This is a genomic window from Pseudomonas sessilinigenes, from assembly GCF_003850565.1.
Classification (GTDB): domain Bacteria; phylum Pseudomonadota; class Gammaproteobacteria; order Pseudomonadales; family Pseudomonadaceae; genus Aquipseudomonas; species Aquipseudomonas sessilinigenes.
The window spans coordinates 1,141,036-1,255,792 of record NZ_CP027706.1 but is presented as its reverse complement, the minus strand read 5'-3'; the positions used below and the strand labels follow the sequence as shown (position 1 = coordinate 1,255,792).

102 protein-coding genes (2 of these 102 running past the window's edge) are annotated in these 114,757 nt (G+C 63.5%); 35 read left to right on the top strand and 67 right to left on the bottom strand.

All coding sequences use genetic code 11. The features are described from left to right. Together C4K39_RS05695 and C4K39_RS05690 are read right to left on the bottom strand one after the other, a co-directional pair. Positions 1 to 1,719, bottom strand: partial view of an efflux RND transporter permease subunit gene (locus tag C4K39_RS05695; RefSeq protein WP_124345846.1) — the 5' portion only. Its footprint begins 1,338 nt before the window's first position; only the first 1,719 of its 3,057 coding nucleotides appear in the window; the start codon lies at positions 1,717 to 1,719; its stop codon lies beyond the left edge, outside the window. Positions 1,720 to 1,725: 6 nt separating this feature from the next. Next, positions 1,726 to 2,814 carry an efflux RND transporter periplasmic adaptor subunit gene (locus C4K39_RS05690; RefSeq protein WP_124345845.1) on the bottom strand — a complete coding sequence of 363 codons (1,089 nt, stop codon included), beginning with the start codon at positions 2,812 to 2,814 and terminating at the stop codon, positions 1,726 to 1,728. 93 nt (positions 2,815 to 2,907) lie between these two features. On the opposite strand from C4K39_RS05690, the gene C4K39_RS05685 reads away from it, so the two are divergent. Continuing rightward, positions 2,908 to 3,552 (top strand): TetR/AcrR family transcriptional regulator, encoded by a 645-nt coding sequence (locus C4K39_RS05685; protein WP_068583744.1) that lies wholly within the window; start codon positions 2,908 to 2,910, stop codon positions 3,550 to 3,552. 21 nt (positions 3,553 to 3,573) lie between these two features. Here the strand turns inward: C4K39_RS05685 and C4K39_RS05680 are convergent, their stop codons facing one another. Next, a complete protein-coding gene (locus C4K39_RS05680) occupies positions 3,574 to 4,356 on the bottom strand; it encodes a class I SAM-dependent methyltransferase (RefSeq protein ID WP_124345844.1) in 783 nt (260 codons plus the stop codon). 94 nt (positions 4,357 to 4,450) lie between these two features. Between C4K39_RS05680 and C4K39_RS05675 the strand changes: the two genes are divergently transcribed. Then, complete coding sequence (locus C4K39_RS05675) at positions 4,451 to 5,068, top strand: energy transducer TonB (protein WP_068583739.1); 618 nt, start codon at positions 4,451 to 4,453, stop codon at positions 5,066 to 5,068. Positions 5,069 to 5,077: 9 nt separating this feature from the next. Here C4K39_RS05675 and C4K39_RS05670 read toward each other — a convergent pair whose 3' ends face one another. From C4K39_RS05670 to ppc, 7 genes are all read right to left on the bottom strand, one after another. Continuing rightward, positions 5,078 to 5,776 carry an extensin-like domain-containing protein gene (locus tag C4K39_RS05670; RefSeq protein ID WP_124345843.1) on the bottom strand — a complete coding sequence of 233 codons (699 nt, stop codon included), beginning with the start codon at positions 5,774 to 5,776 and terminating at the stop codon, positions 5,078 to 5,080. A gap of 12 nt (positions 5,777 to 5,788) precedes the next feature. Then, on the bottom strand, positions 5,789 to 6,622 hold the full coding sequence (locus C4K39_RS05665; RefSeq protein WP_068583732.1) for an isocitrate lyase/PEP mutase family protein: 834 nt from the start codon (positions 6,620 to 6,622) through the stop codon (positions 5,789 to 5,791). A gap of 30 nt (positions 6,623 to 6,652) precedes the next feature. Next, the gene (locus tag C4K39_RS05660; protein WP_068583774.1) at positions 6,653 to 7,513 is read right to left on the bottom strand and encodes a DUF72 domain-containing protein; all 861 of its coding nucleotides are present in this window, start codon (positions 7,511 to 7,513) and stop codon (positions 6,653 to 6,655) included. Beyond that, positions 7,510 to 7,809: a hypothetical protein gene (locus tag C4K39_RS05655; RefSeq protein ID WP_068583729.1), complete on the bottom strand. Its 300-nt coding sequence runs from the start codon at positions 7,807 to 7,809 to the stop codon at positions 7,510 to 7,512. The genes C4K39_RS05660 and C4K39_RS05655 overlap by 4 nt, the downstream gene beginning before the upstream one ends. A 187-nt stretch (positions 7,810 to 7,996) precedes the next feature. After that, positions 7,997 to 8,671: a tRNA (adenosine(37)-N6)-threonylcarbamoyltransferase complex dimerization subunit type 1 TsaB gene (tsaB, locus tag C4K39_RS05650; protein ID WP_068583726.1), complete on the bottom strand. Its 675-nt coding sequence runs from the start codon at positions 8,669 to 8,671 to the stop codon at positions 7,997 to 7,999. A gap of 90 nt (positions 8,672 to 8,761) precedes the next feature. Further along, complete coding sequence (gene adk / locus C4K39_RS05645; protein WP_068583723.1) at positions 8,762 to 9,409, bottom strand: adenylate kinase; 648 nt, start codon at positions 9,407 to 9,409, stop codon at positions 8,762 to 8,764. A gap of 289 nt (positions 9,410 to 9,698) precedes the next feature. Continuing rightward, positions 9,699 to 12,329: a phosphoenolpyruvate carboxylase gene (gene ppc, locus C4K39_RS05640; protein ID WP_124345842.1), complete on the bottom strand. Its 2,631-nt coding sequence runs from the start codon at positions 12,327 to 12,329 to the stop codon at positions 9,699 to 9,701. Positions 12,330 to 12,534: 205 nt separating this feature from the next. Between ppc and C4K39_RS05635 the strand changes: the two genes are divergently transcribed. The 3 genes from C4K39_RS05635 to lptF (C4K39_RS05625) all read left to right on the top strand — a co-directional run bounded on the left by C4K39_RS05635 (position 12,535) and on the right by lptF (C4K39_RS05625) (position 14,408). Further along, a complete protein-coding gene (locus C4K39_RS05635) occupies positions 12,535 to 12,879 on the top strand; it encodes a pilin assembly protein (protein ID WP_068583718.1) in 345 nt (114 codons plus the stop codon). A gap of 283 nt (positions 12,880 to 13,162) precedes the next feature. Beyond that, on the top strand, positions 13,163 to 13,576 hold the full coding sequence (locus tag C4K39_RS05630; RefSeq protein ID WP_068583715.1) for a DUF4398 domain-containing protein: 414 nt from the start codon (positions 13,163 to 13,165) through the stop codon (positions 13,574 to 13,576). 49 nt (positions 13,577 to 13,625) lie between these two features. After that, positions 13,626 to 14,408 (top strand): lipotoxin F family OmpA-related lipoprotein LptF, encoded by a 783-nt coding sequence (gene lptF / locus C4K39_RS05625; protein ID WP_068583713.1) that lies wholly within the window; start codon positions 13,626 to 13,628, stop codon positions 14,406 to 14,408. 86 nt (positions 14,409 to 14,494) lie between these two features. Here lptF (C4K39_RS05625) and C4K39_RS05620 read toward each other — a convergent pair whose 3' ends face one another. From C4K39_RS05620 to prfB, 6 genes are all read right to left on the bottom strand, one after another. Then, a complete protein-coding gene (locus C4K39_RS05620; RefSeq protein WP_068583710.1) occupies positions 14,495 to 14,821 on the bottom strand; it encodes a PA3694 family proteiin in 327 nt (108 codons plus the stop codon). After that, positions 14,818 to 15,744: an alpha/beta hydrolase gene (locus C4K39_RS05615; protein ID WP_124345841.1), complete on the bottom strand. Its 927-nt coding sequence runs from the start codon at positions 15,742 to 15,744 to the stop codon at positions 14,818 to 14,820. Before C4K39_RS05615 ends, C4K39_RS05620 begins: the two co-directional genes overlap by 4 nt. Positions 15,745 to 15,875: 131 nt before the next feature. Beyond that, complete coding sequence (locus C4K39_RS05610) at positions 15,876 to 17,153, bottom strand: flavohemoglobin expression-modulating QEGLA motif protein (protein WP_068583704.1); 1,278 nt, start codon at positions 17,151 to 17,153, stop codon at positions 15,876 to 15,878. Positions 17,154 to 17,288: 135 nt separating this feature from the next. Beyond that, on the bottom strand, positions 17,289 to 18,005 hold the full coding sequence (locus tag C4K39_RS05605) for a TetR/AcrR family transcriptional regulator (protein ID WP_068583701.1): 717 nt from the start codon (positions 18,003 to 18,005) through the stop codon (positions 17,289 to 17,291). Between the two features lie 105 nt (positions 18,006 to 18,110). Next, complete coding sequence (lysS, locus tag C4K39_RS05600; RefSeq protein ID WP_068583697.1) at positions 18,111 to 19,613, bottom strand: lysine--tRNA ligase; 1,503 nt, start codon at positions 19,611 to 19,613, stop codon at positions 18,111 to 18,113. 91 nt (positions 19,614 to 19,704) lie between these two features. After that, positions 19,705 to 20,800, bottom strand: a protein-coding gene (gene prfB, locus C4K39_RS05595; protein WP_103324112.1) for a peptide chain release factor 2 whose coding sequence is annotated in 2 segments (ribosomal slippage) — positions 19,705 to 20,727 and positions 20,729 to 20,800 — 1,095 coding nt in all. Because the reading frame shifts where the segments join, the coding sequence is not laid out codon by codon here. 187 nt (positions 20,801 to 20,987) lie between these two features. On the opposite strand from prfB, the gene C4K39_RS05590 reads away from it, so the two are divergent. Beyond that, positions 20,988 to 21,515 (top strand): hypothetical protein, encoded by a 528-nt coding sequence (locus C4K39_RS05590; protein WP_124345840.1) that lies wholly within the window; start codon positions 20,988 to 20,990, stop codon positions 21,513 to 21,515. On the opposite strand, the gene C4K39_RS05585 is transcribed toward C4K39_RS05590, so the two are convergent. From C4K39_RS05585 to C4K39_RS05550, 8 genes are all read right to left on the bottom strand, one after another. Further along, entirely contained in the window at positions 21,497 to 22,498 is a 1,002-nt protein-coding gene (locus C4K39_RS05585; RefSeq protein ID WP_068583692.1) for a response regulator, read from the bottom strand. The two genes, C4K39_RS05590 and C4K39_RS05585, sit on opposite strands and share 19 nt — an antisense overlap. Before the next feature lie 48 nt (positions 22,499 to 22,546). Next, complete coding sequence (locus C4K39_RS05580; protein WP_068583689.1) at positions 22,547 to 23,557, bottom strand: chemotaxis response regulator protein-glutamate methylesterase; 1,011 nt, start codon at positions 23,555 to 23,557, stop codon at positions 22,547 to 22,549. After that, entirely contained in the window at positions 23,554 to 25,881 is a 2,328-nt protein-coding gene (locus tag C4K39_RS05575; RefSeq protein WP_068583686.1) for a hybrid sensor histidine kinase/response regulator, read from the bottom strand. Before C4K39_RS05575 ends, C4K39_RS05580 begins: the two co-directional genes overlap by 4 nt. Further along, the gene (locus C4K39_RS05570; RefSeq protein ID WP_124345839.1) at positions 25,878 to 26,564 is read right to left on the bottom strand and encodes a chemotaxis protein CheW; all 687 of its coding nucleotides are present in this window, start codon (positions 26,562 to 26,564) and stop codon (positions 25,878 to 25,880) included. Before C4K39_RS05570 ends, C4K39_RS05575 begins: the two co-directional genes overlap by 4 nt. Further along, the gene (locus tag C4K39_RS05565) at positions 26,561 to 27,838 is read right to left on the bottom strand and encodes a CheR family methyltransferase (protein ID WP_068583681.1); all 1,278 of its coding nucleotides are present in this window, start codon (positions 27,836 to 27,838) and stop codon (positions 26,561 to 26,563) included. Before C4K39_RS05565 ends, C4K39_RS05570 begins: the two co-directional genes overlap by 4 nt. Beyond that, positions 27,835 to 28,371, bottom strand: a complete 537-nt coding sequence (locus C4K39_RS05560) for a chemotaxis protein CheW (RefSeq protein WP_124345838.1) — start codon at positions 28,369 to 28,371, stop codon at positions 27,835 to 27,837. The genes C4K39_RS05565 and C4K39_RS05560 overlap by 4 nt, the downstream gene beginning before the upstream one ends. Next, a complete protein-coding gene (locus C4K39_RS05555; RefSeq protein ID WP_068583676.1) occupies positions 28,371 to 29,993 on the bottom strand; it encodes a methyl-accepting chemotaxis protein in 1,623 nt (540 codons plus the stop codon). The genes C4K39_RS05560 and C4K39_RS05555 overlap by 1 nt, the downstream gene beginning before the upstream one ends. A gap of 204 nt (positions 29,994 to 30,197) precedes the next feature. Continuing rightward, positions 30,198 to 30,923 (bottom strand): tellurite resistance TerB family protein, encoded by a 726-nt coding sequence (locus C4K39_RS05550; RefSeq protein WP_068583675.1) that lies wholly within the window; start codon positions 30,921 to 30,923, stop codon positions 30,198 to 30,200. Between the two features lie 217 nt (positions 30,924 to 31,140). Here C4K39_RS05550 and C4K39_RS32150 point away from each other — a divergent pair, with 217 nt between their 5' ends. From C4K39_RS32150 to C4K39_RS05525, 5 genes are all read left to right on the top strand, one after another. Beyond that, a complete protein-coding gene (locus tag C4K39_RS32150; protein ID WP_124345837.1) occupies positions 31,141 to 31,455 on the top strand; it encodes a hypothetical protein in 315 nt (104 codons plus the stop codon). Between the two features lie 74 nt (positions 31,456 to 31,529). Then, complete coding sequence (locus C4K39_RS05540) at positions 31,530 to 31,928, top strand: hypothetical protein (protein ID WP_124345836.1); 399 nt, start codon at positions 31,530 to 31,532, stop codon at positions 31,926 to 31,928. Positions 31,929 to 31,963: 35 nt separating this feature from the next. Beyond that, a complete protein-coding gene (locus tag C4K39_RS05535; protein WP_124345835.1) occupies positions 31,964 to 32,983 on the top strand; it encodes a hypothetical protein in 1,020 nt (339 codons plus the stop codon). A 244-nt stretch (positions 32,984 to 33,227) separates the two neighbouring features. Further along, entirely contained in the window at positions 33,228 to 33,830 is a 603-nt protein-coding gene (locus tag C4K39_RS05530; protein ID WP_124345834.1) for a TetR/AcrR family transcriptional regulator, read from the top strand. Next, positions 33,827 to 35,026, top strand: coding sequence for a DUF418 domain-containing protein (locus C4K39_RS05525; RefSeq protein ID WP_124345833.1), 1,200 nt, complete (start codon positions 33,827 to 33,829; stop codon positions 35,024 to 35,026). Before C4K39_RS05530 ends, C4K39_RS05525 begins: the two co-directional genes overlap by 4 nt. Here the strand turns inward: C4K39_RS05525 and C4K39_RS05520 are convergent. Then, a complete protein-coding gene (locus C4K39_RS05520) occupies positions 35,023 to 35,556 on the bottom strand; it encodes a GNAT family N-acetyltransferase (protein ID WP_068583655.1) in 534 nt (177 codons plus the stop codon). The two genes, C4K39_RS05525 and C4K39_RS05520, sit on opposite strands and share 4 nt — an antisense overlap. Positions 35,557 to 35,756: 200 nt before the next feature. On the opposite strand from C4K39_RS05520, the gene C4K39_RS05515 reads away from it, so the two are divergent. Next, positions 35,757 to 37,382: a glucan biosynthesis protein D gene (locus tag C4K39_RS05515; RefSeq protein WP_068583652.1), complete on the top strand. Its 1,626-nt coding sequence runs from the start codon at positions 35,757 to 35,759 to the stop codon at positions 37,380 to 37,382. A gap of 65 nt (positions 37,383 to 37,447) precedes the next feature. Here C4K39_RS05515 and C4K39_RS05510 read toward each other — a convergent pair whose 3' ends face one another. The 3 genes from C4K39_RS05510 to C4K39_RS05500 form a co-directional block, all read right to left on the bottom strand. Then, the gene (locus C4K39_RS05510) at positions 37,448 to 38,554 is read right to left on the bottom strand and encodes an NADH:flavin oxidoreductase/NADH oxidase (protein ID WP_124345832.1); all 1,107 of its coding nucleotides are present in this window, start codon (positions 38,552 to 38,554) and stop codon (positions 37,448 to 37,450) included. A gap of 311 nt (positions 38,555 to 38,865) precedes the next feature. After that, the gene (recJ, locus tag C4K39_RS05505; protein WP_068583646.1) at positions 38,866 to 40,575 is read right to left on the bottom strand and encodes a single-stranded-DNA-specific exonuclease RecJ; all 1,710 of its coding nucleotides are present in this window, start codon (positions 40,573 to 40,575) and stop codon (positions 38,866 to 38,868) included. Between the two features lie 57 nt (positions 40,576 to 40,632). Further along, on the bottom strand, positions 40,633 to 41,175 hold the full coding sequence (locus tag C4K39_RS05500; RefSeq protein ID WP_068583643.1) for a YaeQ family protein: 543 nt from the start codon (positions 41,173 to 41,175) through the stop codon (positions 40,633 to 40,635). 218 nt (positions 41,176 to 41,393) lie between these two features. Here C4K39_RS05500 and C4K39_RS05495 point away from each other — a divergent pair, with 218 nt between their 5' ends. Then, a complete protein-coding gene (locus C4K39_RS05495; RefSeq protein WP_124345831.1) occupies positions 41,394 to 43,130 on the top strand; it encodes a tetratricopeptide repeat protein in 1,737 nt (578 codons plus the stop codon). A gap of 24 nt (positions 43,131 to 43,154) precedes the next feature. On the opposite strand, the gene C4K39_RS05490 is transcribed toward C4K39_RS05495, so the two are convergent. The 6 genes from C4K39_RS05490 to bacA form a co-directional block, all read right to left on the bottom strand. Then, a complete protein-coding gene (locus C4K39_RS05490; protein ID WP_068583638.1) occupies positions 43,155 to 43,844 on the bottom strand; it encodes a phospholipase D-like domain-containing protein in 690 nt (229 codons plus the stop codon). Between the two features lie 45 nt (positions 43,845 to 43,889). Then, the gene (locus C4K39_RS05485) at positions 43,890 to 49,037 is read right to left on the bottom strand and encodes a DNA repair ATPase (RefSeq protein WP_124345830.1); all 5,148 of its coding nucleotides are present in this window, start codon (positions 49,035 to 49,037) and stop codon (positions 43,890 to 43,892) included. Between the two features lie 149 nt (positions 49,038 to 49,186). Continuing rightward, positions 49,187 to 51,259 (bottom strand): flotillin family protein, encoded by a 2,073-nt coding sequence (locus C4K39_RS05480; RefSeq protein WP_022642517.1) that lies wholly within the window; start codon positions 51,257 to 51,259, stop codon positions 49,187 to 49,189. A gap of 36 nt (positions 51,260 to 51,295) precedes the next feature. Continuing rightward, the gene (locus C4K39_RS05475) at positions 51,296 to 51,937 is read right to left on the bottom strand and encodes an OB-fold-containig protein (RefSeq protein ID WP_068583628.1); all 642 of its coding nucleotides are present in this window, start codon (positions 51,935 to 51,937) and stop codon (positions 51,296 to 51,298) included. A gap of 66 nt (positions 51,938 to 52,003) precedes the next feature. After that, the gene (locus C4K39_RS05470; protein WP_068583625.1) at positions 52,004 to 52,699 is read right to left on the bottom strand and encodes a PspA/IM30 family protein; all 696 of its coding nucleotides are present in this window, start codon (positions 52,697 to 52,699) and stop codon (positions 52,004 to 52,006) included. A 15-nt stretch (positions 52,700 to 52,714) separates the two neighbouring features. Next, a complete protein-coding gene (gene bacA, locus C4K39_RS05465; RefSeq protein WP_068583624.1) occupies positions 52,715 to 53,335 on the bottom strand; it encodes a biofilm formation regulator BacA in 621 nt (206 codons plus the stop codon). Positions 53,336 to 53,644: 309 nt separating this feature from the next. On the opposite strand from bacA, the gene C4K39_RS05460 reads away from it, so the two are divergent. Continuing rightward, positions 53,645 to 54,844, top strand: a complete 1,200-nt coding sequence (locus tag C4K39_RS05460; RefSeq protein WP_068583622.1) for a CaiB/BaiF CoA transferase family protein — start codon at positions 53,645 to 53,647, stop codon at positions 54,842 to 54,844. Between the two features lie 40 nt (positions 54,845 to 54,884). Beyond that, on the top strand, positions 54,885 to 55,733 hold the full coding sequence (locus tag C4K39_RS05455; protein ID WP_124345829.1) for a TIGR02285 family protein: 849 nt from the start codon (positions 54,885 to 54,887) through the stop codon (positions 55,731 to 55,733). Positions 55,734 to 55,900: 167 nt separating this feature from the next. Here the strand turns inward: C4K39_RS05455 and C4K39_RS05450 are convergent, their stop codons facing one another. Continuing rightward, positions 55,901 to 56,188, bottom strand: coding sequence for a DUF3509 domain-containing protein (locus C4K39_RS05450; RefSeq protein WP_068583615.1), 288 nt, complete (start codon positions 56,186 to 56,188; stop codon positions 55,901 to 55,903). 196 nt (positions 56,189 to 56,384) lie between these two features. On the opposite strand from C4K39_RS05450, the gene C4K39_RS05445 reads away from it, so the two are divergent. After that, a complete protein-coding gene (locus C4K39_RS05445) occupies positions 56,385 to 57,047 on the top strand; it encodes a response regulator (RefSeq protein WP_124345828.1) in 663 nt (220 codons plus the stop codon). Here the strand turns inward: C4K39_RS05445 and C4K39_RS05440 are convergent. From C4K39_RS05440 to xerD, 6 genes are all read right to left on the bottom strand, one after another. Next, positions 57,044 to 58,306 (bottom strand): EAL domain-containing response regulator, encoded by a 1,263-nt coding sequence (locus tag C4K39_RS05440; protein ID WP_124345827.1) that lies wholly within the window; start codon positions 58,304 to 58,306, stop codon positions 57,044 to 57,046. The two genes, C4K39_RS05445 and C4K39_RS05440, sit on opposite strands and share 4 nt — an antisense overlap. A gap of 91 nt (positions 58,307 to 58,397) precedes the next feature. Then, entirely contained in the window at positions 58,398 to 61,991 is a 3,594-nt protein-coding gene (locus C4K39_RS05435; protein ID WP_124345826.1) for an ATP-binding protein, read from the bottom strand. A gap of 88 nt (positions 61,992 to 62,079) precedes the next feature. Next, the gene (gene thrC / locus C4K39_RS05430) at positions 62,080 to 63,489 is read right to left on the bottom strand and encodes a threonine synthase (RefSeq protein ID WP_068583604.1); all 1,410 of its coding nucleotides are present in this window, start codon (positions 63,487 to 63,489) and stop codon (positions 62,080 to 62,082) included. Positions 63,490 to 63,593: 104 nt separating this feature from the next. Next, positions 63,594 to 64,898, bottom strand: a complete 1,305-nt coding sequence (locus C4K39_RS05425) for a homoserine dehydrogenase (RefSeq protein ID WP_068583601.1) — start codon at positions 64,896 to 64,898, stop codon at positions 63,594 to 63,596. Positions 64,899 to 65,033: 135 nt separating this feature from the next. Then, a complete protein-coding gene (locus C4K39_RS05420) occupies positions 65,034 to 65,765 on the bottom strand; it encodes a thioredoxin fold domain-containing protein (protein ID WP_068583598.1) in 732 nt (243 codons plus the stop codon). Between the two features lie 144 nt (positions 65,766 to 65,909). Beyond that, positions 65,910 to 66,806, bottom strand: a complete 897-nt coding sequence (gene xerD, locus C4K39_RS05415) for a site-specific tyrosine recombinase XerD (RefSeq protein WP_068583594.1) — start codon at positions 66,804 to 66,806, stop codon at positions 65,910 to 65,912. 106 nt (positions 66,807 to 66,912) lie between these two features. Between xerD and C4K39_RS05410 the strand changes: the two genes are divergently transcribed. Further along, positions 66,913 to 68,715 (top strand): cation:proton antiporter, encoded by a 1,803-nt coding sequence (locus C4K39_RS05410; protein WP_124345825.1) that lies wholly within the window; start codon positions 66,913 to 66,915, stop codon positions 68,713 to 68,715. A 4-nt stretch (positions 68,716 to 68,719) separates the two neighbouring features. Here the strand turns inward: C4K39_RS05410 and C4K39_RS05405 are convergent, their stop codons facing one another. From C4K39_RS05405 to ffh, 6 genes are all read right to left on the bottom strand, one after another. Continuing rightward, positions 68,720 to 69,133 carry an acyl-CoA thioesterase gene (locus C4K39_RS05405; RefSeq protein ID WP_022642499.1) on the bottom strand — a complete coding sequence of 138 codons (414 nt, stop codon included), beginning with the start codon at positions 69,131 to 69,133 and terminating at the stop codon, positions 68,720 to 68,722. Positions 69,134 to 69,224: 91 nt separating this feature from the next. Then, the gene (gene rplS / locus C4K39_RS05400; RefSeq protein ID WP_009047143.1) at positions 69,225 to 69,575 is read right to left on the bottom strand and encodes a 50S ribosomal protein L19; all 351 of its coding nucleotides are present in this window, start codon (positions 69,573 to 69,575) and stop codon (positions 69,225 to 69,227) included. A 45-nt stretch (positions 69,576 to 69,620) separates the two neighbouring features. Further along, on the bottom strand, positions 69,621 to 70,373 hold the full coding sequence (trmD, locus tag C4K39_RS05395; protein ID WP_068583589.1) for a tRNA (guanosine(37)-N1)-methyltransferase TrmD: 753 nt from the start codon (positions 70,371 to 70,373) through the stop codon (positions 69,621 to 69,623). A gap of 2 nt (positions 70,374 to 70,375) precedes the next feature. After that, complete coding sequence (gene rimM / locus C4K39_RS05390; protein WP_124345824.1) at positions 70,376 to 70,912, bottom strand: ribosome maturation factor RimM; 537 nt, start codon at positions 70,910 to 70,912, stop codon at positions 70,376 to 70,378. A gap of 4 nt (positions 70,913 to 70,916) precedes the next feature. Then, positions 70,917 to 71,168, bottom strand: coding sequence for a 30S ribosomal protein S16 (gene rpsP, locus C4K39_RS05385; protein WP_007927680.1), 252 nt, complete (start codon positions 71,166 to 71,168; stop codon positions 70,917 to 70,919). A gap of 249 nt (positions 71,169 to 71,417) precedes the next feature. Further along, positions 71,418 to 72,794 carry a signal recognition particle protein gene (gene ffh, locus C4K39_RS05380; RefSeq protein ID WP_124345823.1) on the bottom strand — a complete coding sequence of 459 codons (1,377 nt, stop codon included), beginning with the start codon at positions 72,792 to 72,794 and terminating at the stop codon, positions 71,418 to 71,420. A gap of 208 nt (positions 72,795 to 73,002) precedes the next feature. Here ffh and C4K39_RS05375 point away from each other — a divergent pair, with 208 nt between their 5' ends. From C4K39_RS05375 to C4K39_RS05365, 3 genes are all read left to right on the top strand, one after another. After that, positions 73,003 to 73,815: a cytochrome C assembly family protein gene (locus C4K39_RS05375; protein WP_068583580.1), complete on the top strand. Its 813-nt coding sequence runs from the start codon at positions 73,003 to 73,005 to the stop codon at positions 73,813 to 73,815. Between the two features lie 9 nt (positions 73,816 to 73,824). Next, on the top strand, positions 73,825 to 75,054 hold the full coding sequence (locus C4K39_RS05370; protein ID WP_124345822.1) for an HlyC/CorC family transporter: 1,230 nt from the start codon (positions 73,825 to 73,827) through the stop codon (positions 75,052 to 75,054). A 283-nt stretch (positions 75,055 to 75,337) separates the two neighbouring features. Continuing rightward, positions 75,338 to 76,654 (top strand): MFS transporter, encoded by a 1,317-nt coding sequence (locus C4K39_RS05365; protein ID WP_068583573.1) that lies wholly within the window; start codon positions 75,338 to 75,340, stop codon positions 76,652 to 76,654. Between the two features lie 88 nt (positions 76,655 to 76,742). Here C4K39_RS05365 and purT read toward each other — a convergent pair whose 3' ends face one another. The 5 genes from purT to C4K39_RS05340 all read right to left on the bottom strand — a co-directional run bounded on the left by purT (position 76,743) and on the right by C4K39_RS05340 (position 79,978). Continuing rightward, a complete protein-coding gene (gene purT, locus C4K39_RS05360; protein ID WP_068583570.1) occupies positions 76,743 to 77,924 on the bottom strand; it encodes a formate-dependent phosphoribosylglycinamide formyltransferase in 1,182 nt (393 codons plus the stop codon). A gap of 94 nt (positions 77,925 to 78,018) precedes the next feature. Next, complete coding sequence (locus C4K39_RS05355) at positions 78,019 to 78,486, bottom strand: VUT family protein (RefSeq protein ID WP_068583567.1); 468 nt, start codon at positions 78,484 to 78,486, stop codon at positions 78,019 to 78,021. Positions 78,487 to 78,586: 100 nt separating this feature from the next. Further along, the gene (locus C4K39_RS05350; protein WP_124345821.1) at positions 78,587 to 78,802 is read right to left on the bottom strand and encodes a DUF1289 domain-containing protein; all 216 of its coding nucleotides are present in this window, start codon (positions 78,800 to 78,802) and stop codon (positions 78,587 to 78,589) included. Next, positions 78,799 to 79,323 (bottom strand): gamma carbonic anhydrase family protein, encoded by a 525-nt coding sequence (locus C4K39_RS05345; protein WP_068583772.1) that lies wholly within the window; start codon positions 79,321 to 79,323, stop codon positions 78,799 to 78,801. The genes C4K39_RS05350 and C4K39_RS05345 overlap by 4 nt, the downstream gene beginning before the upstream one ends. Before the next feature lie 55 nt (positions 79,324 to 79,378). Continuing rightward, on the bottom strand, positions 79,379 to 79,978 hold the full coding sequence (locus C4K39_RS05340) for a CoA pyrophosphatase (RefSeq protein WP_068583561.1): 600 nt from the start codon (positions 79,976 to 79,978) through the stop codon (positions 79,379 to 79,381). A 149-nt stretch (positions 79,979 to 80,127) separates the two neighbouring features. Here C4K39_RS05340 and C4K39_RS05335 point away from each other — a divergent pair, with 149 nt between their 5' ends. The 7 genes from C4K39_RS05335 (at position 80,128) to nagE (ending at position 88,648) form a co-directional block, all read left to right on the top strand. Continuing rightward, positions 80,128 to 80,679, top strand: a complete 552-nt coding sequence (locus tag C4K39_RS05335) for an NUDIX hydrolase (RefSeq protein WP_068583558.1) — start codon at positions 80,128 to 80,130, stop codon at positions 80,677 to 80,679. A gap of 48 nt (positions 80,680 to 80,727) precedes the next feature. Further along, a complete protein-coding gene (locus tag C4K39_RS05330) occupies positions 80,728 to 81,231 on the top strand; it encodes a L,D-transpeptidase family protein (protein WP_068583555.1) in 504 nt (167 codons plus the stop codon). A gap of 270 nt (positions 81,232 to 81,501) precedes the next feature. After that, positions 81,502 to 82,233, top strand: coding sequence for a GntR family transcriptional regulator (locus tag C4K39_RS05325; RefSeq protein ID WP_068583552.1), 732 nt, complete (start codon positions 81,502 to 81,504; stop codon positions 82,231 to 82,233). Positions 82,234 to 82,262: 29 nt separating this feature from the next. Beyond that, positions 82,263 to 83,369 carry an N-acetylglucosamine-6-phosphate deacetylase gene (gene nagA, locus C4K39_RS05320; RefSeq protein WP_124345820.1) on the top strand — a complete coding sequence of 369 codons (1,107 nt, stop codon included), beginning with the start codon at positions 82,263 to 82,265 and terminating at the stop codon, positions 83,367 to 83,369. Continuing rightward, entirely contained in the window at positions 83,350 to 84,372 is a 1,023-nt protein-coding gene (locus C4K39_RS05315; protein ID WP_124345819.1) for an SIS domain-containing protein, read from the top strand. Before nagA ends, C4K39_RS05315 begins: the two co-directional genes overlap by 20 nt. Before the next feature lie 28 nt (positions 84,373 to 84,400). Next, positions 84,401 to 86,923: a phosphoenolpyruvate--protein phosphotransferase gene (gene ptsP, locus C4K39_RS05310; protein ID WP_124345818.1), complete on the top strand. Its 2,523-nt coding sequence runs from the start codon at positions 84,401 to 84,403 to the stop codon at positions 86,921 to 86,923. 18 nt (positions 86,924 to 86,941) lie between these two features. After that, complete coding sequence (nagE, locus tag C4K39_RS05305; protein WP_124345817.1) at positions 86,942 to 88,648, top strand: N-acetylglucosamine-specific PTS transporter subunit IIBC; 1,707 nt, start codon at positions 86,942 to 86,944, stop codon at positions 88,646 to 88,648. A gap of 75 nt (positions 88,649 to 88,723) precedes the next feature. Here nagE and C4K39_RS05300 read toward each other — a convergent pair whose 3' ends face one another. Together C4K39_RS05300 and purL are read right to left on the bottom strand one after the other, a co-directional pair. After that, positions 88,724 to 89,035 (bottom strand): YqfO family protein, encoded by a 312-nt coding sequence (locus C4K39_RS05300; RefSeq protein ID WP_068583537.1) that lies wholly within the window; start codon positions 89,033 to 89,035, stop codon positions 88,724 to 88,726. 4 nt (positions 89,036 to 89,039) lie between these two features. Next, positions 89,040 to 92,936, bottom strand: a complete 3,897-nt coding sequence (purL, locus tag C4K39_RS05295) for a phosphoribosylformylglycinamidine synthase (protein ID WP_124345816.1) — start codon at positions 92,934 to 92,936, stop codon at positions 89,040 to 89,042. A gap of 287 nt (positions 92,937 to 93,223) precedes the next feature. Between purL and mltF the strand changes: the two genes are divergently transcribed. Next, on the top strand, positions 93,224 to 94,684 hold the full coding sequence (gene mltF / locus C4K39_RS05290; RefSeq protein WP_124345815.1) for a membrane-bound lytic murein transglycosylase MltF: 1,461 nt from the start codon (positions 93,224 to 93,226) through the stop codon (positions 94,682 to 94,684). A 94-nt stretch (positions 94,685 to 94,778) separates the two neighbouring features. Here the strand turns inward: mltF and pdxJ are convergent, their stop codons facing one another. From pdxJ to lptF (C4K39_RS05250), 8 genes are all read right to left on the bottom strand, one after another. Further along, entirely contained in the window at positions 94,779 to 95,522 is a 744-nt protein-coding gene (gene pdxJ / locus C4K39_RS05285; RefSeq protein WP_124345814.1) for a pyridoxine 5'-phosphate synthase, read from the bottom strand. A 108-nt stretch (positions 95,523 to 95,630) separates the two neighbouring features. Continuing rightward, positions 95,631 to 96,320 carry a DNA repair protein RecO gene (gene recO / locus C4K39_RS05280; protein ID WP_068583524.1) on the bottom strand — a complete coding sequence of 230 codons (690 nt, stop codon included), beginning with the start codon at positions 96,318 to 96,320 and terminating at the stop codon, positions 95,631 to 95,633. 68 nt (positions 96,321 to 96,388) lie between these two features. Further along, positions 96,389 to 97,291, bottom strand: a complete 903-nt coding sequence (gene era, locus C4K39_RS05275; protein WP_068583522.1) for a GTPase Era — start codon at positions 97,289 to 97,291, stop codon at positions 96,389 to 96,391. Then, the gene (gene rnc, locus C4K39_RS05270; protein WP_031320944.1) at positions 97,284 to 97,973 is read right to left on the bottom strand and encodes a ribonuclease III; all 690 of its coding nucleotides are present in this window, start codon (positions 97,971 to 97,973) and stop codon (positions 97,284 to 97,286) included. Before rnc ends, era begins: the two co-directional genes overlap by 8 nt. Before the next feature lie 205 nt (positions 97,974 to 98,178). Then, positions 98,179 to 99,033 carry a signal peptidase I gene (gene lepB, locus C4K39_RS05265; RefSeq protein WP_016967828.1) on the bottom strand — a complete coding sequence of 285 codons (855 nt, stop codon included), beginning with the start codon at positions 99,031 to 99,033 and terminating at the stop codon, positions 98,179 to 98,181. A 5-nt stretch (positions 99,034 to 99,038) separates the two neighbouring features. Further along, the gene (gene lepA / locus C4K39_RS05260; protein ID WP_053134309.1) at positions 99,039 to 100,838 is read right to left on the bottom strand and encodes a translation elongation factor 4; all 1,800 of its coding nucleotides are present in this window, start codon (positions 100,836 to 100,838) and stop codon (positions 99,039 to 99,041) included. A gap of 165 nt (positions 100,839 to 101,003) precedes the next feature. Further along, on the bottom strand, positions 101,004 to 102,065 hold the full coding sequence (gene lptG, locus C4K39_RS05255) for an LPS export ABC transporter permease LptG (RefSeq protein WP_068583518.1): 1,062 nt from the start codon (positions 102,063 to 102,065) through the stop codon (positions 101,004 to 101,006). Continuing rightward, positions 102,058 to 103,176, bottom strand: coding sequence for an LPS export ABC transporter permease LptF (gene lptF, locus C4K39_RS05250; protein WP_068583515.1), 1,119 nt, complete (start codon positions 103,174 to 103,176; stop codon positions 102,058 to 102,060). Before lptF (C4K39_RS05250) ends, lptG begins: the two co-directional genes overlap by 8 nt. A 305-nt stretch (positions 103,177 to 103,481) precedes the next feature. Here lptF (C4K39_RS05250) and C4K39_RS05245 point away from each other — a divergent pair, with 305 nt between their 5' ends. From C4K39_RS05245 to rlmF, 5 genes are all read left to right on the top strand, one after another. After that, complete coding sequence (locus tag C4K39_RS05245) at positions 103,482 to 104,972, top strand: leucyl aminopeptidase (protein ID WP_124345813.1); 1,491 nt, start codon at positions 103,482 to 103,484, stop codon at positions 104,970 to 104,972. Positions 104,973 to 105,027: 55 nt separating this feature from the next. Next, entirely contained in the window at positions 105,028 to 105,456 is a 429-nt protein-coding gene (locus C4K39_RS05240; protein ID WP_068583509.1) for a DNA polymerase III subunit chi, read from the top strand. A gap of 7 nt (positions 105,457 to 105,463) precedes the next feature. Continuing rightward, the gene (locus C4K39_RS05235) at positions 105,464 to 105,913 is read left to right on the top strand and encodes a DNA polymerase III subunit chi (protein ID WP_068583505.1); all 450 of its coding nucleotides are present in this window, start codon (positions 105,464 to 105,466) and stop codon (positions 105,911 to 105,913) included. A 119-nt stretch (positions 105,914 to 106,032) separates the two neighbouring features. Then, positions 106,033 to 108,879, top strand: a complete 2,847-nt coding sequence (locus C4K39_RS05230) for a valine--tRNA ligase (protein WP_124345812.1) — start codon at positions 106,033 to 106,035, stop codon at positions 108,877 to 108,879. A gap of 154 nt (positions 108,880 to 109,033) precedes the next feature. Further along, on the top strand, positions 109,034 to 110,059 hold the full coding sequence (gene rlmF / locus C4K39_RS05225; RefSeq protein ID WP_124345811.1) for a 23S rRNA (adenine(1618)-N(6))-methyltransferase RlmF: 1,026 nt from the start codon (positions 109,034 to 109,036) through the stop codon (positions 110,057 to 110,059). Between the two features lie 95 nt (positions 110,060 to 110,154). Here the strand turns inward: rlmF and C4K39_RS05220 are convergent, their stop codons facing one another. Then, positions 110,155 to 110,436, bottom strand: a complete 282-nt coding sequence (locus C4K39_RS05220) for an HU family DNA-binding protein (protein ID WP_003440137.1) — start codon at positions 110,434 to 110,436, stop codon at positions 110,155 to 110,157. A 394-nt stretch (positions 110,437 to 110,830) separates the two neighbouring features. Here C4K39_RS05220 and yejK point away from each other — a divergent pair, with 394 nt between their 5' ends. Together yejK and C4K39_RS05210 are read left to right on the top strand one after the other, a co-directional pair. After that, entirely contained in the window at positions 110,831 to 111,835 is a 1,005-nt protein-coding gene (gene yejK / locus C4K39_RS05215) for a nucleoid-associated protein YejK (RefSeq protein ID WP_022642461.1), read from the top strand. Continuing rightward, entirely contained in the window at positions 111,835 to 112,188 is a 354-nt protein-coding gene (locus C4K39_RS05210; protein ID WP_068583499.1) for a glutaredoxin family protein, read from the top strand. Before yejK ends, C4K39_RS05210 begins: the two co-directional genes overlap by 1 nt. Positions 112,189 to 112,204: 16 nt before the next feature. On the opposite strand, the gene C4K39_RS05205 is transcribed toward C4K39_RS05210, so the two are convergent. From C4K39_RS05205 to C4K39_RS05190, 4 genes are all read right to left on the bottom strand, one after another. Next, positions 112,205 to 113,140, bottom strand: a complete 936-nt coding sequence (locus C4K39_RS05205; RefSeq protein WP_124345810.1) for a glutathione S-transferase family protein — start codon at positions 113,138 to 113,140, stop codon at positions 112,205 to 112,207. Between the two features lie 87 nt (positions 113,141 to 113,227). After that, positions 113,228 to 113,545 carry a GIY-YIG nuclease family protein gene (locus C4K39_RS05200; protein ID WP_124345809.1) on the bottom strand — a complete coding sequence of 106 codons (318 nt, stop codon included), beginning with the start codon at positions 113,543 to 113,545 and terminating at the stop codon, positions 113,228 to 113,230. Between the two features lie 52 nt (positions 113,546 to 113,597). Continuing rightward, on the bottom strand, positions 113,598 to 114,068 hold the full coding sequence (locus tag C4K39_RS05195; protein ID WP_124345808.1) for a nuclear transport factor 2 family protein: 471 nt from the start codon (positions 114,066 to 114,068) through the stop codon (positions 113,598 to 113,600). Positions 114,069 to 114,166: 98 nt separating this feature from the next. After that, positions 114,167 to 114,757: the 3' portion of a CynX/NimT family MFS transporter gene (locus C4K39_RS05190; RefSeq protein WP_124345807.1), read on the bottom strand. 681 nt of this gene lie beyond the right edge of the window; only the last 591 of its 1,272 coding nucleotides appear in the window; the start codon falls outside the window, past its right edge — the gene reads right to left on this strand; the stop codon is at positions 114,167 to 114,169.

Genomic DNA, 114,757 nt, shown 5'->3' with positions numbered 1-114,757 from the left:
CGAAGCCCCTTCCGCGAGCTTCAGGTCGACCATCAATTCAAGGCGGCCCGAGGCCGGGAAGAACTGCTGCGGGACGAAGCGGAACAACAGCACCGAGCCGACGAATGCCAGGATGGTCAGGACGATCACCGTCTTGCGCCGCTCCACGCACCAGCCCACCACCCGACGTACGCGCTGGTAGAACGGCGTACCGTGGGGATTGGACTCGGCGCCATGCTTGGCCGCATGGAGCTTGGCCAGGTCCGGCAGCAGCTTCTCGCCCAGGTAGGGCACGAACACCACCGCGGCGATCCACGAGGTCACCAGGGCGATGGTCACCACCTGGAAGATCGAACGGGTGTACTCACCCGTGCCCGACTGCGCCGTGGCGATCGGCAAGAAACCCGCCGCGGTGATCAGGGTGCCGGTCAGCATCGGGAACGCGGTGCTGGTCCAGGCATAGCTGGCGGCCTTGATCCGGTCGAACCCCTGCTCCATCTTGATCGCCATCATCTCCACCGCGATGATCGCGTCGTCCACCAGCAGCCCCAGGGCCAGGACCAGGGCACCGAGGGAAATCTTGTGCAGGCCGATGCCCAGGTAATACATGGTGGCGAAAGTCATCGCCAGCACCAGGGGAATGGCCAGGGCCACCACCATCCCGGTGCGGATGCCCAGGGAGAAGAAACTCACCAGCAGTACGATGATCAGCGCCTCGGCCAGTACCCGGACGAACTCGCCGACCCCAGTCTTCACCGCCGCCGGCTGGTCGGAGACCTTGCGCAGCTCCATGCCCGCCGGCAGGGTTTTCTGCAGCCGCGCGAACTCGCCCTCCAGGGCCTTGCCCAGAACCAGAATGTCACCGCCTTCCTTCATGGCCACGGCCAGGCCGATAGCGTCCTCCCCCATGAAACGCATGCGCGGCGCGGGCGGGTCGTTGAAGCCTCGGCGAACGTCGGCGACATCGCCGATGCGGAAAGTCCGCCCGGCGACCCGGATCGGGAAGTTGCGAATCTGTTCCACCGTCTGGAAGTTGCCGGAAACCCGCAGTTGCACCCGCTCGCTGGGCGTCTCGAAGAAACCGGCGGTGGATACCGCGTTCTGCTCTTCCAGGGCTTGCTGCACCGCTGCCAGGGGCAGGCCCAGGGTCGCCAGCTTGACGTTGGACAACTCGATCCAGATCTTCTCGTCCTGCAGGCCGAGCAGTTCCACCTTGCCCACGTCCTTGACCCGTTGCAGCTGGATCTGGATGCGGTCGGCGTAGTCCTTGAGTACGGCGTAGTCAAAGCCCTTGCCTGTCAGGGCGTAGATATTGCCGAAGGTGGTGCCGAACTCATCGTTGAAGAACGGGCCCTGGATCCCGGGTGGCAAGGTGTAGCGAATATCGCTGATCTTCTTGCGCACCTGATACCAGAGCTCGGGGATCTGGTTGGAATGCATCGAGTCGCGGGCGATGAACGTCACCTGGGATTCCCCGGGCCGAGAGAACGACACGATGCGGTCGTACTCGCCGGTCTCCATGAGTTTTTTCTCGATGCGCTCGGTGACCTGGCGCGAGACTTCCTGGGCCGTGGCCCCCGGCCAACTGGTGCGAATCACCATGGCCTTGAAGGTGAAGGGCGGGTCTTCGCTCTGGCCCAGCTTGGTATAGGACAGTGCCCCGACAATGGCCAGCAGCAACATCAGGAACAGCACGATCTGGCGATTGCGCAACGCCCAGGCGGAAAGGTTGAAACCCATCGGGGATTACTCCTTCGCCGCCAGGTTGACCACACGGTTGGAGCGATCCACCGGGCGCACTTGCAGGCCCTCGTGAAGCACATGCACGCCCGCCGCCACTACCCAGTCGGAGGGGCTCAGGCCTTCGAGCACCGGCACGGTCTTCTCGTTGAAGGCGCCGACCCGTACCGGGGTCTTGTGCAGGGTGTTATTGGCGTCGATCCGCCAGACGTAGGTGGCGCCGCCCTCGGCGGTCAAGGCCGACAGCGGTACCGACAGCGACACTTGCTCGCCGCTCTGGACGAATACCCGGGCACTCTGGCCCAGTTCCGCCGGGACCTTACCCGTGTTGAAGGCAATGCGCGCGGCGAAGGTTCGCGAGCGTGGGTCGGCAGCCGGGGACAACTCACGGATCTGCCCGTCGAAGCGCTGCCCTGGCTGGGTCCACAGCTCCACCGATACCGGCTGGCCGATCTTGAACCGACCGAAGTTCTGTTCAGGGAAGCTGATCAGCACCTCCCTCTCGCCATCGGTGGCCAGGGTGAAGACCGTCTGCCCCGCTGCCACTACCTGCCCCACCTCCACGGCACGCTTGGCGACCACGCCATCCTGAGGTGCGCGCAGCACGGCGTAACCGGCCTGGTTGTTGGCTACGTCGAATTCGGCCTTGATCTGCTTGAGCCGCGCTTCGCCGGAACGGTAGAGATTCTCGGCATTATCGTATTGGGAACGGCTGACCATCTGCCGCTCCAGCAGGGCCTTGTAGCGATCGCGCTCGGCACGCACCAGGTCGAGGTTGGCGCTGGCAGCGGTGACTTGGGCCCGGGTCGCCTCCAGTTGCAGGCGTACATCCTGCGGGTCGAGTTCGGCCAGGGGCTGATTGGCCTTGACCCGCTCACCCTCCTCTACCAGCCGTCGGCTGACCTTGCCGCCGATACGGAATGCCAGGTCCGGCTCATAGCGGGCCCGCACCTCGCCAGGATAGCTGTCCAATGCCCTTGCCGAAGGCTCCGGCTGGACCACCATGGCTGGCCGGATGCCAATTTGGACGGGCTCTTCGTGCCCACAAGCAGACAGAAAAAAAGCCAGGCTGACTGGCAGGGCATAGCGGAACATGGCGGCGACCTTTCGCTAATGGTGCTTGGAATATTTATACTGGCCAGTATGTTATTAATAGCAAACTCACCAGTCCAGTATTAACAGCGAAAAATGTCCGACAATAATGCCGCACACGTTGGGCCAGGCAGGCCCAAGGATCTGGCAAAACGCCAAGCCATTCTCGACGCAGCGAAGAAGCTGTTCTTGAGCAACGGCTACGCCAGTACCAGCATGGATGCGGTCGCCGCCGAGGCCGGCGTTTCAAAACTCACGGTGTACAGCCACTTCAATGACAAGGAGACGCTGTTCTCCGCCGCCGTCGTGGCCAAGTGCGAGGAACAGCTGCCTACGCTGATCTTCGAGCTGCCACCCGACACCTCCGTGGAAAACCTGCTCTTGAGCATCGGGCGGGGCTTTCATCAACTGGTCAACAGCGACGAGTCGGTCAACCTGCACCGCCTGATCATGGCGCTGGGCAGCCAGGACCCCAAGCTCTCGCAGATGTTCATCCAGGCAGGACCCGAGCGGGTGTTGCAAGGCATGGAGCGGCTGCTGGGCAAGATCGACCAGTTGGGCACCCTGCGCATCGACAAGCCACGCAATGCGGCCGAGCACTTTTTCTGCATGCTCAAGGGCGGGGCGAATTTTCGCGTGCTCTTCGGCTGTGGCCAGCCACTGACCGGGGCTGCCGCGGAGGCGCACGTCAGGGAAGTGGTGGAGCTGTTCATGCGTGCCTATCGTCCAGGGCCGGACTGATCCCCGGCCCAGCGATGTGGCTCAGGCCTTGAGAGCCTTCTTCGGGTAGATATCGTAGCGGCTGGACTTGCCTTCCAGGCCATGGCTGGGCTTGGGCCCGTCGATGCACGGCGCCTTGCGTGGACGTTTGACCACGACCCGATGGCTGGCCAGCGCCAGAGCCGCCTCCAGCAACGCCGGAGCGTCGTTGTCATCCCCTACCAGTGGACGAAACAGGCGCATTTCCTTTTTCACCAGGGCGCTTTTCTCCCGGTGGGGGAACATCGGGTCGAGGTAGATCACCTGGGGCGGCTCCCCCTCCCAGTTGCGCATCAACTCGATGGAGTTGCCCTTGAGCAAGTGCATTCGTGCAACGATCGGCGCTACTTCGGCGTCCTGTGCGGCACGGGCCAGGCCATCCTCGAGCAACGCGCCAATCAAGGGTTGGCGCTCGATCAGGCTCATCTCGCACCCCAGGGTTGCCAGGACGAAACCATCCTTGCCCAGGCCCGCCGTGGCATCCAGCACCCGTGGGCGTATGCCCTGGGCCACGCCCACCGCCTTGGCGATCATCTGCCCGCTTCCGCCACCGTACAAGCGTCGGTGAGCGGCCCCACCTTCGACGAAGTCCACCCGTACCGGTCCTGGCGCTTCGGGCCCCAGTTGCTGCAGTTGCAACCCCTGCTGGCCCACCTGCAAGGCGAACTCGGCGTCCTCGATCTGCAACGGCAGGCCCAGGCGCTCGGCCCACTGCCGGGCCTCGGACTCGAACCCGGCCTCCAGGGCCTCGACGTTGATGCGGCAGGCCGCAGGTTGCTCACTCATCTGAAAACACACTCAAAAAATTAATGATCGGCAAAAACTGCCGATAACAGGACTATCGGCCATTTTGCCAGAGCTCAAGCGTCGACCGAGAGCAATGTCAGACATTCAACGCACATCGATAGGCTACATCTCGCCCCACGGCGATTATGGCCTGCGCAATTCCCAGGCACTGAGCGGCGTCAGCCATCTGTGGCAGGACTTCTTTGCCCAGGCGTTGGCCGAGCAACGGGGAGAGGGCGCGAGCGTTGAAGCAGCACCTGTGGTGGCTGTCGATGGGCCGGTAGAGCCTACTGGGGGCACCCAACTGTTGGCCCAGATCGTCAATCAACGTGGCTGCGATGTGCAGGACACCGAAATACGTCCGCCCGAGCCACTGTTCCTGCCGATCGCCGAATTCGAAATGGAGTTGCTGGACAAGCCAGCCCCGCCCTTCCCGCCTGAAGAAATCATTGCCCAGCAACGCCAGCAGGATTTCGAGAGTGGCTGGGTCCGTCCGATCGTGCTCAACGCCGGCCAGCCCGTACCCGCTCCAGGCCCGGCACCGGAACCGCGACCGCTGCACCTGCCGATCGCCGAGTTCGAGATGGACCTGCTGGACAAGCCGGCCGAACCCTACCCAGCGCACGAGCTCATCGAGCAACAGCGGCAGATGGACTTCGACATGGGCTGGGCCCGCCCATTGATCCTGCAGAACCTGCGGATCGCCGCCTGACCCACCCCCTCATCGACAACGCCAAAGTGGCCCCAGGTCCAGATGAAAGTGGTTGCGATGGGCGCTGTTGAATTCAGGCCCCAGCACCACATTGAAGGCGTCGCAGGCGCCGTCCCTGGCCAGCCGCAGAAACCGCCCCTCAGCACTGTCCTTCGGCCAATCCTTGAGCACGCTGATATTGCGCCCGTCACTCAGGCGAAAACCGGCGATATCCAGGGCATTGGCGCTGGCATGCTCGCTGCGCCAGCCAATCTTGCGGTGATACATGTTGCGGCAGGCAAAACTGCCCAGGTGATCGACACGCGCCACCCCCTGGCCAAACACCTGCTGCGCCGCCGGCTGCAAACCATGACGCTGATACAGGGCAAAGGCCACCGCCAGTGGGCAACTGGCTAGAAAGCTGCTGCTCAGGGCGATATCGCCACCCTGCACCCGCACCGTATTGCTCAAGGGGCAGTCCACGTCGGCACGACTGTCCGGTTGCCGACTGGTGCGCAAGCCCGAGGTCGCGAGGGCCTGGTCGCACAGCTGTGGGTCATCCTGCAGTCGTGACAGCTTGAAGCGGGTCAACAGATTGGGCTTGGCCCGCACATCCAGCGGCGCCCAGGGATTCCAGGCATCGGCCAGCGGCAGCCAGCCCAACCGAACGCCAATCAACAACAGGGCGCCCAGCAACACCAGGGCGCCCACAACCTTCCTTGCCCTCACGCCAATTCCTTTTTACGACTGCTTGAACAATTGATTGATCTGCCCGAAGGGAATCGCCCGCTCGGCGAAATCGAAGCGACCCTGGTCACGGATCTCCTGCGCCGCCTGGTAGAACGCGCCATAGGCCGCCCGGGCCAAGGCCGAACCGACACTGATGCGCTTGACGCCCAGTTCCGCCAATTGCGCCACACTCAGGTCCAGGCCGCCGGACATCAGCACGTTCACCGGTTTGGGCGCCACCGCCCGCACCACTTGGCTGATCTCCTGCGCACTGCGCAGCGCCGGGGCATAGAGCACGTCGGCGCCAGCCTCGGCATAGGCCTGCAGGCGGCGGATGGTGTCCGCCAGGTCATTGCAGCCGTGCAACTGGTTCTCCGCCCGGGCGGTCAGGGTGAAGGTGAACGGCAGGCTGCGCACCGCCGCGACGCAGGCCTCGATGCGCTCCACTGCCAGCTGGAAATCGTAGATGGGCTCTTCGGCACGGCCGGTGGCGTCCTCGATCGAACCACCCACCGCGCCACTAGCCGCCGCTTGCAGCAGGGCCTGGGCGCACTCCCCTGGGTTGTCGGCAAAACCGTTCTCCAGGTCCACGGCCACCGGCAACTCACTGGCACCGACGATGCCGCGCACATTGGCCAGGGTATCGGCCAGGCTCAAGGCGCCTTCGGCATCCGGACGCGCGAGGGAAAACGCATAACCGGCACTGGTGGTGGCCAGGGCCTCGAAGCCCAGGCCAGCCAGCAACCTGGCGGAACCGGCATCCCACGGATTGGGAATGACGAAAGCCCCGGCACGCTCATGCAGGGCCTTGAAAGCGTTGGCACGAAGGGTTTGTGCGCAGTCCATTACTCGCTCCTCGAAGGCTGTGAAAGCACCTCAGAGCAAGCCAAGCTGCTCCGCGGCGGGTTCCCTGTATAACTCAGGCAAGGCGGGTAAACCAGGCAAACGTTGCATCAGGCGCGCATGAAAACGCCGGGCCAGTTCGGCGGCCATGCGGTTGTCGGAGGTGTGCAGGAAAACATACGGCGTACGCCCCTCTTCGATCCAGCCGGCGACCTTATCGAGCCAGGGCACCAGGAACGGATCGTTGGCTTCAAGCTCGGGATGGCCGATGAAGCGCACCTGGGGAAACTGGGTGAACGCCGCAGGGCGCGGCGGCACCTTGGGCTTCTTGGACTGGGCATGCAGCACTGCGGGCGCCGTGGAAGTGCAGCTGAACAAGGCTCGTGGATCGAGGCAGATGCGCTCCACACCGCGTTCGCGCAGCAAGCGGTTGAGCATGCGCTCGGCATCGCCCTTGGCGAAGAACTCCGGATGCCGGACCTCCACCGCCAGCGGTCGTTGCAGGCCATCGATGAACTCCATCAGTTCACCCAGGCGCTGTGGCGCGAAGGTGGCCGGCAGTTGCAGCCACAGGGGCGACACCCGCTCGCCCAGGGGGCTGAGCAACTGGATGAAACTCTCGGCGGCCGGCAATTGCTCACGTAGGTCGCCACCATGGCTGATATCGCCCGGGAACTTGGCGGTGAAGCGAAAATGCCCCGGCATGATCTGCGCCCAACGTTCCACCGTGGCGGGCGCGGGCCGGGCATAGAAGGTGGTATTACCCTCGACGGCATTGAACACCTGGCAGTACAGGCCGAGGAAATCGTTGGGCCGGGCATCTTCCGGGTACAGGTACTCGCGCCAGGCGTTTTCGCTCCAGGAAGGGCAACCGAGAAAATAAGGCAGCATCAGATGTGCAGGTCGAGGCCCACGACTTCCATGTCCCACTCGACGAAACCGGCGGTAGTCAGGTAGCTGGCCAGGGCATTGGCCACGCTTCTTTTCATTGCGCGCTGGAAGATCATGTCCTGGGGACGGGCGGGAAGATTGCTGGTACGGGAGGCTGACTGGGAGCGCCCTTGGGCGGCGGGTTCGGGTTGGACATCGGCGGCATCGATATCGTCCAGGGACTCGTCTACCTGCACCCGGCCTTTGCGAGGCTTGCGCTTGATGGGGTAGGAGTTGGATGAGATGCCGTCTATGCGCATACTGAAAAGCCCGGGGTCGATGATGGCAATTTAGCGGCACCGCTTCGACTTAGCAAATGCCTGAGTGTTAACTAGAACACAGAAAAGCCAAAAGGTTTGAATCCGGGCAGGATCCGCGTCAAAAACCGGACGATTGGCGCTGGCCGCGCAGGTCAGCCAGCCCATCGTCCCATGCCTGTTGGGATATTCAGCGGGCCTTGGGAGTGGCTACCTTGTCCCGCAGGTAGACCGGCTGTGCTTCATCGGCAAGGATCGCCTCGCCCCGCTCCCAAGCGAACCGGGCCAGGGTGAGCAGGTCCTGGGCATGGGGCAACATGCTCGCGTCCTGGCCTATGGGGTCGACGCCGATCCGCTCGGCATAACCCCAGCCGGTGCCAGCACCGAACCAGTCGCCGCCACTGCCTTCAGGCAGGGCGGCCATCTCGGGAGGCAGCACCGCTTCGTTACCTACCAGGCGCATTTCACCGGCGACTTCCCGGTAGCAGCCCCAATAGACTTCGTCCATGCGGGCGTCGATGGCTGCCGCGACCTGGGTCGCCCCATGCTCGCGCAAGGCACGCTGGGCCAGTACCGCCAGGTTGGACACCGGCAACACCGGGCGATCCAGGGCAAAGGCCAGCCCCTGTACCACGCCAATAGCGATCCGCACGCCGGTGAAGGCTCCCGGGCCACGGCCAAAAGCAATGGCATCCACCGCCTGCAATGTGGTGCCTGCGTTGGCCAGCAGCTCCTTGATCATCGGCAACAGCTTCTGCGCATGAAGGCGCGGGATCACCTCGTAATGGCTCGTGACCTTGCCGTCATGCAGCAAAGCAACGGAGCAAGCTTCAGTCGCGGTGTCCAGGGCCAGCAAGGTGCTCATCGGGGGTTCCATAGCATTGAAAAAAAGTGACGCATTATAAACAGCAACGGCCCGCAAGCGGGCCGTTGAACGATCAAACGATCAGGTCATTCAGCTCAGGGCTTCGAGCACCTTGGCGGTGATCACTTCCACCGAACCCACGCCAGGGATATGGCTGTACTTCGGCTTGCCCTGGGCGGCGGCCAGTTGCTGGTAGAACTCCACCAGCGGCTTGGTCTGGGAGTGGTAGACCGACAGGCGATGACGCACGGTTTCCTCGGTGTCGTCCTTGCGCTGCACCAGGTCTTCACCGGTGATGTCGTCCTTGCCGGCGATCTTCGGCGGGTTGTAGACGGTGTGGTACACACGGCCCGACGCCTCGTGCACGCGGCGACCGGCGATACGCTGGACGATCTCTTCGTCGTCGACGGCGATTTCCACCACGTGGTCCAGTTCGATACCGGCCTTCACCAGGGCTTCGGCCTGGGGAATGGTGCGCGGGAAGCCATCGAACAGGAAACCCTTGGCGCAGTCAGGCTGGCTGATGCGTTCCTTGACCAGGTTGATGATCAGGTCATCGGAAACCAGGCCGCCGCTGTCCATCACGCTCTTGGCCTTCAGGCCCAGCTCGGTGCCCGCCTTGACCGCAGCACGCAGCATGTCGCCGGTGGAGATCTGTGGAATGCCGAACTTCTCGGTGATGAACTTTGCCTGAGTACCTTTACCGGCCCCGGGAGCTCCCAGCAGAATTACGCGCATCGATGTGCTCCTCAATTTTTTATTTAGAAACGCTCGGATTCGCCTCGTCGGGCCAATCTCAAAAATCGGGTTAAAGCCGCCCAAACGGCCAAAGGCTGATCAAGATACACAGCCGACACAGCCCACACAAGCAGTCGAAAGTCGGAAGAACCCGGCGTTTTCGTGCCCGCTTGGCCAGGTAGGACAAGTCGCAACCCCATAACAAAGTGTCGCCAGATGAATCTGAGCGACACCTTGGATTTACCCCGACAAGGGCCTTGCCTATATAGCCCGACAGCCCCCTGCTCCCTCAGCCGGTATTGCGCAGGCCAGCGGCGATACCGGCCACGGAGACCAGCAACGCCTGTTCTACGGGGCTTCCTTGGGGCGCCTCCTCCTTGCGCGAGCGCGCCAGCAGTTCGGCCTGCAACAAATGCAGGGGATCGAGGTAGGTATTGCGCAGGCGGATGAATTCCAGGGTCTCGGGACTGTGGGCCAGCAACTGCGACTGCCCGGTCAGGCCCAGGACCACCGCGCACGCCTGCGACAATAGGTCGCGTAAATGCCCCCCCAACGGCAGCAGCTCCGGCTCCACCAGACGCTCGTCATAGGATTGCGCAATATCCGCATCGGCCTTGGCCAGGACCATCTCCAGCATGTCGATACGAGTACGGAAGAACGGCCACTGCTCACGCATCTGCGCCAGCAACTCGCCTTCGCCGCGGGCCAGCGCCTTGCTCAGGGCTGCCTCCCAGCCCAGCCAGGCCGGCAGCATCAGGCGGGTCTGGGTCCAGCCGAAGATCCACGGAATCGCCCGAAGGCTTTCGATGCCTCCGGCCCGGCGCTTGGCTGGCCGACTGCCCAAGGGCAGCCGGCCCAGCTCCTGCTCCGGCGTGGACTGGCGGAAGTACTCGACGAACTGCGGGTTGTCCCGTACCACGGCGCGATAGGCATGCACCCCATCGCTGGCCAGTTCGTCCATCATCTGGCGCCATGCCGGCTCCGGCGGGGGCGGAGGCAGCAAGGTGGCCTCCAGCACCGCTGCCAGGTAGAGATTGAGGTTCTGCTCGGCGATATCCGGCAGGCCGAACTTGAAGCGGATCATCTCGCCCTGTTCGGTGGTACGGAAACGCCCCGCGACCGACCCGGGCGGCTGCGACAGGATCGCCGCATGCGCCGGGCCGCCGCCACGTCCCACGGTGCCACCACGGCCGTGGAACAGCAGCAGCTCCACTTGTTGCTCGCGGCAGATATCCACCAGTCGCTCCTGGGCCCGGTACTGGGCCCAGGCAGCGGCGGTGGTGCCAGCATCCTTGGCCGAGTCGGAGTAACCGATCATCACCTCCTGCGGGCCCTGCAAGCGCGAGCGGTAACCTGGCAGGTGCAGCAGCTTCTCCATGACCGGCCCGGCATGATCCAGGTCCGCCAGGGTCTCGAACAAAGGCACCACGCGCATCGGTCGCAGTACTCCGGACTCCTTGAGCAGCAATTGCACCGCCAGCACATCGGAGGCCGCACCGGCCATGGAGATCACGTAGGACCCCAGGGACGCCGCCGGGGCAGTGGCAATCTCGCGGCAGGTCGCAAGTACCTCGGCAGTGTCCGCCGAGGGCTTGAAATACCCGGGCAACAACGGGCGCCGATTACCCAACTCGCGCATCAGGAAGGTGATGCGATCCTCCTCGCTCCAGTCCTCGTAGCGCCCCAGGCCCAGGTAGTCGGTGATCTCGGTCATGGCCGCGCTATGCCGACTGGAATCCTGGCGCACATCCAGGCGTACCAGGAACAGGCCGAAGGTCACGGCCCGACGCAGGCAATCGAGCAGCGGGCCATCGGCGATCACCCCCATGCCGCACTCATGCAGCGACTGATAACACAGTTGCAACGGCTCCAGCAGGTCGCGGTTGTGCTGCAGCACCTCGGCACCCGCCGGCACCGGTGCGCTGAGTGCCGCATGGGCCCAACTGCGTGTGGCCCGCAGGCGCTCGCGCAGTTGCTTGAGCAATGCCCGATAAGGCTCGGCGCTATCCCCCGCCCTGGCCAACAGCGCGGCACTGGCCTGCTGCATGGACAACTCGGCAGCCAGGTGATCGATATCCCGCAGGTACAAGTCGGCCGCCATCCAGCGTGCCAGCAACAAGACTTCGCGAGTCACTGCCGCCGTGACATTGGGGTTGCCATCGCGGTCTCCCCCCATCCACGACGCGAAGCGGATCGGCGCCGCCTCCAGTGGCAGGCGCAGCCCGGTCGCGTTGAACAACGCCTTGTCGGCCTTGCGCATGTAGTTGGGAATCGCCTGCCACAGGGAATGCTCGATCACCGCGAAGCCCCACTTGGCCTCATCCACGGGCGTCGGCCGGGTCCGCCTAATCTCCTCGGTATGCCAGGCTTCGGCGATCAGGCGTTGCAGGCGCTCCTGGATCTGCCCTCGTTCGGCGCTGCTGAGGTCACGGTGGTCCTGGGCCGCCAGTTGCGCCGCAATGGCATCATACTTCTGGATCAGCGTCCGACGCGCCACTTCGGTGGGATGCGCCGTCAGCACCAGTTCGATTTCCAAGCGCCCCAGTTGCCGGGCCAAGGAGTCGGCCGAATGCCCCTCGGCCCGCAGGCGGCTCAACAGCTCCGGCAGCACCCGGGCCTCGAACGGTGCAGGCTGGGACTCATCGCGACGATGGATCAACTGGTACTGCTCGGCGATGTTCGCCAGGTTGAGGAACTGGTTGAACGCCCGGGCCACCGGTAGCAGTTCATCGTCGCGCAACGGATCGAGGCTGGCGCTCAACTCGGCGCCCGTCGAGCCACGCCGGTCGGCCTTGGCCGCCTTGCGGATCTGCTCGATCTTGTCGAGGAAGCCCTCCCCGTACTGATCCCGGATGGTATTGCCCAACAGTTCCCCCAAGAGGTGAACGTCTTCGCGCAAGCGCGCATCAATATCGGTCATCGAGGTGTTCTCCAGCAGACAAGAAGGCAGCACGGAAGGCTCAAGAGTGCCGCTAGCACGCGCCCCTTAGCAAGCATGGGACGAGCCGGCGCCAAGCTTCGGCAACGGAGCTAGTCTCAAGAATAGGCCGTACAAGGGCCATGCACCGGCACCCACCGGGCCACTCAACTCATCCTGCCACGAGCGGGGGTTTCTTGAGGTCACCATGAAAATCCGTGAACTTGCGCAACATTGGGAAGAAAACGCCAAGGGCCGCCTGAGCCGGACCGGCTACCGGATCCACCTGGACATGGAGGCCGCCGCGCGCCTGGCGGCCCTTGCCGAGATGTACCCCAAGCGCCAGCCCGAGGAGCTGCTGGGAGAACTGATCGGTGCCGCCCTGGAAGAGCTCGAAGCCAGCTTCCCCTATGTCCAGGGCCAGCATGTGGTCGCCACCGACGAGGAAGGCGACCCGCTGTACGAGGACATCGGTCCGACCCCGCGCTTCCTCGCCCTGTCTCGCCAGCACCTGCACCTGATGTCGAGCCAGGCCGATAAACCGAAGCACTGACTGGCCATGCTTTTCACTTCTTGAAAGCCTGATTCCCGGCACTCAAAGGTGCCGGGGATACCCCTGCGCTCGGCAAAAGTTCCCGGTTTTTGGGGTTGTCCTAGCAGTCAGATTTTTTTTGGGCCAGTCGCCATCTTTCTCTGAACTATTCAAAAAAGCCTCAGGTCACACCCATTAGCCATCACTGGAACGGCCGTTTCAAATTTTGCCATCAGCGCTTGTAGTCACTCAGCGTCACGGCGCAGGACCAGGGTGGATTTTGATGTTTCCCAGGAGTTACCCAATGGAGTTGAAGACCATGAAGATCAGCACTGCCAAATCCTCGTTCACCTCTCTGCGCGGGCTGAAACTGGCCGCGCTGGCCCTCGGTAGCAGCATGGTACTGGCCGGTTGTGCCGGGAATCCGCCCTCCGAGCAGTACGCGGTTACCCAATCGGCGGTCAATAGCGCAGTGAGCGCGGGCGGCACCGAATTTGCCGCTGTAGAAATGAAATCGGCGCAGGACAAGCTCAAGCAAGCCGAGATTGCCATGCATGACAAGAAGTACGACGACGCTCGCCGCCTGGCAGAACAAGCCGAGTGGGACGCCCGGGTCGCCGAGCGCAAGGCCCAGGCCGCCAAGGCCGAGCAAGCGCTGAAGGACTCGCAGAAAGGCGTTCAGGAACTGCGTCAGGAAGGTATGCGCAGCGTGCAGTAAGCCGCCGCCGACTCCCACGTACTCGTAATCGATTGAAAGGACGAACATTATGCGCAAACAACTGATGATCCCTGCCCTGTTGGCCATGAGCGTAGCCCTGGCGGCCTGCTCCACCCCGCCGAACGCCAACCTGGAAAATGCCCGCACCAACTTCTCGGCCCTGCAGGCCAACCCACAGGCCAGCAAGCTTGCCGCCCTGGAAACCAAGGACGCCTCCGACTGGATGGACAAGGCCGACAAGGCTTATCTGGACAAGGAAAACGAGAAGAAGGTCGACCAGCTGGCCTACCTGACCAACCAGCGGGTTGAGGTTGCCAAGGAAACCATCGCCCTGCGCACCGCCGAGATCAAGCTCAAGGACGCCGGTGACCAACGCGCCCGCGCCATCCTCGACGCCCGCGATGCACAGATCAAGCAGCTGCAGGCCAGCCTCAACGCCAAACAGACCGACCGCGGTACCCTGGTGACGTTCGGTGACGTGCTGTTCGCCCTCAACAAGTCCGACCTCAAGCCCAGCGGCCTGGCCAACATCACCAAACTGGCGCAGTTCCTCCAGCAGAACCCGGATCGCAAGGTGATCGTCGAAGGCTATACCGACAGCACCGGTCGCGACTCCTACAACCAGTCGCTGTCCGAGCGCCGTGCCGGTTCCGTGCAGATGGCCCTGATCCGCATGGGTGTCGATCCTGCGCGCATCGTCTCCCAGGGCTATGGCAAGGAATACCCGGTAGCCGATAACGGCAGCGTATCCGGCCGGGCCATGAACCGTCGCGTGGAAGTGACCATTTCCAACGACAACCAGCCTGTGGCGCCGCGCTCTTCGGTGCGCTGATCCTGCCTTTGCCTATATAGAGGCAGAGAAAACAAAACGCCGCGGACCTTGAGGTCCGCGGCGTTTTTCATTCCCGCAAGCCAGGATCATTGCTCCAGCTGCGGCGTCTCCTGGCCCATGCAGCGCACAGCCTGCTTCTTGTTGTTGACCAGGACTCCAGTCAGGCCTTTTTGCTGGGTATCGAACAACACCAGCACGCCATCCATGCACTGCGCCACTTCGGCAGCGGGCTGCAGGGAGATCTTGTAATCCTCGCCGGGCACGGTCTTGAGCATGGTGAAGTCGTTGAGCAACAACGCATCCTCCGGCTTGGCGAAATGCAGGTAGCCGTAGTACCACAGGCAGGCCACGGTGCCGAGGATGCTGCAGATACCGGTGATGATCATGGGGATGGCGTTGCGTTCTTCACTCATTGCGGACTCTCTGGAGGTTCAACTGCTGAATTCGGTGTCGCCGGGTAATTGGGGATCTCCCCCAGGCGGCGCAACCCGTCGAAATGCTGCGGATCATCGAGGTAGCGCAGCATGACGCTGCGCCAGGTCGGATCGGCAAAGGTTTGCACATGGTCGCCACGGGTCAGTTGCAGGACCCGTGGCGGCGGCGCAGCTTGATACAGACGGATGCCATTGGAAAGAGGCACCAGCGGATCATCGAGGCTGTGGTAGATCAGCTTGGGCACGCCTGTCAGGCGCGGCATGGAGTAGATGGCGCTGTCGGCGTCCGGCACCAGCCAGGACAACGGCACCTGCAAGGGCCAGGTCAACCAGGAGGTGCTCAGGGCGTAGCGCCCGACATCCCGATAGCTGGCCGGTACGCCATCGAGGACAAGCGCCTTGAGCTGGCCCTGGCGCTCTGGATGCTCCACCAGATAGTGAATGGCCAACGCACCGCCCAGGCTTTGACCCAGCACCACCAGCGGCTTGCCCTGGACCTCTGGGGCCTGGTCCAGCCACTTGAAGGCCGCGTCGACGTCCTGGTAGATCGCCGGGAGGGATGGCTCCCCCTCGGACACCCCATAGCCGCGATAGTCCAGCAACAGGACCTGATAACCCTGCTCCGGCAACCACCAGCTGCCACCCAGGTGCCAAGCCAGGTTGCCACCGTTGCCATGCAGGTGCAGCACCGTACCCTTGACCGGTACTCCAGCCTTGGCAGGCAGCCACCAGGCACGCAGCTTGAGGCCGTCGGCAGTGGTCAGGGTCACGTCGCGGTACTCGAGCTTGGCTCGCTGGGGAGTGAATGGCAGGCCAGGCTCCGGGTAGAACAGCAGCGAACTGCACCCCTGCAGGCCCAACAACAGGGCAAGAACCGCACAGCACTTGAGTAATCTGCTCATCGGGCATTTCTTGTCGCGAGCGGCGAGCGAACGCGACACGAACGCCATCGTGCAAGTCGCGGAACATCCTGCGAGGCCTTGCGGCAGCGACAGGTATCTGTGAGTACATCCATGTTCGGCCCCATGCAGGTCTACAGGATATTGGAGTAGTCCGCCTCGATCCGATCCAGGCTCAAGTGGTTGAGGAAGTTGGAGAAACACATCCACGCCGACAGCGCATTCATGTCGCGAAACTGCTCGGGCAGGTACTTGGGCGGCACCACCAGCCCTTCATCGACCAGCTGCCGCAGGGTGCGCATGTCCTCGAGGGTGGTCTTGCCGCAGAACAGCAACGGCACCTGCTCCAGCTTGCCTTTGCGTACAGCCAGCTGAATGTAGTTGTAAACCATGATGAAGCCCTTGAGATAGGACAAGTCCTTGGTAAAAGGCAACCCATTGGGCACCGAACCACGGAACACCCGGCTGGCGTTGCCGTAGCTCTCGGCCATCTCGAAACCCTGTTCGCGGAAGAACTCGAACACCTGCAGGAAATCCGCCCCCTCCTCCACCATATGGATCGCCCGAGTACGGTTGGTCAGCTTGCGCAGGCGGCTGGGGTAGGAGGCGAAGGTAATGATCTCCATGAGGATCGCCAGGCCTTCCTGGGTCACCGTCGACGAGGGCGGGCCCTTGGCCAGGAAGGTGCAGATCGGCTGGTTGAGGCCGTTCAGGGTGGTGCCTACATGCACCAGGCCTTCATGGACTTCCAGGGCGCGCACATCACGATCGTTGAACATCGCATCGCTGCGGATCTTGATGTAGTCGGCCCCTGCCGCCGCATCGGCGACGATACCGTCGGACTCGAAGACCCGGATGGTTTCCTCGGCTTCGCCGAACACCTTGTTCAACCGGCCTTGCAGCAAGCCGACGGCATCCTTGGCGCTCAAGGTCTTGGGTTCGTCCTTGAGATCGCCGCGCCCGTCGATGTTGTTCAGGTAGTCGGACATCATCAGGCCGAGGTCCGCCAGGGTCGGGTCGCCAGCATGGAAGGCGTCGGAGGCGGCACCATACAACTCCTGGGAAATCAGGCCGAAATCACCCGTACCCCGCGCCTCCAGCATGCGCACCACCATGCGGTATTCCTTGCACATGCGGCGCATGATCTGCCCCACCGGGCTGAACTGGCCCAGTTGACGCGTGATGTCGCGCTCGATGTTCTGGAACTCCAGCTTCACCGCACCGGAGTCGAAGGACAACGGGCGCCCCTCGTAATAGGCGCGGTCCACCGCCGGCATTTCCTTGCCCTTGGCCTTGAGAAATCCCTTGCGAATGCTTTCGTCCCATTTCACCGCATCCAGGACGCGAATCGGTGTCTGTGCCAGCACTATGCGATCGGACAAAGTGCGTATCGTCTGCTGGTAATCGTCCACCCGAAATTCCCTCTGTTGAATCGCTCGAACCTGTGACTGGGCGGCCCGCTGAACGCGTACCGCTGCGACAAAGACCTTGCCGGTCCTGAATTGACCTGGAGCCTGGTTGATCCGTTCCCGGTCGGGACTGCTACCTCACACGGAAGCCAGCACCAGGTGCATGTAGCGGGTCAGGATACCGAGCATTTCCTCGTCGGCCAGTGGCTCGGCGTCGTTGAGCAGGCCCTGATATTCCATTCGGCCGATTATAGACGTCAACACCTTGGCATCCTGCTGTGGCTCCCGCGACCCCAGGACCTGGAAGAACTGGCAAGTGCCCTGCAGCAGGATCTGCTGGTGCGAGCGCACCAGCTGCGCCAGGCGCGGGTTGAGCAACGCCTCCTGGCGAAATGCCTGCTCGGCCATCAAGTGCTCGCGGCGAGTGCTGAGCTGGCGCTGCACGTAGTCGGCGGTCATGCGCGCGATATCGTCGGCCAGTTGCGAACGGCAAGCCAGGCTGCCGTCGCCATAGGCCACCATCTCCCGCAGCAACCCTTCGTTACTGGTCCACAGCTTGGCCATGAACGCCGCGCTGCGTTCGACATACTGGGCGAAGGTATCGGTGAGCAGGTCATCGATATCCTTGAAGTAATAAGTCGTGGCCGACAGCGGCACACCGGCTTCGGCGGCTACCGCGCGATGGCGCACGGCCCGCACGCCGTCGCGCACGACAATGCGCATGGCGGCATCGAGGATCTCCTGTCGGCGTTGTTCACTGCCCTGGCGGCTGGCCTTGCGGCCTTGGTACTGAACACTTTCAGCCACCGCAGTGGCGATGCCAGCTGCACCTTCTTGAGCAATTGCACGGTTCACGACAGGTATTCCTCTTATCAATTACACAGAATCAAAAGCGGTACGTCAGTTCCAACCAGACAATAAAAAGCCGCCTGGTAAAGGCGGCTTCTTATTCACGACATCTTAGGCTTGCGGCCGCATGTGCGGGAACAAGATCACGTCGCGAATCGACGGCGAGTTGGTCAGCAGCATCACCAGGCGGTCGATGCCGATGCCTTCACCGGCGGTTGGCGGCATGCCGTATTCCAGGGCACGGACGAAGTCGGCGTCGTAGTGCATGGCCTCGTCGTCACCGGCGTCCTTCTCGGCCACCTGGGCCAGGAAGCGCTCGGCCTGGTCTTCGGCATCGTTGAGCTCGGAGTAGGCGTTGGCGATCTCGCGGCCACCGATGAACAGCTCGAAGCGGTCGGTCACGGCCGGGTTGTCGTCGTTGCGACGAGCCAGCGGAGACACTTCGAACGGGTACTCGGTGATGAAGTGCGGCTGCTCCAGCTTGTGCTCCACCAGCTCTTCGAAAATCATCACCTGCAGCTTGCCCAGGCCTTCGTGGCCCAGCACCTTGGCCCCGGCCTTCTTGGCGATCTCGCGGGCGCGGTCGACATCTTGCAGGTCGGCAGCGGTCAGCTCCGGGTTGTACTTGAGGATCGAGTCGAACACCGACAGGCGCACGAACGGTTCGCCGAAGTGGAACACCTTGTCGCCGTACGGCACGTCGGTGGTGCCCAGGACCAGTTGCGCCAGCTCGCGGAACAGTTCCTCGGTGAGGTCCATGTTGTCGTTGTAGTCGGCGTAGGCCTGGTAGAACTCGAGCATGGTGAATTCAGGGTTGTGACGAGTCGAGACGCCTTCGTTACGGAAGTTGCGGTTGATCTCGAACACTTTCTCGAAGCCACCAACCACCAGGCGCTTGAGGTACAGCTCCGGCGCGATACGCAGGAACATGGCCATGTCCAGGGCGTTGTGGTGGGTTTCGAACGGCTTGGCCGCTGCGCCGCCAGGAATGGTCTGCAGCATTGGCGTCTCGACTTCGAGGAAGTCGCGCTTGGCCAGGAAGCTGCGGATGTGGGAGATCACCTGGGAGCGCACACGGAAGGTGTGGCGGGTTTCCTCGTTGACCATCAGGTCGACGTAGCGCTGGCGGTAGCGCTGCTCGGTGTCGGTCAGGCCGTGGTGCTTGTCCGGCAGCGGGCGCAGCGACTTGGTCAGCAGGCGCACGTTGGTCATCTCGACGTACAGGTCGCCCTTGCCGGAACGGGCCAGGGTGCCTTCGGCGCTGATGATGTCGCCCAGGTCCCAGGTCTTCACCGCGGCCAGGGTTTCTTCCGCCAGGGTCTTGCGGTTGACGTAGACCTGGATGCGGCCAGTCATGTCCTGGATCACCATGAACGAGCCACGGTTGAGCATGATGCGACCTGCCACCTTGACCGGGATCGCCGCTGCTTCCAGCTCTTCCTTGGTCTTGTCCGCGTACTGTTTCTGCAGGTCGTTGCAGTAGCTGTCGCGACGGAAGTCGTTGGGGAAGGCATTGCCCTTGGCACGCTCTGCGGCAAGTTTTTCCTTGCGCAGGGCGATCAGGGCGTTTTCTTCCTGTTGCAGGTCTTGCGCTTCGGTCTTGAGGTCGCTCATGTCGTCATTCTTTCCATCAGGTGTTCATTGCCCCTGTCGGGCAGGGCGCGCAATACCGGCAACGGCCGGTATCGCGGCGGTGGTGTGCGGTTTACAGCCCCTGCTTGAGGCTCGCTTCCAGGTATTGGTCGAGGTCGCCGTCCAGGACCTTCTGGCAGTCGCTGCGCTCGACGCCGGTACGCAAGTCCTTGATGCGCGAGTCATCCAGTACGTAGGAACGGATCTGGTGGCCCCAGCCGATGTCCGACTTGGTGTCTTCCAAGGCCTGCGAGGCGGCGTTGCGCTTCTGCATTTCCTGCTCGTACAACTTGGCCCGCAGCATCTTCATGGCGGTGTCCTTGTTGGCGTGCTGGGAACGTTCGTTCTGGCAGCTGACCACAGTGTTGGTCGGCACGTGGGTGATCCGCACCGCCGAGTCGGTGGTGTTCACGTGCTGGCCGCCGGCGCCGGAGGAACGATAGGTATCGATGCGCAGGTCGGACGGGTTGATCTCGATCTCGACCTTGTCGTCGATCTCGGGCGAAACGAATACCGCCGAGAACGAGGTGTGGCGACGGGCGCCGGAGTCGAACGGGCTCTTGCGCACCAGGCGGTGTACGCCGATCTCGGTACGCAGCCAGCCAAAGGCGTACTCGCCCTTGATGTGCACGGTAGCGCCCTTGATGCCGGCGACGTCACCCTCGGACAGTTCCATGATGGTGGCGTCGAAGCCGCGCTTGTCGGCCCAGCGCAGGTACATGCGCAGCAGGATGTTGGCCCAGTCCTGGGCCTCGGTGCCACCAGAGCCGGCCTGGATGTCCAGGTAGGCGTTGTTCATGTCCATCTCGCCACTGAACATGCGACGGAACTCAAGCTGGGCCAGGGCTTCTTCCAGCCCCTGCAGCTCGGTCTCGACGTCGCTCACGGCGCCTTCGTCATTCTCCTCGACGGCCATGTCGAGCAAGTCCTTGCAGTCCGCCAAGCCGCCGGACAGCTTGTCCAGGGTCTCGACGACCTGCGCCAACATGGAGCGCTCGCGCCCTAGTGCCTGGGCGTATTCGGGCTTGTTCCAGACGTTGGGGTCTTCCAGTTCGCGGTTGACTTCGATCAGGCGGTCATGCTTTTGATCGTAGTCAAAGATACCCCCGAATGGACTGGGAACGCTCGGTCAGGTCCTTGATGGTATTCAGGATCGGGTTGATTTCCATGGATGGCAGCACTCGTTGGCGAACTTTTGAAAGCCGACGATTATAACGGAATCACTGAATGGCGGCAGCCCGCTTGGCGGCTTTAACAGTGAATAGCCACGCCAACACGCATGCCGGGCCCTCTATAATCCGGGCTCACGCTTCATCCCCATGCCCCACTGCCAGCAGAAAGCGCAAGCGAGCATCCATGGAAAGAACCCTCACTGATGCAGAAATCCGCGACATCCTCGCCCGGGAAAGGCGCAACCTGAGGGGCTCGCAGGCGATGGTGTACTTCATCCTCGGCCTGTTCGCCGCCATAGCGCTGTTGGGCGTCGGCCTGTTCATCCACACGCTGCTGGCCTGGGCCCTGGCCGTACCTTTGGCGGTGTTTCTCTGGTGGTGGATCTATTACCGTACCCGCGCCATGGAAAACACCGTGGGCACGCACACCCTATGGTTGCAGGCGCAGTTCAGCGCCACTTGGGTCAACGCCCACCGCAATGGCCACTGGCGCTACGTCTTCGGTGACTACCCCATCGCCGCCAGCAACCTGATCGACAATCTGTTCAGCGCAGGAAAACTCAACATCCATGCCCAGTACAGAGTCGAAGCCGTGCTGCTGACTTGCCCACAAACCTCGAGCCGCTGCTACCACCTGTTCCCCGATACCTTTATCGAAATATCCGGGGACCAACAGCCTGCCAGCGAAGACGGCTACTCGATCCCCACCTGATTGCGCCCATTGTTCTTGGCCAGGTACAGGCCCTTGTCCGCGGCCGAAATCAACTGCCGGCAATGGCTGTTGGGCTGCGGAGTCATGGTCGACAGGCCGATGCTGATGGTCAGGCTGGCCCCTTCCACTGGTGCGATATGGGGGATTTTCAGGGCCTCGACGGTCTGGCGCAGCTTTTCGGCTACCAGGCGCGCGCCACCCGGTGAGGTATTGGGCAGCACCAGGACGAACTCTTCGCCACCGTAGCGCGCCGGCAGGTCGGATGGCCGGCTGCTGGCCTCACGGATTGCCGCGGCCACCTTGCGCAAGGCCTCGTCGCCCTCCAGATGGCCGAAAGTGTCGTTGTAGGTCTTGAAGTAGTCGACGTCGATCATCAGCAGCGACAACTGGCTCTGCTCACGCATGGCCCGGCGCCATTCCAGCTCTAGGTATTCGTCGAAGTGCCTGCGGTTGGACAAGCCGGTCAGGCCGTCGGAGTTCATCAGCCGTTGCAGCACCAGGTTGGTATCGAGCAACTGCTGCTGGCTGACCCGCAACGCCCGGTAGGCGGCGTCCCGCTGCAACAGGGTCATGTAGGAGCGCGAGTGATAGCGGATACGCGCCACCAACTCGATGTTGTCCGGGAGCTTGACCAGGTAGTCGTTGGCCCCGGCGGCAAAGGCCGCACTCTTGATCAGCGGGTCTTCCTTGGTGGACAGGACGATGATCGGAATGTTCTGGGTGGCCGGGTGGTTGCGGTACTCGCGCACCAGGGTCAGGCCATCGAGGCCCGGCATCACCAGGTCCTGGAGGATCACCGTGGGCTTGATGCGGATCGCCTGGGCAATGGCCTGGTGCGGATCGGCGCAAAAGTGGAAGTCGATGTTTTCCTCATTCGCCAACCCACGCCGAACCGCCTCGCCGATCATGGCCTGGTCGTCCACCAGCAACACCATGGCAGCGTTTTCATCGGTCTTGAATTCGTCGAGCTGTAAATCATTCATGGGTTGTCACCTGAAGTGCTACCTGGCCAGGACAGCTGCGTTTATCAGTCATTTGGCAAATATCTCCAGCAAACGTGGAGCGATCTTGTCCAGTGGGCGAATCTCTGCGGCGGCGCCGATGGCAGCGGCTGCCTTGGGCATGCCATACACCGCGCTACTGTTCTGGTCCTGGGCGATGGTCAGATAACCCTGATCGCGCATCAGCTTCAAGCCCTGGGCGCCATCGCGCCCCATGCCGGTCAGTAGCACACCCACCGCATCGCCACTCCAGTAACTGGCGACACTTTCAAAAAATACATCGATGGACGGACGGTAGATCTCGTTCACCGGCTCGGCGGTATAGGCCAGCGTTCCGTTCTTCAACAAGCGGATATGGTGGTTGGTTCCCGCCAGCAGCACCGTGCCGCTTTGCGGTGGCTCGCCCTCGCGCGCCAGGCGTACCTGCAGGCCCGATGCGCTGCTGAGCCATTCAGCCATGCCCGCGGCAAACACCTGATCGACATGCTGGACCAGCACGATGGCTGCCGGAAAGTCCTTTGGCAAGCCCTTGAGCAATACTTCGAGTGCCGCCGGCCCGCCTGCGGAGGAGCCAATGGCCACCAGGCTCTGGCGTGGCATGCCGCTGCGCAGCGGCAGCGGCACAGAACGCACGCGGCTGCCACGCTGGCCGATCAGCCAACCGATATTGAGGATCTTGCGCAACAGCGGGGCCGCCGCCTCCTGGGCATTGCCCGCGCCCACGGCGGGGGTGTCCACCACGTCCAGGGCTCCATGGCCCATGGCCTCGAACACACGGTGGACATTCTGCTGCCGATCGACGGTGACGATCACGATGGCGCACGGCGACTCGGCCATGATTCGCCGCGTAGCCTCAACGCCGTCCATCACCGGCATGATCAGGTCCATGAGAATCAGGTCCGGGGTCAGTTCGGCGCAATACTTCACCGCCTCGGCACCGTTGGTGGCGACCCAGACCACCTCGTGACTGGGGTCGAAAGCCAGCGCCCGGCGCAAGGCCTCCACGGCCATGGGCATATCGTTGACTATCGCTATCTTCATGCCCGCGCTCCTCCAATCAGTTCCACCACCGCATCCAGCAGGGCGTCGTCATGGAAACTGGCTTTGGCTAGATAATAGTCGGCACCGGCATCCAGACCGCGGCGCCGGTCTTCCTCACGATCCTTGTAGGACACCACCATCACCGGCAGCGACTGCAGGCGATTGTCGCGGCGCAAGAGTGTGACCAATTCGATTCCATCCATTCGCGGCATGTCGATATCGGTGATCAGCAGGTCGAAGCTTTCCGAACGCAAGGCGTTCCAGCCGTCCATGCCGTCCACGGCCACGGCCACGTCGTAGCCGCGATTGATCAGCAACTTGCGCTGCAGTTCGCGCACCGTCAGGGAGTCGTCGACCACCAGGATCCGCTTGCGCGCAGCCTGTGCATGTTGCTGATGATGCCGGGCGATGCGTTCCAGGCGACCGGTGTTGAGCAGTTTGTCCACCGACCGCAGCATGTCCTCGACATCGACGATCAAGGCCACGCGTCCATCGTCGAGCAAAGCGCCGGCAGAAATATCCTGGATCTTGCCCAGGCGGTCGTCGAGCGGCAGCACCACCAGGGTCCGCTCACCGATAAAGCGCTCCACGGCGACGCCATACACGGCATCGCGCTCGCGGATCACCACGACTTTCAAGGTCGAGGCGTCATTCTGGCTCGCCGGTCGCTGCAACAGCTGGCTGGCCGCCACCAAGCCCACATGCTGGCCCTCATGCCAGAAGTGCTGGCGCCCCTCCACCTGGACGATTGCCTCCGGCTCCAGGTCGCACATGCGCTCGATATGAGCCAGGGGGAAGGCATAGGCTTCCTCGCCGACCTCCACCACCAGGCTGCGCACCACCGACAAGGTCAGCGGCACTTCCAGGTGGAAACAACTGCCCTGGCCGGTGGTCTGCTCCAGCACCACAGCCCCACGCAGCTGGCGCACCATGTGCTGCACGGCATCCAGGCCAACGCCGCGACCGGAAACTTCAGTCACCTTGTCGCGCAGGCTGAAACCTGGCAGGAACAGGAACGTCAGCAATTCTTCTTCACTAAGTTGTGCCGCTGTCGGGGCCGGGGAGAGCTGGCGCTCGACAATGCTCAGGCGCAAGCGCTCCAGGTCCACCCCGTGCCCATCGTCACTGAGTTCCAGCACCAGCAAGCCGGCCTGATGGGAGGCCTTCAGGCGAATCACCCCTTCGGCTGGCTTGCCCGCCAGCAGCCGCTGCTCGGGCAGTTCGATGCCATGGTCGACAGCGTTGCGCAACAGGTGGGTGAGCGGTGCCTCGAGCTTCTCCAGCACATCGCGGTCGACCTGGGTCTTTTCCCCCTCGATCTCCAGGCGTACCTGCTTGCCCAGGCTGCGCCCCAGGTCACGCACCATGCGGACCTGGCCACCGAGCACATCGGCAAAGGGCCTCATGCGGCAAGCCAGGGCCGTGTCGTAGAGCACCTGGGCGCGCTGGCTCGCCTGCCAGCCGAACTCATCGAGCTCGGCGGTTTTTTCCGCCAGCAATTGCTGGGACTCCGCCAGCAGTCGCCGCGCATCCTCCAAGGCCTCCTGGGCTTCGAGGCTCAGGGCATGCTCCTTGAGGTGCAGATTGAGGTTTTCCAAGGCCGCCAGGCTATTGCTCTGGATTCGCTTGAGCCGCTGCATGGTGGCCAGGTAAGGCTTGAGCCGCTGGGTCTCCACCAGTGACTTGCTGGACAGATCCAACAGTCCGTTGAGACGCTCTGCAGTGACCCGCAGCACGCGCTCGCCACCGTCGGTGATACGTCTGTTGGGACGTGCAGCGGCCACCACGGCGTCCAGCGAAGGTTCTGGCTCGACCTCCACCAGGGATTCGGGCATGGGCTCCAAGGGCGCGTCCAGCGATAACGCCAGTGGTGCATCCGGCAGGTCCGGCGGCGACCCGGGCGCCACCGGCAATACTCCGCCGGCTGTCGCCCCCGGGTCCAGCAGGCGCTCCATCAGCGCCACATAGACCTGGATATCCGCCGCTACGAGTTCTGCGCCACCGGGCGTGCCAATGCGCGTCAGCAGGTCGGTTCCCTGGAGCAAAGCGTCGATATGCTCAGGCTGCAGGTACAGGCGCCCTTCCTGGGCGCTGACCAGGCAGTCCTCCATGACATGGGCGACGCTCACGCCAGCATCGACCCCGACGATCCGCGCCGCCCCCTTGAGGGAGTGGGCGGCACGCATGCAAGCCTCCAGCTGGTCGGCCTGGGTCGGATTGCGCTCCAGCGCCAGCAGCCCGGCACTGAGCACCTGGGTCTGGGCCTCGGCTTCCAGGCTGAACAGTTCCAGCAACGAGGCATCACGCATTTGATCGGGGGTCATGAGAGGCTCCGGGTCACGGCCAAGAGCAGCTGCTCTTCATCCAGCCAGCGCAAGCTGCGTCCCTGCCATTGCAGCACGCCACGGGTGTACTTGGCAGTGGCTTGCTCACCGGAAGTCGAGGCGCCGTTGAGAATCCGCTCGTCGATAGCATGGATGCCATGCACCTCATCCACCGGCACCACTACGGGGCCGCCCTCGGCGCCGATGATCAGCATCCGCGGCATCACCCGCCCCGAGGGGGCGGTGCCCGGTGTGCTATCGAGCCCCAGCAACTCGGTCAACGACAGGCAGGCCACCAGCGCCCCACGGACATTGGCCACCCCCAGCAATGCCCGTGATCGCTGATGCGGCAGGGAATGAATCGCCTGCTGCGGCGCCACTTCCAGCAGGCAACGGGTCGCCAATGCCAGCCACTCCTCGCCCAGACGGAACATCAGCAGCGAACGGGTGACCACATCACTGTCGGCCTCCTGGACCACCGAGTGCTCGCGGTCCTCCTGGCGCAACGAATAACGATCGAGCAGGCGCGTAGCCGCAGCGGAATAAACAGAACAATTGCGACAATGGACATGTTCGGCCAACAAGGGGCAGGACTTGTCGCCAAGGATGCCGATGCGATTCCAGCAGTCATCGATGGCCTGCGCATCTTCACGGGTCACGTCCAATGAATATGAATGGCTCATCGTTTCAACTCACTGTCGGCAGTGCGCGAGCTACGAGCGGCACGCTCCTGCAATCGTTGGGCGCCGGCGAAGTCGCCCTGGGACGCCAGCAATGCCGCCAGGTGCGCCAGGGCTTCGGGATGCTGCGGCTCCAGGTACAAGGCCTTGCGATAGAAGCCCTGGGCCTCGATGGCGTTACCCGCCACGTCGCTGAGCAAACCCAGCCAATAGAACACCTGGGCTACCGGCTCATGTTGCTGCAGATAGCGCTCGCAAGCGGCCCGGGCCTCACCACTCTTGCCCTCATTGGCCAGCGCCGTGATGCTTGCCAGCAGGCCCGCGCCATCGCTGGCCGGGACCACGCTGTTGGTGGGCGCCGGGGCCGCCACGCGACTGGCAAAGGGACGCTGGCGTGGCGCCGGGGGAGCCACACTGCGTGGCGGCATCGGTAGGGGCAAGGGCTGCGGCAGCGGGGCCAAGGGCTGTGCCGGGGCAGGTTCGCTGTGGCGGCTGAAGGCAAAGGATTGGGGAATGCCGATCGAGCGCATGCCCAAGCGCCCCAGCAAGCTGCCCTCGGCCGGGCCGATGAACAGCACACCCTCTTCATGGGTCAGGCGCTTGAGCACTTCGAACACCTGGCGCTGGGTGGGCTGGTCGAAATAGATCAGCAGGTTGCGGCAGAAGACAAAGTCGAAGGCCGGCTCGGAGGCCAGCAACCCCGGCTCCATCACATTGCCGACCTGTAGCCGCACCTGCTCACGGACCCGCTCGTTCAAGCGATAGCGATCACCCTCGGCCACGAAGTGACGCTCTCGAAAATCCGTGTCCTGGCCACGAAAGGAATTCTTGCCATAGACCGCATTCCGGGCCCGCTCCACCGATAGCGGGCTGACATCCAGGCCGTCGATCTTGAACTGATGGGGCGCCAGGCCGCCATCCAGCAGGGCCATGGCGATCGAATAAGGCTCTTCGCCGGTGGAACACGGCAGGCTCAGCAAGCGCAGGGCACGCATGCCCTTGATCTGGGCCAGGCGGGCCGAGGCCAGCTTGACCAGCGTGGCGAAGGACTCCGGATAACGGAAAAACCAGGTCTCCGGGACGATCACCGCCTCGATCAGCGCCTGCTGCTCCTCCTGCGAGCCTTGCAACCGATGCCAGTACTCATCGTTGCCATGGATATACAACGCATTGCAGCGCTGGCGCACCGCACGCTCGATGATCGCCGGCCCCACGGAGGCGACATCCAGGCCGATTCGCTCCTTGAGGAAATCGAAAAACCGTTGTTCGCCGCTCATCGAGGCTCCTCGAGCGCAGCCAGGTCAAGCGGCGGGCTGGGAAACAACAACTCGCGCACTTCGGGCCGCAGCAGGTCATCGACCCGTACCCACTGCAACAGCCCCTGGGCATCCTCGCGCACCGGCCCCAGGTACGGGGCCTGGGCGTTGTCCAGGCCATAGGGCTGGAACTGCTGCGGATCGCAGCGCAGGGTGTCGTTGGCCTGCTCCAGCAACAACCCCAGGACCCGCGCGGGCTGCTCGGCCTCGCCACGATAGTGCACCAGCACCAGGCGCGTGCTGGTACGCAATTGCGCCGGCCGGCCAAAGGTCAGTTGGCACAGGTCGATCACTGGCACCACCGTGCCACGGTAGGCGAAGACTCCCGAAACCCAGCTCGGGGCCTGGGCAATGGGCTTGAGTTGCAGGCGCGGCAGCACCTCGACCACATCCACGGCCCGCAGCGCATACCGCTCCTGGCCGATGCGGAAAACCAGGAACAGCACGGTCTTCACCGAGGCTGCGCCATTGCGCTTGTGCGCGAGCTCATCCATCAGACTTTGAAACGCGAAACGCCGCTACGCAGCCCCACGGCCACCTGGCTCAGTTCGTCGATGGCGAAACTGGCCTGGCGCAGGGACTCGACGGTCTGGCTACTGGCATCGCCCAATTGCACCAGCGCGTGATTGATCTGCTCGGCGCCGGTGGCCTGGGCCTGCATGCCTTCGTTGACCATCAACACCCGCGGCGCCAGGGCCTGGACCTGGTGGATGATCTGCGACAACTGCTCACCCACCTGCTGTACCTCGGCCATGCCGCGGCGCACTTCTTCGGAGAACTTGTCCATGCCCATGACCCCGGCCGATACCGCCGACTGGATCTCGCGAACCATCTGCTCGATATCGTAGGTCGCCACCGCCGTCTGGTCCGCCAGGCGGCGCACCTCCGTGGCCACCACGGCAAAACCGCGGCCGTATTCACCGGCCTTCTCGGCCTCGATGGCAGCATTGAGCGACAGCAGGTTGGTCTGGTCGGCGACTTTGACGATGGTCACCACCACCTGATTGATGTTGCCGGCCTTCTCGTTGAGGATCGCCAGCTTGGCATTCACCAGGTCTGCCGCGCCCATGACCGAATGCATGGTGTCTTCCATTCGCGCCAGGCCCTGCTGGCCGGATCCTGCCAACACCGAGGCCTGGTCGGCGGCGCTGGACACTTCGGTCATGGTCCGTACCAGATCCCGCGAAGTCGCGGCGATTTCCCGCGATGTGGCACCAATTTCCGTGGTCGTGGCGGCGGTCTCGGTGGCCGTGGCCTGCTGTTGCTTGGACGTGGCGGCAATCTCGGTCACCGACGTGGTGACCTGTACCGAGGAGCGCTGGGCCTGGGACACCAGGGCCGTGAGCTCGGTCATCATGTCGTTGAAGCCGGTCTCGACCGCACCGAACTCGTCCTTGCGCTCCAGGTTGAGGCGACCGCTAAGATCGCCGGTACGCATGACCTCCAGGATCTCCACGATCCGATTCATCGGCGCCATGATCGCCCGCATCAGCAGCAGGCCACAAAGTCCGGCCGCCAGTACCGCCAGCAACAGGGACACGCCCATGCTGACCTTGGCTGCCGCCACGGCATCGTCGATGGCGGCAGTAGCAGAGTCGGCTACTGCCTTGTTCTCGCTGATGATGTCGTTGAGCTTCAGGCGGCCCTTGGTCCAGGCCGGCGTCAGTTGCTCGTTGAACAGGCGGATCGCCTCGGCTTCCTGCTTGCGCTGGTGCAGGTCGAGCACCGCCGCCTGGATGCGATTGAAGTCCTGGTGATCCTTTTCGAAGGCATCGAACTCGTTCTGATCTTCGCGGCTGTTGATGGTCTGCTTGTAGTTGCCCATCTGGGTGACCAGATGCTGCTCGAAGGACTTGAAGTCAGCCACGTCCTCGGCGCTGATGTCCTGATTCTGCTTGAGCCCGATGATCTCCTGGGTCTGGATGTAGCTGTCGACCCAGGCACTGCGGATCATCGAACTGAAATAGACACCGGGCACCGCATCGTTGCGCATGCGCTCCTCGCCGGCCTCGATCTTCAGCAGCCGTGAGTACGAGACGACGACCATCAGCAGCATGATGGCGATAATCACCGCAAAGCTCGCCAAAATGCGTTGGCGCAACGTCCAGTTCTTCACAGTCAGCCCTCGAACCCATTCAAAAATGGAGGGAGTATAGCTGAGGACGATGCAGGTTTTACGGGTGGCTTAACGACTCAGGCAGGACTTTTAGTGGTTTTGTGCAACCGCTCTGGCCAGGGGCCTGTAGAGGACTTCACCGGTCGCACAAAGGCATTTCGGCAATTGCACAGGACAGAATCGCCAAGAGGCTCGACAGGTCTCTCAGGGCTGGACCTGGCGTACCTGGTTCTCCAGTTCCGCCTTGAGCCCTGCCGGCAGCTGCAGTTGGCGCGCCAACTCCTCAAGGTAGGCCTTCTCCATGAAGTGCTGCTCATCCACCAGCATCACGCTGGCCAGGTACATCTCGGCGGCCATCTCCGGGGTGCTGGCGGCCCGGGCCACATCGGCAGGGTCCAGGGGCTTGTTCAACTCGCCGTGCAGCCACTGCTGCAGCTGTGGATCGTCATCGAGCTTGCGGAACTCACCCTCGATCAACTCACGCTCGCGCTCATCCACATGGCCATCGGCCTTGGCGGCCGCCACCAGCGCCTTGAGGATCGCCTGGCTGTGTTGCTCCACTTGCTGCGGGGCCAACCGATCGAGGGTCTGGGGCTCGGTACCCGGCGCACTGCCCTGCTGCGCCTGCCAATTGCCATAAGCCTTGTAGGCCAGCACCCCGAGCGCGGCCAAACCACCATAGGTCAGGGCCTTGCCACCGAACTTGCGCACCTTCTTGTTGCCCAGCAACAAGCCCATGGCTCCGGCAGCCAGGGCACCACCACCGGCGCCAGCGAGCAACCCGCCCAGGCCCCCGGTCTTGGCCCCGAGCAAGCTGCCCAGACCGACCGAATCGGCCGTCGGCCTGGCCTGTGGCGAATTACCAGCCTTGTTCTGCAGGAGCTCTTGGCCGGACTTGAGTAGTTGGTCGAGCAATCCACGGGTATTCATCTGCCACCTCCGCAAAAACCAGTGTCACCTCGACACCTGAGGCCTCAAGACTAGAGAGAAGTGCCCAGCTCCAGGGGGCGATAATGCTTCTGAATGTTGCTTTGGCTCTTCAATGCCTGGACAAGCTCGACCCAGGCTTGAACCTCGATTTTGCCGAAACATCCTAAGGGCGCGTGGACTGGCCCCGTGGAGGGCAAAAGCCAAGCTTGGCCGTCGGTTGCTTGCTTCATCCGCCCCCAGTCACCACCATCGCGTCGATCTCAAAACGGACTATCCCATACAAACCAAATGGCTGGTCAACGGCCAGCTGGTAGCTGGCGAAGACCCGGCCCAACCGGTGTACGACCCGACGCAAGGCAGCGTGCGGGTACATATCAACGAAACCATCGAGCCCCAGGTGGGCGCCACGGTGCGTGCTGCTGACGGAGCCTTCGACAGCTGCTCGCCGGCCAGTCGCGCAAAGGCAGGACGACTGGATAAGCATCCGCAGTTGCGGCACTATCCGCGGCCAGAAAAGCACCGGTTTCACTGACCACAATTGCCCTCCGGCAGCAAGGATGCGCCCATGCCCCACCCCACCTTAGCCATGGCCAACAGGTGCCGCCCATGAGCCAGAACGCTGCTGGCCACTACCATGTGGTGCGGATTACCACCGGCCTGGTGGCCCATTCGTTGCCGGTACTGTTGTTCTACCTGGCGCATATCTGGGGCATTCCACTGTATCGCCAGCTGTTCGGCGCCACGGCTCGAAGCTTCGGCCTGGGCATGATGGTGGACCTGCTGTTCTACCTGCTGATCGTCGGCGGCTGGCTGCTGGCGATGATTTCCAACCTCAAGCTCAAGCTGGTCCTGATTGGCGCCTTGGTGGCGTTCAGCGCCTGGGCGATGTTTCCCGAGCACCCGATACGCGGTTATGCCTATTGCCTGCTGATGGGAGTGCCTTCGCTGCTGGCGATCTGGCTGGCCCAACGCGGGTGTCGCGGGTTCGTCCCGGATACGCCATGACCTTCTTTCTGCCTTCACTCCCAACGAGTTCGCCGATGCCCGTTTCTCGCCACCTGCTGCGCCAGTTGTTCGTTTGCCTGTTGTTCGGCACCAGCGCACAGGTCGTCCAGGCTGCTGCCCCCACCTGCCCGTCCAGCGACCTGCCGACCTTTGTCCAGGCCTTCGCCACGGACCCTGAACTGCAACTGGCGTTCAGTGACTCACCCCTGGTCGAACAGCGCCTGGTCTATGACGACTTTGGCCGCGTCGCCACCACGCGACACAAGCTCACTGGCGACAACCGCCACCTGCTGGCCCTGCTCGACCCCAAGGCCCAGGCCCGGTCGGGGCTGCAGACCTTCTGGGAGGACCATACCCTGGTGGTGCACGACCCCCAGGGCGACGTGGTCCAGGCCTTCGTCTTCGAGCGGAGCGCCTGCTGGCAACTTACCCGTATCGAGCAATGGTCGATGGACGGCCTGCTCGATCAACAAGCCCCCGCCGATGAAACCGCCCTGCAGCGTCAGTCGCGCAAGGCCGACCTGTTCCTGGCATATGGCGGACGCGAGCAGTACCCGTTGACGGTGTACTTCTTCGAGCTGGGTCAGCGCATCCTGGTGGATGCCGCCAGACATGGGTCGGCCAAGGCCGCCGTGCAAGCCGTGAGCCTGGGTTATTCGGGCATGGCGCCGGAACTCAAGCCTGGTGAGGCCGAGGAGCTGCTGCTGCCCTATGCCCAAGCGGATGCCGATGCGGCAGTGATGTTGTCCATGTACTACTGCGATCCGAAAGGCGATGGCTCGTTCGAGAGCTGTGTGAACCCGGGCAAGGCCGAGGCCGCCGTCCTCCAGGCCCTGCGCAAGCTGGACTCGGGCATGCTCTACGACATCCTGGCGGACGCGCTGTCCAGCGGGCGCTGGGGCACCACGGACAAGGCCCGGGCCCTGGCCTGCTACAAAGAGGCGATCCAGCGTGACCACCTGTCGGCGCTCGGGACACTGACCAGGCTGACTGCCGAGGGCCTGCCGGCCCAAGAGGCGCAATGCCTGGAGGCTTCGCCGAAAGCATCAGGTTGAAGCCAAAGACGAAACCCAGCCTAAGAGCGAGGCTTGCCCGCGATGCTCATTGACGGTAGCGCGAGCGCCCTGAAATCCATCGCGAGCACGCTTCGCGCCCACAGGGGATCACCTCGCTCAACTGAAGGGCATTAGCCCCCTGGCCAACATTTCTTGACTCTTTTTAACAAGAATTGCATTGCCCCGCCCCAGCCCATTGCAGTTAATTGAGCAGCCGCTCAATTAACTCAAGAGGCCCACCTGCATGCGTCCCGCCAACCATGTGCAACGCGAAGCACGGTACAACGCACTGCTGGACGCTGGCGCCCGCTGCATCGCCGAACATGGCTACATGGCTACCCGAACCGCGGACATCTGCCTGATCGCGCAGATGAGTGCCGGCAACCTGTTTCATTACTTCCCCAGCAAGCAGGCGCTGCTGCTGGCACTGATCGCTCGCGAAGGCCAGCAGATCCAGCAGGAGATGGAACACCTGCTGCAGGAGCAACAGCCTCTGGAGGCCCTGATGGGCTTTCTCCTGCACCTCTGCCAGCTCGCCGAGGACCCGCACTACACCGGCCTGGCCTTGGAGATCGCCGCCCTCAGCCACCGTGATCCACAGGTTTGCAAACTGGCACGCCACAACGATCTGCTTTTGCGTGAAGGACTCGCCGCCCTCGTGCGCCAGGCCAACGACCTGGGGCTGGTCCGCCCTGGGCTGTGTGCCGAGCAAATCGCCAACTGGCTTGCCGTCATGATCGACGGCCTGTTCGCCCGGGTTGCCGTCGATCCGCAATTCGCTCCCCAGGCCCAGGGCCCTGTCCTGCAAGAACTGGCTCTGCACCTGCTACAAGGAAACCGAACATGACCCCCGCGCGTATTTCCGGCACGCAACCGGCACGTCTGCAACATGTGGACGCCCTACGAGGCTTCGCCCTACTGGGCATCCTGGCGGTGAACATCTGGTCCTTCGCCGACCCCTACTACGCTTCACCGACCAGCAACCCGGCCTATTCCAGCGCCCTCGATCACCTGGTGCGCTGGCTGGTGTCGGTCTTCTTCGAGGCCAAGTTCTACCTGCTGTTCTCCTTCCTGTTCGGCTACAGCTTCACCTTGCAGATGAGCTCCGCCGAACGCTCGGGGGCGTCCTTCGTGCCGCGCATGTGGCGCCGGCAACTGGCCCTGCTGGTCATCGGCCTGGTGCACGGCGCGCTGCTGTTCTATGGCGAGATCCTCTCGCTGTATGCCTTGCTCGGGTTGATCCTGCTGGCACTGCGTGGGCTATCGGCCAAGTCGGCGGCGGTACTGGCGCTGCTGCTGGTCATCGCCAGCACGCTGATGTTCCTGCTGTTGGGGGGCGAACTGCTGGAGATCGGCCTCTACACCGGCACGGCCGACGGCGAATCGGTGCTCAAGGACATGGCCTTGGGCGGCAGTGCGCTGGAGACCCTGGCCTACAACGCTTCGCACCTGCTGGAAACCGCCTCGGCCCTGTGGCTGCTGCAAGGGCCCAGCACCCTGGCAATGTTCCTGCTGGGCTACGTGGCCGGACGCAAGGAGCTGCTGGTGGCGCCCTATCGCTTCGAGCCCAGGCTGCCATGGCTGCTGGCGTTCACCCTGCCCCTCGGCCTGGGCGGCGCCCTGCTCTACGGCTACTGGGCCGCCTATGCCCCGGGGGGTGGCCTGGAATTGATCGGCTATGGCCTCAGCCAGTTGACCGCGCCCTTGCTCTCGGCCAGCTACGCCATGCTACTGCTCAAGGCCTTCGACTCATCCCTGGGCCAGCGCCTGTGCCGGCGCCTGGCACCCCTGGGACGCATGTCCCTGAGCAACTACCTGCTGCAATCAGTGATCCTCTGCCTGCTGTTCACCGGTTACGGACTGGGGCTGGTCAACCATTTACCACCGTTGGCCTTGCCGCTGGTGGTGATCGCCATCTACCTGGTGCAGATGCAACTCAGTGCCCTGTGGCTGCGCCATCACCAGTACGGCCCTTGCGAATGGCTGCTGCGCGCGGTGACCATCGGCGCCTGGCCGAACTGGAGCAAACCCCGCCAGGCCTAGGCCAGGCGCAGGTACAGGTGAATGTCCTCGGGCTCCAGGCGCAACAGCTCCGGGTCGGGGACGTCCAGCAACTGGCAACCCAGGCCCTGGTAGAAATCCACCGTATGCCGCGACGGCGTGGCTGACACATACAAACCCTGGCCGCCCATGGCCAGGGCCTGCTCCCGGGCCAAGGCGAACAACTGCCGACCGAGGCCATGACCACGCCAGTCCTGGCTCACATGCAGGAACTTCAGTTGGCGCAGGTCCAGCCCGGCGTTGGCGATCGGCAGGCAATCCACCACCGCCGCCGCCACCAGCCGCGTGTCGTCGAAGGCCCCATGCAGCCACCCGCCACGCTGGTAACACTGCTGCAAGATCACCTCGTCATGCTCGGCTTCCCCGACCGGCCAACCGGTCACCACTTCATGCTGGGCATAACGCACCAGCCCTCCATCCTGCAGGCGGTAGAACGCTTCGATGATCTCGGCACGGTCGATGGTCTTGAGCAAGGCGATTTCGTCTTCGACAAGTGGTCGCAGGCGCAGCATGGGGCAATTTCCTAGGGCTGGTTAAGTCGTTACCTATGGACACAAGCTAATCATTTTTCTGCCCTGGGCGAACCGATTATTCTACGCAGCATCTGTTTAAGGTCAGACGGGTCCGGCCAACGGCATGGCCGGACCTCATCCACGCGATCCCCCGAGCGGCCAAGAACGGCTGCGGATCTTTCCCTGTACAAGGCTTAACCATGCATCGTAGGAATCTCCTCAAAGCGTCCATGGCCCTGGCGGCCTATACCGGCCTTTCGGCCAGCGGCCTGCTGGCCGCCCGAGCCTGGGCCGGTACCGGTGCCGCCGATGGCGAGGCACAGGCATTCGACTTCGAGCGCCTCAAGGCCCAGGCCAGGCAACTGGCCGCCAAGCAGTACGTGGACACCAAGCAGGTGCTGCCGCCGACCTTGGCGCAGATGACCCCGCAGGACTTCAATGCCATCCAGTACGACGCCAAGCACTCGCTGTGGAATGACCTGAACGGCCAGCTGGACGTGCAGTTCTTCCATGTGGGCATGGGCTTTCGCCAGCCGGTGCGCATGCACAGCGTCGACCCCAAGACCCGCCTGTCGCGGGAGGTGCACTTCCGTCCGCCGCTGTTCAACTACCAGAACACCCGCGTCGACACCTCGCAGCTCAAGGGCGACCTGGGTTTCGCCGGATTCAAGCTGTTCAAGGCGCCGGAGCTGGATAGACACGACGTGGTGTCGTTCCTCGGCGCCAGCTACTTCCGCGCGGTGGACGCCACCGGCCAGTACGGCCTCTCGGCCCGGGGCCTGGCCATCGATACCTACGCCAAGCATCGCGAGGAATTCCCCGACTTCACCCAGTTCTGGTTCGAGACCCCGGACAAGGACAGCACCCGCTTCGTGGTCTATGCCCTGCTGGACTCGCCGAGCGCCACCGGTGCTTACCGCTTCGACATCGACTGCCAGGCCGAGCGCGTGGTGATGGAGGTCGATGCCCACGTCAATGCGCGTACGGCCATCGAGCAACTGGGCATCGCGCCGATGACCAGCATGTTCAGCTGCGGCACCCACGAGCGGCGCATGTGCGACACCATCCACCCGCAGATCCACGACTCCGACCGCCTGGCCATGTGGCGCGGCAACGGCGAATGGATCTGCCGGCCGTTGAACAACCCGGCGACCCTGCAATTCAACGCCTTCGCCGACAAAGACCCGAAAGGCTTCGGCCTGGTGCAGACCGACCATGACTTTGCCAGCTACCAGGACACCGTAGACTGGTACAGCCGTCGCCCGAGCCTGTGGGTCGAGCCCACCACCGCCTGGGGCGAGGGCAGCGTCGACCTGCTGGAGATCCCCACCACCGGCGAGACCATGGACAACATCGTGGCCTTCTGGACACCGAAGAAGCCGGTGGCCGCCGGCGACTCGCTGAACTACGGCTACAAGCTCTACTGGAGCGCCCTACCGCCGGTGGGCACGCCCCTGGCGCGGGTCCACGCCACCCGTTCGGGCATGGGCGGCTTCGTCGAGGGCTGGGCCCCGGGCGAACACTATCCGCCCGTCTGGGCGCGGCGCTTCGCCGTGGACTTCACCGGCGGCGGCCTCGATCGCCTGCCGGCGGGCACCGGCATCGAGCCGGTGGTCACCGCCTCCAACGGCCAGGTCAAGGACTTCAGCGTACTGGTGCTGGACGAGATCAAGGGCTACCGCATCCTCTTCGACTGGTACCCCACCAACGACAGCGTGGACCCGGTGGAACTGCGGCTGTTCATCCGCACCAACGATCGCACCCTGAGCGAAACCTGGTTGTACCAGTACTTCCCGCCGGCCCCGGAGAAACGCAAGTACCCTTGATGCCCTACCGGTGAGGTGCCCCCTACCATTTCCTTGACTGGCCGGTTTTTCTTGCCTGCATACGGTCAGTCCCGCAGGTCCGATTCGTGGATCGGCTGGTCCCTGTGGGTCGCCCGCTGGTACTGCGCCGGCCAGGTGGCGTTGCGCCCGCCCAGGTCGTCGTCGGCATGCAGCGGCCAGTAAGGATCGCGCAACAGCTCCCGGGCCAGCAGGATGATGTCCGCCTGGCAGGTACGCAGGATGTGCTCGGCCTGGGCCGGCTCGGTGATCATGCCCACGGTGCCGGTGGCGATTCCCGACTCCTTGCGCACGCGCTCGGCGAAGCGCGTCTGGTAACCGGGGCCGGTGGGGATCTCGGCATTGGCCGCCGTACCACCGGACGACACGTCGATCAGGTCCACCCCCAGGTCCTTGAGGCGCCTGGCCAGCTCCACGGTTTCGTCGGGATTCCAGCCGTCTTCCACCCAGTCGGTGGCCGAGACCCGCACGAACAGCGGCAGCTCCTGCGGCCAGACCTGGCGCACCGCATCGGTCACCTCCAATACCAGGCGGATACGGTTCTCGAACGAACCGCCGTAGCGGTCCTGGCGCTGATTGCTCAGAGGCGAGAGGAACTGGTGCAGCAGATAGCCGTGGGCAGCGTGCACCTCCACCACCTTGAAGCCGGCCTCCAGGGCCCGCTTGGCAGCGGCGACGAAGGCCTGGATGACGTCGGCGATCTGGTGCTCGTCCAGTGGCGTCGGTGGCGTGTGCTGCGGGTCGAAGGCGATCCGCGACGGCCCTACCGGCACCCAGCCCCCGTCCTCGGGCTTGACGCTGCCGGACTTGCCGAGCCAGGGCCGGTGGGTGCTGGCCTTGCGCCCGGCATGGGCCAGCTGGATGCCGGCGACGGCGCCCTGGGCACTGATGAAACGGGTGATGCGGCGCAAGGGTTCGATCTGGTCGTCGTTCCACAGCCCCAGGTCCTGGGCGGTGATCCGGCCGTCGGCGGTGACCGCCGTGGCCTCGGTGAAGATCAGCCCGGCTCCGCCCACGGCACGGCTGCCCAGGTGCACCAGGTGCCAGTCATTGGCCAGTCCGTCCACCGACGAGTACTGGCACATGGGCGACACGGCAATGCGGTTGATCAAGGTCAGTTGACGCAGGGTATAGGGTTCAAGCAGCAGACTCATGGGGCACCTCTCGGTCAGTGGTCAGGCTCCAGGGATCTGTTTGAACGGTCGACGAGTGACTGCGAAGTTGAAGCGCCCGCCCCCGCGGGAAGAGAAAAGGACAAAACGTCACAAGGCCAATCAGACAGTCCTAACAGACTAGTCGACAACATTGGCCGAAGCAGGGTTCCTGATCACTCGCCGAGCGAAAACCCCAGGCAGCGCTCCATGTCGCCGCTGCCGCAGGCTATGCATGACCGTGCAGCGGGCTATCTGCGGCCGCTGCGCGACCGGTCGCAGCCTCGCAGGCTCGGCAGCGGCTACAGGGTGCGTCAGCGGGGCTCGATGTGGGCGATCATCAGTTGCACGGTTTCCTGGCCACGGAACTCGTTGAGGTCGAGCTTGTAGGCCAGCTCCACCCAGCGGATGGTCGGGTTGGGCCAGACTTCGCGATCGATGCCGAAGGCGATGCCGTCCAGCTTCAGCGAACCGCATTCGCTGCGCAGCACCACCTTCAGGTGGCGTTCGCCGACGATGCGCTGCTCCACCAGCTCGAACACCCCATGGAACATCGGCTCGGGAAAGTGCTGGCCCCAGGGGCCGGCATGGCGCAGGGCGCGGGCCAGTTCCAGGTGGAATTCCTCCACGGCCAGGGTGCCGTCCGACAGCAGGCGCCCGGTGAGGTCTTCCTCGTTGAGCTGACGCCGCACCTCCTCATCGAAAGCCTCGGCGAAGGCCGGGAAGTTCTGCTCCGGCAGCGACAGGCCGGCGGCCATGGCATGGCCACCGAACTTGCTGATCAGTTGTGGATGGCGGGCGGCCACCGCGTCCAGGGCGTCACGGATATGGAAGCCCGGCACCGAACGCGCAGAGCCCTTGAGCATGCCGTCGCCAGCGTCGGCAAAAGCGATGGTTGGCCGGTGGTAACGCTCCTTCAGGCGCGAGGCGAGGATTCCGATCACCCCCTGGTGCCAATCGGCATCGAACAGGCACAGGCCGAACGGCATCGATTCCACCGGCAGCTCCTTGAGCTGGGCCAGGGCTTCGCGCTGCATGCCCTGCTCGATGGACTTGCGGTCCTGGTTCAGCTCATCGAGCTGGGCGGCCATGGCCCTCGCCGCCGACGCATCGTCGCTGAGCAAGCACTCGATGCCCAGGCTCATGTCGTCCAAGCGCCCGGCGGCGTTCAGCCGAGGCCCGAGGATGAACCCCAGGTCGGTGGAGGTGATGCGCGAATGGTCGCGCTTGGCCACTTCCAGGATCGCCTTGAGCCCCGGCCGGGCGCGACCGGCGCGAATCCGCTCCAGGCCCTGGTGCACCAGGATGCGGTTGTTGGCATCCAGCGGCACCACGTCCGCCACGCTGCCCAGGGCCACCAGGTCCAGCAGCTCGCCGATATTCGGCTGCGGCCGGCTCTCGTAGCGGCCCAGGCTACGCAGCCGCGCACGCAGCGCCATCAGCACATAGAAGATCACCCCGACCCCGGCCAGGGCCTTGCTGGGAAACTCGCAGCCCGGCTGGTTGGGGTTGACGATGGCGTCCGCCGCTGGCAGCTCCGGGCCCGGCAAGTGGTGGTCGGTGACCAATACCTGCAAGCCCGCGGCCTTGGCTGCGGCCACGCCATCGACACTGGAGATGCCGTTGTCCACGGTGATCAGCAACTGCGGCTGGCGCTGCAGGGCCACCGCGACGATTTCCGGGGTCAGGCCATAGCCGTACTCGAAGCGGTTGGGCACCAGGTAGTCGACATGGGCCGCGCCCAGCAGGCGCAGGCCCAGCAAGCCCACGGTACTGGCGGTAGCGCCGTCGGCGTCGAAGTCGCCGACGATGAGGATGCGCTGGCGCAGGTCCAGGGCGGTCACCAGCAGGTCCACCGCGGCGTCGATGCCCTTGAGCTGCTGGAACGGGATCAGCCGCGCCAGGCTCTTGTCCAGCTCATCCACCGTCTGCACGCCTCGGGCGGCGTAGAGACGGGTCAGCAACGGCGGCAGGTCGCCGAGAAAGGGCAGGACGGCGGGTAACTCACGGGGTTCGATACGCATGGGCTAACAGCAACTTCTCTTGGGGGACGGTGGGTCGTTCAGGAGCGGCGCGGGCAATCAGCCGCGCTCGCCCAGCAGCCATTCCAGCTGCACTTCATGCTGGCCGCGATCGTCGGTGACGAAGAGGGTGCCTTCGCTGATCATCACATCCCACTTGATCACCCGTGGCATGTCCTTGGCCAGGGTCTCCAGCACCTCCTGGGGCACGCCGGCGATATTGAGATTCTTCAGGTTCTTCACCGCGTCCACCACCCGGGTCTGCCAGACCCGCAGGCTGCCGTAGGCCAGGAGGCTGGTGCGCTCGGTACGGCGCGAGCACCAGGTCAGGCGCTCGGCGTCCGGCTGGCCGACTTCGATCCAGTGCAGCACGCGGTCATCCAGGCTCTTTTCCCACAGGGCCGGCTCGTCCACTTCCGACAGGCCGCGCCCGAACGACAGCTGCTCGTTGTACCAGAAGGCATAGGCCAGCAGGCGCACGGTCATGCGCTCTTCGGTTTCCGAAGGGTGGCGGGCGATGGTCTGCTTGACGCTTTCGTAGACCCCGCGGTCGAGGTCGGTCAGGTTCAGTTCGAATTTGTAGGTGGTGGACGGCTGGGCCATGTGCGGGCTTCTTGAGTATGCGAAAAGGCGGCAAGTCTAACCCGAAACCCGCCGCCCTGCCCGACCGCTGGCCCGCTGCCTGGCTCCAGGGCAACGCTCTCCCAGGTGCATGGCCTGGGTAAAGTCGGTTGCCAGGCCCGCCCCACGGCTTTATAACCCCCCGCGAGTCGGCAGGCGCGCTCCGCGCCAGAGCCGTAGCCCAGTAGAAAAGGAAGTCCATGACCCTCTTTGTCACCCTGCTTGTCATCGTGCTGATGTTCATCGCACTGATCTTGTACACCCGCCAGAAACTCGCAAAGTACAACCAAGGCCTGCCAGAGACTGGCGAGATCAGCGCCCAGATCGGCCAGACCCTGCTGCTGAGCAAGGCCGAACCGCTGCTGGCGCTGAAACTGGCAGAACGCCTGCCTGGCGAGGCCCAGCTACTGGCCTTGCAACTGGTGACCAGCGAACTCTATCTGGCAGGACAAAAGGCCCAGGCCCGGAAGGTGTACGAGCAACTGCCGCCTTACGCCCAGGAATACGCCCTCAATACCCTGGTCGAAACACTGCTCGACACTGGCCAGACCCAGGCGTGCCTGGAACTGTTGGATGCCTGGGAGCTGTCCCTGCCCAGCTGGCCGCTGCTGCAAGCCCAGATACTCCAGGCCCGTGGCGAACACGACCAGGCCCTGGTACTGCTCCAGGAACTGAGCGATCCACGACAGCCTGCCGCTCACGAACGCCAGAGCGTCGGCAACCTGCTGGTGCTCGCTCGCTTGCTGCATCAGGCCGGCCAGCAGGATGCCGCACAGGCCAGCCTCGAACAGGCCTGGACGGCGTTCGCGGAGTCCGATGAAAGTTATCGCCAGAGCGTACTGCGCAGCCTGTTCGATGCGTGTGCGGCCCAAGGCCGGTTCGACTCGATCCTCACCCGGGCCGCAGCATTGCCCGCAGAAGAGCAGGCCCAGGCAATCGCCGCGCTGATCGGTGCCGGCCAACTGGACTCGGCCCTCGGCCTGTTGGCGGCACTGGGCAACGACCTCTACTACACCACGTACAGCGAACTGATGGACCTGGCCCTGGCACGGCCGTCGATCGACGATGCCGTGCGCCTGCTGGATAGCGCCCCGGACCTGCATCGTCATGGCCTGCTGCTGATCCTGTTGAACCACCTGGCCGCCCAAGGCCGGATGGCCGAAGCCGAAACCATGCTCCAGACCCTGGAGACAGAGCCGAGCCAGCATCCGGGGCTCATGCTCACTCTCTGCGAGCAGCACCATGCTGCACAACCGCAATGGAGCGAATCCTTGCTGGCCAAGGCCCTGCAACAGATCGATGGCTACCGGGACGACCACGACTTCTGGAGCGGTATGCGCATGCAGGCCCTGCAGACGCAGTTGCAGATCCAAAGCCGCCTGCCGGCCCATCGCCGGGACAGCTGGTTGGTGCGTAGCGGCCTGGAGGAAATGCACAAGCTGCGCCAGCAGCAAGAAGGCGAGCAGCAACTGCTCTGCCTTCGCGAACAGACCAGCCTGCTGCACGCCCTGGGCCAGACCGCACAGGCCAGGACGCTGCTGGAGCAGGCCCTGGAGCTGCTGGACAGCGACAGCCTGCCGGAGCTGGACGAGATGGATAAGACCTTCTACCTGGAGGATATCGCCAGCGCCTACCTGGACATCGACGAGGTGCAGCAGGCCCAAGCCCTGCAAGACCGCCTGAACGCCCTGGAGGCCGGTAGCCGGACCCTGGAAGAAGACCTGCTGCTCAACCACATCGAGCACCAGCGTTTTGCCGAAGCCATCGAGGCCCTGAACCTGAGCACCCTGCTCAGCGACAAGAAGCCCCTGTCACGCCTGTATCAAGCCCTGGAGGATCTGCACCAGCGCTCCCCGGAGCGGGCCAGCGAACTCCAGCAACAGCTGATGGAGCGGTTTTCCAGCGAGTTGGCCTGGCGCCCCTCCCAGACGAGCTGACCGACAAGCTCCCGCTGCGCGCCTTCAACGAGGCGCGTAGCGCTCCCAAAGCTCGTTGAACTCCTTGAGGTAGCTGGCCACCAGTTGCGGGTGGTCGATCACCAGCAGGTTTTCCTCATTGCCGGTGGTGGCGCTGCGGGTCCAGTTGAAGCTGCCATTGAGCAAGGTGCGGCCATCGAACAGGGCGAACTTGTGGTGCATGTGGAACGGCGTGTCGTCGATCCGCACCGGCACTCCGGCCTCCCGTAGCGCAGCGATATCGCTGCCGACATCGAACTGCTTTTCACTGTCGCTGATCACCCGCACCGCCACGCCGCGCTGGTGGCAGGCGCGAATCTCGTCGCTCAGTTGGTCATCGGAAATGGTGAACACGCAGATATCCACCGAGGCGCGGGCCTGGCGGCACAGCTCGCGGATCTTGCGCCGGCAATCCTCGCCGGGGCTGAAGTGGGCGCTGGCCATGTCACGCACCGGCGCGACGTTGACATCCAGGGTCTTGACCACCTGCTCCAGCCATTTCAGGGCCGGCAGCACGTTGGCGCTGTCCGCCAGACTCAGCTCGCGCACCAGGTCAAAGGCGCGGTTGCGCAAGTAGCGCACCTGGTCGGCGCTGAGCTCGCTGCCCAGTTGGCGCAGCTCGTCGCGCTCCTCGTTGCTCAGTTTCAAGTCCAGCAGGCTGTCGCGCAGTTGCCGGTCCAGATGGGCGAAATCCATGTGGTTTTCCTTGGGCCGCCACCAGCGAACCGGTGGCTGGGCAGGCTAGGGTTGAGGGTCCTTGAGCGTCGGTACTTCACCATTGCTGAGCATGCGGCTCAGCTCATCGAGGCGCTGGGCGATATCGCCGATGCGCTGATGGCTGTGCAGGTCGACATCGATCTTCTTATGCATCACCTGAACCAGCGGCAGGAAGCTGCTCTGCAACTGCTCGGAGAGGCTCTCCAGCACCTCGCGCACCCTGTGCTGCTCCGTGGGCCGGGCCAGGCCACGAACCCCATCCACCAGGTCGTTGAGCTGGGCCACCACGCGGGTGCCGACATCGCTGTCGCTGCCGCCCATGGAGCGGTTGCGCACGAAGTCGCGCTTGATCTGCGTCCAGCGCTCGCCCTGCTCGGGGGTCTGGTTGCCACGCAGCTCGGCGAGCTTGAGCAGGTTCTCCTCGGCGCCGGTGGTCAGCAGCTGGGATTCGCCCTGGTAGTGGTCGGCGATCAGTTGCAGGAGTTCGGCATCGTTCATCACCGCCGAGATCTTCTCCGCCATCTTGTTCATGTTGCGGTAGCTGCCCTGCAGCTTGAACGGCGGCTCGGTGCGGTACTGGTCGGCCTGGGCGGCGCTGGCGATGTACTGCTGGTTGACCCGCAGCACCACGTCGCGCACCTGCATCAGGCGTTGCAGGGTGGTGGTGATCTCGTTGATCTCGGCACCGCTGTAGCTGTGGCTCAGCTCGTTACTGGAGAAGGCCTTGCCCTCGGCCTTGGCGACGAAACGGTAGACGTCGGCCATATCGCGGGTGGCCAGCGGCGCCAGTACCGGGTTGGAGGTCAGGCCGTTCTCGATGTAACTCAGGGAGAAGGCTTCCTGCATACCGCCCAGGGTGTCGCCGAGGTTATAGATGTCGGCCCGGTTGGCCAGCATGTCGGGGATCTTGAACACCTCGCCGGACTCGGTATACGGGTTGCCCGACATCACCACACAGAACTTCTTGCCGCGCATGTCGTAGGTCTTGGTCCCGCCCTTCCATACGCCTTCGATGCGTCGGGTGCCATCGCACAGCGAGATGAATTTCTGCAGGAACTCGGGATGGGTGTGCTGGATGTCGTCGACATAGAGCATCACGTTGTTGCCCATCTCCAGGGCCAGGTTGAGCTTCTCCAGCTCCTGGCGCGAAGTGGCGTCCGGCGCCTGGGCCGGGTCCAGGGACCGCACCTGGTGGCCCAGGGCCGGGCCGTTGATCTTCATGAAGATCAGGCCCAGACGGTGGGCCACGTATTCCATCAGGGTGGTCTTGCCGTAGCCCGGTGGCGAAATCAGCATCAACAGGCCCATCAGGTCGGTGCGCTTGTTCTCGCCCACGGTGCCCATCTGCTTGGCCAGGTTGTCACCGATGAAGCCCAGGTAGACGTCGTTGATCAGCTTGTTGCGCACGAACGAGCTCAGTGGCCGTGGCTTGAACTCGCTCAAGCGCAGGGCCGAACGCTCACGAACGACGATGCCCTGGCGCAGGTTCTGGTAACGCTGCAGGCCTGGCAGGAAGGTTTCGCGATGAGCGCGCAGGCGGGCAAAGAAACCATCCACCGTCAGCGCCAGGCTGCGCTCCTCGATGCGCGGGTGCTCGCCCATCAGGTTGTCCACGGTGAAACGCAGGTCGACCTCGGTGAGCCGTCGGGCGCAACCTTCGCCCAGCAGCGACAGCGCCACGGCCTCGGGCACGTAGCCGGCCAGTGGGGCGAACTCGCCCTCGGCGCACAAGGCCGCCAGCCAGTTGCCGGTCAACGCCCACTGCGCTGCGGGGCGCTCGGCCAGGCGCGCCAGGGCCTGCTGGTAGTCGTCCCACATCCGCGCGCCTTGCAGGCGCAGGGCCAGGGCCTCCTGCAATTGCCGGGCGTACTTGCTGAAGGTGAACTCCACGCGGTCCGCTGCCAGCTCCTGTACCAGGTATTCGGCGGCCTCGGGCAGCAGTTCGGTGGCCACGACGAAGCCCTGAATCCGGTGCCAGTCTTCGAGGGCCACGAGGATTTCCGCCTGCAATTGCAGCAACCCCTCGCGCCGACCGAACAGCTGCTGGATGTGCCGGCTGGTACGGGCACGCTCCACCCATTGCCGGGGTTGCGGCTCGGCCTGCTGGCGGTCCCAGAAGAGCGCGGCAAAGGCCCGGGCCGCCGGGCCATAGGCCAACAGTCCGGCACTGTCGCGCAGGGGCAGCAATTGCAGGAGGATCGCCGCCGCGTCGTGGTCGTGGATGCCCTTCTCGTAGCCTTCCTTGTAGCGTGGCGCCGCGAAGTCGCGGATCACCCGGGCCAGTTCCTCAGGGTGGGCCAGCAGTGGCTTGAGGTTTTCCAGGCTCAGGCCTTCCTGGCCACGGTCCGCTGCGTCCAGCACCTGTCCGGCCAGGTACTCGGCGCGATACAGCTGTGGCGATTCCGACTCCAGGGCCACCTGCCAGAAGTCGCGCAGGGCTTCCAGCTCGGGGTCTTGCAGAGGCTCGAGGAAATCGGTGCCGGTCAGATGCAGGTAGAGCTCGTCGCCCCGGGGCATCAGCGTCAGGTCCAGCTCCTGGGTGTTGACGCTGAAACGATGGCGCGGCCCCAGCTTGATGACATTGCCGCCTTCCTCGAACAACTCGGTCTTGTCCCGCAGGGCGCGCACGGCCTGGTCCCGGGCGCCCTTGAGGCGCGCCTCGACGTCATCGGCCTTGACGCTGTCCTTGAGCTCGCGCAGGCGCTCGGCCAACTCCCGCAGCTTGAGGATCAGCGGGTCGGCGGCGAAGAACGCGTTGAGCTCCTCGGCCTGGGTGAAGCGGGCGGTGCGCCGGCCCAGGCTATCGAGAATCCGCCGCGCTGCGTCCAGCAGGCCCTGGGCCTTGCGCTGGCGCTCATCGAGCAGCGACTGCTTGTGGGCCTCGAAGGTTTCCAGCAACTCCTCGCGCTTGCCGAGGATGTCGCCGAGGAACTGCTCATGGTCGCCGAAGCGGCTTTCCAGCTCCTCCAGTTGCACCAGCAACCGTGACAGTTGCTCGTCGCAACGCTCCGGGTCCTGGGCCTGGGCCAGGGCATTGGTGATGCCCTGGCTGAAGAGTTTGAACTGGGCACCGAACTGCGCCACGGTCTCGGTCGAGCCCAGGCCCTTGCGCCGCTGTTCGGCGCGGGCCTTGGCCTGGTTCAGCCGGGCGTAGATCTGCGAGATGGACTCGATGATCCGGGTGCGCTGGGTGGCATCGTCGATCTGCAGCGAAGCCATCAGGCTGGAGAGCATGTCCAGGTCGCCGGCCATGGCTTGCAGGGCGCCCAGGGGCTCGCCGAGCTGGGCCACGGTCTCGGCCTTCTGCGCCTGGGCATCGAGGTTTTCCAGCTGGCTGACCAAGGGCAGCAGGGCCTGCTCGCTGGCCAGGAAGGTCGCGGTGCCAGCGGCGGTACGCTCCTGGGCCTTGAGCAGCTCGGCCTCCATGGCGTCGATGCGGACCACGTCGATATAGCGATAGTCGCGGATGGTCAGCAGCAGGCCGCGCTGGGCGGTGATGCCGTTCAGGGCATCGACGAAGCTCTGCACCTGGTCCCAGCTGTCCACCAGCAAGCCATCGAGCAGGGCTTTCTGCTTGGCCTCGGCGGCCACCATGGCCTGCTCCGACTGGAGCCGGATGCTCTCGACCTTCTCGTATTCGTCCAGCACCAGTTCCGAGGTAGCGGCCACTTCGCGCAGCAGCGGCGCCAGGCCATCGAGCTCGGCGCTGCCCAGCCAGTGGTACACGTCGAACAGGCGCCGGGTGTTCTGGCACAGCAGCGAGTAGCGCTGGACCGAGACCGCCGGGGTGTCGATCTCGCGGCACAGGTCATAGAGATCGGAAACGCTGCGCACCAGCTCGGCATTGCCGATGCGCCCCAGGAAGCCGCTGCGGGCCGGTTGCCGCGCGGCGTATTCTTCGGTGAAGAACGGGGTCTGCCAGACCTGCATCGGGTGGACACGGGTCGGCTCGTCGCCCTCGGCGGCGAAGATCACCATGCGCCCGTCTTCCAGGCGCGCATAACCATGGCCGAACAGCGGGTTCTGCAGCTGGCGGTTGATCATGTTGTAGGTCAGCAGTACCGAGCGCCCCTGCTCGGGGTGGTAGAAGATGTACTGCACATCTTCACCATTGGGCGAACGGACCGAGCGCTTGAAGCGCATGCCTTCCATGGACTGCTCGAAGGTCTTGTACTCGCCGCTTTGCAGGTAGTAGCCACCGGGGAAGATGATCCCGTGGTCCTCCGGCAGCTGGACGCAGGCCAGGCCCATGGCGTCGATGCGCTCCACCTGGCGGGTCAGGCTGTTGAACACCAGGTAGCGCCAGTGCTCCTCGCGATACGGCAGCACCTTGAGCAGGATCAGGCTGCCCAGGCGGGCGAACTCGATCTGCGAGTCGTCCAGGGACTGGGTCTTGTCCAGTACCTCTTCACGGTAGATGCCCAGGCCCGACTCGGTATTGTTCTCGACCTTGATGGTCAGGTCGCCGCCGATGGTCTCGACGAACACCGTGTCGAGGATGTTCAGGTGCGGGAAACGGCCCTCGACCACCATCTCGCGGGTGGCCTTCTTCCATTCGAAATCGAAGGGTGCCGGCAGGGCGATGTCCCGTTCACCACGGTTGTCGATGTAGCGCACGTCTCGGCCATCCGCCGAGATCGACCAGCGGAACACCCGCACATCGGTGACTCGCTCGCCGATCTGGAAACTGGCCAGGAGCTTGCCGTCGCGAATCGCCAGCTGCAGCAGGCGGGTGTTCTTGTAATAGGTGTACAGCTCGTTGAAATCGTTGAGGAAGCCCTGGGCCCCCAGGAAACTGCCTTCCAGGGGCACGGACTCGGCTTCGTAGCCCTCGCCCTCCTCCACCAGCCGGTACAGGGAAAACACGTCGGCGACGCTGGTTTCCTTCTTCAGGCCCATGAACACGTTGTAGCCAAACAACAGGCAGTCGCCGACCTGGACGATGTCCCGGGCGATGCAGTTGTTCTCGGTGCGGATGCGCGCCCGCCCGACCACTTCCATGCGGCTGTTGCCGAACTCGTCCAGACGCTTCTGGTTGAGGCTGTCCGTGGTGGTGCGCAGGCGTTGGCCCTGGTCCTGCAGGCGCTTTTGCAGCACCTCATAGGCGCCGCCTTCGGCGACAGCCTTGTCCAATACGTCCTGCGGGGGAGTTGCGACTTGAGCGTCCGACATCGTGGCCTTCCTGGATCTACGGCGGTGTGCAAAAAAAGCGGGAGCCTGGAACCTGGCTCCCGGTACCCGGACTCAACCCCTGGAGCCCACCCGGTAGCCGCTGCCCAAGACAGCGGCTACCGGTGCGTCAGCAGGTGAGTTCAGGTATTTCAGGCTTCGGCAGAGGGTGCCTCGACCTTGCGCGCGGCGGCGGCAGCCAGCTCGGCGGCTACGGCCGGTGCGGTCTTGCCGTTGAGCAGGCGTGCCAGGACGTCCTGGACCACCGGGCTCTTGCCCACCACGCCCTCGATGGCCTTGCCCACCGACAGCGACTTGGCGAAGGAGTTGAAGAAGTCGCCCTCGCCTCCGACGATCTCGATCTTGGCCTTGCTGAGGGCGGCGGACAGCACTTCGGCCTGCTCCTTGGCGATGTCCTTGTTGGCGGCGATGGCGGCCATCGCTTCCTCGAAGTTCTTCTCCAGTTGCATGCGGAACTCTTCGTGCTGGCGAGCGCTGTCGCTGAGGGCATCCAGGGCACCGAACTTCTTGCCCAGGCCTTCGGCCTCGGCGTTCAGGCGCTGCAGCAGCACTTCGGCTTCGGCCGAACCCAGGTCCTTGGTGGCCTTGGCCTTGGCCGCGCCCAGCTGTTCCTCACCGCGTGCCTGGGCACCGAGTTTCTCTTCCAGGACCTTGGCGTCGGCCAGGCCGTCTTTTTCCTTGGCAGCAGCCTGGGCTTCCAGCACCCGAGCGTCGGCCAAGCCTTTTTCCTGGTCGCCACGGGCCTCGGCGATCAACTGCTCGGCACGTACCCGGGCCAGGGCCAGGCCTTCTTTCTCCTGGGCTGCAGCGGAGACTTCCAGCACCCGCGCATCGGCCAGGCCAGGCGCTGCGCGCTCGGCTTCCAGGCCTTCGGCCAGGCGCTTCTTGGCCTCGGCCTGCTTGGCCGCGGCTTCCAGCTCGGCCTGGGCCAGGTTGTTGATTTCCACGGCCTTGTGCTTGGAACGGGTTTCGTCAGCTTCGGCCTGCTTGACCTGGCGCACCAGGTCCTGCTCGGCTTCGGCCTGGGCCTGGATCACCACCACCTGCTTGGCGCGCTCGGCCTCGGACACTTCACGCACTTCCTTGATGCGCTCTTCTTCCTGGGCCACGGTCTTCTCGACCGCCACGCGCTCGCGGATCACCGTGGCGATGTTCTTGCGCTGTTCTTCCAGGGCCTTTTCCTTCTCGATGCGCTGCAACTCCACTTCGCGCTCGCGGGCCACCACTTCCAGGTCCTTGGCGCGGGTGACTTTCTCCACCTCGATGACCACGGCACGCTGGCGGTTCTGCTGGGCCACTTCGACTTCGCGCTGGTGGTTCTCGGTGCGCACGTCGATTTCCTGCTGGGACTGGATCCGCGCCTGCTCGGCCTTCAGCCGCTCTTCTTCCTTGACCTTGGCGGTCTCGGCTTCCTCGCGGGCACGAATGGTCTCGATCTCGCGCTTCTGCCGGGCCTCGGCATCGGCCTGCTGGCGTTCCAGGGCCAGGGATGCCTCGCGGGTCTCGACGTTCTTCTTCTGGATCGCCAGCTCCTGGTTGCGCTCCAGTTCGTTGGTGATGACGTTCTGGGTCGCGGTCAGCTCGGTGATCTTGCGGATACCCTCGGCGTCGAGGATGTTGCTCGGGTCCAGGGAATGCTTGGCGGTTTGCTCCAGGTAGTCGATGGCCACGTCTTCGAGCACATAACCGTTAAGGTCGTTGCCGATGATCTCGATGATCCGATCGCGGAAGTCCTGGCGGTTCTCGAACAACTGCACGAAGTCGAACTGCTTGCCCACGGTCTTCAGGGCTTCGGAGAACTTGGCGTTGAACAGCTCATTGACCGCCGCACGATCGGAAGCACGGTCGACGCCGATGGCCTTGGCCACCTTGAGCACGTCTTCCTGGGTTTCGTTGACCCGCAGGTAGAAGGCCACGGTGATGTCGGCACGCATGTTGTCGCGGCAGATCAGCCCGTCCTTGGCCCGACGATCGACCTCCAGGGTGATCAGCGAGATACGCATGAATTCCTTGAGGTGGATCACCGGGTACACCAGGGCACCGGTGAAATGCACCTTGGGCGTGGAAGACATGTCGTTGACGATCAGGGCCGTGCCCTGAGGGACCTTGATGTAGAAGGCCTTGAACAGGGCCAGCAGGCCGAAGACCACCAGGACGACAAGGCCGAGCCCGAGCAGGATGGGCAGCAGCGACGGTAAGTTCATGCAATCAATCTCCTTTGATTCTGAGGGAGTCCGGGCTCAGAGGCCGCGAAACTCGTCCTCGGTAATGACCCGATAGGCGTGTTGCGCCTCCAGATACTCCAGCAACACGACTCGGTCGCCGCGTTTGAATGCCCGCGCCTCATCGGCACGCACCCGCAGGATCAGCCCCGCGCCACCGTCCTCGAGCACGGCTTCGCCATGCTCCAGGGTGACTCGGCCACTGCGCACTACGGCAGTCTGCCCCAGCACCGACTTGCTGCTGGTAGCTTCCATCTTGTGAAACAGCGGGCGCAACGGAGCGCAGATCGCCGCACTGACGGGCGCCGCCAGGAACAGTGCGAGCACCGCCAGCAGCAGGCCCAGGGGATAGCGCAGCCAACCCAGGGGCAGCTGGCTGAAAATATAGAGTTCGGTGAAATACGTCAGGAACCAGCTGAAGAACATCAGCAGGGTCAGCACCAGGGTGACCGGTACGCCGTTGAGCTTGAACTTGATCAGCAGCCCGGCCAGGCCTTCGGTGGTGTGGGCGCCGTCGAGCAGCGAGTCGGCCTCGAAATCCAGGAGGTCCACCTCGAGCAACCCCATGGCGACCACGGCCCAGTAGATCACTGCCAGGCAGAGCATGAAGCTGAACAGCACCGTGGGGAACGACAAGACTGTCCGCAGGAAGATTTCCATTGCTTTCCTATCCCTGAAAAAGCCGGGCAAGGCCCATCGGCCCCGCCCCTGACACACAACGATGAATCAGGACTTGCTACGGTCCTTCAAACGCGCCAGCACGTTGTCGGCACTGGTGCTGCCGGCGACGATTCCGGCTTCGCGCAGCTTGGCATCCAGGGCATCGTCCGGGTTGCCAGTGCTGGCCAGTTCGGCCGCGGCTTCCATTTTCGCCGCGCGCTCGGCCTGCTTCTGCTTGATCCGCTCCAGCGACTCCACCGCGGTGTGCAGCTTGCTCTGCGAGCCGCCATAGCGCTGGGCTACGGCCTGCTGGGCCTTCTGCACGCTTTCGGTAGCCTTTACGGTATCGACCTGTTGTTTCAAATGCTTAATGTTGCCTTCGGCCTGGGTCACGGCCTTGCGCAACTGGGCGACGCTGGCGGCGAAACCGTCGGCCTGCTCGCGCTCCACCACCAGGTCGTTTTCCAGGTTGGCGATCTTCTGCGCCACTTCCTGGGCCAGGCTTTCATTGCCTGCTTCCAGGGCCTTGAGCGCATAGCTCTCGTATTCGGCGACCTTGGACGCAGTGGCGTCGGCGCGCTCGGCGGCGAGTTTCTGCCGGGCCATGATCTCGGCCAGGGCCTCCTTGGACTTGCGCAGTTCCTGGTCGGCGTCGCGGATTTCCTGATCAAGAATCCGCAGTGCCTGGCTGTCCACCAGGGCTTCGCCCGCCTCGTTGGCGCCACCGCGCAGGGCAGTGAGCAGCTTGCTCCATACGTTCATGTGCATTCCTCCAGGTCAGGCCTGAGCCTTCAGGTAGCCTTCATAGGCCTCGGTGGCCCTGATCACGTTGCCGGCCAGGGTTTCGATCTCGTAGAGCACATTGGAGAGGATCGAGGTGGCACTCAGGGCGCCGAACATCATGTAGAAACGCTCGCCTCCAGGGCCTGTCTCCAGGCCAATGCTCGACAACGGGAAGAGTTGGCGACTGAGCAGCACTTCCTCGTTGAACGCGGCTACGTCGGTGACTTCGCTCTGCGGCCAGAGCAGTGCTTCCACCAGGATCTGCTCGCCGGACACGGCGACGAACAACGGCAGGTCGCCGTACTCGCGCATGGTCACGTGCAAGCTCGGCTCGGCGCCTTCGAGCAACTCGACGCTGGCTTCACCGCCAGTGAACAACTCGGTGGCCGCCAGGGCCTGGCACAGCGATCGGGCATTCCAGATCTGCGGCATGCTCATTTCTCCATCCTTTTCCACAGAAACCAGCCCCTCGCAGGGCTGGCGCAGTTGGCGTTCAACCGCCAGCAACGCCTTGGCGTTCTCCGGCAGTATCCAGACTTCCTTTTTCACCAGGCCCTGGTCACGCAGGCGCTGGCGGAACAAACGTTGGTAATGGGCTGAGGATTTGTTTTCCATGGCGCACAGACTAAAACATCACATGTAATATTCGCAATTCATCACATGTAATTTATATGAAGGGTATTTGTAACAAAATCATTCAGAATGAAACATCACCCCACGCCCTCAAAAACCCTGACAGGCACAGATCGTCCAGGCGTGACATTTCATTCAAGCGCGTCATTAGACCCGCTCGCCCAGCGGATGAGAAGCACAATCATTGGCACACCCGTGCCGAAAAAATACCTCCAGGCAGCAGCCAGACCGCTGCCTTAATGCCGACCAATGGTCTAGGCTAGGCGGATTTTCCAGCCCAGCGGACGCCTCATGAACAGTCTCAGCAAGCCCCTCGCCGGATTGAAAGTGATCGAACTCGGCACCTTGATCGCCGGCCCTTTCGCCTCGCGCATCTGTGCCGAGTTCGGCGCCGAGGTGATCAAGGTGGAGTCCCCGGACGGCGGCGATCCGCTGCGTAAATGGCGCAAGCTCTATGAAGGCACTTCGCTGTGGTGGTTCGTGCAGGCGCGCAACAAGAAGTCCTTGACCCTCAACCTCAAGCACCCCGACGGCCAGGCGATCCTCAAGCAACTGCTGGGCGAGGCGGACATCCTGATCGAGAACTTCCGCCCCGGTGTGCTGGAGAAGCTCGGCCTGGGCTGGGACGTGCTGCACGCCCTGAACCCCAAGCTGGTGATGGTGCGCCTGTCAGGCTTCGGCCAGACCGGGCCGATGAAGGACCAGCCGGGCTTCGGTGCCGTAGGCGAGTCCATGGGCGGGCTGCGCTATATCACCGGCTTCGAGGATCGTCCGCCAGTGCGCACCGGGATCTCCATCGGCGACTCCATCGCCGCCCTGTGGGGCGTGATCGGCGCCTTGATGGCCCTGCGTCATCGCGAAGTCAACGGCGGCCTCGGGCAGGTGGTGGACGTGGCGCTGTACGAAGCGATCTTCGCCATGATGGAAAGCATGGTTCCGGAGTTCGATGTGTTCGGTTTCATCCGCGAGCGTACCGGCAACATCATGCCCGGCATCACCCCCTCCTCCATCCACACCAGCGCCGACGGCCGCCATGTACAGATCGGTGCCAATGGCGACGCGATCTTCAAGCGCTTCATGTTGATCATCGGCCGCGAGGACCTGGCCAACGACCCGACCCTGGCCAGCAATGACGGGCGCGACAACCGTCGCGACGAACTCTACGGCGTGATCGATCGCTGGGTGGCCTCCCTGCCCCTGGAGCAGGTGCTGGAGCGCCTGAACCAGGCCGAAGTACCTGCCAGCCGCATTTTCAGCGCCGAAGATATGTTCCACGACCCGCAGTTCCTGGCCCGGGAAATGTTCCTCCAGGCCAAGTTGCCGGACGGCAAGCCCTTCAAGATGCCGGGGATCGTGCCCAAGCTCTCGCAAACCCCGGGCAGCACCGAGTGGGTCGGGCCGCAACTGGGCGAACATTCAAGCGAAGTGCTGACGGGCCTGGGCTACAGCGCCGAACAGATCCGCGACTTGCGCAGCAGCGGAGCGATCTGAACTGGACCGCCAGCGCACCAGAAGCGGCCGCTGGCGGGCGATGCCATTGGCGCTACTGCTGCTCTGGCTGCCCAGCCCTCCGGGCCACGCAGAGATGCTGACCTGGCTGCTGCGAGACCTGCCACCGCTGAGCATTTTCGAAGGCGAGCAAAAAGGCCAGGGCGTGGTCGACCTGCTCATGCCACGGCTGATTGCCGAACTGCCGGAGTACCAGCACGAACTGGTAAGGGTCAATCGTGCACGGGGCCTGCAGATGCTCCGTGAACCCAGTTTCACGTGCGACCCATCGCTGCTCTGGAGCAAGGAGCGGGCGCAATGGGTGACCTACTCCATCACCAGCGTTCGAGTCCTGAGCAACGGCCTGGCGGTCCGCCGCGCCGATCGCGCGTCACTGGCGCAGTTCATCCAGGACGGCAAGGTCGACCTGCCGGCCCTGCTCGCCAGTGGCAAGAGCCCGCTTGGAGTGGTCGCCGAACGCAGCTATGGCCAGCAACTCGACAAGCTGCTGCAACAGGTCCCCGAAAGCAGTATTCGCGCCCACTACGGCAACGATGCCTTGGGCAGCCTGCTGCAGATGCAGCGCCTGGGACGCCTGCAATGGCTACTGGGCTATTGGCCGGAAATCCGCTACCAGGCCACGCAGCAAGGCATCGACCCGCAGGACCTGCTTTTCTATCCGATCCAGGGAACCGACAAGTACCAGGAGTTGCACATCGGCTGCTCCAATACCCCCCAGGGCCAACAAGCCATCACTCGGATCGACCAGGCCCTGCTCAAGCTGCGCGAAGACTTCCTGGTGGAGCGGTATGCCGCCTGGCTGGAGCCGGGACTTCGCGATGAGTACCGCGCCGACGCCCGGGCGTTTTTCCAGAGCCACGAGGGCCGCTGATTAAACGCCGGGCAAAAGAAACCCCGAGAAGTGGGGAAGCGACTCGGGGTTAAACGTGGTCTATACGACCCGTACCAACAGGTTGGCAAGCATCGGAGCAAAATGCCTGTTCCTGATGGCAATGACTCTGACTAACGGGATTGACGGAAGGTTCCGTGAAAATCCGTTCATGTGCGATGTTCGAATGCCTTGCCTTCGGCGGCATGGCGCAATGCAGCGATCACGCAGGGCTCCAGCCGGCCTTCGGCAATCAGTACATCCCGATGCAGGCCGTCTACGACATCGGTCAGCAAACGCTTGTCGGTCAGCTGGGCCTGGTTGACTTCCCGCTCCACCACCAGGGTTCCCGAGGTATCACTCAAGCTCACCAGGCACTCGCCATGGGCTCCGCAGGGGGTCAGGGCCACCTGGTACGGACTCAGTGCCTCGCTCAACAAAAGACTGATACTTTCCATCTAGATCACCACTCAATAGCTCGAATTAAGGTTCGAAAACAAAAATGTCGGTAGCTTTCTGACATTCAAGTGACCGTTGCTCAGAGAGGAAAGTTCGTCACACCTACAGCTACCGATCTGAGTCAATCGAGCATGCACGGGTAATATGACAGGCAGAAAACGGCCGCCCACGCTGCCTTTGCATTGGAGCCCAGCCTTGAAAGCAACGCCGAACAACAGATTGCGCATCATCCTCGCCGACGACCACCCGATCTTCCTGATCGGCCTGCGCGCCGTGCTGGAACAAGACGACAGCCTGGTCATCGTCGGTGAAGCCAGCTCACCATCCGCTCTTTTCCAGTTGGTGCAGGACACGCCCTGCGATGTGCTGGTGACCGATTTCATGATGCCCGAGGAGCAGCAAAACGATGGCCTGCGCCTGCTCGAGCAGCTACGCCGGCATCATCCCGAACTGCCCATCGTGGTGGTGACCATGCTCAACCACGCCGGGCTGTTCCGCTCGATCCTCGACCTTGGGGTCATGGGCCTGCTGAGCAAGGCCAGCCTGGCCCAGGAGCTGCCCAGCGCCATTGCCCACGCACGCCAGCACAAGCCCTACGTAGCCCAGGCCATCCAGCGGGCCCTGAGCCTGGCCGGTGAAGTGGGGCCCGACCGCCTGGTCTCCAAGGAACAGCTATCGCCCAGGGAACTGGAGGTGATCCGCTTGCTCGCCGCCGGCCATGCGGTGGGCGAGATCGCCGCCCAGCTCAACCGCAGCAAACAAACCGTCAGCGCTCAGAAGGTCAGTGCCATGCGCAAGCTGGGCCTTTCCAGCGAGGCGGCTTTGTATATCTACGTCCAGGAACACGGGCTGGCCTAGGCACACATCCCGGCGGCCCGCACCGCCGATTGCGCGGACTCGCGCCCCAGGGTTTGCGCCAGCCATTGGCGCATGTCCGCGGCGCTCATCGGCGGCGCCATGAAGCACCCTTGCAGATGGGCCGCGCCCATGGTCTTGGCCACCTGGTACTCGGCTTCGGTCTCGATCCCCGCCACCACCACGCCCAAGGCGATGCGCCGGGCCATGCCCACTGCACTACCGACCAGCGCCTGTTTGCGCTCATCCATGGCCATGCCGGCGACGAATGCCGGAGGGATCTTCAGCTCGGTGAAAGGCAACTCCAAAAGGCGTTGCAAACTGGTACCGCCAACGCCGAAATCACCGATGGACAACTTGCAGCCGATCATCCGCAGGCGCAGCAAGGCCTCCACATGAGCGGTATCGGTCTGCAGGCGGGTGGTATCGACGATCTCCAGGGTCAACAGCCGCGCAGGAATCTCGAAGCGCCGCAGCAAGACCTCCAATTGACGCGGGAATAGCGGTCGCTCGAGGATGCCCACCGGAATGTTCACCGCCACCGGCAGCGCATGGCCCATCACTAGCCTCACTCCCGCCGCCAGCTCCAGCGCCTGCTCCAGCATGTGCCAGGTGAACACTTCCTGCAGGCCGGCGAACTCGATCAACGGCAGGAACTCGGCCGGCATCAACAGCCCGCGCTCCGGATGCTCCCAGCGCGCCAGCGCTTCGACGCCATGCAACCCGCCACACCGCTGGATGACTGGCTGAAAGTGCGCCACCCCGTGCCCCAGGATCGCCGCTACGCCTTCTTCTGGGGAGACATCCTCGGGGGCGAACAGATCCAGGGCCAGCAAGTCCCGGAGCAAGGCCTGGTTGAGTGCCGGCCCCTGGCGAGAGAACTGCTGATAGGTCGTGAGCAGCTCGCCGATCACCGCCACCGACGCTGGCTTGGGCAGGCAGGCGAGGATTTTCAGCCCCAGTTCCCGAGCCATGCCCGCGGCGCCTTCGAGCACATCCGGTTCGGCGTCGCTGAGGATGATCAGGGCCTCGGCCTGCCGCTCCCGGGCCAGTTCGCGGATCAACTCCAGGCCATCGGCCTCTTCCAGGTAGAGATCGCAGATGGCGATATCCACCGGCCCCTTGCTCACCAGCGAACGCCGTGCGGACTCCAGGTTCTCGGCGGCCAGCACGTTGTACACGCCATTGGCGTTGAGCATCTGGTGCAGGGCCATCAGCTGGAACGAGTTGTCTTCGAGAATCAGCACTTTAAGCGAATGCATGGGGCAACCTCCGGTACGACACAAGCGGGAACAGTCCACTAAGGGGTCGACACGGTAACCAGGCAAACCTTAATCACACATAGGACAAGTCCTAAACGCCCAAGGCTGCCTGGATATCACCACGCAAATTATCGATGGCCTCCCGTAACGCCGGCCACCGTTCCTCGATCCCTTCCCCAGCCTTGATCCGCGCCTCCGCCTCGATGCAGGCCTTGGCCAGTGGCAAGGCATCGATCAGGCAACAGACGCCCTTGAGCCGGTGCAAGGTGGCGCCCAGGCGCCCTGGATGGCGATCTTGCATGGCCACCTCCAGGGCCTGGCGCTCCTGGGCCAGGTTGCGCTGCAACTCCTGCAGCATGCGCTGCAGTATCTGCTCGTCGGCCTGGGTCATCGCTCGCAGGGTCTGGATATCGAAGGAGGGCGGCGGCAGGAACCGCGCCAGCGTCTGCGCCAGCTGATCCAGGGTCACCGGCTTGACCAGCAGCAGGTCCATGCCCGCCCGCTCGCAACGCTCATGCTCATCCTCGAAGGCATTGGCCGTGCAACCGATCACCGGACAAGCGCCGCGCCCCTGCTGCGCCTCGAACCGCCGGATCGCCTCGACCAGGGCATAACCGCTCATGCCCGGCATCTGGCAGTCGGTCATCACCAAGTCGAACCCGCCGTCCTGCCAGAGCTCCAGCGCTTCCCGGGCGTTGTCGCAGGCCACCACCCGATGCCCGAGGAACATCAGCTGCTGGCTGAGGACCATGCGGTTGGCGCTCAGGTCATCCACCACCAGCACTTCGATGCTGCGACTAGGCGGGCGCTCGGCCGCCGTGGCCGAGGCTGTGGAGTCCTCGTCCAGCTGTTCCAGCGCCAGTTCGATGGTCACTACCGTCCCGGCACCCGGGGCGCTGTGCAGCTCGATGCGCCCACCCATCAGCTCGACCAACTGGCGGCAGATACTCAGCCCCAGGCCGGTGCCGCCATGGGCCTGGGAAGTCGTGGCATCGGCCTGGACGAAGGGCGTGAACAGCTTCTCCTGCTGCTCGGGACTGATCCCCGGCCCGGTATCCGCGACGCTGATACGCAGGCTGGCAAGAGCACAGTCCACCTCCAGGCGCTCGACCTGGATGCGCACCTGGCCTTCGCTGGTGAACTTCAGGGCATTGCTCAATAGGTTGTGCAAGACCTGGCGCAGGCGCAGCGGATCGAACAGGTAGCGACCCCTGGCCTGTTCGTCGAACACCAGTTGCAACTGCACACCGCGGCTGCGCGCAGTGGCGTCGAACAGCTGGCGAATGCTCTCGAAGAACGGCTTGAGGGCCGTGGCTTGTGGCGCCAGTTGCATGTAGCCGGCCTCGATCTTGGCCAGGTCGAGGCTGTCGCCCATCAGGCTGATCAGCTCCTGGGCGGACTGGTACGCCACCCGCAGGGCTTCGGAGAACGGCGCGCCGCGCACCCTGGCCTGTTCCTTCTCCAGCTCCAGCAGGCCGATGATCGCAGTCATCGGCGTGCGGATTTCATGGCTCATGGTGGAGAGGAAGGCGCTCTTGGCCGCATTGGCCTGGTCGGCGGCCTGGCGCGCCTGGACCAGCTGGTTCTCCAGGCGCTTGCGCTCGGTGATATCGATCCAACCGCCCAAAAGCCCCTGTAACTGCCCTTCGGCGCTGTAGAACGGCACCGTCCATTGGTAGGCGTGGATCGGCCCGTGGCGGGTTTCCACTTGCCGGTCGGCGAACACCGACTGCTCGGAGGCCAGCAGTTGCATGAGTTCGTCATGCAGCTGGCGGGCGGTGTCTGCCGGCAGCAGGTCCAGGTCGATCAAACGGCGCCCCTGGATCCGCTCCAGGCGAGTGCCCAGTTGCTGTTCGTAGCTCTTGTTGCAAGTGATCAGGCGCCCTTGCAGGTCGCGGACGAAAACCGGGTTGGGCATGCCGTCGAGCAACGCGCGCTTGAAGGCCAGCTGGTCGTTCAAGCGCTGCTCGGCCTCCAGTCGCTGCTGGATCTGGCGCTTGAGCCGGCTGCTCCAGGCCAGCGACAGCAGACCGAACAGCAGCGCTGTACAGATGGCCCAGTAGACCCAATCCGGCACCCGTTGCCAGACGGGCATCGGCACCGGGGTCGAGCCCAGCCACTTCAGGCGCGTGGCACTGAGCTCGGCCACTGGCAGGGCCTCCAGGGCCTTGTTCAGGATGCTCAGCAATTCAGGCTGGTCCTTGCGCACGGCGAACTCGTCGGCGGACCAGGTCCCCTCGACGCTGCGCCCTGCCCGCAACCCTTCATAGGCCAGGTCCAGCGCTTGTACCTGGATCTCGTTCTGGATGGTGGCCAGGGCTTCACCGCTCTTGACCAGGGCCCGAGCCTCCTCGTAGTTGGCCACGCTGCGCAGGCGGATATCGGGATAGTTGCGCCGGATATAGCTTTCCAGGGTATGCCGGGCCGGCAGCGCCAACACCTCGCCCGCCATCTGCTTGAGGCTGCCCAGGCGACGATCCTCGGGACGAACGACGAACACCCAGGAGGCGCCACCGAAGGCGTGGGAGAAGTTCAGGAACAGCCGCCGGTCCTCGCTGTCGGTCAGGGTGGTGTTCATCTGCGCCTGACCGCTTTCCAGCAACTCCAGGGTCTGGGCGGTGGACGCGCTCTGCTTGTGGACGAAATGCAGCCCGGTCATGCGCGCGATCCGGTTGAGCAGGTCGATGTTCAGGCCGACCCAGCGTCCTTCCTTGTCCTTGAACACATGGGGCGGATAGGACTGGGACGCCACCAGGACATGGGGATGCTGGAGAATCCAGGCCTGCTCCTCGGCGCTCAGCTCGATGCGCTCGCCGGAGTTGGTGCCCAGGCCCGTGGTCCAGCGCGCCTGGATTTCCCGGCGCAGCGATTCGTCGATGCTCTGCAGCGCCTCTTCCAGCAATTGCGCCAGGCGTGGGTTGTCATCACGGGTAGCGAAGGCGAAGCCAGTGGGCGGCAAGCGGCTTTGTTCATGGATCTGCACCGCCAGGTAGGGTCGCAGGGCCTTGTAGGCGCGGACGATGATCTCGTTGCCGATAAAGACATCGGTATCGCCCTGGTTCAGAGCCTCCAGGCCGCTGTAGAGGTTGGGCGAGAGCATGATCTGGCTGTCCGGGTAGGCCGCATGGACCTGCGCGGCATTGGCATAGCCATCGAGCAGCACCAAGCGCTTGCCGGCCAGGTCGTCATCGGGCTCCAGCTCGTCACGGCGCACGACCACCACGGCCTTGTCCGGCATGTAGTCACTGGTGAAACGCAGCCCCGGCACACCGCGCTCATAACCGTTGGCGCTGGTGAGGATATCGATGGTGCCGTTGCGCAGGGCCTCGACCGCCTGTTCCCGCTCGGAAAACCCCAGCACCTCCATGCTCACCCCCAGTCGTTCGCCCACCAGCCCCAGGTAATCGGCGCTGATGCCCTGGTAACGGTTGCGGTCGCGGGTGATATCGATGGGCTGGTAGTCGTCGATGGCGATGCCTACCCGCAGGGTCGGGTGCGCCGCCAGCCATTGGCGCTCGGCAGGCTTCAGGTCCAGCGGCTCGAGGTCGATGAAAGCCGGCACCAGCTTGAAGGGCAGGCTCTTCGCTGCGCTGGCCGGCAAGGCGTGGAGCATGGCCCAGGCCAGCAGGCCGACGAGCAGCCAGGACAGTGCAAAGCGACTGCGAGAGGTTCGATGGGGCATCATCCGGGCTCCCTGCCTGTGCTGGGCAACAGGTGCGCAAAAAAACAAAGCCCGTCAGGAGACGGGCTTCGTGATCGGCAAGACCGGTAGATCAGAGTGGCTTGCCGCGATTGCCGTGCTGGCTGACAAAAGCCTGCACTGCTTTGAGGTCGTTGGCCAGGACCGTGCAACGCTCTTCACGCTGGAACAGGTCAGCCAGGTGCGCTGGCAGCTCCAGGGCCTTGCCGACGCCGGCCTTCTCTACCGCATCCGGGAACTTGACCGGATGCGCCGTACCGAGGGTGACCATCGGTGTATCGAGGCTGCGACGGCACTCGCGGGCCGCCCGCACGCCAATGGCGGTGTGCGGGTCCAGCACCTCGCCAGTCTGGGCGAAGACTTCGGCGATGGTCTGGCAGGTTTGCTCGTCATTCACCGCCAGGGAGTCGAACAGCTTGCGCGCTTCGGTCCAGCGGTCCTGGTCGACGCTGAAGCCGCCGCCCTGCTTGAAGTTATCCATCAAGCCAGCGATAGCTGCGCCATTGCGACCATGCAGGTCGAACAGCAGGCGCTCGAAGTTCGACGAAACCATGATGTCCATGGACGGCGACAGGGTCGCGTGCAGGGTTTCCTTGACGTACTGGTTGCCGCTCATGAAGCGGTGCAGGATGTCGTTGCGGTTGGTCGCCACGATCAGTTGGCTGATCGGCAGGCCCATGTTGCGCGCCAGGTAACCGGCGAAGATATCGCCAAAGTTGCCGGTGGGCACCGAGAACGCCACGGAACGCGCCGGACCACCCAGCTGCAGGGCCGCATGGAAGTAGTAGACGATCTGGGCCATGATCCGCGCCCAGTTGATGGAGTTGACCGCCACCAGGCGAGTGCCCTTGAGGAAGCCCTGGTCGGCGAAGCTGGCCTTGACCATCTCCTGGCAGTCGTCGAAGTTGCCTTCGATGGCGATGTTGTGGATGTTCTCGCCCAGGATGGTGGTCATCTGCCGACGCTGCACTTCCGAAACCCGGTTGTGCGGGTGCAGGATGAAGATGTCGACGTTATCGCAACGCTTGCAGCCTTCGATGGCCGCCGAGCCGGTATCGCCGGAAGTGGCGCCGATGATCACCACGCGCTCGCCGCGCTTCTCCAGGACGTGATCCAGCAGGCGACCCAGCAGTTGCAGGGCGAAGTCCTTGAACGCCAGGGTCGGGCCGTGGAACAGCTCCATCACCCATTCGTTGCCATTGAGCTGGCGCAGCGGTGCCACCGAGCCATGGGCGAAGACGCCGTAGGTTTCCTCGAGGATCTTCTTGAAGTCGGCATCGGCGATGCTGCCGCTGACGAATGGGCGCATGACCCGGAACGCCAGCTCGTGATACGGCAAGCCAGCCCAAGAGGCGATTTCTTCCTGGGTGAAACGCGGCAGGTTCTCCGGCACATAGAGACCGCCATCGCTGGCCAGACCGGCCAGCAGTACATCTTCGAAATTCAGGGCCGGTGCCTGGCCGCGGGTGCTGATGTAACGCATAAGAGCAAACCTTCGGTTTGAGCTGCAAGCTGCAAGCTACAAGCGACAAGTCAAAGCAGATCCGCTTCTGACTGGCCGCTGGCTACTTGCAGCTTGCCGCTGCATTAATTGAGATGTTCGACGCGGATACGCACCACTGGGCCGACGACGCCCTGCAGGGCCTCCAGCGCGGTGATCGCATCGCTGATATGGCGCTCCAGGACCCGGTGGGTCAGCAGGATCATCGGCACCAGGCCATCCTGCTCTTCCACTTCCTTCTGCATGATCGACTCGATGTTGATGCCGCGTACGGAAAGAATACTCGCCACCTGGGCCAGCACGCCCGGATGATCCTTGGCCTGGATACGCAGGTAATAGGCGCTCTCGCTGGCCTCGATCGGCAGGATCGGATGGTCGGACAGCGAATCGGGCTGGAAGGCCAGGTGCGGCACGCGGTTCTCCGAATCGCTGGTCATGGCGCGGACCACGTCCACCAGGTCGGCCACCACCGAGGAAGCGGTGGGCTCCATGCCGGCGCCCGCACCATAGAACAGGGTCGAACCGGCGGCATCGCCATTGACCATGACCGCGTTCATCACGCCGTTGACGTTGGCGATCAGGCGATCGGCAGGGATCAGGGTCGGATGCACCCGCAACTCGATGCCGGATTCGGTACGACGAGCCACGCCCAGGTGCTTGATGCGATAACCCAGGGCCTCGGCGTAGTTCACATCGGCCGTGGTCAGCTTGGTGATGCCTTCGGTGTAGGCCTTGTCGAACTGCAACGGGATACCGAAGGCAATGGAGGCCAGGATCGTCAGCTTGTGGGCAGCGTCGATACCTTCCACGTCGAAGGTCGGGTCGGCCTCGGCATAACCCAGGGCCTGGGCCTCGGCCAGCACGTCTTCGAAGGTCCGGCCCTTTTCGCGCATCTCCGAAAGGATGAAGTTGCCGGTGCCGTTGATGATTCCCGCCAGCCAGTTGATGCGGTTGGCCGAGAGGCCTTCGCGGATCGCCTTGATCACCGGGATGCCACCGGCCACCGCGGCTTCGAAGGCGACGATCACGCCCTTCTCCTGGGCCTTGGCGAAGATTTCGTTACCGTGCACGGCGATCAGCGCCTTGTTCGCGGTGACCACATGCTTGCCGTTCTCGATGGCCTTGAGCACCAGCTCGCGAGCCACGGTGTAGCCACCCACCAGCTCGATGACGATATCGATCTCAGGGTTGGTGGCCACGGCGAAGACATCGTTGGTAATCGCAATACCGGTCGTCTGGAACTGAGGCTTTGGCGTACGGGTAGCAATCTGCGCTACTTCGATTCCACGCCCGGCACGACGGGCAATCTCCTCGGCGTTGCGCTGAAGTACGTTTAGGGTACCGCCACCGACAGTACCCAGCCCACAGATGCCTACTTTGACCGGATTCACTCTGAACTCCCCATAAAACGGCCGACTCTAGGCCGGCCGTGGAAATCAGCCGCAAACAGCGCGGCTCTCTATTAATGACCCGCCGGCTGCAACCGACGGGCCATGATCGTCAAAGGCTAGCGTGACGATGCAGGATTATTTCGCACCCAGTGCCAGTTTGGCGATCTGCGGTGCAGGCTGATAGCCCGGAATTACCTGACCGTCGGCCAGGACGATGGCTGGCGTGCCATTGACACCGATCGACTGGCCCAGGGCGAATTGCTTGGAAACCGGGTTGGCGCACTTGGCGGCCTTGATTTCCTTGCCATCGACCATCTTGTCCATGGCGGCTTTCTTGTCCGCCGAACACCATACTGCCTGCAACTGCTCGTCGCCCGGCGAGCCCAGGCCCTGACGCGGGAATGCGACATAGCGCACCTCGACGCCCAGCTTGTTCAACGCCGGGATCTCGGCGTGCAGCTTGTGGCAGTACGGGCAGGTGGTGTCGGTGAATACGGTGATATGGGTCTTGGTCTCGCCAACGGCCGGATAGACCACAGTTTCAGCGACTGGAATGCCATTGATCAACTTGGAAATACCCAGGCGCTCGGTTTTTTCCGTGAGGTTGACCGGCTTGCCGTCCTTGAGCTGGAACAGATAGCCCTGGACCACGAACTGGCCGTCGGCGCTGGCGTACAGTACCCGGCTGCCCTTGAGCTTGACTTCATACAGCCCGGAAAGAGGACTGGCGGTGATGCTCTCCACCGGGACCTCGAGCTGCAGGGTCTCGAGGCTCTTGCGAATGGCTTTCTCGGCACTGTCATCGGCCATGGCGAAAGTGCTGAGCAACGCCAGGGAAGCGGCGGCAAAAATCTGGGTCAAGCGCATGGGAACTCCTGAAGGCGGGCAAATGGGCAATGGGAGCGGTCGCTGCAGCAACGACTCGCCAGCGCCCGTTTGGCGAACCGGCAAAGCCTACCACATCTGTTTGCCTGCACCGACTACGGGCGATGCAAAGCAAGCAAGCCCCGATCAGCCCCGTGGATGGTGCTTGGCGTGCAAGTCCTGCAGGCGCGCACGGGCCACATGGGTATAGATCTGGGTCGTGGACAGGTCACTATGGCCCAGTAGCATCTGCACCACCCGCAGGTCTGCACCATGATTGAGCAGATGGGTGGCAAAGGCATGACGCAAGGTGTGCGGCGACAGGGTCTTGCCGATGCCGGCGACCTTGGCCTGGTGCTTGATCCGGTGCCAGAAGGTCTGCCGGGTCATCTGCTCGCCCCGCAGGCTGGGAAACAGCACGTCGCTGGGACGCCCACCCAGCAGCTCGGAACGAGCCCCGCGCAGATAACGCTCGACCCAGGTAATGGCTTCCTCGCCCATGGGCACCAGGCGCTCCTTGCTGCCCTTGCCCATGACCCGCAGCACGCCCTGGCGCAGATTGACCTGTTCCAGGGTCAGGCTGACCAGCTCGGTAACCCGCAGGCCACAGGCGTAGAGCACTTCCAGCATGGCCCGATCGCGCTGGCCGATGGCTTCGCCCAGGTCGGGCGCTGCCAGCAAGGCCTCGACATCCGCTTCCGACAGCGACTTGGGCAGCGGGCGCCCCAGCTGCGGCATATCCACCTGCAGGGTCGGGTCGACGTCGATCAGTTTCTCGCGCAGCAGGTAGCGATAGAAACCGCGTACCCCAGAGAGGAAGCGGGCGGTGGAGCGCGGCTTGTAGGCCTGCTCGACGCGCCAGGCCAGGTGATCGAGGATCAGTTCGCGACCGGCGCGCGGCAACTCCACCCCCTGCTCCTGCAACCAGCCGTTGAACAGCGCCAGGTCACTGCGATAGGCATCCCGGGTGTTTTCAGCAAGGCCCTTCTCCAGCCACAAGGCATCGAGAAAACGGTCGATAAGGGGATGGTCGATGGCCGGCATAAAGACTCGAAAAGCACAGCTTGGAAGGCTGCGCAAAAAAATAGTGAACTGCGTGGAGGGTCGCTAGTCTTTCATAGCCAGCCATTTCAAGGAACAGGGTGCATCAATGAACGAACAACAGATTCTGCTGGCCTTTGGCGGCATTGGTGCTGCCGCACTGGGCTGCCAATGGCTGGCCTGGCGACTGAAGTTGCCAGCCATCCTGTTCCTGTTGCTCAGCGGCATTCTTGCCGGACCTGTGCTGGGCTGGCTCGATCCCCAGGAGATGTTCGGCCCGCTGCTGATGCCCCTGGTTTCCCTGGCGGTGGCACTGATCCTGTTCGAGGGCAGCCTGACCCTGCACCTCTCCGAGTGGCGCGAGATCGGTAGCGTAGTGCACCGCCTGGTCACTCTCGGCGCACTGTCTACCTGGGCGGTCATTACCCTGGCCACCCACTGGCTACTGGGTTTCGACTGGATGCTGGCGCTGCTGTTCGGCACCCTGACCCTGGTTACCGGGCCGACGGTGATCGTCCCCATGCTGCGGGTCGTACGTCCCAAGGCCTCCGTGGCCAATATCCTGCGCTGGGAAGGCATCGTCATCGACCCCATCGGCGCCCTGCTGGCGGTGGTGGTCTATAGCTTCATCATCGCCAGTGCCGAGGGCGCAGGCCTGAGCCACAGCTTGATGACCTTCGGCGGGGTGATCCTGTGCGGCAGCCTGTTCGGTATCGCTGGCGGCTGGGTCCTGGGCCAGATCATGCGCCGCCAGTGGCTGCCCGAGTACCTGCACAACCTGGCGACCCTGGCGGGTGTGCTGGGGATTTTCATCGCCTCCAACCGGGTCATGCATGAATCGGGACTGCTGGCGGTAACCTTGATGGGCATGTGGCTGGCCAACATGAAGGGCGTGGACGTCCGGCATATCCTGCACTTCAAGGAAAACCTCAGCGTGCTGCTGATTTCCGGACTGTTCATCCTGCTGGCGGCCCGCCTGGACCTCAAGGCACTGATCGCCCTCGGCCCGCTGGTGCTGATCCTGTTGCTGGTGATCCAGTTCATCGCCCGACCATTGAACGTGATGCTCTCCACCGCCGGCTCGAACCTGAACTGGCGCGAACGAGCCCTGCTGGCCTGGATCGCCCCAAGGGGCATTGTCGCGGCCGCGGTCTCGGCGATCTTCGCCATTCGCCTGGATGAGGCCGGGCATCAAGGCGCCCTGCTGCTGGTGCCCCTGACCTTCGCCGTGATCATTGGCACCGTGGTTCTGCAAAGCGCAACCGCACGCCCCCTGGCACGCCTGCTGAAAGTGGCCGAACCAGCGCCCAGTGGCTTCCTGATCGTCGGAGCCAATGGCCCGGCACGAATCATCGCCAAGGCCCTGCAACAACTGGGCAGCCGGGTACTGCTGACGGATTCCAGCTGGGAAAATATCCGCGCGGCACGCATGGAGGGGCTGCCCACCTACTTCGGCAACCCGGCCTCGCAACACGCCGATGCCCATCTGGACCTGGTAGGGCTTGGGCATCTACTGGCGCTATCGCCATCAGGGGAGCTGAACACCCTGGCCGCCATGCGTTTTCGCCATGACTTCGGCCATCAACGCCTGCATGCCCTGGCCAATAGCCAGGAAAGCCGGCGCTCCGACAAGCACCGCGCCAGTCATGAACATCGCGGCCAATTGCTGGGGAGCGAAGCCCTGACCTACACCAAGCTGGCCAGCTTGCTGGGCCAGGGCGCGGAGCTCTATAGCACCCACCTGACGGAAGCCTTCGGCTGGGAGGACTACCAAACGCTGCATGGCGACCGCGCCACCTTGCTGTTTGCCCGCGATACCGGGGGCTGGGTCCATGTACTGACACCCGAAAGCAGCCTCAAGCCAGCACCAGGCTGGACCTTGCTCGCGCTGATCCAGCCGGACAACCAGTAGCGATCTACGCCGCGAAGCCCGGCAGCACTGGAACCGGGCGTTTGTCATCGTCGATGGCAACAAAGCTGAACAGGCCATGGATGGCCTTCTCGCGACCATCGCAACTCATGCTCTCGACGAACACCTCGACCTCGACCTTGAGGCTGGTATTGCCCACCTTCACCACCCGCCCAACCAACTCGACGATGGAGCCCGCAGCGATCGGATGATTGAAGTCGATGCGGTCGGTGGACACCGTTACCAGCGGTAGCCGGCAAAAACGCGTGGCGGCGATAAACGAAACCTCATCCATCCAGGCCAGGGCAGTGCCGCCGAACAGGGTGTTGTGATGGTTGGTGGTGGAGGGGAATACCGCCTTGGTCACGCGGGTGACCGACAGCTCGGTACGGCGTTGGATTTCTTGCTCGCGAGGGGACATGGATCTACTGCCTGAAACACTGGGGAGAAATAAATGACGGGCAACAAAAAAGCAGCCCGTAGGCTGCTTTTTTCTGCATCGGAAGCTGGACTCAGGCCAGTTTTTCCTTGATGCGAGCTGCTTTACCCGACAGGTCGCGCAGGTAGTACAGCTTGGCTTTACGCACGTCACCGCGACGCTTGACAGCCATGCTGTCGATCTGCGGGCTGTAGGTCTGGAAAGTACGCTCTACGCCAACGCCGTTGGAGATTTTACGTACGGTGAACGCGCTGTTCACACCGCGGTTGCGCTTGGCGATAACTACGCCTTCGAACGCCTGCAGACGGGAACGATCACCTTCCTTCACTTTCACCTGAACGACAATGGTGTCGCCCGGGGCAAAGGCTGGGATCTCTTTGGTCATCTGCTCTGCTTCGAGTGCAAGGATGATTTTGTTGGTCATGCTGTGCTCCTAAGGTAAATCGTCGGATCTACCATCGATACGTTGTTAACTATCGTCCCGCTCGCGGAGATATTCCTCGAGCAGCTTCTTCTCTTCTCCAGAAAGCGAGCGTCTTTCCAGAAGATCAGCGCGTCGTTCGTAGGTCCTACCAAGGGACTGCTGCAAACGCCAACGCCGGATATGTGCATGATTGCCACTTAGCAACACGTCGGGAACACGCTGATCCGCATACACCTCAGGTCGGGTGTAGTGCGGGCAATCCAGCAGACCATCCGTGAAGGAGTCTTCCTCCGCGGAGTCCACATGCCCTAAAGCTCCGGGCAGCAGCCGTGTAACCGCATCGATCAGGACCATTGCCGGAAGCTCGCCCCCAGACAGTACATAGTCACCAATCGACCACTCTTCATCGACATGGGCTTCTATAAAGCGTTCGTCGATGCCTTCATAACGACCAGCAATCAGGATCAATGCATCCTCATTCGCCAACTCGCGTACCGCCGACTGATTCAGTTGACGGCCTTGGGGCGACAGGTAAATCACCTTCGCGCCCTCCCCGGCTGCGCTCCTGGCCTGAACCAGTGCATCCTCCAGGGGCTTGATCTTCATCACCATGCCCGGTCCACCGCCAAATGGGCGATCGTCCACAGTGTGATGTCGATCCGTGGTGTAGTCTCGCGGATTCCAACAGGTGAGCTGCAACAGCCCTTGTTTCACCGCGCGGCTGGTTATGCCGTATTCGCTGATGGCGGAAAACATCTCGGGAAACAGACTGATCACTTCTACGCGCAAGTTAGCCACGCTTAGAAATCCGCGTCCCAATCCACCTTCATCTCGCCCGCGACCAAGTCGACAGCCAACACGCATTGCTCGGTATAGGGCAACAGGCGTTCGCGATCATCCAGGCTGCCAGCGCAAGGCTTGACCACCATTACATCGTTCGAGCCGGTCTCCAGCAGGTGATCGATCTGCCCGAGCAATTGCCCGAGGGTGTCGATGACCTTGAGACCTTGCAGCTGGTACCAGTAGTACTCGCCGTCGGTCAGTTCGGGGAATTGGTTGCGCGGCACGCAGATCTCGTAACCGGCCAGAAGACGTGCTTCTTCGCGATCATCAAGACCCTTGAGCTTTGCGACCAGGAACTTATCGTTCCCTCGTCCGCTGACCAGCTCAACCTGCTTCACACTGCCTTCGCGCTTGAGCGTCCAGGCCTTGTACTGCAACAGGTTTTTAATCGGATCAGTAAAGGAAAAGACCTTCACTTCGCCGCGAACGCCATGAACAGAATAAATTTTGCCGACAACGATCAAATCATCAGCAGGGGCTGGCGTCGCGTTCATAGGTTCAGGCTGCAGCCTTAGCCGATTCCTTCAGCAGCTGAGCAACACGCTCAGATGGCTGTGCACCAACGCTCAGCCAGTAGGCTACGCGCTCTTGGTTCACGGACAGGCGAACTTCTTGACCACGAGCGATCGGGTTGAAGAAGCCAACTTGTTCTTTGTGCGAACCGTCGCGTGGGTTACGGCTGTCGGTCACAGTCAGGTGGTAAAACGGGCGCTTTTTGGAGCCGCCAAGGGCAAGACGGATTGTTAGCATGTGAACATCGTTCCTGTAGTCGGTGCTGCAAATCTAAATGCACAGCGGGCATGGGTGCCCGAAAGGCCGCATATTCTAAGGAATATCCGGACTTTTGCAAATGACTTTTTCCGGCGCCCGTCGGCTGCCATCCAGATTCGCCATGGAGCTGCCGCAAGCGGCAGCAGGAAGGACAGGCTTCTATCGGAGGCCTGCCCGCTTCCACGTCCCCGTGGAAAAGAGCGCCGGCATGATGGCCGGCGCGGATTCTCAGATCTTCGGCATACCGCCGCCGGGCAACATACCGCCCATGCCGCGCATCATCTTGGCCATCCCGCCCTTGGCGGAGAACTTCTTCATCATCTTCTGCATCTGCTTGTGCTGCTTGATCAAGCGGCCGATGTCCTGCACCTGGGTACCGGAGCCCATGGCGATCCGGCGCTTGCGCGAACCGCTGATCATCTCGGGATCGCGACGCTCGGCCGGAGTCATGGAATTGATGATGGCTTCCATCTGCTTGAACTGCTTTTCCGCAGCGTTCTGGGCGTTACCCATCTGGGACAGGTTGACCCCACCGATATTCGGCAGCTTGTCCATCAGGCCACCCAGACCGCCCATGTTCTTCATCTGTTGCAGCTGGTCGCGGAAGTCCTCGAGGTCGAAGCCCTTGCCCTTCTTCAGCTTCTTGGCCAGCTTGTCGGCCTTTTCCTTATCGAGGGTCTGCTCGGCCTGCTCGATCAGGCTGAGCACGTCGCCCATGCCCAGGATCCGCGAGGCGACACGCTCAGGGTGGAAAGGATCCAGGGCCTCGGTCTTCTCGCCCATGCCGATGAACTTGATCGGCTTGCCAGTAATGGCCCGCACCGACAGTGCGGCACCGCCCCGGGCATCACCGTCGACCTTGGTCAGGATCACGCCGGTCAGCGGCAGCGCATCGCCAAAGGCCTTGGCGGTATTGGCCGCGTCCTGGCCGGTCATCGCGTCGACCACGAACAGGGTTTCCACCGGCTTGATGGCCGCGTGCAGCGCCTGGATCTCGTCCATCATCTCGCTGTCGACGTGCAGGCGACCGGCGGTATCGACGATCACCACGTCGATGAACTTGAGCTTGGCTTCCTTTATAGCTGCTTCAGCGATAGCGACCGGCTTCTGACTCAGGTCCGACGGAAAGAAGGTCACGCCGATATCGTTGGCCAGGGTTTCCAGCTGCTTGATCGCCGCAGGACGGTAGATGTCCGCGGACACCACCATCACGCTCTTTTTCTTGCGCTCTTTAAGGAAGCGCGCCAGCTTGCCGGCAGTCGTGGTCTTACCCGCACCCTGCAGACCGGCCATCAGCACCACCGCTGGAGGCACCGCGCTGAGGTTCAGGTCTTCGTTGGCTGCGCCCATCAGGCTTTCCAGCTCGGCCTGGACGATCTTCACGAAGGCCTGGCCCGGGGTCAGGCTGCGCGACACTTCAGTGCCGACCGCACGCTCCTTCACCGAGCTGACGAAATCCTTGACCACCGGCAGGGCGACGTCGGCCTCGAGCAACGCCATGCGCACTTCGCGCAGGGTGTCTTTGATGTTGTCCTCGGTCAGCTTGGCCTTGCCGGTGACATGGCGCAGCGTCTGCGAGAGACGTTCGGTTAGGTTTTCAAACATGCTCGATCCTTTCAGGCCCAGGGTAGACCGGGGTAATGGCGGCCCAGAGCGTGATAAACAGGTGCTCGATGAGCCCGCGGCGTGGGCAGGTCGCGGATTATAGCGAAGACTGTGCGTGGCGCACACCTCGCCGTCTGCTCGCGTGGTCTTTCAGGGCTCTGGGTTCTATGCCAAACTCAACGACTTTCGGGCTTGCCTAACAGGATTTATGCTCCCCTTGTCACCCAGCTTGCTACCCACCCTCGCCGCCGCCATCCTTTATGCCGCTGCGACCCTCTATCAAGGCTCCCGCCTGGCCACAGGCGCCAAGGCGAACAAGCGCCTGCTGGTTACGCTTGGCGTCCTGGCCCTGGTGGCCCATGGCGTCAGCCTGCTGACCCACTTGCTGACCCCGGTCGGCCTGGGCCTGGACTTCTTCAGCGCTGCCAGCCTGATCGCCGCTGCCGTCATTGCCCTGACCTTGCTGGCCTGCTGGCGGATTCCCGTGGAGAACCTGCTGGTACTGCTGTTCCCCCTGGGCGCCCTGACAGCCCTGCTGGCGCAGTTCGTACCGACCGGCACAGTACCGGTGATCGACGAAGAACCGGGCATCCTGGCCCATATCCTGCTCTCGATTCTGGCCTACGGCATGTTCACCATCGCGGTGTTCCAGGCCTTGCTCCTGCTGGTACAGGACCATCAACTGAAGAACAAGCACCCTTCCGGGCTGATCAAGAATTTCCCTCCCCTGCAGACCATGGAGAGCCTGCTGTTCGGTTTCCTCTGGGCCGGGTGGACCCTGCTGTCGCTATCACTGATATCCGGCTGGCTGTTCGTCGAAAACCTGTTCGCCCAGCACCTGGTCCACAAGACCTTGCTCGCCTGCCTGGCCTGGGTGGTGTTCAGCGTATTGCTCTGGGGTCGCACCCGCCTGGGCTGGCGCGGGCACAAGGCGATCCGCTGGACCCTGGCCGGCTTCTGCCTGCTGATGCTGGCGTACTTCGGCAGCAAGCTGGTCCGCGAATACATCCTGCATATCTGACCACCGGCCATGACCGACTCCCTGCCCACCGGCCCGATGCTCGCAGTAATCGCCCTGCTGATCGTCTGGTCGGGACTGTTCACCGCCATCGATGCCGCCCAGCTGCACCTGCTGGCCCTGCGCAGCAGCTCGCGCTCGGGTGACAAAGCAGCAGCCCGACTGGCCTTCCCCAAGGAAAGCCTGATCCTGTGCAACACCCTGTGCCGGGTGCTGGCGGTCATCATCAGTACCTTGCTGGCCCTGTTTTACTGGACAGAGAACGGCCCGTGGCTAGCCTGCCTGGCCAGCACCTGCGGCCTGCTGGTATTGGCCGAGTACCTGCCGCGAGCCGTGGCCGTGCGCTATCCGGAGGGCACCCTGAGCTTCGGCAACGGCCTGCTCGCCATCCCCATGAAGTTCGTCTACCCCCTGGCCTGGCTGCTCGACGCCATTGGCCAACTGCTGCTGCGTCCCTTCGCCAGCAAGGCCAGTGTGGTCAAGCACAGCGATGACGACCCCGCCCTGCTGGACGACGAGCCGGCTCCCCAGGAACAGCACGCACTGCCCGGCATCCACGCCTTGGACAACATCACCGTCAACGACATCCTGGTGCCCCGCAGCGAAGTCGACGGCATCAACCTGGACGAGCCGATCGAGCAGATCATCACCCAGCTGCGCCTGAACCGGCGTACCCGCCTGCCGGTGTTCCACAGCGATATCAACCAGGTCGAGGCGGTGCTCAATACCCGCCAGATCCGCCACTTGCTGCCCGACGCCAGCCTGACCAAGGAAGCGCTGCTGGCGGCCTGCCACGAACCCTATTTCGTTCCCGAAAGCACCCCGCTGCAATTGCAGCTGCTCAACTTCCACAAGCAGCAGCGACGCCTGGGCATGGTGGTGGACGAATACGGCGAAGTGCAGGGCATCGTGACCCTGGAAGACATCCTGGAAGAGATCGTCGGCGAATTCGAAAGCGAGCACAGCCTCGACAACCCGCACATCCACCCCCAGGCCGATGGCCGCTATGTGGTGGAGGGCGCCGCCTCGATCCGTGAGCTGAACAAGAGCCTGGGCTGGCACCTGCCCAGCGATGGCCCCAAGACCCTCAACGGCCTGGTCACCGAAGCCCTGGAAACCATTCCCGACAGCGCCGTGTGCCTGAAGATCGGCCGCTACCGCCTGGAAATCCTCGAGACCGAGGAAAACCGTGTCAGCCGGGTACTGATCTGGCACACCAGCAGCGTTCCCTCCATCCGCTGACCACTGCACCAAGCGCCACCGAGCCCGCCTTCAGGGCAGGCCTATCCAGCCGGAAACACCCGCGACAAGTCCTTGTTGGATCGTTAGCAGCCTTTCTATAATCGCAACGCTTACCCAAGCCCCGCAGCCCCGCGTGCTACCCGCACCCTGCGAGATCCTGCACATACCCGCATACCGTTCGACGTCGCTCCCATCCCGAGCACGCCCGCACCAAACCCACATCCCTGGGTGCTCGACCATAATAATTCGCTCCACTGGAGCAATGACTGTCAGGGATATCCGCATGACGACCAGCACGACCTACAGCACCGGCGCGACCGACCATCCCGGCAACTCCGCCAGCCGGGTGGCCACGGCCAGCTTCATCGGCACCGCCATCGAGTTCTACGACTTCTATGTCTACGCCACCGCCGCCGCGCTGGTGATTGGCCCGGTGTTCTTTCCCCAGAGCTCCGGTACCGCCCAGATGCTCTCGGCATTCCTCACCTTCGGTATCGCCTTCCTGGCCCGCCCCCTGGGCTCGGCACTGTTCGGCCACTTCGGCGACCGGATCGGCCGCAAGTCGACCCTGGTGGCCTCGCTGCTGCTGATGGGCATCTGCACCACCCTGATCGGCGTGCTGCCGGGCTACGACAGCATCGGCGCCTGGGCCCCGATCCTGCTGTGCCTGCTGCGCTTCGGCCAGGGCCTGGGCTTGGGTGGCGAATGGGGCGGCGCGGCGCTGCTGGCTACCGAAAACGCCCCACCTGGCAAGCGCGCCTGGTTCGGCATGTTCCCGCAACTGGGGCCGTCCATTGGTTTCCTGGCCGCCAACGGGTTGTTCCTGGGCCTGGCCATGGGCCTGGACGACCAGCAGTTCCGGGCCTGGGGCTGGCGCATTCCGTTCCTGCTCAGCGCGGCGCTGGTGATGGTCGGGCTCTATGTGCGCCTCAAGCTGCATGAAACCCCGGTCTTCGCCAACGCCGTGGCCCGCCAGGAGCGGGTGAAGCTGCCACTGATCGAGCTCTTCAGCCAATACTGGCTGCCGGTGCTGCTGGGCGCCGCCGCCATGGTGGTGTGCTACGCGCTGTTCTATATCTCCACAGTGTTTTCCCTGAGCTACGGCGTATCGACCCTGGGCTACAGCCGGGAAACCTTCCTCGGCCTGCTGTGCTTCGCCGTACTGTTCATGGCTGCCGCTACGCCCCTGGCGGCCTGGGCCAGCGATCGCTTCGGGCGCAAGCCCGTGCTGGTCGTCGGCGGCATCCTGGCGATCCTCTCGGGCTTCGCCATGGAACCGCTGCTGACCCAGGGCTCCACCGCCGGGGTGGCGCTGTTCCTGTGCATCGAGCTGTTCCTGATGGGGGTGACCTTCGCGCCGATGGGCGCCCTGCTGCCGGAACTGTTCCCCACCCATGTGCGCTACACCGGCGCTTCGGCGGCTTACAACCTGGGAGGAATCGTCGGCGCCTCGGCCGCTCCGTTCTTCGCCCAGAAACTGGTGGCGATGGGCGGCTTGAGCTGGGTCGGGGGATATGTCTCGGGGGCGGCGATCCTGAGCCTGATCGCGGTGTTGTGCCTGAAGGAAACCCGTAACAACGACCTGAATCAGGTCGGCTGACGGGACATCATCGCGGGCAAGTCGGATCACCGCTCGCTCCTGCAGGTCGGCGCAACCTGGCAGGAGCGAGGCTTGCCCGCGGATGTTTTTACAGTTCTACAACGACTGCCTGGGAGGCGCGGGTTGCCTTGGCGCGGGCAGCTTCGATGGACTCATCACGAGCCAGGGCCACGCCCATGCGCCGCTGACCGTTGACTTCCGGCTTGCCGAACAGGCGCAGCGCGGTATCCGGCTCGCTCAGGGCAACGCCCAGGTTGGCGAATGCGGTTTGGGTGGACTTGCCCTCCACCAGGATCACCGCCGAGGCCGAGGGGCCGAACTGACGAATCAGCGGGATCGGCAGGCCGAGGATGGCCCGTGCGTGCAGGGCGAACTGCGACAGGTCCTGGGAGATCAGGGTCACCAGGCCAGTGTCATGGGGCCGTGGCGACACTTCGCTGAACCACACCTGGTCGCCCTTGATGAACAGCTCCACACCGAACAACCCGCGCCCACCCAGGGCCTCGGTCACGGCCTTGGCAACCCGCTCGGACTCGGCCAGGGCCTTCGGGCTCATGGCCTGGGGCTGCCAGGACTCCTGGTAATCGCCCTTCTCCTGGCGATGGCCCACGGGCGCGCAGAACGTGGTGCCGCCCACATGACGTACGGTCAGCAGGGTGATTTCGTAGTCGAAGTCGATGAAGCCCTCGATGATCACCCGGCCCTTGCCGGCCCGACCGCCTTCCTGGGCATAGTCCCAGGCCTTCTGCACATCATCGGCGCTGCGCAGCAGGCTCTGGCCCTTGCCCGAGGAGCTCATTACCGGCTTGACCACGCACGGGAAACCCAGGTCCTGCACGGCCTTGCTGTAGTCCTCGAAGGTATCGGCGAAGTGGTATGGCGAGGTCGGCAGGTCCAGCTCTTCAGCGGCCAGGCGCCGGATGCCTTCGCGGTTCATGGTCAGCTGGGTGGCCCGGGCGGTCGGAATCACGGTGAAGCCTTCGGCTTCCAGCTCCACCAGGGTCGCCGTGGCGATGGCTTCGATTTCCGGCACGATGAAGTGCGGCTTTTCCGCCTCGATCACGGCACGCAGGGCTGCGCCGTCGAGCATGTTGATCACGTGGCTGCGATGGGCCACCTGCATCGCCGGGGCATTGGCGTAGCGGTCCACGGCAATCACTTCGACGCCCAGGCGCTGCAGCTCGATCACCACCTCCTTGCCCAACTCACCACAGCCACAAAGCAAGACGCGGGTCGCGGTTGGCGACAATGGAGTTCCGATACGAGTCATCTGAAGGTCCTCAAGGAAGCGGATCATCGAAGGCCGAGCGCCAGGCTGGCAACCCGGGAAAGCGCGGCATTTTACATGAACCGTGGCCTTTGGCTCAGCCGGCGCACGCCGCTTTGCGCAAACGCCAGGCCATGGCCAGCCACACCACCGTGACCCCGGCGAACTTCGAGGCCAGGGCAGTGAGGATCACCCCAGGAGTCAGGGCATCGATCAAACCGAAGAAAATGAAGGTATCCAGGGGGATGCTCAGCGCCGAGCTGATCCACAGCCGATCGTGCAGGGGACGCTTGGTGATGCTGAACACCAGCCAGTCGATGCATTCGGAGACCGCGAATGCCGTGGCGCTGGCCAGGGCGATGGCGGGGTCGGAAGTCACATAGGACAACACCAGGGCCGCCAGCATGGCGATGATGGCGCCGTGGCCGAAGCGGGTCTGCACCATGTCGCGCAGGACGAACACCAGTCCACCCCAGGCCGACCAAATGATGTCCAGGTGCGGGGCGGTGGAAAAGGCGTAGTTGATCAGCACGACACTGCTGATATAGGCGATCAGATAGAGCATGGGGGCCAAGAAGTCGCTGTCAGGAAGGTGTACAGGTTACTTCAGGCTCGGGGATTGGGCCAAGAAAGTCCTCGACTCCCGACAAGGCTTGCGCAACCGATCAGTTGCCTGCCTCGGCCCCCGCCAGCCACAACAACCCGCTGTCCTTGGCCCGCTCATGGCAGCGGGCCAATACGCTACGCCGCTCGGTATTGTCCATGCGACCCCAACGGGTAATCTCGTCCACCGTGCGCTGGCAACCGATGCAGATGTCCTGCTCGTCCAGGGCGCAAATATTCACGCAGGGCGAGGCGACGGGTTTCTCCACAAGGCTCATGATTCCTGCTCGACCAGGTCCCGGGCATAGCGCTGGGCATTGTGTACGTAATGGGCGGCGCTGGCCTCGAGCATGCGCTTCTGCGGCTCGGTGAGTTCGCGCACAACCTTGCCCGGCGACCCCATGACCAGCGATCCATCGGGAATCTCCTTGCCCTCGCCGATCAGCGAGTTGGCGCCGATGATGCAGTTCTTGCCGATCTTCGCGCCGTTGAGGACCACCGCGTTGATGCCGATCAGGCTGTAGTCGCCCACGGTGCAGCCATGCAGCATGGCGTTGTGGCCGATGGTCACCCCGGTGCCGATGGTCAGCGGGAACCCCATGTCGGTGTGCATCACGGTGCCGTCCTGGACGTTGCTGTGCTTGCCGATCAGGATCAGCTCGTTATCGCCACGCAGCACGGCGTTGAACCACACGTTGGCCCCCTCCTCCAGCTTGACCTTGCCCACCAGCGTGGCGTTCGGGGCGACCCAGCTCTGTGGATGGGTTTCTACTCGGGCATCGCCCAGGCGATATTTCATCTTGTTGTCCTCATGGCTCAGGCAGCCGTGGGTGAGTGCCATACGTGCGATGGCTTCAGAGGGTGACGGAGTTCTTCGGTGGGTGACGCAGGCTGATCCCGGCGTCATACAACAGGTTGACCAGCTCGACGATCATGATCGCGGTCAGCCCCCAGATCTTGAAGTCGCCGAAACGATAGCTGGGAACGTACCAGCTGCGTCCCTGGTAGTCGATGCGATGGGTATGCTCCCGAGGGTCCTGGCGAAAGAATTCCAGGGGGACATTGAAGACCGCAGCGATCTCGGCGTCGTTGGCGCGGTACTCGACGAAATCGGGGATCACTCCGACATACGGCGTAACCTTGAGCCCATGCTTGGAGATCAGCGGGCTCAGGGGGCCGATGATCTCCACCAGGCCTGGGGGCAATCCGATCTCTTCCTCCGCCTCACGCAGGGCGGTGAACACCAGGTCCGGGTCCTCCGGATCGCGTCGCCCGCCGGGAAACGCCACCTCTCCGCCATGGGTCGAAAGCCCGCTGGCGCGCAGGGTCAGCACCAGCTCCGGCTCATCGCTGCGGGTGATGGGCACCAGCACGGCAGCCTCGGGAAAACGTCGATCGGTCTCCAATGTACGCGGCGTGTAATGACTTACCCGATGAAGTAGCTCGTCCAGCATGAGGCATCTCGATCTGTTGGCTACCGAGCATCATGCACCAATCCCGGCAACGGCCCAACCCCCGTTCCTGGGGCATGTCGCGGAACGACAACTTGCCGACGACAGGCCTCGCGCGCCAAGATAGCCGCAGCCTTTTCCGGACAGCCTCGATGAAATTTTGCAGCCAGTGCGGCAACCCGGTGACCCAGCGCATTCCCGAAGGCGACTCGCGCCTGCGCTTTGTCTGCGATCACTGCCAGACCATCCATTACCAGAACCCCAATATCGTCGCCGGCTGCCTGGCCACCTGGGAAGGCAAGGTCTTGCTGTGCCGCCGGGCCATCGAGCCGCGACTGGGCTACTGGACCCTGCCGGCCGGCTTCATGGAGAACGGCGAGACCGTGGAGCAGGGAGCCGTGCGTGAAACCTACGAGGAAGCCTGCGCCCGTGTGCGCGACTTGAGCTTCTATACCCTGATCGACGTCCCGCATATCAGCCAGGTGCATGTGTTCTTTCGCGCAGAGCTGGCCGACCTGGATTTTGCCGCCGGCCCCGAGAGCCTTGAAGTGCGCTTGTTCGATGAAACCGACATCCCTTGGTCCGAGCTGGCTTTTCGCACTGTCAGCCGTACCTTAGAATGCTTCTTCGCTGACCGGCAGGCCGGCACCTTCCAAGTGCGCACCGAATCCATCCCGCCGCTGGCCCAGCCTGCCATCAGTTAAACAATAATCGTGCACGGGACCCCGTGCGCGCCTGGGGATATCGTGTCAATGCGCTGGTTGCTTGCCCTGCTGTGCTGTTCCTTTGTCGCTGTTTCCCAGGCCTCCACGGTGGAAACCCTCGACGGCAAGGTCATCGAGAAAGTCCTGGTACTCAAGTCCGCCCATCAACTGCAGTTGATCAATGACGGCAAACCGCTGAAGACCTATCGCATCTCCCTGGGCAAGAAACCCAAGGGGCCCAAGCTCATGGAAGGCGACAAGCGCACGCCCGAGGGCCTGTACTGGCTCGACTGGCGCAAGACCAGCGACCGTTACTACCTGGCCATGCACATCTCCTACCCGAACATCAGCGACGCTGCCCGCTCCCGGCGCGAGGGCGTGCCTCCCGGCGGCATGATCATGATCCACGGCACCCCGGACACCGAAGAATTCCCCGAGCAGTACTTCCATACCCTGGACTGGACCGACGGCTGCATCGCCATGCGTAACGTCGACATGCGCGAGATCTGGGGCCTGGTCAAGGACGGCACCATGATCGAGATTCGCCCTTAACCCGCCTCCTGCAAAAAATATTTTCCCCCGCACGTAAAAACCGCACGCCCATACCACTTCGCGACCCGCCCCGGGTCGCCCCCTGGCTTTTGGCCCTTGCTGCCAGACCTGCCTAATACCACTTCGATCCTTTATGCTCGCCAGCACCTCGACAGTGCCCGCCACAGTGCGCTCACAGCGGACCAGTGGCGTTGACATGGTATTTAAGTGGTATTAGTTTTTCGGCACTACCGAGCGACAACAACCTATAACCGCATCGGAAACCTGATCATGAACCAGCTGCTGAACCTGCGCCCGGACGACACCCAACCCACCCCGCTGTACCTGCAACTGGCCCGCAACCTGGAAGCGGCGATTCATGCTGGCCAGTGGAAAGCCGAGCAGGCCCTTCCCTCCGAGCGCAACCTCAGCGAACTGCTGGGCATTTCCCGAGTGACTGCGCGCAAGGCCCTGGAAGTGCTCTTCGAGCAGGGGCTGATCCGACGCAACCAGGGTTCAGGGACCTTTATCACCCCACGCCTGGAACAACCGCTGTCGCGGCTTTCCGGCTTCAGTGAAATGCTGCGCCTCAAGGGCTTCGTGCCCGGCTCCCAATGGCTGGAACGCACCATCACGCCCCCCACCCACGAAGAACTGATTCGCCTCGGCCTGTCGCCCAACGACAAGGTGGCGCGCCTCAAGCGCCTGCGCAAAGCCGACGACGTGGTGATGGCGATCGAGATGAGCACCCTGCCGGCCAGCATCATTGCCCGCCCGGAAGCGGTGGGCGACTCCCTGTACGAATACCTCGATGGCATCAAGCGCCCCGTGGTACGGGCGCTGCAGCACATCCAGGCGATCAATGCCTCGGACGAGTTCGCCAGCCTGGTGGGCATCGCCCCCGGCACCGCCATGCTGCTGATGACCCGGGTCGGCTACCTGGAGGACAACACCCCGATCGAGGTCACCGATACCTACTGCCGCAACGACTACTACGACTTCGTCGCCGAACTGCGACGCTGAACCAGTCTCCAGGAATCCGAGAAACGCCCATGTCCGAAGCCAACATACTCACGCCCCAAGGCTGGATCCGCGGCCACCTGATCCACCATGAAGGCAAGGTGACTGCCATCGATGGCAGCCCCTGCGATCCGGCGGACAACGACCTGCCCTACCTGCTGCCCGGTTTTATCGACCTGCATGTGCACGGCGGTGGCGGCAAGGACATCATGCAGGGCAGCGAAGCCTTCGAGACCATCGCCCGCACCCATATGCGCTTCGGCACCACCTCGTTGCTGGCCACCACCATGACCGCGCCCAGTGCGGAAATCCGCGATGTGCTGGAACAGCTCGGCCGGTATGCCCGGCAGCGGCCGGCTGGGTCCGCCCGGGTCCTGGGTGTGCATCTGGAAGGCCCCTACATCAACCCCGGCAAGCTGGGCGCCCAGCCGAACTTCGCCCATACCGCGCTGTTGAGCGAAATCGAGCAGTACCTGGAACTGGCACCGATCCGGGTGATCACCATCGCGCCGGAAGTAGCGGGCCACAACGATCTGATCCGGGCCCTGAGCGCACGCGGGATACGCATGCAGATCGGCCACACCCTGGGCAGCTATGAAGAAGGCGTGGCCGCCATGGCCGCCGGCGCCACCAGCTTCACCCACCTGTACAACGCCATGAGCCCGCTGCATCACCGCGAGCCGGGGATCGTCGGTGCGGCCCTGGCCCATGCCCAGTACGCCGAGCTGATCCCCGACCTCTTGCATGTACATCCCGGGGCAATGCGCGTGGCCCTGCGCTCGATCCCATGCCTGTACTGCGTCACCGATTCCACCGCTGCCGCGGGCATGCCCGACGGCGAGTACAAGCTGGGCAGCCACACCGTGACCAAGTGCCTGGGTGGCGTGCGCCTGCCGGATGGCACCCTGGCCGGTAGCACCCTGACCATGGACCAGGCGCTACGCAACCTGGTGAAGATCGGCCTGCCCCTGGCGGACGCCTCGCAGCGCCTGTCGCAATTTCCCGCCGACTACCTCGGCCTCCCCGAACGCGGCCGCCTGCAACCTGGCAGTTGGGCCGACAGCGTGCGCCTGGACCGCGCACTCAAACTGACCGCCGTCATGGTCGAAGGAGAAGAGCTTGACTTCCAAGATGCTTGAAGAGGCGCTGTCCTCGCACACCGCCGTGAGCAACCAGCTACAGCACCTGGAGCCGTCGCTGGTGGAGGTGGCCGGTCGCCTGCGACGCCAACCGCCGCAAGTGGCGATGACCGTGGCCCGGGGCAGCTCCGACCATGCCGCCAGTTATTTCGCCTACCTGACCATGCAGCATGCGGGTATCCCGGTGGCGTCACTGCCGATGTCGGTGGTCACCATGCAGCAAGCGCCACTGCGGGTCAGCGGCCAGGCGGTCTTCGCCTTCTCCCAGTCGGGCCAAAGCCCGGACCTGGTGAACAGCGTGCGCCTGCTGCGCAAGCGCGGCGCCCTCACCGTCGGCCTGGTCAATGCGCCGAACAGCCCACTGGAAGCGGCCAGCGAATTCGCCCTGCCGCTGTATGCCGGCACCGAACAGAGTGTCGCCGCCACCAAGAGCTTCATCGCCACCCTCAGCGCCAGCGCGCGCCTGATCGGCCACTGGAATGAGGACGCACACCTGCTGGAAGCCGGGCTGGCCCTGCCCGAAGGCCTGGAGCAGGCTGCCACCCAGGACTGGAGCCCGGCCATCGCGGCCCTGCGCGACTGCCAGCGGCTGATGGTGATCGGCCGCGGAGCAGGCTTTGCCATCGCCCAGGAGGCCGCGCTCAAGCTCAAGGAAACCTCGGCGATCCAGGCCGAAGCCTTCAGCAGCGCCGAAGTCCGCCATGGCCCGATGGCCCTGATCGAGCACGACTACCCGCTGTTGGTGTTCGCCCCACGCGGGGCGGAACAGGGCGGCCTGCTAAGCCTGGCCGCCGACATGCGCCAGCGCGGCGCCAAGGTACTGCTGGCCGCACCGGACGATATCCAGGAACGGGACCTGCCGCTGTGCCTGGCGAACCACCCGGCGCTGGACCCGATCCTGGCGATCCAGAGTTTCTATGTCATGGCCGCTGGCCTGGCCGAGGCCCGCCGCATGGACCCCGACCAGCCACGGCACCTGAGCAAAGTGACCCGCACTCACTAAGCCCCCCTTGATCGATGAGTACTGCGCCATGCACAACAACAATAATGACCTGACGCTCAGTGCCCCACTCAGTGGGCCCGTACTGCCACTGCGTAGCGTTCCCGACCCGGTGTTCGCCAGCGGAGCCATGGGCGACGGGATCGCCATCGACCCGCTCAACGACACCCTGCACGCCCCTTGCCCTGGCGTGGTAATCCAGGTCGCCCGGACCGGGCACGCCGTGACCCTGCGCGCCGACAACGGCGCACAGTTACTGCTGCACCTGGGCCTGGACACCGTCGAGCTACAAGGCGAAGGCTTCGAGTTGCTGGTCCAGGAGGGTCAGCGCGTCAACGCCGGCCAACCCCTGCTGCGCTTCGACCTGGACTATGTCGCGCAGCACTGCCGGAGCCTGATCAGCGTGCTGATCCTGACCAACAGCGAGGGTTTCGACCAGCGTCCGCTGAGCCTGGGTACCGTCAAGGTCGGCGAACCGCTGCTGCATATCACACAGCGCAACCAGGCCCCTACACACGCAACTGCCGCCCCGGACTCGGCAGAACAGGCCAGCGCCCGGGTCCGGGTTGCCCACCGCGGCGGCCTGCATGCGCGTCCCGCGGCCCTGGTCCGTCAATGCGCCGCCGGCTTCGCCAGCCAATCGCAGCTGAGCTTCAAGGACAAGAGTGCCCCCTGCACCAGCCTGGTAGCCCTGATGGGCCTGGGCATCGGCGAACAGGATGAAGTGCAGGTCAGCTGCCAGGGCGCCGATTGCCAGGCCGCCTTGCAGGCGCTGCTCAAGACCCTAGGCACGGCGCTGGAGAGCGACGCCCACCCGGCGCCTGCCGCACTCGCGTCCAGCATCCGGCGCCCCGCTGAAGATGGCGTACTGCATGGGGTCTGTGCCGCGCCAGGGCTGATCGCCGGCCCGTTGCTGCGGCTTAAGGCCATGCAGTTGCCGGAAGACCTTGGCCAGCACCCGCCTGATGAACAGCGCCAAGCCTTGGAGAAAGCCCTGGACCAGGTACGCGCCGATATCCGCCAGACCCTGGATCAGGCTCGCCAGCGTCGGGACCAGGAAGAACAGGACATCTTCAACGCCCACCTGGCCCTGCTGGAAGACCCGACCCTGCTGGACGCCGCCCACGCCGCCATCGCCCAGGGCCGGGCCGCCACCCACGCCTGGAGCGCGGCGATCGCCGAGCAGTGCCAGGTGCTGCAAAGCCTGGATAACCCCTTGCTGGCTGAGCGCACCAACGATCTGCGCGACCTGCAACAGCGGGTGCTGCGGGCCTTGCTGGGCGAAATCTGGCACTACGATCTGCCGCCCGGGGCGCTGGTCGCCGCCGAAGAACTGACCCCCTCGGACCTGCTGCAACTGAGCGCCCAGGGCGTAGCCGGCCTGTGCATGGCTGCCGGCGGCGCGACCTCCCATGTGGCGATCCTGGCCCGGGGCAAGGGCCTGCCGTGCCTGGTGGCCCTGGGCCAGGAAGTCCTGCACCTGGAAAACGGTCGCCAGGTGGTGCTGGATGCCGACGGCGGGCGCCTGGAACTTGTGCTCGATCCGCAACGCCTGCAACAGGTACAGGAGGCCCATCGGGCCCGCTTGCAACGTCGCGCCTTGCAGCAACAGCAGGCCGCACAGCCGGCCCTGACCCGTGACGGCACGGCGATAGAGGTCGCGGCCAACGTGGCCTCCAGCGACGAGGCTCGGGAGGCCTGCCAGGGCGGTGCCGACGGCATCGGCCTGCTGCGCACCGAATTCCTGTTCGTCGACCGCCAGCACGCACCAAACGAAGCGGAACAGCGCCAGGCCTACCAGGACGTGCTGGATGCCATGGGCGACAAACCGGTGATCATCCGCACCATCGATGTGGGCGGCGACAAGCAGCTGGACTACCTGCCACTGCCGGCCGAGGCCAACCCGGTGCTGGGCCTGCGCGGCATCCGCCTGGCCCAGGCCCGCCCCGAACTACTGGACCAGCAACTGCGGGCCCTGTTGCAAGTCTCGCCGGTGGCACGCTGCCGGATCATGCTGCCAATGGTCACCGAGGTGGCCGAGCTGCTGCACATCCGCCAGCGCCTTGAGACCCTGGCCAGCGAACTGGGAGTCAGCCAGCACCCGGAGCTGGGGGTGATGATCGAAGTGCCAGCTGCGGCGCTGATGGCCGAACAACTGGCCGAACACGCCGACTTCCTGTCCATCGGCACCAATGACCTGTCCCAATACACCCTGGCCATGGACCGCGACCACGCTGGATTGGCCGCCCGGGTCGACGCCCTGCATCCGGCCCTGCTGCGCCTGATCGCCCAGACCTGCGCCGGGGCTGCACGCCACGGTCGCTGGGTCGGGGTCTGCGGCGCCCTGGCCAGCGATCCGCTCGCGACCCCGGTGCTGATTGGCCTGGGCGTCAGCGAACTGTCGGTCAGCCCGCCGCAGGTCGGGGAAATCAAGGACCGGGTACGCCAGCTGGAGATCAGCCGGTGCCGCCAGCTCAGCCCGACGTTGCTCGACCTGCCGGGTGCTGCCGCGGTCCGCCAGGCCTGCGCGCAGCATTGGCCTCTACAACCATAAGAATCCAGGAGAGACGCCATGTACCAGTACTTCATCGAGGGCCTGCAGCGCCTCGGCCGGGCATTGATGCTGCCCATCGCCATCCTGCCCATCGCCGGCCTGCTGCTGCGCCTGGGTGACACCGACCTGCTGGACATCGCCATCATCCACGATGCTGGCCAGTCGATCTTCGGCAACCTGGCGCTGATCTTCGCCATCGGGATCGCCGTGGGTTTCGCCAAGGACAACAACGGCACCGCCGGCCTGGCCGGAGCGATCGGTTACCTGGTGATGATCTCGACCCTCAAGGTGCTGGACGCCAGCATCAACATGGGCATGCTCGCCGGGATCATCAGCGGGCTGACGGCCGGTGCGCTGTACAACCGCTTCAAGGACATCAAGCTGCCGGAGTACCTGGCGTTCTTCGGTGGCCGGCGCTTCGTGCCCATCGTCACCGGCTTCACCGCCGTGGGCCTGGGGGTGGTGTTCGGCCTGATCTGGCCGCCGATCCAGCATGGCATCAACGGCTTCGGCCAACTGCTGCTGGAAAGCGGCAGCTTCGGCGCCTTTGTCTTCGGCGTGTTCAACCGCCTGCTGATCGTCACCGGCCTGCACCACATCCTCAACAACATGGCCTGGTTCATCTTCGGCAGCTTCACCGATCCGAACACCGGCGCCGTGGTCACCGGCGACCTGACCCGCTATTTTGCCGGCGACCCCAACGGCGGCCAGTTCATGACCGGGATGTTCCCGATGATGCTGTTCGGCCTGCCCGCCGCCTGCCTGGCCATGTACCGCAATGCCCTGCCGGAGCGGCGCAAGGTGATGGGCGGGATCTTCCTGTCCATGGCCCTGACCTCGTTCCTCACCGGGGTCACCGAACCCATCGAGTTCGCCTTCATGTTCCTGGCACCGCTGCTGTACCTGGTGCATGCGCTGCTCACCGGGATGTCCATGGCCCTGACCAACCTGCTGGATATCCACCTGGGCTTCACCTTCTCCGGCGGCGCCATCGACATGGCCCTGGGCTGGGGGCGCTCCACCAATGGCTGGAAGGTGCTGCCGGTAGGCTTGCTGTATGCGGTGATCTACTACCTGGTGTTCGATTTCTGCATTCGTCGCTTCAACCTCAAGACCCCGGGTCGCGAGGACAGCCCCTGCGCCGGCAAGAGCGAGCTGGCCAAAGACCAGCGCGCCAGCGCCTACATCAAGGCCCTGGGCGGCGCCGCTAACCTGATCACCGTGGGCGCCTGCACCACCCGCCTGCGCCTGGAACTGGCCGACCGCGACCTGGCCCGTGACGCCGAGCTCAAGGCCCTGGGTGCCATGGCCGTGGTACGCCCCGGCAAGGGCTGCAGCCTGCAAGTGGTGGTCGGCCCGACCGCCGATAGCATCGCCGATGAAATCCGCCAGGCCCTGCCAACGGCGCCCGTGGTGGCTCCATCCACCGCCCCCGAATCGGCCCCCGCGCCAACCCCGGTTCCTGCACAAGAAGCCCAACAATGGCTCAACGCCCTGGGTGGCCGCGATAACCTGTTGCAACTGGACTGCGTGGCCCTGACCCGCCTGCGGGTCCAACTGAGCAACAGCCAGGGCCTGTCGGAGGCGGCGCTCAGAGGCCTGGGCTGCCAGGGCACTCGGCGCCTGGAAGGGGATGTCTGGCATGTATTGATTGGCGAGAAAGCACTCGGTTTGCAGGCTGCCATGCAAGCGCTGATACCTCGCAAGGTGGGTGCCGGCGCCTGAAGGACTTGCCTGCACGCCCATAAAAAAGCCCGCTGGCCGTTTCCGGTTCAGCGGGCTTTTTGTCTGTGGATAACCTCAGAACTGTTCCAGACGCCAGACCTCGTAGGCCGGAGTCTCGTAGGGATGGCTCTGCTTGAGCGCCATCACCACGTCGCGGATCAGTTCATCGGCCACCACCAGCTCGACTTTCCATTCCTCCACCCGCTCCACCAGGCCGGTCTGCCCGAGGAATGGCTGGCTGCCATCCAGGGGGCGGAACTGGCCCTGGCCGAGCACCTGCCAGGCGCACTGGTCGTAGGCGCCGATGCGTCCGCCACCTGCGGCGAACACGGCGCTCTTGACCTGCTCCACATGGCTGGGAGGCACGAAGAAGCTGAGCTTGTACATTGCCTCAGTTCACCCAGACGCGAGCGTTGCGGAACATGCGCATCCAGCCTGCATCTTCGTTCCAGTCGTCAGGACGCCAGGAGTTCTGCACAGCACGGAATACCCGCTCAGGGTGCGGCATCATGATGGTGACGCGACCGTCGCGGCTGGTAAGGCCGGTGATCCCGCGCGGCGAACCGTTGGGGTTGGCCGGGTAGCGCTCGGTGACCTTGCCGTGGTTGTCGACGAAGCGCAGGGCCACGCAACCGGACAGGTCGGCTTCCAGCAGCGCTTCTTCGCTTTCGAACTCGGCATGGCCTTCGCCGTGGGCGATGGCGATCGGCATCCGCGAACCGGCCATGCCCTGCAGGAAGATCGAGTTCGACTCCTGTACCTGGACCATGGCCACGCGGCCTTCGAATTGCTCGGAGCGGTTGCGCACGAAGTGCGGCCAGAACTCGCTGCCCGGGACCAGCTCGTGCAGGTTGGACATCATCTGGCAACCGTTGCACACACCGAGGGTGAAGGTGTCGTTGCGCTCGAAGAAGCCCTGGAACGCATCGCGGGCACGGCTGTTGAACAATGCCGACTTGGCCCAGCCTTCACCGGCGCCCAGTACGTCACCGTAGGAGAAGCCGCCGCAGGCGACCATGCCCTTGAACTCGTTGAGATCGACACGACCGGCGAGGATATCGCTCATGTGCACGTCGATGGCGTTGAAGCCGGCGCGGTCGAACGCCGCGGCCATTTCCACCTGGCCGTTGACGCCCTGCTCGCGCAGCACTGCCACCTGGGGACGCACACCCTTCTTGATGTAAGGCGCGGCGACGTCCTGGTTGACGTCGAAACTCAGCTTGACGCTCAGGCCCGGGTTGTCTTCCTCCAGCACCACGTCGAACTCCTGCTCGGCGCAGTCGGCGTTGTCGCGCAGGCGCTGGATCTGGTAGCTGGTCTCGGCCCACTGGCGCTGCAGCAGACGACGCTCGCCGGCGAACACGTTCTCGCCGTTGAAGGAGATGTTGATGTGGCCGTTGTTGACCGGCTGGCCGATCACCGCCACGCAGTCGCCCAGGCCAGCGGCGCTGAACTGAGCGAGCACGCCCGGAGTGGCGTCCTGGCGAACCTGGATCAGCGCACCCAATTCCTCGTTGAACAGGATGGCCGGGATATCGGCCGCGCTGGCAGCCAGCGCATCCAGGTTCAGGTTCAGGCCGCAGTGGCCGGCGAAGGCCATTTCCACGGCGCTGGTCAGCAGGCCGCCGTCGGAACGGTCGTGGTAGGCCAGCAGGTGGCCGTCGGCATTGAGGCCCTGGATCACCGCGAAGAAGGCCTTCAGGTCTTCGGCGTCATCGACGTCCGGAGCCTGCTTGCCGATCTTGCCGTGGGTCTGGGCGAGGATCGAGGCGCCCATGCGGTTCTGGCCGCGACCCAGGTCGATCAGGACCAGGTCGGTGGTGCCCTTGTCCATGCGCAGTTGCGGGGTCAGGGTCTGGCGGATGTCGGTGACCGGGGCGAAGCCGGTGACGATCAGCGACAGCGGCGCGGTGACGCTCTTGTCCACGCCCTCTTCGTTCCAGCGGGTGGCCATGGACATGGAGTCCTTGCCCACCGGGATGGTGATGCCCAGCTCCGGGCACAGCTCCATGCCGACAGCCTTGACGGTGTCGTACAGGCGCGCGTCTTCGCCCGGGTGGCCGGCAGCGGACATCCAGTTGGCGGAGAGCTTGATGTCGCTGATCTTGCCGATGCGCGAGGCCGCGAGGTTGGTCAGGGTCTCGCCGATGGCCATGCGCCCGGACGCCGGGGCATCCAGCAGGGCCAGCGGAGTGCGCTCGCCCATGGCCATGGCTTCGCCGGTGTAGACATCGAAGCTGGTGGCGGTGACCGCCACGTCAGCCACCGGTACCTGCCACGGGCCGACCATCTGGTCGCGGGCCACGAGGCCGGTGATGGTGCGGTCGCCAATGGTGATCAGGAAGCTCTTGCTGGCCACAGCCGGGTGATGCAGGACACGCTCGATGCTCTCGGCGACGTCCAGGGTGCTCGGATCGAAATCATCACCCAGCTCGGCTTCGCGAACGGCCGAACGGTGCATGCGCGGGGCCTTGCCCAGCAGCACTTCCAGGGGCATGTCCACCGGGCTGTTGCCGAAGTGGCTGTCGGTCACGGTCAGCTGCGGCTCGGCAGTGGCTTCGCCGACCACCGCGAACGGGCAGCGCTCGCGCTCGCAGATGGCCTTGAAGCGCTCGAAGTCCTCGGCGCCCACCGCCAGGACATAACGTTCCTGGGATTCGTTGGACCAGATCTCGTGCGGGGCCATGCCCGGCTCGTCGTTGGGAATGTTGCGCAGCTCGAAGCGACCGCCACGGCCGCCGTCGTTGACCAGCTCGGGGAAGGCGTTGGACAGGCCGCCGGCACCGACGTCGTGGATGAAGCTGATGGGGTTCTTGTCGCCCAGCTGCCAGCAACGGTCGATGACCTCCTGGCAACGGCGCTCCATTTCCGGGTTCTCACGCTGTACCGAGGCAAAATCCAGGTCCGCCGAACTGGTGCCGGTGGCCATGGAGGAAGCGGCGCCGCCGCCCAGGCCGATGAGCATGGCCGGGCCGCCAAGGACGATCAGCTTGGAGCCGACGGTGATCTCGCCCTTCTGCACGTGTTCGTCACGGATGTTGCCCATGCCGCCAGCCAGCATGATCGGCTTGTGGTAGCCACGCACTTCCTCACCACGGGGGGTGGTGATGGACTGCTCGAAAGTCCGGAAGTAGCCGGTCAGGGCCGGACGGCCGAATTCGTTGTTGAACGCCGCGCCACCCAGCGGGCCCTCGATCATGATGTCCAGGGCGTCGACGATGCGCTCGGGCTTGCCGTACGGCACTTCCCAAGGCTGTTCGAAGCCAGGGATCTGCAGGTTGGAAACGGTGAAACCGGTGAGGCCGGCCTTGGGCTTGGCGCCACGGCCGGTGGCACCTTCGTCGCGGATCTCGCCACCGGAGCCGGTGGATGCGCCAGGGAACGGAGCGATCGCGGTCGGGTGGTTGTGGGTCTCGACCTTCATCAGGATATGCACCGGCTCCTGCACCGCGCCGTACTGGCGGGTCTCGGGATTCGGGAAGAAGCGCCCGGCGACGGAGCCGACGATCACCGCGGCATTGTCCTTGTAGGCCGAGAGCACACCTTCGTTGTGCATCTGGTAGGTGTTCTTGATCATGCCGAACAGGCTTTTTTCCTGGGCCTGGCCGTCAATGTCCCAACTGGCGTTGAAGATCTTGTGGCGGCAGTGCTCGGAGTTGGCCTGGGCGAACATCATCAGTTCGATGTCGTGGGGGTTGCGTGCCAGGCCCTGGAAGGCCGTCATCAGGTAGTCGATTTCATCTTCGGCCAGGGCCAGGCCCAGCTCGCTGTTGGCCTTTTCCAGGGCGGCGCGACCACCACCGAGGATGTCCACGGCGGTCAACGGCTTGGGTTCGGCATGGCTGAACAGGCCGCCGGCCTCTTCGAGGTTGGCCACGACGATCTGGGTCATGCGGTCGTGCAGGGCGCTGGCGATCAGCTGGGCGTCGGCCTCGCTGAACTCGCCCGCTACATAGAAGGCAATACCCCGTTCCAGGCGCTGGACTTTCGCCAGGCCGCAGTTGCGGGCGATGTCGCTGGCCTTGCTCGACCAGGGCGAGATGGTGCCCAAGCGTGGCAGGACCAGGAACAGTCGGCCGGTCGGCTCTTGTACCGGAACGCTGGGGCCGTACTTCAGAAGGCGCGCAAGCACCTGCTGTTCGTCGCCGGTCAGGACGCCGGTAACCTCGGCGAAGTGAGCGAATTCAGCATACAAGCCACTGACAGCCGGTACTTTCTGGCTCAGTTGCTCAAGGAGTTTGCTGTGGCGAAAGGCAGAAAGGGCAGGAGCGCCGCGCAGGATCAACATCTTCGGGACAGCCTCGGGAAGGGGGTGTGCTTTGAGGCCGTGCATTCTAACTTAAACCGTCGGCATCGGCACCCGAAACACTATGCCCTCGCCCCTCCGGATGTCGGCCAGGGGCTACAGCCCTATAACAAAGGCTGATCGACATCATCGCCAAGGGTTATTTGAATTGTCACACAGACCGCGAAAGCCCCATTCCTGAGGGTTCCAGCACGGGTCGGCCATCGCTAGCAGACACGCCACTCGCTGTCGAGATATGGCGCTCGTTGCGCTTTGCGTATACTGCGCCAATGTTTTCCCCTATGGCTTTACGTCCGCGCTGCGCCAAGTGGCTCATCGTTACCGGACTCTTCCTGATGCTCGGTGCCTGTGTTGAAAAACCCAGTACCCTGGAGCGCGTAAAGGAGGATGGTGTACTGCGGGTGATCACCCGGAACAGTCCTGCCACCTACTTTCAGGATCGCAACGGTGAAACCGGCTTCGAGTACGAGCTGGTGAAACGTTTCGCCGACGATCTGGGGGTCGAGCTGAAGATCGAGACCGCCGACAACCTCGACGACCTGTTCGACCAGTTGGGCCAGCCCAAGGGGCCGGTCCTGGCGGCCGCAGGCCTGGTGGGCAGCGAGCAGCGCAAGCAGCAAGTGCGGTTTTCCCACCCGTATCTGCAAGTCACGCCGCAGATCATCTATCGCAACGGCCAATCCCGCCCCACCACCGCCCAGGACCTGGTGGGCAAGCACATCATGGTGCTCAAGGGCAGCAGCCATGCCGAACAATTGGCCGAGCTCAAGCTCAAGAACCCTAGCCTCGAGTACGAAGAATCGGACGCCGTGGAAGTGGTGGACCTGCTGCGCATGGTGGACGAAGGGCAGATCGACCTGACCCTGGTGGACTCCAACGAGCTGGCAATGAACCAGGTGTACTTCCCCAACGTGCGAGTGGCCTTCGACCTCGGCGACGCTCGCAGCCAGAGCTGGGCCGTGGCCGCTGGCGACGACAACAGCCTGCTCAACGAGATCAACGCCTTTCTCGACAAGGTGGAGAAAAACGGCACCCTGCAGCGCCTCAAGGATCGTTACTACGGCCATGTAGATGTACTCGGCTATGTCGGTGCCTATACCTTCGCCCAGCACCTGCAGCAGCGCCTGCCCAAGTACGAGAAGCACTTCAAGGCCTCGGCCAAGCAAGAGAAGCTCGACTGGCGCCTGCTGGCGGCCGTGGGCTACCAGGAGTCGATGTGGCAGGCCGAGGTGACCTCCAAGACCGGCGTGCGCGGGCTGATGATGCTGACCCAGAATACCGCCCAGGCCATGGGCGTCTCCAACCGCCTGGACCCGAAGCAGAGCATCAGCGGCGGCGCCAAGTACCTGGCCTATATCAAGGACCAGCTGGACGACAAGATCGAGGAGCCGGATCGGACCTGGTTCGCCCTCGCCGCCTATAACGTCGGCACCGGCCATCTGGACGACGCGCGCAAGCTGGCCGAACGGGAAAAGCTCAACCCGAACAAGTGGCTGGATGTGAAGAAGATGCTGCCGCGCCTGTCGCAGAAGCAGTGGTACAGCAAGACCCGCTATGGTTACGCCCGGGGTGGCGAACCGGTGCATTTCGTGGCCAACATCCGCCGCTACTACGACATTCTCACCTGGGTGACCCAGCCACAGCTGGAGGGCGACCAGGTCGCCGAGGGCAACCTGCATGTGCCGGGAGTCAACAAGGCCAAGCCGCCGGAAGAGAACCCGCCGCTCTGAAGCGATCGGCTACCGACACAGCAACGAGGCTGCGGCGATAGCCTGATCGCTGAAGGTCATGCGGACCTTGCCGCAGCCTCCGGGCGCCAGTGGGTCAGCCCTTGGCAGCCGCCAGGATCAGCGCCTTCATTTCCGCCACCGCTCCCTTGAAGCCGACGAACAATGCATGGGCAACCAGGGCGTGGCCGATGTTCAGCTCATTGATGCCCTTGATCGCCGCTACGGCCTCGACGTTGTGATAATGCAGGCCGTGACCGGCATTGACGATCAAGCCCTGGGCCAGGCCTACCGCCACTCCATCGACGATACGCTGCAGCTCTTGCGCCACCTCGCCAGGAGTCTGGGCATCGGCGTAGCGCCCGGTATGCAGCTCGATGGCCGGCGCGCCGGCCCGCTTGGAGGCTTCGATCTGGCGCTCGTCGGCGTCGATGAACAACGAAACCTCGGAGCCGATTTTCGACAGGCGCTGTACTGCCGCCTTGATCCGCTCCTCTTGCCCCGCTACATCCAGGCCACCCTCTGTGGTCAGTTCCTGGCGGGTTTCCGGAACCAGGCAGATATGCGCCGGACGGATGCGCTCGGCAAAGGCCATCATTTCTTCGGTGACCCCCATCTCGAAGTTCATGCGGGTCTGCAGCACGTCCTTGAGCAGCAGCACATCGCGCTCCTGGATATGCCGGCGGTCTTCGCGCAGGTGCACGGTGATCCCGTCGGCACCCGCCTCTTCCGCATCCAGCGCCGCCTTGACCGGGTCAGGATAGCGAGTACCCCGGGCCTGGCGCAGGGTAGCAACGTGGTCGATGTTCACGCCAAGAAGAATGCGATTGCTGGTGGTCACGAAAGCGCTCCTGAATAAATGAAGATTCGGCGCACAGCATACGGGCAGAACGGGGTCCGTTGCCATTTGCCGATAACGCTCAGGTCATCGAGCCATCTAATGAAGGACTCAAGGCTTGCGGAACAACTCGCGGCTAACCAGGGGACGCCCCCCAAGATGAACCGCCAGGGCCTGGCGCATCAGGCGCTTGGCCGCCGCCAGTGCCCCCGGGGAAGTCCAGTCGGCCTCTGCCATGGCCAGCAGCTCTGCCCCGTTGAACAACCCCGGCTGCAAGAGGAACACCTGCTCCAACCCGGCATCCACTTGCAGGCGATACAAGCCGTCGGCGGCGATGGGAGCGCCATGGATATCCTGGTCAAGGGCGAAGCCGTAGCCCAGATCGTCCAGCAAGCGCCATTCGAAGGCTCGCAGCAAAGGCTCCAGCGGACGCCCCTCGGCCAGGGCCTGCAAGGTTGCAGCGTAGTGATCGAACACTGCCGGATGGGGATCTTCCGCCGGCAGCAGGCGGATCAGCAGTTCATTCAGGTAAAGGCCGCTGAACAGCGCCTCGCCGTTGAGCCAGGCAGCGACTCCGGCACTCTCCATACGCCCGACATTCTTCAATTCGCCCCGCCCGCGAAACTCGACATCCAGGGGAACGAAAGGCCGAGCCAGCGTCCCGGCCTTGCCGCGGGCACCACGCAGCACCGCACGCAAGCGACCTTGAGGGGTGAGAAAGTCCACCAGCGCACTGCTCTCGCGATAGGCACGGCTGTGCAGGACGTAGGCAAGTTGGCCAGAGGGAGTGCTACTAGGCATTGGTGTCCAACTCTCAGGTGGGATGTGGCGAGGGCGGCAACTCCCTCGCTACACAAGAGCCGGCAGGGTTACAGGTCGCCGTAACCCAGGGAGCGCAGGGCACGCTCGTCGTCGGACCAGCCGCCCTTGACCTTGACCCAGAGGTTGAGCATGACCTTGGAGTCGAACAGCAGCTCCATGTCCTTGCGCGCCTCCATGCCGATGCGCTTGATGCGCTCACCCTTGTCGCCAATGATGATTTTCTTCTGACCATCGCGCTCGACGAGGATCAGGGCATGGATATGCAGGGTGTGGCCCTGCTGCTTGAACTCTTCGATTTCAACGGTGATCTGGTACGGCAGCTCGGCACCCAGCTGGCGCATGATCTTCTCGCGCACCAGCTCGGCCGCGAGGAAACGGCTGCTGCGATCGGTGATCTGGTCTTCCGGGAAGAAATGGTCGTTTTCCGGCAGGTGCTTGGCGATCAGGCCTTCCAGGGCATCCAGGTTGTGCCCTTGTTGGGCCGATACCGGAACGATCTCGGCGTTGGGCAGCTGCTCCTGCAACCAGGTCAGGTGCGGCATCAGCTCGGCCTTGTCCTCGATCCGGTCGGTCTTGTTGATCGCCAGGATCACCGGGCCCTGCACGTACTGGACGCGTTCCAGGACCAGTTGGTCCTCGTCGGTCCACTTGGTGCGATCGACCACGAAGATCACCACGTCCACATCTTTCAAGGCTGCCGAGGCAGTCTTGTTCATGTAGCGGTTCAGGGCTTTTTCGTTGCTCTTGTGCATGCCGGGCGTATCGACGTAGATCGCCTGGATGGCGCCTTCGGTCTTGATCCCCAGCATGTTGTGGCGAGTGGTCTGCGGCTTGCGCGAGGTGATCGCCAGCTTCTGGCCGAGGATGTGGTTGAGCAGCGTCGACTTGCCCACGTTGGGGCGGCCGACAATGGCGACATAGCCACAGCGTGTTGCAGTTGAATCAGTCATGGCCATTCTCCACGCCCAGGGCAATCAGTGCTGCGGCGGCCGCTACCTGTTCGGCAATGCGACGGCTCACGCCCTGTCCCCGGCTTTTTTCATTCAGTAAGGTGACTTCGCATTCCACGAAAAAGGTCCGGCAATGGGGTTCGCCCTGGATATCCACCACTTCGTAGCGTGGCAGTTCACAGGCCCGGGACTGGAGGAACTCCTGCAGCCGGGTCTTGGGGTCCTTATTGGTGTCCACCAGGGTCAGGCTGTCGAATTCCGAGGCCAGCCAGGACAGCACGCGGTCACGGGCAGTTTCCATGCCGGCGTCCAGGTAGATCGCGCCGATCAGGGCCTCCAGTGCATCGGCCAGGATCGACTCGCGCCGGAAGCCACCGCTTTTCAGCTCGCCGGAACCCAGGCGCAGGTATTCACCCAGATCGAAACCACGGGCCAATACCGCCAGGGTCTCACCTTTCACCAGCCGTGCACGCAAACGCGACAGCTGGCCTTCGCGGGCCTGGGGGAAACGCTCGAACAACGCCTCGCCGGCCACGAAGTTGAGGATCGCATCACCCAGGAACTCCAGGCGCTCGTTATTGCGCCCGGCAAAACTGCGGTGAGTGAGGGCCAGGAGCATCAGTTCCTGGTCCTTGAAGGAATAACCGAGCTGGCGCTCGAGACGACTCAAAGAAACGCTCACGATTTACCCACGCTGGTTTCGTCACCGAAACTCGCCATCCTATGGGCCGCGCACAAGGTGCGGGTGGCAATTAACGCTGTGTTCAAATCCACATCCTGAATATCGTTGATTGCATGCTTCGGGCCAGGGGTCGCCTGAGGGTACGACCGTTTTATGCAAGAGCCAGAAAAGCATTCGGCGCTGTGTTCAACAGCGCCGTGGGTGATTACTTGATCAGGCCAACCCGCGAGAAGTTCGGCAGGTGGCTGAGTTTCGGTTCGGGCCAGCTCATCCAGACTGCGAAGGCCTTGCCGACGATGTTCTTGTCGGGAACCATGCCCAGCAGGTCCTTGGGAATGCTTGGATCGTCCCAGTAGCGACTGTCGTTGGAGTTGTCGCGGTTGTCGCCCATCATGAAGTAGTGCCCGGCAGGAACTACCCAACGACCGTCCGGGGTGGCCCGGTAACGACTCATTTCCTTGCGGATCAGGTGCTCGGCGGCGCCGAGTTTCTCCTTGTACAGCTCCGCGCTGCCCAGGGTGCCTGGCTCGGCCCCAACCAACTGCTCCGCCACCGGCTGGCCGTTGACGAACAGGTGCTTGTCGCTGGTGTAGCGCACCTCGTCGCCCGGCAGGCCGACCACACGCTTGATGTAGTTGACGTTCGGATCGCTCGGGTAGCGGAACACCATCACATCGCCGCGCTGCGGGTCACCGACCTCGATGACCTTCTTGTCGATCACCGGCAGGCGAATGCCATAGGAGAACTTGTTCACCAGGATGAAGTCGCCCACATCCAGGGTCGGTTTCATCGAGCCCGACGGAATCTGGAACGGCTCCACCAGGAACGAACGCAGCACCAGGACGATGAACAGTACCGGGAAGAACGACTTGCCGTATTCAACCAGCAGCGGTTCCTTGTTCAGCTTCTCGACCACCAGCCCATCCGGCTGGCTGACGCTGCCCTGATAGTTGGCAATGGCCGCGCGACGACGCGGAGCCAGGAACACCAGGTCGAGCAACGCCAGGAAACCGCATACGAAGACAGCGATGACCAGCAACAGCGGGAAATTTAGTGACATAGGACCTAACTATCCAACCTGAGCACAGCAAGGAAGGCATCCTGTGGAATCTCCACGTTACCCACTTGCTTCATGCGTTTCTTACCGGCTTTCTGCTTTTCCAACAGCTTGCGCTTACGGCTTACGTCACCGCCGTAGCATTTGGCCAGTACGTTCTTTCTGAGGGCCTTGACGGTTGTCCGCGCGATAATCTGCCCGCCGATGGCGGCCTGGATTGCCACGTCGAACATCTGCCGAGGAATCAGTTCTTTCATCTTCTCGGTCAACGCACGCCCTTTGTAGTGGGCATTGTCGCGGTGCACGATCAGGGCCAGGGCATCGACCCGGTCACCGTTGATCAGCACGTCCAGCTTCACCAGATTAGCCGACTGGTAGCGGTCGAAGTGGTAATCCAGCGAAGCATAACCACGACTGGTGGACTTCAAGCGGTCGAAGAAGTCCAGTACCACCTCGTTCATCGGCAGGTCGTAGGTCACCTGGACCTGCGAGCCGAGGAACAGCATGTCGCGCTGTACGCCGCGCTTTTCGATGCACAGGGTTATGACGTTGCCCAGGTGCTCCTGGGGCACAAGGATATTGGCCCGCACGATCGGCTCGCGCATGTCCTCGATGGAGGACAGGTCCGGAAGCTTGGACGGGTTATCGACGTAGATGGTTTCACCGGTCTTGAGCAGCAGCTCGAAGATTACCGTCGGCGCGGTGGTGATCAGGTCCAGGTCGTATTCGCGCTCCAGGCGCTCCTGGATGATCTCCATGTGCAGCATGCCGAGGAACCCGCAACGGAAGCCGAAGCCCAGGGCGTCGGAGCTTTCCGGGGTGTACTGCAGCGAGGAGTCGTTCAGGGTGAGCTTCTGCAGGGCTTCGCGGAAGTCCTCGAAGTCGTCGGAGCTGACTGGGAACAGGCCAGCATAGACCTGCGGCTGGATACGCTTGAAGCCTGGCAGCACTTCCACGTCGGGGGTGGAGCTCAGGGTCAGGGTATCGCCCACCGGCGCACCATGGATGTCCTTGATGCCGGCGATGATGAAGCCCACTTCACCGGCCTTGAGGTCGGCGGTAGCGGTGTGTTTCGGATTGAAGACACCGACGCTGTCCACCAGGTGGATCTTGCCGGTGGACTTAACCAGGATCTTGTCGCCCTTCTTCACCCGGCCATGACGTACGCGTACCAGGGACACGACGCCCAGGTAGTTGTCGAACCAGGAGTCGATGATCAGCGCTTGCAGCGGGTCTTCGATATTGCCGGTCGGTGCCGGGATAGTGGTCACCAGGCGCTCGAGCACCTCGTCCACGCCAAGGCCGGTCTTGGCGCTGCAAGTCACGGCGTCGGCGGCATCGATGCCGATGATCTTCTCGATCTCTTCCTTGACCCGCTCCGGCTCGGCCTGGGGCAGGTCGATCTTGTTCAGCACCGGCATGACCTCAAGGCCCTGCTCGATGGCGGTGTAGCAGTTGGCGACCGACTGGGCCTCGACGCCCTGGCCGGCATCCACCACCAGCAGCGCGCCCTCGCAGGCGGCCAGGGAACGGCTGACTTCGTAGGTGAAGTCCACGTGGCCCGGGGTATCGATGAAGTTCAGCTGGTAGGTCACGCCATCGCGTGCCTTGTAGTAGAGGGTGACGCTATGGGCCTTGATGGTGATCCCGCGCTCACGCTCGAGATCCATGGAGTCCAGGACCTGGGCTTCCATTTCGCGATCGGCCAGGCCGCCGCACATCTGGATAAAGCGATCGGCCAGAGTCGACTTGCCATGGTCAATGTGGGCGATGATGGAGAAATTGCGGATATGACTCAAATCACTCACGGATGAACACTCAAAAAGGCTGCAGGCAAGGCCCGCCGAAAAATAGCCGGGAATTGTACCTGATACTCGGCACGAGCGTCACGCTCGCCGGTCAGCCCCGCCCACACAAAAACGCCCCGGCTTGCTGGCCGGGGCGTTGCACCAAAACGAGGCAGAAACGCCGGATCAACCCGCCCGGCGCAACAGCCAGAATCCGGCGAGCGCGCAGATTCCGGCCGGAACCAACACCGCGAACAGGGGCGAGAAACCGAACACCAGGCTCGAAGGCCCCAAGAGATCCTGGGCGATACGGAAGGTGAAGCCCACCAGCACCCCGGTAAACACCCGCTGCCCCAGGGTCACGGAGCGCAACGGACCAAAAATGAAGGAAATCGCCATCAGCACCAGGGCGGCAGTGACCAATGGCTGCAGGATCTTGACCCAGAACGCCAGCCAGTAACGGCCATTGTTCAGCCCCTGGTCGGCCAGGTAATGGATATAACCCCACAGGCCGCTGATGGACAGGGACTCCGGCGCCATCACCACGGTACTCAGCAACTGCGGGCTCAAAGCCACATCCCAGCGCTCTTCGGGGGCATTGATGACTTCGGTATGCCCATCACGGAAATACGTGGTGGTGACTTCGGTCAGCTGCCAGTAGTTCTCGTGGAAACGCGCCTGGCGAGCGAAGCTCGAGGACAACATGTGGCGCTGGTCGTCGAAATGATAGCGAGTCACCCCGTACAACAGGCCGTTGGGCTGCACGGCGTTGATATGAATGAACTCGTCGCCCTGGCGATGCCAGAGACCGTGCTTGGAGCTCTGGGCATCGCCAGAGCCTTGGGCCAGGGCGCGGCTCGCCTGGGCCTGGGTCTCGGTCGCGGGGGCCAGGTACTCGCCCACCAGCAGGCCAACCATCATCAGCACCAGCATCGGCTTCATCACCGCCCAGACGATACGCCCCACCGACACGCCAGCGGCGCGCATGATGGTCAGCTCGCTGTTGCTGGCCAGGGTTCCCAGGCCGATCAGGCAGCCGATCAGGGCGGCCATCGGCAGCATTTCATAGACCCGGCGCGGCGCCGTGAGCACTACGTAGCTCAACACATCCATCACGGTATAGGTATCGCTGACGGCGCCCATCTCATCGATGAAGGCGAACAGCGAAGCCAGGCCCAGGATGATCAACAGGACCGCCAGGATGGCCATCAATACACTGCTACCGATGTAGCGATCGAGCTTAACCACGAGCCATCTCCTTCATGCTGCGACGACTCGCCATTTTCAAGCGCAACGGCTCCCAGTACATCAGCCCCAGGCCGATGGCCAGGAACAAGCCGTGAACCCACCACAGGCCGAGGGTGGGAGAAATCTTGCCCTTCTCCAAGGCGCCTCGCACCGAGATCAGGATCGTCAGGTAGGCCATGTACAGAAGGATCGCCGGGATCAACTTGAGGAAGCGACCCTGGCGCGGGTTGACCCGGGACAGCGGCACCGCCATCAGGGTCACGATGAAGACCAGCAACGGCAGGGAAAGACGCCATTGCAGCTCGGCACGGGCGCGCAGGTCGTCCTTGCCGATCAAGTCGGCAGTCGGCATGGCGTCACGGTCGGTGACCTCCTCGCTGACATCCGGCCGTTCCAGCAGCACACCATAGGTGTCGTACTTGATCACCCGGTAGTTGGCCTCGCCCGGGTTGCCGTCATAGCGGTAGCCGTTCTCCAGGATCAGGTAGCGGTTGCCGTCAGGACGGATATCCTGGTGCCCCTTCTCGGCCACCAGCACCGAGATCCCCTGGTCCTTTTTCTCCTGGTTCAGGCGTTTTTCGGAGATGAACACCCCGCCAAGCTTGGTGCGATCCTCGGACAGTTGCTCGGTATAGGTCACCCGGGTGCCGTCGTTGAGCGCCTGGAAGCGTCCGGCCACCAGGGTATCGAACTCGGTCAGGGCGTCCTGCTTGTTCAGCAGCAGCTGGAACTGGTTGGCACCTTGCGGCGCCAGACTCAGGCTCAGCCAGGCCACCAGCAGCGCCACCAGGGTCGCCGGGATCATGGTCATGCCCAGCAGGCGCTGCTGGCTCATGCCGGTAGCCGACAACACGGTCATCTCGCTTTCAAGATAGAGCCGCCCGTAGGCCAGGAGGATGCCCAGAAACAGGCCCAGGGGCAGGATCAACTGCAAAAAGCCCGGCATGCGAAAGCCCATGATCAGGAACAACGATCCCGGATCCAGGGCGCCCGAGGCGGCTTGCGCGAGAAACTTGACGAAGCGTCCGCTCATGATGATGACCAACAGCACCGCACTCACGGCACTCAGGGTCAGCAGGACTTCGCGGGATAGATAACGAAAGACGATCAAACCAGACACTCCAGGGTTGTCAGGCTAAGGCGGCCGAACAAGCAAACGATCGAGCGGCCCCAGGATGCAGGGACGCCGAAAAAGGATGGCGCATTATCCTGTGAATGCGTGCGCCTGTCACGGTGGATGCTCACCCTGTGCTGCAAAGCACCCGACTTGCCGCAAACGAGGGTTGTCAGCCGCAAGCGCCGAGGTTCAAACTGGCGGCTTTGTCGTCGGCAGCACGCGACGCCTTCTTATATATAGATAAGCCCCGCGCTGGAGTCTTTCCTGCGCGCTTTGACCATTCATTCAGGGACCCGGACATGGAACTGGTTGTAAAAAGCGTTAGCCCGGAAACGTTGAAGACCGCCACCCTGGTGGTCGCCGTCGGCGAAGGCCGCAAACTCGGCAACGTCGCCAAGCAACTCGACGAACTCAGCGGTGGCGCCATCAGCGCCGTGCTCAAGCGTGGCGACCTGGCGGGCAAAGTGGGCCAGAGCCTGCTGCTGCACGGCGTGGCCAAGCTCAAGGCCGAACGCCTGCTGCTGGTTGGCACAGGCAAGGATGAAGAACTGGGCGACCGTCCGTTCCGCAAGATCATCAGCGGCGTGCTGGGCACCCTCAAAAGCCTGGGCGGCGGTGATGCAGTGCTGGCCCTGGACGAAGTAGCGGTCAAGGGCCGCGACAGCTATGGCAAGACTCGCCTGCTGGCCGAGACCCTGCTGGACGCCGGCTATGTCTTCGATCGCTACAAGAGCCAGAAGACCGAAGCCCGTCCACTGAAGAAGATCACCCTGCTGACCATCAAGGCCGCCCAGGCTGAAGTGGAACGCGCCGTGACCCACGCCCAGGCCATCGCCAGCGGCATGGCGTTCACCCGCGACCTGGGCAACCTGCCGCCAAACGTCTGCCACCCAAGCTACCTGGGCGAGCAAGCCAAGGCCCTGGGCAAGGAGTTCAAGGCACTGAAGGTCGAGGTCTTCGACGAGAAGAAGATCAAGGAACTGGGCATGGGCTCGTTCTACGCCGTAGGCCAGGGCAGCGAGCAGCCACCACGGCTGATCGTCATGCAGTACAACGGCGGCAAGAAATCCGAGAAGCCATTTGCACTGGTAGGCAAGGGCATCACCTTCGATACCGGCGGCATCAGCCTCAAGCCGGGCGCCGGCATGGACGAGATGAAGTACGACATGGGCGGCGCCGCCAGCGTCTTCGGCACCCTGCGTGCGGTGCTCGAGCTCAAGCTGCCGATCAACCTGGTGTGCATCCTGGCCTGCGCCGAGAACATGCCCAGCGGCGGTGCCTCGCGCCCAGGCGACATCGTCACCACCATGAGCGGCCAGACCGTGGAGATCCTCAATACCGACGCCGAAGGCCGCCTGGTACTGTGCGATGCCCTGACCTACGCCGAACGCTTCAAGCCCCAGGCCGTGATCGACATCGCGACCCTGACCGGCGCCTGCGTGGTAGCCCTGGGCGCCCACACCTCGGGCCTGCTGGGCAACAACGACGAACTGATCGGCCAACTGCTCAGCGCCGGCCAGCAAGCCGACGACCGCGCCTGGCAACTGCCGCTGTTCGACGAGTACCAGGAGCAACTGGACAGCCCGTTCGCCGACATCGCCAACATTGGCGGGCCGAAAGCCGGGACCATCACCGCCGCCTGCTTCCTGTCGCGCTTCACCAAGAACATGAACTGGGCTCACCTGGACATCGCCGGCACGGCCTGGACCAGCGGCGGCAAGGACAAGGGCGCCACTGGCCGTCCCGTTCCCCTCCTGACCCAGTACCTGCTGGACCGCGCCAAAGCCTGAAGACCATGACCGCGGAAGGGCGCGACATCGTGCCCTTCCCGGTTCAGGAACCCCGATGACCAAAGTCGACTTCTATATCCTTCCCAGCGCGGACCCGACAGCGCGCCTGGATTTCGCCTGCAAGCTCACCGACAAGGCCTGGCGCATGGGCCACCGCATCTACCTGCATTGCAGCGACGCGACACAACGGGACGAGCTCGATGCCCGCCTCTGGCGCTTCAAGGGAGAGGCCTTCGTGCCCCACGGCCCAGCCGAAAGCGAGCCCGAGGGACTGATCGTCCTTGGCCTGGGCCAAGACCCTGGCGAGCACAACGACCTGCTGGTGAACCTGGACCTGAAGGTCCCCGCCTTTGCCCAGCGCTTTGCCCGGATTGCCGAAGTGGTAGTGGAAGAACCCACTATTCGTCAGGCCGCCCGCGAGAGTTTCCGTTTCTATCGCGAACAGGGCTATTCTCTGCAAGATCACCGCTTACAACGACTCTGAGCATCCGATGGACACTCCCAACCCGCTACAAAAGTCCGTGCATCTGCTGGATGACCTAGAGTCCATCCGTCAACTGCTCGGCGACGAGAACCTGCAACCGCCACTGCTGACCGAGACCGTTACCAGCGAAGGACAGATCCCTCTGCTGTTCGACCTTGAAGGCAACCCGCAACCCGCTACCCCTCAAGCGCCCCCTGCGGCACAAGCCAAACCGCAACCTGCGCCTGCTCCGGCAAAAACACCCGCCCCTGCTCCTGCTCCCGTCGCCCAGCCTGCGCCTGCCGGCAACAACGGTGATGCCTTGCTCCACCTGGACAGCGAGCTGCGCGCCGCTGCACAACTGATCATGCAGGACGTGATCGACGATTTCGCCCCACATATCGAGACCGAGATCAAGCGCCGCCTCGACGCCCGCCTGGAACGCCTGCTCGCAGCAGCCACCAGCGGCAAGCCGTAAGCCACGACCAAAAGCCGGGCCTGGCCATCTTGTCGCTTGCCGCTTGTGGCTTGCAGCCGCCCCCCTCCGCTATACTTCCCGGCTTTTCCTGAATAAATGCCAATAGGGTCCCGCCGCGCATGGATAAGACCTACCAGCCGCACGCCATTGAAACTTCCTGGTACCAGACCTGGGAGTCAGAGAACTATTTCGCCCCGCAAGGCGCGGGCGACTCCTACACCATTATGATCCCGCCGCCGAACGTCACCGGCAGCCTGCACATGGGCCACGGCTTCAACAACGCGATCATGGACGCCCTGATCCGTTTCCGCCGCATGCAGGGTCGCAACACCCTGTGGCAGCCGGGCACCGACCACGCCGGTATCGCCACCCAGATGCTGGTGGAGCGCCAGATCGAAGCCCAAGGCCAGAACCGCCACGACCTGGGCCGGGAGAAGTTCCTGGAGAAGGTCTGGGAATGGAAGGATCAATCCGGTGGCAACATCAGCCGCCAGATCCGCCGCCTGGGCTCTTCCGTGGACTGGAGCCGCGAGCGCTTCACCATGGACGACGGCCTCTCGGAAGCGGTGAAGGAAGCCTTCGTACGCCTGCATGAAGACGGCCTGATCTACCGCGGCAAGCGCCTGGTCAACTGGGACACCAAGCTGCACACCGCGATCTCCGACCTCGAAGTGGAAAACCACGACGAGAAGGGGTTCCTGTGGAACCTGAAGTACCCGCTGGCCGACGGCGCCAAGACTGCCGAAGGCAACGACTACCTGATCGTCGCCACCACTCGCCCGGAAACCATGCTCGGTGACTCCGCCGTCGCGGTGAACCCTGAAGACGAGCGCTACAAGGCTCTGATCGGCAAATTCGTCGAGCTGCCCCTGGTGGGCCGGCGCATCCCGATCATCGCCGATGATTACTGCGATCCCGAATTCGGCACTGGCTGCGTGAAGATCACCCCGGCCCACGACTTCAACGACTACGAAGTCGGCAAGCGCCACAACCTGCCGCTGCTGAACATCTTCGACAAGAACGCCAGCGTCCTGCCCGCCTGCCAGGTATTCAACCTGGACGGCAGCCTGAACGACAGCATCGACGGCAAGATCCCGGCCGAATACGCCGGCCTGGACCGTTTCGAGGCGCGCAAGCAGATCGTCGCCGCCTTCGACGCCGCCGGCCTGCTGGTCAGCGTCGACGACCACGCCCTGAAAGTACCGAAAGGCGACCGCTCCGGCACCGTCATCGAGCCGTGGCTGACCGACCAGTGGTACGTCTCCACCAAGCCCCTGGCCGAACCTGCCATCGCTGCCGTGGAAGATGGCCGCATCCAGTTCGTGCCCAAGCAGTACGAAAACATGTACTTCTCCTGGATGCGCGATATCCAGGACTGGTGCATCAGCCGCCAGCTGTGGTGGGGCCACCGCATCCCGGCCTGGTACGACGAGTCCGGCAAGGTCTATGTCGGTCGCAGCGAAGCCGAAGTACGGGCCAAGCACAACCTCGGCCCGGACGTTGCCCTGCAGCAGGACAACGACGTGCTCGACACCTGGTTCAGTTCGGGCCTGTGGACCTTCTCCACCCTGGGCTGGCCGGAGCAGACCGAATTCCTCAAGACCTTCCACCCCACCGACGTGCTGGTCACCGGCTTCGACATCATTTTCTTCTGGGTCGCCCGGATGATCATGCTCACCATGCACCTGGTGAAGAACGAGGACGGCACGCCGCAGGTTCCGTTCAAGACTGTCTACGTCCACGGTCTGGTCCGCGACGGCCAGGGCCAGAAGATGTCCAAGTCCAAGGGCAACGTCCTTGACCCGCTGGACATCATCGACGGTATCGACCTCGAGACCCTGGTGCAAAAACGCACCACCGGCCTGATGCAGCCAAAGCTGCAGAAAGCCATCGAGAAGCAGACCCGCGCCGAATTCGCCGACGGCATCGCCAGCTACGGCACCGACGCCCTGCGCTTCACCTTCTGCTCCCTGGCCACCACCGGTCGCGACATCAAGTTCGACATGGGCCGCGTCGAGGGTTACCGCAACTTCTGCAACAAGATCTGGAACGCTGCGCGCTACGTGCTGGACAAGGGCGAGGACTGCGGCCAGAACGGCGAGGCTTACGAGCTGTCCCTGGCAGACCGCTGGATCATCTCGCAACTGCAGCGCACCGAAGCCGAAGTCACTCGCCAACTCGACCAGTTCCGCTTCGACCTGGCTGCCCAAGCGCTGTACGAGTTCATCTGGAACCAGTACTGCGACTGGTACCTGGAGCTGTCCAAGCCCGTATTGTGGGACGAGAACTCGCCGGTCGAACGCCAGCGCGGCACCCGTCGCACCCTGGTGCGCGTGCTGGAAGTAGCCCTGCGCCTGGCCCACCCGTTCATGCCGTTCATCACCGAGGAAATCTGGCAGCGCCTGGCGCCGCTGGCGGGCAGCACGGGCAAGACCATCATGCTGCAGCCTTGGCCAGTGGCCAATGAAGCACGCATCGACCAGGCCGCCGAAGACGATATCGAATGGCTCAAGGGCCTGATGCTCGGTACCCGCAATATCCGTGCAGAAATGAACATCGGCCCAGGCAAGCCCCTGACCCTGTTCCTGAAGAACGCCGGAGCCGAAGACCAGCGCCGCCTGGCCGAGAACGAGGCCCTGCTGAAGAAGCTGGCCAAGCTCGAGTCCATCACCGTGCTGGGTGCCGGCGACGAAGCACCGCTGTCGGCCACCGCCCTGGTCGGCGAGATGGAAGTGCTGGTGCCAATGGCCGGCCTGATCGACAAAGGCGCGGAACTGGCTCGCCTGGACAAGGAAATCCAGCGCCTGCAAGGCGAAGTGCAGCGTGTGGGCGGCAAGCTGTCCAACGCCTCGTTCGTCGACAAGGCCCCTGCCGAGGTGATCGAGAAGGAACGCGCCAAGCTGGCCGAGGCCGAACAGGCCCTGGGCAAGCTGGCCGAGCAGCACGCGCGGATCTCCAGCCTGTAACGGCGATCAGCGCAAGACAAACAGGGAGGCCCACAGGGCCTCCCTTTTTTATGGCGCTTGTCCGCTCCTCTCTTGTCGCTCACCGCTTGAAACTTGCCGCTGCTCTTGTGGGACAATGCCCGCCAATTTGAGCCAGCCCCGAATCCATTCCTCCATGACCGCCCCCAATACCCCCAAGCCGCCGCGCAAGAAGCCCAAACCCGCCATTGTTGCCAAGGCCACCGCACCCCGGGAAAAAGCCAGCCTGCACCCGCGCAACCGCCACCAGGGGCGCTACGACTTCCCGCAACTGATCAAGGGCACCCCGGAACTGGGCCAGTTCGTGATCCTCAACCCCTACGGCAAGGAAAGCATCGACTTCGCCGACCCGGCCGCCGTGCGGGTGTTCAACCGCGCCTTGCTCAAGGCCTTCTACGGCATCGCCCACTGGGATATTCCAGCGGACTTCCTCTGCCCGCCTGTGCCTGGTCGCGCCGACTACGTGCACTTTCTCGCCGACCTGCTGGCCGACCACAACCAGGGCGAGATTCCCCGGGGCGCCGCAGTGCGGGTGCTGGATGTCGGCGTTGGTGCCAACTGCATCTATCCGCTGATCGGCTACAGCGACTATCGCTGGCATTTCCTTGGCTCGGACATTGATAGCACCGCCCTCGCAGCCGCCAAGGCCATCGTCCAGGCCAATGGCTTGAACAAGGCCATCAGCCTGCGCCAACAAGGCAATCCAAAGCAGATATTGAACGGCCTTCTCGACAGCGCCGAGCGCTTCGACCTGACCCTGTGCAACCCACCCTTCCATTCTTCCCTGGAAGAAGCCACCCGCGGCAGCCAGCGCAAATGGCGCGCCCTGGGCAAGGCCGATCCCAAGCGCAAGCTGCCAGTGTTGAACTTCGGCGGCCAGGCCCGGGAACTGTGGTGTGAAGGCGGCGAGATCCGCTTTGTCAGCCAACTGATCAGCGAGAGCACCGGTGTCGGCCAACAAGTGCTGTGGTTCAGCACCCTGGTGTCAAAAGCCTCGAACCTGCCAGCAATCGAAACCGCACTGCAAAAAGCCGGCGCCCTGGAAAGTCGGGTCGTGGAGATGTCCCAAGGACAGAAACAAAGCCGCTTCGTTGCCTGGACTTTCAAGGACAAGGCACAGCAGCAAGCCTGGACTGAAGAACGCTGGACGAGGAAAAACTGAAGGAGGCGGGGGGATTCAGCGACAACTCACCTTGCGTGAGTCGGTATCACACAAACCGTGCCCGGAAGACTCTGAGCACGGTTTCACTGCAAGTATTACTTGTTCACAGCGTCGGTCAGGCCTTTAGCCACAACCAGCTTGATCACTTTCTTGGCAGCGATTTCGATGGCAGCGCCAGTCGATGGGTTACGGCCAGTACGGGCAGGACGCTCGGTCACTTTCAGCTTGCCGATACCTGGCAGAGTGATTTCGCCGCCATTTTCCAATTGATCAGCAACGATCTGGGCCAGTTGATCCAGGGCGTTACGCGCGGTGGTTTTCGGCGCGTCGATAGCTTCAGCGATATCGGCGATCAGTTGGTCTTTAGTAATAGCCATTATGGTGTTCCTTCCCTATCAAATTCATTTGGATTGCAGAGTGCAGTGTCAGCCATCGAGCCAGATCTTGTGGATCTGGCACCCCGGTTACAACCACGACGGATCGGGGTTATAGATACCGAAATCTGGGTTTGGTTCGACCCGACAAATGCTGACTGCACGCTTAACGCAGAGACACCGCGTAAGACGGGGCAAAACTAGCACACAGACGGGGAAATATCCGCCTCTACCTAGCCATTTGGTCAGCTTTATTGCTCTAAATCGGTAAAAAAGTGCATAAGCTGCACCGACAAGCCGTTCATCGCCCGGCGAGCCCCGCCAAAACCAGTGGGTGCGGTACACTGGGCACTTTTTCGGGGAGCCCGCCCTCCCCCTCAAACCAGCCGAGAAGCCCATGCCGATCCGTCATTGCATCGTCCACCTGATCGACAAGAAACCCGACGGCAGCCCCGCCGTCCTGCACGCCCGCGACTCGGAGCTGGCAGAGTCCGCGGCCATCGAAAACATGCTCGCCGACCTCAACGAAAGCTATAACGCCAAGCAGGGCAAGGCCTGGGGTCTGTTCCATCCGGAATCCGGTGCCTTTCCCTTCAGCGGCTGGCTGAAGGAGTACCTCGATGGCGGCCAGGACTTCACCGCCTTCAGCCGGGTGGCGGTGGAGCACCTGCAAAAGCTGATGGAAGAATCCAACCTGTCGGTGGGCGGTCACGTGCTGTTCGCCCACTATCAACAAGGCATGACCGACTACCTGGCCATCGCCTTGCTGCACCACAGCGAAGGCGTGGCGGTGACCGACCAGCTGGACGTGACGCCCTCCCGTCACCTGGATCTGGGCCAACTGCACCTGGCGGCGCGGATCAACGTCTCCGAGTGGCAGAACAACAAGCAGTCCAAGCAGTACATCTCGTTCATCAAGGGCAAGAACGGCAAGAAGGTTTCGGAATACTTCCGCGACTTCATCGGTTGCCAGGAAGGTGTCGACGGCCCGGGCGAAACCCGTACCCTGCTCAAGGCCTTCAGCGACTTCGTCGAAAGCGAGGACCTGCCCGAAGATTCGGCGCGGGAGAAGACCAAGGCCCTGGTGGACTACGCCAGCAGCCAGGCCAAACTCGGCGAACCGGTGGGCCTGGAAGAGCTGTCGGAGTTGATCGACGAAGACCGGCCGAAGGCGTTCTACGACCACATCCGCAACAAGGACTACGGCCTGTCACCGGAAATCCCGGCAGACAAGCGCACCCTCAACCAGTTCCGCCGCTTCACCGGCCGCGCCGAAGGCCTGTCCATCAGCTTCGAGGCCCACCTGCTGGGTTCGAAGATCGAGTACGACGAAGAAGCCGGGACCCTGATCATCAAGGGCCTGCCCACCCAGTTGACCGACCAGCTCAAGCGTCGCAACTGATGCTCCAGGGGGTCTTGAAGAAGTTCCTGCTGATCCTGCTGGTGGTGGTGCTCTACCAGCATTGGGGCAAGATCGAGCGATTGTTCGATCCTGGCGCGGCGGTCTCCGAGACCACCCGCAGCCAGGCCAGGGTGGTGCTGTACGCCACCGACTGGTGCGGCTACTGCAAGGCCACCCGGCGCTTTCTCGACCAGAAGGGCATTCCCTATCGGGAGTTCGATATCGAGAAAGACCCCAGCGCGCGCCAGGCCTACATCGACCTGGGCGGCGCCGGGATTCCGATCCTGGACGTCAACGGTACCCTGATCCGCACCTACGACCCCGACGCCATCATGGCCGCCCTGCCCAAGTAGCGGCCTTGGCAGCAGGTCACTGGGCCTGGATGCCAAACCCCAGGCGCGGGAAGTGCACGTGCACCACACCGGCGCGCGGGTCCTCGCGACGCAGGATCAGCTCTTCGCTCCCGGCGAACAGCAACTCCCCGGCCACCGGATCGACCCCATAGTCGGTCGCGGCAATCACCACCTGCTGGCCGGCCTTGAAACCATTGGGATCGACGAAAGCCTCCTGGGGCAGCGGTGCCGGTGTGGCGGCGTGCGCCACCGCCAGGGCCTCTTCGGCGCTCATCTCGCTGGAGGCGCCGTGGCCGAAATCCAGCACCCGGGCCAGCCAGGCGGCGACCGCCGGGTATTCATCCACCAGCGGCGCAGTCACCGGGGTGCCCTTGAGGAACCACAGGGGGTGAGCCATGGAAATGTCGGCGATCGACGGCTGGCCAAACAGGAAGTCCCCCGGTTCGCGTTGCAACTGCTGCTCCAGGCGCGCCATGAAGGTCGGCCATTGGTGCCTGGCCTGCTCCAGGGGTACCCGGCTGGCACTGCCGCCACTGAACAGCCCGGCCCGGTCGGCCATGAACGCCTTGCGCGCCTCCGGCGGCAGCTTGCCGAAACGCACCGCGGCCGATTCAGGCTGGAACACCAGGGTCACCGCATGCTGGAACACCGTCGAGTCGGCCCAGGCGGCGAAGGTCGCGCTGGTCAGCTCCTGGCCCTCGGGAAACAGCGCCGGGCTGGCTTTTTCCTGCTCCAGGCGCCGGGCGATCATGGCCGTATCGCAATAGACGTCGGCCCCGACCTGCAGCACCGGAGTCTTGCGATAGCCACCGGTCAACGCGGTCAGGTCGGGCTTGGGCATCACCGGGGCGATCTTCACCGAGCGCCAGGAAAGCCCCTTGAAACCCAACAGCAAGCGGGCTTTCTCCGCAAAGGGTGAGGTCGAGTAGTGATGAAGGATCAACTCTGACATACCAGGCTCCGCCATGAGAAAAAGAGGCTTGAGCTTAGCGTGCAATCAGTCGATGACCTACGAATTCGACTGATGGGAAACCATCAGTCAGATTGATGATCCAGCCGCCCCCGCCACCAGGCACTCCTTGGCACTCTTCTTGAGCTTCTTGATCAGCCGCTCCTGGCGCAGGGCTTCGCTCTTGTCGCGACAGGCCTCGGTGTAGACCAGCGCGACCGCCGGGCTGGAGAGGAAGAAGCGCGCGCCCTTACCGCTTTGATGCTTGGCGAAACGCCGCTGTGGATCGTCGCTGATACCGCAGTACAAGGCGCCATTGGCCGCCCGCACCAGGTAGACGAACCAGGGTTTGCTGGCCGGCGCCGGTGGCACGGCGCAAGCGACGGAGGACGGATCGGGGCTGGTCACGAAAGGCATCGGGCTTGTGGATAACAAGCCGCGATCTTAACAGAGGATGGATTCAGCGACCGCTCTGGAAGGCCTTCAAACCCTTGCGCGCCTGGGCGCGCACGGCATTCTTGAGCAGCGGTGTCCAGCCCAGCAGAAGGCCTTGGGTGCCCAGGGCCTGGCGGGCCCAGCGCCACATGTCGAAATGATCGTGGTGCTCGCAGATCTTGCCGTCGCGAAACACGAAACGCGCCTGGATATCATTGACCACGGTACGCCCGGTCTGGCTGAACAGGTAGGTCGCCACCCAGTGCGCGCCACCGCTGCGCTCATCGGCATGCACGCTGTCGAATGTCAGGGAAAAATCCTTGGCCCGCGAGGCCAGCATGCGCCACATATCACCGGCATCACGCCCGCGCAGCTCGCCAAAGGCCGGATCGCTGAACAGCACATCCTCGGTGTAGCAGGCGCTCATGGCCTCGGCATCCAGGCGCTGGAAAGCCTGGTAGAACTCGCTGATCAGGGCGCGATGGGCATCACTCATGGACAGACTCCGAAGGGACGTGGAATGCCTGCACGATAATCCGCAAGCCGCTGGAACACTACCGGCATTTACCCTGTAAATACCGGTAGTGAGGCCAGTCAGATTCTTTCGCTCTGCACCTGTACATAAAGTGCGCGACCAGCACCCAGCCCGGCGATGATGGCTCCGCTCCCCAACACCGCGAAAATCCAGCCCACGGCGTTCCAGCCCCCGGTCCAGTCGTGCACCAGGCCCACCGCGAACGGCCCCATGGAGGCCAGGGTGTAGCCGATGCCCTGGGCCATGCTCGACAGATTGGCGGCCACATGAGGATCACGCGAGCGCAGCACGATCAGGGTCAGGGCCAGGCTGAAGGTACCGCCCTGGCCCAGGCCCAGCAGGATCGCCCAGCCCCACAGGCCATCGAGCGGTGCATACAGGCAGCCGAACAGGCCACCCAGGGTCATCAGCATGACGATCACGATGGCCAGGCGCTGGTCCTTGCCCCGGGTCGCCAGCCAGGGAGCGGCCAGGGAGCTGATCAACTGCACGATCACCGAGCCCGACAGCACCAGTCCCGCCTGGGTCGGGCTCAGGCCGCGACCGATGAGGATCGACGGCAACCAGCCGAACACGATGTAGGCCAGGGAAGACTGCAGGCCCATGTACAGGGTCACCTGCCAGGCCAGGCGATCACGCAACAGACCGCG

Excerpts from the sequence above, each read along its gene's own strand:
- C4K39_RS05560 (WP_124345838.1), bottom strand. The coding sequence starts at position 28,371 with ATGGATGAGCTCGCGCACAAGCGCAATGGCGCAGCCTCGGTGAAGACC.
- rimM (WP_124345824.1), bottom strand. The coding sequence starts at position 70,912 with ATGAACGCGACGCCAGCCCCTGCTGATGATTTGATCGTTGTCGGCAAA.
- ptsP (WP_124345818.1), top strand. The coding sequence starts at position 84,401 with ATGCACAACAACAATAATGACCTGACGCTCAGTGCCCCACTCAGTGGG.
- C4K39_RS05330 (WP_068583555.1), top strand. The coding sequence starts at position 80,728 with ATGCGCTGGTTGCTTGCCCTGCTGTGCTGTTCCTTTGTCGCTGTTTCC.
- xerD (WP_068583594.1), bottom strand. The coding sequence starts at position 66,806 with ATGCCGGCCATCGACCATCCCCTTATCGACCGTTTTCTCGATGCCTTG.
- purL (WP_124345816.1), bottom strand. The coding sequence starts at position 92,936 with ATGTTGATCCTGCGCGGCGCTCCTGCCCTTTCTGCCTTTCGCCACAGC.
- C4K39_RS05630 (WP_068583715.1), top strand. The coding sequence starts at position 13,163 with ATGGAGTTGAAGACCATGAAGATCAGCACTGCCAAATCCTCGTTCACC.
- C4K39_RS05525 (WP_124345833.1), top strand. The coding sequence starts at position 33,827 with ATGACCCCCGCGCGTATTTCCGGCACGCAACCGGCACGTCTGCAACAT.
- bacA (WP_068583624.1), bottom strand. The coding sequence starts at position 53,335 with ATGGAAAACAAATCCTCAGCCCATTACCAACGTTTGTTCCGCCAGCGC.
- C4K39_RS05365 (WP_068583573.1), top strand. The coding sequence starts at position 75,338 with ATGACGACCAGCACGACCTACAGCACCGGCGCGACCGACCATCCCGGC.
- recJ (WP_068583646.1), bottom strand. The coding sequence starts at position 40,575 with ATGCGTATCGAACCCCGTGAGTTACCCGCCGTCCTGCCCTTTCTCGGC.
- C4K39_RS05245 (WP_124345813.1), top strand. The coding sequence starts at position 103,482 with ATGGAACTGGTTGTAAAAAGCGTTAGCCCGGAAACGTTGAAGACCGCC.
- C4K39_RS05300 (WP_068583537.1), bottom strand. The coding sequence starts at position 89,035 with ATGTACAAGCTCAGCTTCTTCGTGCCTCCCAGCCATGTGGAGCAGGTC.
- C4K39_RS05370 (WP_124345822.1), top strand. The coding sequence starts at position 73,825 with ATGACCGACTCCCTGCCCACCGGCCCGATGCTCGCAGTAATCGCCCTG.
- rpsP (WP_007927680.1), bottom strand. The coding sequence starts at position 71,168 with ATGCTAACAATCCGTCTTGCCCTTGGCGGCTCCAAAAAGCGCCCGTTT.
- C4K39_RS05350 (WP_124345821.1), bottom strand. The coding sequence starts at position 78,802 with ATGAGCCTTGTGGAGAAACCCGTCGCCTCGCCCTGCGTGAATATTTGC.
- C4K39_RS05655 (WP_068583729.1), bottom strand. The coding sequence starts at position 7,809 with ATGCGCATAGACGGCATCTCATCCAACTCCTACCCCATCAAGCGCAAG.
- C4K39_RS05460 (WP_068583622.1), top strand. The coding sequence starts at position 53,645 with ATGAACAGTCTCAGCAAGCCCCTCGCCGGATTGAAAGTGATCGAACTC.
- C4K39_RS05235 (WP_068583505.1), top strand. The coding sequence starts at position 105,464 with ATGGACACTCCCAACCCGCTACAAAAGTCCGTGCATCTGCTGGATGAC.
- C4K39_RS05500 (WP_068583643.1), bottom strand. The coding sequence starts at position 41,175 with ATGGCCCAGCCGTCCACCACCTACAAATTCGAACTGAACCTGACCGAC.
- C4K39_RS05340 (WP_068583561.1), bottom strand. The coding sequence starts at position 79,978 with ATGCTGGACGAGCTACTTCATCGGGTAAGTCATTACACGCCGCGTACA.
- C4K39_RS05540 (WP_124345836.1), top strand. The coding sequence starts at position 31,530 with ATGAGCCAGAACGCTGCTGGCCACTACCATGTGGTGCGGATTACCACC.
- C4K39_RS05620 (WP_068583710.1), bottom strand. The coding sequence starts at position 14,821 with ATGAGTGAAGAACGCAACGCCATCCCCATGATCATCACCGGTATCTGC.
- C4K39_RS05220 (WP_003440137.1), bottom strand. The coding sequence starts at position 110,436 with ATGGCTATTACTAAAGACCAACTGATCGCCGATATCGCTGAAGCTATC.
- lptF (WP_068583713.1), top strand. The coding sequence starts at position 13,626 with ATGCGCAAACAACTGATGATCCCTGCCCTGTTGGCCATGAGCGTAGCC.
- C4K39_RS05480 (WP_022642517.1), bottom strand. The coding sequence starts at position 51,259 with ATGAACTTACCGTCGCTGCTGCCCATCCTGCTCGGGCTCGGCCTTGTC.
- yejK (WP_022642461.1), top strand. The coding sequence starts at position 110,831 with ATGCCGATCCGTCATTGCATCGTCCACCTGATCGACAAGAAACCCGAC.
- C4K39_RS05570 (WP_124345839.1), bottom strand. The coding sequence starts at position 26,564 with ATGAGCCATTCATATTCATTGGACGTGACCCGTGAAGATGCGCAGGCC.
- rlmF (WP_124345811.1), top strand. The coding sequence starts at position 109,034 with ATGACCGCCCCCAATACCCCCAAGCCGCCGCGCAAGAAGCCCAAACCC.
- C4K39_RS05665 (WP_068583732.1), bottom strand. The coding sequence starts at position 6,622 with ATGGACTGCGCACAAACCCTTCGTGCCAACGCTTTCAAGGCCCTGCAT.
- C4K39_RS05420 (WP_068583598.1), bottom strand. The coding sequence starts at position 65,765 with ATGCGCTTGACCCAGATTTTTGCCGCCGCTTCCCTGGCGTTGCTCAGC.
- C4K39_RS05405 (WP_022642499.1), bottom strand. The coding sequence starts at position 69,133 with ATGTCCCCTCGCGAGCAAGAAATCCAACGCCGTACCGAGCTGTCGGTC.
- adk (WP_068583723.1), bottom strand. The coding sequence starts at position 9,409 with ATGCGCGTAATTCTGCTGGGAGCTCCCGGGGCCGGTAAAGGTACTCAG.
- C4K39_RS05515 (WP_068583652.1), top strand. The coding sequence starts at position 35,757 with ATGCATCGTAGGAATCTCCTCAAAGCGTCCATGGCCCTGGCGGCCTAT.
- C4K39_RS05685 (WP_068583744.1), top strand. The coding sequence starts at position 2,908 with ATGTCCGACAATAATGCCGCACACGTTGGGCCAGGCAGGCCCAAGGAT.
- lysS (WP_068583697.1), bottom strand. The coding sequence starts at position 19,613 with ATGAGCGACCTCAAGACCGAAGCGCAAGACCTGCAACAGGAAGAAAAC.
- C4K39_RS05355 (WP_068583567.1), bottom strand. The coding sequence starts at position 78,486 with ATGCTCTATCTGATCGCCTATATCAGCAGTGTCGTGCTGATCAACTAC.
- thrC (WP_068583604.1), bottom strand. The coding sequence starts at position 63,489 with ATGCGTTACATCAGCACCCGCGGCCAGGCACCGGCCCTGAATTTCGAA.
- C4K39_RS05580 (WP_068583689.1), bottom strand. The coding sequence starts at position 23,557 with ATGAAGATAGCGATAGTCAACGATATGCCCATGGCCGTGGAGGCCTTG.
- C4K39_RS05230 (WP_124345812.1), top strand. The coding sequence starts at position 106,033 with ATGGATAAGACCTACCAGCCGCACGCCATTGAAACTTCCTGGTACCAG.
- mltF (WP_124345815.1), top strand. The coding sequence starts at position 93,224 with ATGTTTTCCCCTATGGCTTTACGTCCGCGCTGCGCCAAGTGGCTCATC.
- nagA (WP_124345820.1), top strand. The coding sequence starts at position 82,263 with ATGTCCGAAGCCAACATACTCACGCCCCAAGGCTGGATCCGCGGCCAC.
- C4K39_RS05615 (WP_124345841.1), bottom strand. The coding sequence starts at position 15,744 with ATGAGCAGATTACTCAAGTGCTGTGCGGTTCTTGCCCTGTTGTTGGGC.
- C4K39_RS05495 (WP_124345831.1), top strand. The coding sequence starts at position 41,394 with ATGACCCTCTTTGTCACCCTGCTTGTCATCGTGCTGATGTTCATCGCA.
- C4K39_RS05490 (WP_068583638.1), bottom strand. The coding sequence starts at position 43,844 with ATGGATTTCGCCCATCTGGACCGGCAACTGCGCGACAGCCTGCTGGAC.
- C4K39_RS05345 (WP_068583772.1), bottom strand. The coding sequence starts at position 79,323 with ATGAAATATCGCCTGGGCGATGCCCGAGTAGAAACCCATCCACAGAGC.
- C4K39_RS05535 (WP_124345835.1), top strand. The coding sequence starts at position 31,964 with ATGCCCGTTTCTCGCCACCTGCTGCGCCAGTTGTTCGTTTGCCTGTTG.
- C4K39_RS05680 (WP_124345844.1), bottom strand. The coding sequence starts at position 4,356 with ATGAGTGAGCAACCTGCGGCCTGCCGCATCAACGTCGAGGCCCTGGAG.
- C4K39_RS05325 (WP_068583552.1), top strand. The coding sequence starts at position 81,502 with ATGAACCAGCTGCTGAACCTGCGCCCGGACGACACCCAACCCACCCCG.
- C4K39_RS05485 (WP_124345830.1), bottom strand. The coding sequence starts at position 49,037 with ATGTCGGACGCTCAAGTCGCAACTCCCCCGCAGGACGTATTGGACAAG.
- C4K39_RS05565 (WP_068583681.1), bottom strand. The coding sequence starts at position 27,838 with ATGAGCGGCGAACAACGGTTTTTCGATTTCCTCAAGGAGCGAATCGGC.
- C4K39_RS05635 (WP_068583718.1), top strand. The coding sequence starts at position 12,535 with ATGAAAATCCGTGAACTTGCGCAACATTGGGAAGAAAACGCCAAGGGC.
- C4K39_RS05240 (WP_068583509.1), top strand. The coding sequence starts at position 105,028 with ATGACCAAAGTCGACTTCTATATCCTTCCCAGCGCGGACCCGACAGCG.
- rplS (WP_009047143.1), bottom strand. The coding sequence starts at position 69,575 with ATGACCAACAAAATCATCCTTGCACTCGAAGCAGAGCAGATGACCAAA.
- C4K39_RS05335 (WP_068583558.1), top strand. The coding sequence starts at position 80,128 with ATGAAATTTTGCAGCCAGTGCGGCAACCCGGTGACCCAGCGCATTCCC.
- C4K39_RS05210 (WP_068583499.1), top strand. The coding sequence starts at position 111,835 with ATGCTCCAGGGGGTCTTGAAGAAGTTCCTGCTGATCCTGCTGGTGGTG.
- C4K39_RS05530 (WP_124345834.1), top strand. The coding sequence starts at position 33,228 with ATGCGTCCCGCCAACCATGTGCAACGCGAAGCACGGTACAACGCACTG.
- recO (WP_068583524.1), bottom strand. The coding sequence starts at position 96,320 with ATGCCTAGTAGCACTCCCTCTGGCCAACTTGCCTACGTCCTGCACAGC.
- C4K39_RS05550 (WP_068583675.1), bottom strand. The coding sequence starts at position 30,923 with ATGAATACCCGTGGATTGCTCGACCAACTACTCAAGTCCGGCCAAGAG.
- nagE (WP_124345817.1), top strand. The coding sequence starts at position 86,942 with ATGTACCAGTACTTCATCGAGGGCCTGCAGCGCCTCGGCCGGGCATTG.
- C4K39_RS05475 (WP_068583628.1), bottom strand. The coding sequence starts at position 51,937 with ATGGAAATCTTCCTGCGGACAGTCTTGTCGTTCCCCACGGTGCTGTTC.
- C4K39_RS05195 (WP_124345808.1), bottom strand. The coding sequence starts at position 114,068 with ATGAGTGATGCCCATCGCGCCCTGATCAGCGAGTTCTACCAGGCTTTC.
- C4K39_RS05440 (WP_124345827.1), bottom strand. The coding sequence starts at position 58,306 with ATGCATTCGCTTAAAGTGCTGATTCTCGAAGACAACTCGTTCCAGCTG.
- C4K39_RS05510 (WP_124345832.1), bottom strand. The coding sequence starts at position 38,554 with ATGAGTCTGCTGCTTGAACCCTATACCCTGCGTCAACTGACCTTGATC.
- C4K39_RS05470 (WP_068583625.1), bottom strand. The coding sequence starts at position 52,699 with ATGAACGTATGGAGCAAGCTGCTCACTGCCCTGCGCGGTGGCGCCAAC.
- ffh (WP_124345823.1), bottom strand. The coding sequence starts at position 72,794 with ATGTTTGAAAACCTAACCGAACGTCTCTCGCAGACGCTGCGCCATGTC.
- C4K39_RS05450 (WP_068583615.1), bottom strand. The coding sequence starts at position 56,188 with ATGGAAAGTATCAGTCTTTTGTTGAGCGAGGCACTGAGTCCGTACCAG.
- C4K39_RS05520 (WP_068583655.1), bottom strand. The coding sequence starts at position 35,556 with ATGCTGCGCCTGCGACCACTTGTCGAAGACGAAATCGCCTTGCTCAAG.
- C4K39_RS05410 (WP_124345825.1), top strand. The coding sequence starts at position 66,913 with ATGAACGAACAACAGATTCTGCTGGCCTTTGGCGGCATTGGTGCTGCC.
- tsaB (WP_068583726.1), bottom strand. The coding sequence starts at position 8,671 with ATGAGCACCTTGCTGGCCCTGGACACCGCGACTGAAGCTTGCTCCGTT.
- C4K39_RS05375 (WP_068583580.1), top strand. The coding sequence starts at position 73,003 with ATGCTCCCCTTGTCACCCAGCTTGCTACCCACCCTCGCCGCCGCCATC.
- C4K39_RS05575 (WP_068583686.1), bottom strand. The coding sequence starts at position 25,881 with ATGACCCCCGATCAAATGCGTGATGCCTCGTTGCTGGAACTGTTCAGC.
- C4K39_RS05585 (WP_068583692.1), bottom strand. The coding sequence starts at position 22,498 with ATGAATGATTTACAGCTCGACGAATTCAAGACCGATGAAAACGCTGCC.
- era (WP_068583522.1), bottom strand. The coding sequence starts at position 97,291 with ATGACTGATTCAACTGCAACACGCTGTGGCTATGTCGCCATTGTCGGC.
- C4K39_RS05435 (WP_124345826.1), bottom strand. The coding sequence starts at position 61,991 with ATGATGCCCCATCGAACCTCTCGCAGTCGCTTTGCACTGTCCTGGCTG.
- C4K39_RS05455 (WP_124345829.1), top strand. The coding sequence starts at position 54,885 with ATGCCATTGGCGCTACTGCTGCTCTGGCTGCCCAGCCCTCCGGGCCAC.
- C4K39_RS05205 (WP_124345810.1), bottom strand. The coding sequence starts at position 113,140 with ATGTCAGAGTTGATCCTTCATCACTACTCGACCTCACCCTTTGCGGAG.
- C4K39_RS05690 (WP_124345845.1), bottom strand. The coding sequence starts at position 2,814 with ATGTTCCGCTATGCCCTGCCAGTCAGCCTGGCTTTTTTTCTGTCTGCT.
- ppc (WP_124345842.1), bottom strand. The coding sequence starts at position 12,329 with ATGACCGATATTGATGCGCGCTTGCGCGAAGACGTTCACCTCTTGGGG.
- C4K39_RS05590 (WP_124345840.1), top strand. The coding sequence starts at position 20,988 with ATGGAAAGAACCCTCACTGATGCAGAAATCCGCGACATCCTCGCCCGG.
- C4K39_RS05675 (WP_068583739.1), top strand. The coding sequence starts at position 4,451 with ATGTCAGACATTCAACGCACATCGATAGGCTACATCTCGCCCCACGGC.
- purT (WP_068583570.1), bottom strand. The coding sequence starts at position 77,924 with ATGACTCGTATCGGAACTCCATTGTCGCCAACCGCGACCCGCGTCTTG.
- lepB (WP_016967828.1), bottom strand. The coding sequence starts at position 99,033 with ATGTCACTAAATTTCCCGCTGTTGCTGGTCATCGCTGTCTTCGTATGC.